General features: G+C 73.7%; 69 protein-coding genes and 2 pseudogenes (1 of these 71 only partly in view). 22 read left to right on the top strand and 49 right to left on the bottom strand.

Annotated features, from left to right (window positions below; genetic code table 11):
* The 9 genes from J2S44_RS30460 to J2S44_RS30420 form a co-directional block, all read right to left on the bottom strand.
* Positions 1 to 8,718, bottom strand: partial view of a hypothetical protein gene (locus tag J2S44_RS30460; RefSeq protein WP_310420888.1) — the 5' portion only. The gene continues 1,434 nt to the left of window position 1, outside the view; the window shows 8,718 of its 10,152 coding nt (coding positions 1–8,718); its start codon is at positions 8,716 to 8,718; its stop codon lies off the left edge, out of view.
* Positions 8,719 to 8,842: 124 nt separating this feature from the next.
* Positions 8,843 to 10,807, bottom strand: coding sequence for a hypothetical protein (locus tag J2S44_RS30455; RefSeq protein ID WP_310420887.1), 1,965 nt, complete (start codon positions 10,805 to 10,807; stop codon positions 8,843 to 8,845).
* Positions 10,808 to 10,818: 11 nt separating this feature from the next.
* The gene (locus J2S44_RS30450; RefSeq protein ID WP_310420885.1) at positions 10,819 to 21,669 is read right to left on the bottom strand and encodes a hypothetical protein; all 10,851 of its coding nucleotides are present in this window, start codon (positions 21,667 to 21,669) and stop codon (positions 10,819 to 10,821) included.
* Positions 21,670 to 21,790: 121 nt separating this feature from the next.
* A complete protein-coding gene (locus J2S44_RS30445; protein WP_310420884.1) occupies positions 21,791 to 23,818 on the bottom strand; it encodes a hypothetical protein in 2,028 nt (675 codons plus the stop codon).
* Positions 23,819 to 23,830: 12 nt separating this feature from the next.
* A complete protein-coding gene (locus J2S44_RS30440; RefSeq protein ID WP_310420882.1) occupies positions 23,831 to 34,372 on the bottom strand; it encodes a hypothetical protein in 10,542 nt (3,513 codons plus the stop codon).
* A 191-nt stretch (positions 34,373 to 34,563) separates the two neighbouring features.
* A complete protein-coding gene (locus J2S44_RS30435; protein ID WP_310420880.1) occupies positions 34,564 to 36,114 on the bottom strand; it encodes a GGDEF domain-containing protein in 1,551 nt (516 codons plus the stop codon).
* Between the two features lie 209 nt (positions 36,115 to 36,323).
* A complete protein-coding gene (locus J2S44_RS30430) occupies positions 36,324 to 37,676 on the bottom strand; it encodes a S8 family serine peptidase (RefSeq protein ID WP_310420878.1) in 1,353 nt (450 codons plus the stop codon).
* Positions 37,663 to 38,244 carry a sigma-70 family RNA polymerase sigma factor gene (locus tag J2S44_RS30425; RefSeq protein ID WP_310420876.1) on the bottom strand — a complete coding sequence of 194 codons (582 nt, stop codon included), beginning with the start codon at positions 38,242 to 38,244 and terminating at the stop codon, positions 37,663 to 37,665. Before J2S44_RS30425 ends, J2S44_RS30430 begins: the two co-directional genes overlap by 14 nt.
* Before the next feature lie 79 nt (positions 38,245 to 38,323).
* Positions 38,324 to 39,220 carry a zf-HC2 domain-containing protein gene (locus J2S44_RS30420; RefSeq protein WP_310420874.1) on the bottom strand — a complete coding sequence of 299 codons (897 nt, stop codon included), beginning with the start codon at positions 39,218 to 39,220 and terminating at the stop codon, positions 38,324 to 38,326.
* Positions 39,221 to 39,453: 233 nt separating this feature from the next.
* On the opposite strand from J2S44_RS30420, the gene J2S44_RS30415 reads away from it, so the two are divergent.
* Positions 39,454 to 40,758 (top strand): FAD-dependent oxidoreductase, encoded by a 1,305-nt coding sequence (locus J2S44_RS30415; RefSeq protein WP_310420872.1) that lies wholly within the window; start codon positions 39,454 to 39,456, stop codon positions 40,756 to 40,758.
* Positions 40,759 to 40,943: 185 nt separating this feature from the next.
* Here J2S44_RS30415 and J2S44_RS30410 read toward each other — a convergent pair.
* The 4 genes and pseudogenes from J2S44_RS30410 to J2S44_RS42995 form a co-directional block, all read right to left on the bottom strand.
* Positions 40,944 to 42,313, bottom strand: a pseudogene (locus J2S44_RS30410) (aldehyde dehydrogenase family protein).
* Positions 42,314 to 42,448: 135 nt separating this feature from the next.
* Positions 42,449 to 43,042 carry a gamma subclass chorismate mutase AroQ gene (aroQ, locus tag J2S44_RS30405; protein ID WP_310420870.1) on the bottom strand — a complete coding sequence of 198 codons (594 nt, stop codon included), beginning with the start codon at positions 43,040 to 43,042 and terminating at the stop codon, positions 42,449 to 42,451.
* Between the two features lie 72 nt (positions 43,043 to 43,114).
* On the bottom strand, positions 43,115 to 43,603 hold the full coding sequence (locus J2S44_RS30400; RefSeq protein ID WP_310420869.1) for a sigma-70 family RNA polymerase sigma factor: 489 nt from the start codon (positions 43,601 to 43,603) through the stop codon (positions 43,115 to 43,117).
* A 366-nt stretch (positions 43,604 to 43,969) separates the two neighbouring features.
* Positions 43,970 to 44,401: a response regulator transcription factor gene (locus J2S44_RS42995; RefSeq protein ID WP_374727922.1), complete on the bottom strand. Its 432-nt coding sequence runs from the start codon at positions 44,399 to 44,401 to the stop codon at positions 43,970 to 43,972.
* A gap of 191 nt (positions 44,402 to 44,592) precedes the next feature.
* Here J2S44_RS42995 and J2S44_RS30390 point away from each other — a divergent pair, with 191 nt between their 5' ends.
* The 5 genes from J2S44_RS30390 to J2S44_RS30370 all read left to right on the top strand — a co-directional run bounded on the left by J2S44_RS30390 (position 44,593) and on the right by J2S44_RS30370 (position 50,004).
* Positions 44,593 to 45,171, top strand: coding sequence for a PadR family transcriptional regulator (locus J2S44_RS30390; RefSeq protein ID WP_310420867.1), 579 nt, complete (start codon positions 44,593 to 44,595; stop codon positions 45,169 to 45,171).
* Complete coding sequence (locus J2S44_RS30385; protein ID WP_310420865.1) at positions 45,168 to 45,890, top strand: ABC transporter ATP-binding protein; 723 nt, start codon at positions 45,168 to 45,170, stop codon at positions 45,888 to 45,890. The genes J2S44_RS30390 and J2S44_RS30385 overlap by 4 nt, the downstream gene beginning before the upstream one ends.
* Positions 45,887 to 48,583: an FtsX-like permease family protein gene (locus J2S44_RS30380; RefSeq protein WP_310420863.1), complete on the top strand. Its 2,697-nt coding sequence runs from the start codon at positions 45,887 to 45,889 to the stop codon at positions 48,581 to 48,583. Before J2S44_RS30385 ends, J2S44_RS30380 begins: the two co-directional genes overlap by 4 nt.
* Before the next feature lie 63 nt (positions 48,584 to 48,646).
* Positions 48,647 to 49,063: a VOC family protein gene (locus tag J2S44_RS30375; RefSeq protein WP_310420861.1), complete on the top strand. Its 417-nt coding sequence runs from the start codon at positions 48,647 to 48,649 to the stop codon at positions 49,061 to 49,063.
* A gap of 86 nt (positions 49,064 to 49,149) precedes the next feature.
* Positions 49,150 to 50,004, top strand: coding sequence for an NAD(P)-dependent oxidoreductase (locus J2S44_RS30370; protein ID WP_310420859.1), 855 nt, complete (start codon positions 49,150 to 49,152; stop codon positions 50,002 to 50,004).
* Positions 50,005 to 50,107: 103 nt separating this feature from the next.
* On the opposite strand, the gene metK is transcribed toward J2S44_RS30370, so the two are convergent.
* From metK to pyrR, 13 genes are all read right to left on the bottom strand, one after another.
* Positions 50,108 to 51,301 (bottom strand): methionine adenosyltransferase, encoded by a 1,194-nt coding sequence (gene metK, locus J2S44_RS30365; protein WP_310420856.1) that lies wholly within the window; start codon positions 51,299 to 51,301, stop codon positions 50,108 to 50,110.
* Between the two features lie 81 nt (positions 51,302 to 51,382).
* Complete coding sequence (gene coaBC / locus J2S44_RS30360; protein WP_310420854.1) at positions 51,383 to 52,639, bottom strand: bifunctional phosphopantothenoylcysteine decarboxylase/phosphopantothenate--cysteine ligase CoaBC; 1,257 nt, start codon at positions 52,637 to 52,639, stop codon at positions 51,383 to 51,385.
* A gap of 5 nt (positions 52,640 to 52,644) precedes the next feature.
* Complete coding sequence (rpoZ, locus tag J2S44_RS30355; protein ID WP_310420852.1) at positions 52,645 to 52,908, bottom strand: DNA-directed RNA polymerase subunit omega; 264 nt, start codon at positions 52,906 to 52,908, stop codon at positions 52,645 to 52,647.
* Between the two features lie 56 nt (positions 52,909 to 52,964).
* On the bottom strand, positions 52,965 to 53,567 hold the full coding sequence (gene gmk, locus J2S44_RS30350; RefSeq protein WP_310420850.1) for a guanylate kinase: 603 nt from the start codon (positions 53,565 to 53,567) through the stop codon (positions 52,965 to 52,967).
* Between the two features lie 96 nt (positions 53,568 to 53,663).
* A complete protein-coding gene (gene mihF / locus J2S44_RS30345) occupies positions 53,664 to 53,981 on the bottom strand; it encodes an integration host factor, actinobacterial type (protein ID WP_306832627.1) in 318 nt (105 codons plus the stop codon).
* A gap of 173 nt (positions 53,982 to 54,154) precedes the next feature.
* Entirely contained in the window at positions 54,155 to 54,994 is an 840-nt protein-coding gene (gene pyrF, locus J2S44_RS30340) for an orotidine-5'-phosphate decarboxylase (RefSeq protein ID WP_310420847.1), read from the bottom strand.
* A gap of 221 nt (positions 54,995 to 55,215) precedes the next feature.
* On the bottom strand, positions 55,216 to 56,502 hold the full coding sequence (locus J2S44_RS30335) for an adenosylmethionine--8-amino-7-oxononanoate transaminase (protein WP_310420846.1): 1,287 nt from the start codon (positions 56,500 to 56,502) through the stop codon (positions 55,216 to 55,218).
* Complete coding sequence (locus J2S44_RS30330) at positions 56,499 to 57,515, bottom strand: quinone-dependent dihydroorotate dehydrogenase (protein ID WP_374728034.1); 1,017 nt, start codon at positions 57,513 to 57,515, stop codon at positions 56,499 to 56,501. The genes J2S44_RS30335 and J2S44_RS30330 overlap by 4 nt, the downstream gene beginning before the upstream one ends.
* Entirely contained in the window at positions 57,515 to 60,829 is a 3,315-nt protein-coding gene (carB, locus tag J2S44_RS30325; protein WP_310420841.1) for a carbamoyl-phosphate synthase large subunit, read from the bottom strand. Before carB ends, J2S44_RS30330 begins: the two co-directional genes overlap by 1 nt.
* Positions 60,822 to 61,940 (bottom strand): glutamine-hydrolyzing carbamoyl-phosphate synthase small subunit, encoded by a 1,119-nt coding sequence (gene carA, locus J2S44_RS30320; protein WP_310420839.1) that lies wholly within the window; start codon positions 61,938 to 61,940, stop codon positions 60,822 to 60,824. Before carA ends, carB begins: the two co-directional genes overlap by 8 nt.
* Positions 61,937 to 63,220: a dihydroorotase gene (locus tag J2S44_RS30315; protein ID WP_310420837.1), complete on the bottom strand. Its 1,284-nt coding sequence runs from the start codon at positions 63,218 to 63,220 to the stop codon at positions 61,937 to 61,939. The genes carA and J2S44_RS30315 overlap by 4 nt, the downstream gene beginning before the upstream one ends.
* On the bottom strand, positions 63,221 to 64,129 hold the full coding sequence (locus J2S44_RS30310) for an aspartate carbamoyltransferase catalytic subunit (RefSeq protein WP_310420835.1): 909 nt from the start codon (positions 64,127 to 64,129) through the stop codon (positions 63,221 to 63,223).
* A complete protein-coding gene (gene pyrR / locus J2S44_RS30305; RefSeq protein ID WP_374727921.1) occupies positions 64,126 to 64,722 on the bottom strand; it encodes a bifunctional pyr operon transcriptional regulator/uracil phosphoribosyltransferase PyrR in 597 nt (198 codons plus the stop codon). Before pyrR ends, J2S44_RS30310 begins: the two co-directional genes overlap by 4 nt.
* A 276-nt stretch (positions 64,723 to 64,998) precedes the next feature.
* Here pyrR and bldD point away from each other — a divergent pair, with 276 nt between their 5' ends.
* Together bldD and J2S44_RS30295 are read left to right on the top strand one after the other, a co-directional pair.
* Positions 64,999 to 65,487: a transcriptional regulator BldD gene (gene bldD / locus J2S44_RS30300; protein ID WP_033341766.1), complete on the top strand. Its 489-nt coding sequence runs from the start codon at positions 64,999 to 65,001 to the stop codon at positions 65,485 to 65,487.
* Between the two features lie 2,322 nt (positions 65,488 to 67,809).
* Positions 67,810 to 69,015: an IS110 family RNA-guided transposase gene (locus J2S44_RS30295; RefSeq protein WP_310412446.1), complete on the top strand. Its 1,206-nt coding sequence runs from the start codon at positions 67,810 to 67,812 to the stop codon at positions 69,013 to 69,015.
* Between the two features lie 1,069 nt (positions 69,016 to 70,084).
* Here J2S44_RS30295 and nusB read toward each other — a convergent pair.
* Complete coding sequence (gene nusB, locus J2S44_RS30290) at positions 70,085 to 70,495, bottom strand: transcription antitermination factor NusB (protein WP_307245492.1); 411 nt, start codon at positions 70,493 to 70,495, stop codon at positions 70,085 to 70,087.
* 23 nt (positions 70,496 to 70,518) lie between these two features.
* Positions 70,519 to 71,079, bottom strand: a complete 561-nt coding sequence (gene efp, locus J2S44_RS30285) for an elongation factor P (RefSeq protein ID WP_310420831.1) — start codon at positions 71,077 to 71,079, stop codon at positions 70,519 to 70,521.
* A 196-nt stretch (positions 71,080 to 71,275) separates the two neighbouring features.
* Here efp and mptB point away from each other — a divergent pair, with 196 nt between their 5' ends.
* A complete protein-coding gene (mptB, locus tag J2S44_RS30280) occupies positions 71,276 to 72,832 on the top strand; it encodes a polyprenol phosphomannose-dependent alpha 1,6 mannosyltransferase MptB (protein WP_310420829.1) in 1,557 nt (518 codons plus the stop codon).
* Positions 72,833 to 72,872: 40 nt separating this feature from the next.
* Here the strand turns inward: mptB and aroQ (J2S44_RS30275) are convergent, their stop codons facing one another.
* The 5 genes from aroQ (J2S44_RS30275) to J2S44_RS30255 form a co-directional block, all read right to left on the bottom strand.
* Positions 72,873 to 73,310 (bottom strand): type II 3-dehydroquinate dehydratase, encoded by a 438-nt coding sequence (gene aroQ, locus J2S44_RS30275; RefSeq protein WP_310420828.1) that lies wholly within the window; start codon positions 73,308 to 73,310, stop codon positions 72,873 to 72,875.
* Positions 73,307 to 74,383 carry a 3-dehydroquinate synthase gene (aroB, locus tag J2S44_RS30270; protein WP_310429998.1) on the bottom strand — a complete coding sequence of 359 codons (1,077 nt, stop codon included), beginning with the start codon at positions 74,381 to 74,383 and terminating at the stop codon, positions 73,307 to 73,309. Before aroB ends, aroQ (J2S44_RS30275) begins: the two co-directional genes overlap by 4 nt.
* Positions 74,384 to 74,488: 105 nt before the next feature.
* The gene (locus J2S44_RS30265; protein WP_310420827.1) at positions 74,489 to 74,992 is read right to left on the bottom strand and encodes a shikimate kinase; all 504 of its coding nucleotides are present in this window, start codon (positions 74,990 to 74,992) and stop codon (positions 74,489 to 74,491) included.
* The gene (aroC, locus tag J2S44_RS30260; RefSeq protein WP_310420825.1) at positions 74,989 to 76,167 is read right to left on the bottom strand and encodes a chorismate synthase; all 1,179 of its coding nucleotides are present in this window, start codon (positions 76,165 to 76,167) and stop codon (positions 74,989 to 74,991) included. The genes J2S44_RS30265 and aroC overlap by 4 nt, the downstream gene beginning before the upstream one ends.
* Before the next feature lie 102 nt (positions 76,168 to 76,269).
* Positions 76,270 to 76,722 carry a MarR family winged helix-turn-helix transcriptional regulator gene (locus tag J2S44_RS30255; RefSeq protein WP_310420823.1) on the bottom strand — a complete coding sequence of 151 codons (453 nt, stop codon included), beginning with the start codon at positions 76,720 to 76,722 and terminating at the stop codon, positions 76,270 to 76,272.
* 79 nt (positions 76,723 to 76,801) lie between these two features.
* On the opposite strand from J2S44_RS30255, the gene J2S44_RS30250 reads away from it, so the two are divergent.
* Positions 76,802 to 78,016 (top strand): multidrug effflux MFS transporter, encoded by a 1,215-nt coding sequence (locus tag J2S44_RS30250; protein ID WP_310420822.1) that lies wholly within the window; start codon positions 76,802 to 76,804, stop codon positions 78,014 to 78,016.
* A gap of 18 nt (positions 78,017 to 78,034) precedes the next feature.
* Here the strand turns inward: J2S44_RS30250 and J2S44_RS30245 are convergent, their stop codons facing one another.
* The 12 genes and pseudogenes from J2S44_RS30245 to aspS all read right to left on the bottom strand — a co-directional run bounded on the left by J2S44_RS30245 (position 78,035) and on the right by aspS (position 96,248).
* Positions 78,035 to 78,862, bottom strand: coding sequence for a shikimate dehydrogenase (locus J2S44_RS30245; RefSeq protein WP_310420820.1), 828 nt, complete (start codon positions 78,860 to 78,862; stop codon positions 78,035 to 78,037).
* Positions 78,859 to 80,052, bottom strand: coding sequence for an endolytic transglycosylase MltG (mltG, locus tag J2S44_RS30240; RefSeq protein ID WP_310420819.1), 1,194 nt, complete (start codon positions 80,050 to 80,052; stop codon positions 78,859 to 78,861). The genes J2S44_RS30245 and mltG overlap by 4 nt, the downstream gene beginning before the upstream one ends.
* Positions 80,052 to 80,513, bottom strand: coding sequence for a Holliday junction resolvase RuvX (gene ruvX / locus J2S44_RS30235; RefSeq protein ID WP_310420817.1), 462 nt, complete (start codon positions 80,511 to 80,513; stop codon positions 80,052 to 80,054). The genes mltG and ruvX overlap by 1 nt, the downstream gene beginning before the upstream one ends.
* Positions 80,514 to 80,605: 92 nt before the next feature.
* Positions 80,606 to 83,287: an alanine--tRNA ligase gene (alaS, locus tag J2S44_RS30230; protein WP_310420815.1), complete on the bottom strand. Its 2,682-nt coding sequence runs from the start codon at positions 83,285 to 83,287 to the stop codon at positions 80,606 to 80,608.
* Positions 83,284 to 83,580 (bottom strand): hypothetical protein, encoded by a 297-nt coding sequence (locus J2S44_RS30225; RefSeq protein ID WP_310420813.1) that lies wholly within the window; start codon positions 83,578 to 83,580, stop codon positions 83,284 to 83,286. Before J2S44_RS30225 ends, alaS begins: the two co-directional genes overlap by 4 nt.
* 27 nt (positions 83,581 to 83,607) lie before the next feature.
* Complete coding sequence (locus tag J2S44_RS30220; protein WP_310420811.1) at positions 83,608 to 84,060, bottom strand: DUF948 domain-containing protein; 453 nt, start codon at positions 84,058 to 84,060, stop codon at positions 83,608 to 83,610.
* A 124-nt stretch (positions 84,061 to 84,184) separates the two neighbouring features.
* Entirely contained in the window at positions 84,185 to 89,035 is a 4,851-nt protein-coding gene (locus J2S44_RS30215; RefSeq protein WP_310420810.1) for a hypothetical protein, read from the bottom strand.
* Positions 89,036 to 90,188: 1,153 nt separating this feature from the next.
* Positions 90,189 to 91,751 (bottom strand): annotated as a pseudogene (locus tag J2S44_RS30210) (replication-associated recombination protein A); the annotation flags it as partial.
* Between the two features lie 179 nt (positions 91,752 to 91,930).
* On the bottom strand, positions 91,931 to 92,152 hold the full coding sequence (locus tag J2S44_RS30205) for a hypothetical protein (protein WP_310420809.1): 222 nt from the start codon (positions 92,150 to 92,152) through the stop codon (positions 91,931 to 91,933).
* A 66-nt stretch (positions 92,153 to 92,218) separates the two neighbouring features.
* Positions 92,219 to 93,562 (bottom strand): sulfatase-like hydrolase/transferase, encoded by a 1,344-nt coding sequence (locus J2S44_RS30200; protein ID WP_310420807.1) that lies wholly within the window; start codon positions 93,560 to 93,562, stop codon positions 92,219 to 92,221.
* Positions 93,563 to 93,623: 61 nt separating this feature from the next.
* Complete coding sequence (locus J2S44_RS30195; RefSeq protein ID WP_310420805.1) at positions 93,624 to 94,448, bottom strand: SDR family oxidoreductase; 825 nt, start codon at positions 94,446 to 94,448, stop codon at positions 93,624 to 93,626.
* Positions 94,449 to 96,248, bottom strand: a complete 1,800-nt coding sequence (aspS, locus tag J2S44_RS30190) for an aspartate--tRNA ligase (RefSeq protein WP_310420803.1) — start codon at positions 96,246 to 96,248, stop codon at positions 94,449 to 94,451. It lies immediately after the preceding gene.
* A 165-nt stretch (positions 96,249 to 96,413) separates the two neighbouring features.
* Here aspS and J2S44_RS30185 point away from each other — a divergent pair, with 165 nt between their 5' ends.
* The gene (locus J2S44_RS30185; RefSeq protein ID WP_374728033.1) at positions 96,414 to 98,633 is read left to right on the top strand and encodes a transglycosylase domain-containing protein; all 2,220 of its coding nucleotides are present in this window, start codon (positions 96,414 to 96,416) and stop codon (positions 98,631 to 98,633) included.
* Positions 98,634 to 98,688: 55 nt separating this feature from the next.
* On the opposite strand, the gene J2S44_RS30180 is transcribed toward J2S44_RS30185, so the two are convergent.
* Both J2S44_RS30180 and J2S44_RS30175 read right to left on the bottom strand, forming a co-directional pair.
* Complete coding sequence (locus J2S44_RS30180) at positions 98,689 to 99,999, bottom strand: amidohydrolase family protein (protein ID WP_310420800.1); 1,311 nt, start codon at positions 99,997 to 99,999, stop codon at positions 98,689 to 98,691.
* 2 nt (positions 100,000 to 100,001) lie between these two features.
* On the bottom strand, positions 100,002 to 100,550 hold the full coding sequence (locus J2S44_RS30175) for an Atu4866 domain-containing protein (protein ID WP_310420798.1): 549 nt from the start codon (positions 100,548 to 100,550) through the stop codon (positions 100,002 to 100,004).
* Positions 100,551 to 100,772: 222 nt separating this feature from the next.
* Between J2S44_RS30175 and J2S44_RS30170 the strand changes: the two genes are divergently transcribed.
* The 7 genes from J2S44_RS30170 (at position 100,773) to J2S44_RS30140 (ending at position 109,905) form a co-directional block, all read left to right on the top strand.
* Positions 100,773 to 101,075 carry an urease subunit gamma gene (locus J2S44_RS30170; protein ID WP_310420796.1) on the top strand — a complete coding sequence of 101 codons (303 nt, stop codon included), beginning with the start codon at positions 100,773 to 100,775 and terminating at the stop codon, positions 101,073 to 101,075.
* A 10-nt stretch (positions 101,076 to 101,085) separates the two neighbouring features.
* The gene (locus J2S44_RS30165) at positions 101,086 to 101,409 is read left to right on the top strand and encodes an urease subunit beta (RefSeq protein WP_310420794.1); all 324 of its coding nucleotides are present in this window, start codon (positions 101,086 to 101,088) and stop codon (positions 101,407 to 101,409) included.
* Positions 101,406 to 103,112: an urease subunit alpha gene (locus J2S44_RS30160; protein ID WP_310420792.1), complete on the top strand. Its 1,707-nt coding sequence runs from the start codon at positions 101,406 to 101,408 to the stop codon at positions 103,110 to 103,112. The genes J2S44_RS30165 and J2S44_RS30160 overlap by 4 nt, the downstream gene beginning before the upstream one ends.
* Complete coding sequence (locus tag J2S44_RS30155) at positions 103,112 to 103,771, top strand: urease accessory protein UreF (protein WP_310420790.1); 660 nt, start codon at positions 103,112 to 103,114, stop codon at positions 103,769 to 103,771. Before J2S44_RS30160 ends, J2S44_RS30155 begins: the two co-directional genes overlap by 1 nt.
* Positions 103,772 to 103,808: 37 nt before the next feature.
* Positions 103,809 to 104,468 (top strand): urease accessory protein UreG, encoded by a 660-nt coding sequence (gene ureG / locus J2S44_RS30150; RefSeq protein WP_310420788.1) that lies wholly within the window; start codon positions 103,809 to 103,811, stop codon positions 104,466 to 104,468.
* 85 nt (positions 104,469 to 104,553) lie between these two features.
* Positions 104,554 to 105,381: an urease accessory protein UreD gene (locus tag J2S44_RS30145; RefSeq protein WP_310420786.1), complete on the top strand. Its 828-nt coding sequence runs from the start codon at positions 104,554 to 104,556 to the stop codon at positions 105,379 to 105,381.
* Positions 105,382 to 107,013: 1,632 nt separating this feature from the next.
* Entirely contained in the window at positions 107,014 to 109,905 is a 2,892-nt protein-coding gene (locus tag J2S44_RS30140) for a hypothetical protein (protein ID WP_310420784.1), read from the top strand.
* A 78-nt stretch (positions 109,906 to 109,983) separates the two neighbouring features.
* Here J2S44_RS30140 and J2S44_RS30135 read toward each other — a convergent pair whose 3' ends face one another.
* Complete coding sequence (locus J2S44_RS30135) at positions 109,984 to 110,652, bottom strand: TetR/AcrR family transcriptional regulator (RefSeq protein ID WP_310420782.1); 669 nt, start codon at positions 110,650 to 110,652, stop codon at positions 109,984 to 109,986.
* Between the two features lie 111 nt (positions 110,653 to 110,763).
* Here J2S44_RS30135 and J2S44_RS30130 point away from each other — a divergent pair, with 111 nt between their 5' ends.
* The 4 genes from J2S44_RS30130 (at position 110,764) to J2S44_RS30115 (ending at position 113,465) form a co-directional block, all read left to right on the top strand.
* On the top strand, positions 110,764 to 111,777 hold the full coding sequence (locus tag J2S44_RS30130; RefSeq protein WP_310420780.1) for a 2-dehydropantoate 2-reductase: 1,014 nt from the start codon (positions 110,764 to 110,766) through the stop codon (positions 111,775 to 111,777).
* A gap of 128 nt (positions 111,778 to 111,905) precedes the next feature.
* Positions 111,906 to 112,034 (top strand): hypothetical protein, encoded by a 129-nt coding sequence (locus J2S44_RS30125; RefSeq protein WP_310420778.1) that lies wholly within the window; start codon positions 111,906 to 111,908, stop codon positions 112,032 to 112,034.
* A gap of 117 nt (positions 112,035 to 112,151) precedes the next feature.
* A complete protein-coding gene (locus J2S44_RS30120; protein WP_310420776.1) occupies positions 112,152 to 112,619 on the top strand; it encodes a hypothetical protein in 468 nt (155 codons plus the stop codon).
* 12 nt (positions 112,620 to 112,631) lie between these two features.
* Positions 112,632 to 113,465, top strand: coding sequence for an SDR family oxidoreductase (locus J2S44_RS30115; RefSeq protein WP_310420774.1), 834 nt, complete (start codon positions 112,632 to 112,634; stop codon positions 113,463 to 113,465).
* 220 nt (positions 113,466 to 113,685) lie between these two features.
* Here the strand turns inward: J2S44_RS30115 and J2S44_RS30110 are convergent, their stop codons facing one another.
* Positions 113,686 to 115,266, bottom strand: coding sequence for an MFS transporter (locus J2S44_RS30110; RefSeq protein ID WP_310420772.1), 1,581 nt, complete (start codon positions 115,264 to 115,266; stop codon positions 113,686 to 113,688).
* Between the last annotated feature and the right edge of the window lie 77 nt (positions 115,267 to 115,343).

Genomic DNA, 115,343 nt, shown 5'->3' with positions numbered 1-115,343 from the left:
CGCGGTCCGGCCGGCGGCGCCGTGCCGCTGGCCGTCCACCCACATCATCCGGCCGCCGCCGATCGACATCACCCAGAACAGGTGCGACATGCCCCCGGACGGCGGCGGCACCCGGACCGCGATCATGCTGCCGGGCCGGCTCACCGCGTACTGCCAGAGCATGTCCGGGTCGGTCAGCCGGGCGAAGTCGCCGCGCAGCGAGGTGGCCAGGTCCTCGGCCGCGCCGTGCCCGACGCGGTCGGTGTCGGTGGTGCCGTTGGCGGTGCGGCGGTGCACCGCGATGAACGCGCCGAACGCGCGGATCACGCAGTCCTCCGGCGTCACCGCGGGCCGTGGCGCGCCGGGGACCGGCGCCGGCATCTCGGTCGCCGCGATCCAGTCGCGCAGCCGCTGCACGGCCGCGTCCAGCTCCGCCCGCCGGATCAGGTTCGGCGCGGCCGGCCGGTTGCCGGCCAGCCGTTCGGCCATGAACCGCCGGTCCGCGACGAAGGCCGGCGGCGCGTCGTCCGCGATCGCCTGGACCAGTGCCTGGTCGATGATCCCGAGCGTGGGCCGCGGGCCGAAGACCTCGGCGGCCTTCTCCGACGGGATGCGCGCGATCAGCCCGTGCGGGACGTCGCTGCGCACCCAGGCCCGGCCGTTGGCCGACGTGCCGATCAGCGTCAGGTCGAACCAGAAGTAGTCGTAGTCGCCGGCCTTCTTCTCGTAGGTGATCGCCACGTCACCGGCCCCGCTCGAGGCCCCGCCGCTGCGGCCCACGCCGACGGCCGGCCCGGTGCCGGCGATCAGCTTCTGGTCGCCCTCCCGCGGGCCCGCCTCCACCTCGACCGGCCGGATGTTCAGGCCGGACCGCTCGTTGTTCTGCTGTGCCCGCGACGACACCTTGATCGGCATGTTCGTCGCGCGGTAGTCGCCGCGGGACAGCCAGGTGGCGCCGCGCAGCACGGCCCGGACCGTGAACTCGTCCGCGCCCTCGCCCTTGATGGTGTAGCTGCCGGTCAGCAGCCGGGTGATGTTCGTGGTGACGTTCGTGCTGTTCAGTGCCGCCTTCACGGAGGTGAGCGCGGTGGACAGCGACGCGTAGCCGGGCACCCGCGGCGGCGTCTTGCCGGTGTCGTAGCGTTCCGCACCGGGCATGCGGGTGGTCGGCAGCCAGTTCGTGAACCGGTCGAAGCCGAAGATCTCCAGCCCCTGCACGTGCTGGGCCAGCCGGGCGGTCGTGGCCAGGTCGGCCCGGAGGTCGGCCGGCCCGTCCGCCGGTGGGTTGCGGTTGAACACCTCCACACTGGCCGGCCGGATGTCCGCGACCGTCTCCGGCAGCTCGCTGCGCAGGTGCGGCACGTTCTCGAAGGCCGGCCGCTCCTGGGTCAGGTGGCTCGGCGTGATCAGCCGCAACCGGCCCGGCACCGTCTCGGTGTGCTTCGGCTTCCGCGTCCCGGTCACCGTGTCCTGGAGCAGCGTGCGCAGCCAGCCGTCCGAGACGGTGTCGAACATCTTGACCGTGGCCGACCCCAGCGCGATCACCGACTCGATCGCCTGCGGCAGGTCGGAGGCCTCGAAGAACTCCAGCTTGAGCACGGTGTGCGCGCCGAACTCCTGGCTGTCCGGGTTGGTCGGCGACACGCGCAGGTACGGCTGGTCGGACGTGGTGCGGTTCTCCGCGGTGGTCCGGCCCCACTCCGCCTCCGCGCCGGCGCCGATCGCAATCCGCGCCTCGCCGGGACCGAACCGCGCGTCGCCGGCCGGCCCCACCTTGATGCCCCGGTCCACCGTCCTGGACCGGCCCTGCTGGTCGAGGCCGCCCTTGCTGATCGTGCCCTTCACGTCCGGGCGCGGCCGCCGGTAACTGAGCGGCCCGTCCTCCGCGGTGAGCCGGATGCCGATCCGCTTGACGCCGCCCATCGCACGGTTGAACGTGATCAGCGCCTCCAGGCCGTCCCGGCGGATGGCCCGGTAGTGCGCCTTGATCGCGCTGGTCCGGAAGAGGTTCTCCACGGCCAGCGAGAGCGTCGGGTCGTCGATCGCCACGTCCATCCGGCGGAGGCGGTCCTTGACCACGGCGAGGACGTCCTGCCGCTCGGTACCGTTCCTGGTCCGGAACGCGGTCAGTTTCTCCACCGGGGAAGCGGCGAACGCCAGCTCCTTGTGGATCGGCATCAGCTCGGCCGTCTTGTCCGGCATCACCCGCTCGTCCGCGGCCGGGATCGGCAGTCCCAGCTCCTTCGCGGTCACGTGCGGCGTGGACGCGTCCAGCCCGTGCGCGACGCGCAGGTCGTGCTCGTGCCTGGTGAGTTTCCCGCCGCGCGACCAGCGCTCGTAGGTGATCAGGTAGATCGCGTCCGCCGAGTGGTTGTAGGAGCGGCCCTCGTACCCGGCGCGGGTGGTGGAGGTGCCGCCGTCCAGCGCGGACGTGGTCACCCCCCAGCGGCCGGACGCGGCGGCGTCGAGCCCGAGGTTGACGTGGTCGGCGCCCCGGCTCGCCGCGGGCACCTGCTGGCCCGGTCCCGGCTCGATGCCGGGCACGTAGCTGCTGCCCTTGGCGCCGTCGCCGTCGTCCGGCACCGCGGCGGCGCCGGGCCCCCACTGGAAGATGCCACCGACGCCGGCCGTGGCCGTCGCGCCGAACGCGTTGCCCTCACTGCCGCCGCTCTGCACGCCGGAGTCCTGGTAGTCGCGGTTGGTGGCGCCGTCGGTGGGCCGGGTGAACCGCGCGTTCGCCGGCAGCAGGCGGACCCGGAGCTGGCGGACCGCGCCGTCCCGGCCCCGGCTGAGCGGCACCACGATGCCCAGGCGGGTCATCAGGTCGCTGGCCCGCGGCTCCAGGTAGTCGGGCCGGATGCCGTCCGCGACGCCGCTCTCCATCGACAGCCGGCTTCCGCCGGGGGTGAGGTCGCGCAGCAGGGCGGTGGTCGCGGACGTGTCCCGGGGCACGTCGTCGACCGCGTCGATGAACGCCTGCACCGACTCCGCCAGCGCACCGACCTGGTTCAGCCAGACGTACATGCCCTCGGTGTTGCCGTCCACGGTGGACAGGTAGCCGTCCGGTTCGCCGCCGGCCAGCCAGGAGCGGGCCGCGCGCGACTCGTCCGCGGTCAGCCGGCTGACCGGGGCCCGCTCGCCGGGCAGCGGTTCCTGGCTGTACGCGGAGCCGGGCGCGGGCGCGAGGTCCTCCTCCGCGACCCGGACCGGGGCATGGAACCCCTCGCCGCCGTACGTGCGGGTGCTGACGTCGGTGAGCACCTTGCCCTTCTTGTCCGTCACCGACACGGTCAGCTGGTACCGCACGTCGTAGTCGAACTCGGTGAGCGTGCCGCGGACCTTGCGCCGCCGCGCGCCGGCCTGGGTCAGGCCGACCAGGTTCGCGTACTCGCGGTCGAACGCGGCCTGGAGGTCGACGACCCGGACCCGCAGGCCGAAGAAGTCCTTGATGCTGGCCCGGCCGGAGCCGTCCACGCGCGCGCCGATCTGGTACCCGAGCAGTTCCCGGACGGTGAGCCCGGACCGGCCGGTGCGCTTCGTGTCGAGCAGGTAGTCCGGCACGGTGCGGATCTCGCGGAGGTCGCCCAGCGAGCCGGTCAGGTTCACCCGGAACGTCAGATCGCCGATCGTGTACGAGTCGGAGATCCCGCCGTCGAAGATGGACCGCTGGAACCCGCGCAGCCCGGGCACGCCGAGCTTCGCGGCCAGCTCCGCGAACCGCTTGGTGCGGTTCTCCCGCTTCAGTGTCCGGCCGACCTTCTTCATCTGGTGCTGGAGCAGCCGCAGCGCGTCCCCGAAGATCAGTTCCGCGCCCGGCATCTCCTTCATCACGCCGGGACCCAGGCCGGTCCGGGCGGCCATCGCCCACGGTTCCCGGGTCGGCCCGTCCAGCGGCTTCAGGTCGCCGTTCACCCAGCCGTCCGTGGACACGACGTGCCGCCGGATCCCGGCCGGTGTCCGGCCCTCCCGTACCGCGGCCGGCAGCGTCTGCCCGGCCAGCCGGGTGCCGTCGTGGTCGATCACCTCCACCCGCGGGTGCGCGGACAGCGCCGCGACGATCGCCGGTGGCACCCCGTCGGCCAGCTGGACCTGCGCGTACTCGGGCACGTCCAGCCCGTCCAGGAAGTTCCGCACCGATGCCAGGGCGTCGTCCGCCGGTACGGTGGTGAGCTGCTGCGCCGGCAGGTACAGCGCCGGGTTCGGCACCAGCGTGCCGGGCCCGCCGGCGCCCAGCGGGATCGCGCCGAGCACCAGGCCGCGGTCGTCGACCAGGTAGCGGAACGCGGGCCCGCCGGGCGTCACCGGGTCACCGTCGCCGCGCAGCCGCACCCGGCCGGCCAGCACGGACAGGCTCCGCAGGCCCTCGGTGAGGTCGGCGAACACGGGCGCGGCGGCCCGGCCGCGGACGGCCAGCTCGATCGGTCCCTTCCGGGCCAGCGCGAACAGGTCGACCGCGTCCCGGACGCCGTGCGCACCCCACGGGTCCGCGCCCGCCGCCGCGCGCCCGGCCGGGCCGCCGGGCGCGTACGCCGGGTTCGGCACGTACTCGGCCGAGACCGGCTCCGGGTGCGCCGGATCGGCGGAGCGGGTGAAGACGGTGGCGCCCAGGATCCGGTCCGCGTTCGCCGGGTCCACCTGGTAGCGGATGTCCGGCACGTCGTTCACGCTCTGGTAGGCGTCACCGGGCCGGGAGACGGGCACGCCCGCGCCCGCCGCCCACTGCCAGGTCCCGTCCAGGTTCCGGCCCTCGGGCAGCATGACCTCGATCCGGTGGGTCGCCGTGAGCCTCCGCAGCTCGGCCGGCGAGGTGACGCCGCCGCGCGGGAACGGCCTGATCCGCTTGGTGCCCTTCCCGGTGAGCGTCAGCGTGCCCTCCGGCAGCACCACCGCGTCGCGCAGCAGCGGGTTCGCCATCAGCTGCTCCTCGAACGCGGCCGCGTACTTCGCGGGCACGGCCAGCTCGATGACCGTGGGGTGCCGCACGGTGAGCTGGCCGCGGTTGGAGTCCAGCGTCATCTCGGCGGCGACCGTGGCCGCGTACCGGATCAGCTTGTCGCCGCGGACCAGCAGGTACGCCGCGGACGACTCGATGCTGGCGGAGCGGTCCACGTCCCGGTTCATCTTGAGCGTGAGGACGTCCAGCCGGGGCAGCACCAGGTGGTCGCCGATGCTGAGCGGGAACTCGGCGCCGAGCCGGCCGCCCACCACGGAGCCGCCGCCGCGCCCGGCCGCCCGGCTGGTGGTGCCGCCCGCGTCGTTACGGATCATCGCGTCCGGCGTCTCGACGATCCGGCGCAGGTCGATCAGCTTGCCGCCGGTCCGCAGGTGCCCCTCGAGGTGCCGGCCCCTACCGAGCCCCATCGAGATGTGCGGCGACACCCCGGCGTCCGCGGTCCACCACTGGTTCTGCTGTTTGACCGCCCGCGGGTTGAGGAAGTCCTGCCGGATCTTGTCGACCACCCGCGCGGACTGGGTGGCGTCGAGCTTGAACGCCGGGTCGCTGCGCAGCCGGTTGCCGAGCTCGACGAGCGGGTCGTCGAAGTCGGCCGCGGTGACCACGTAGTCCTGGGCGAGCAGCGCGTGCGGGTTCCGCACCCGCGTCGCCTCGCCCACGGTCATCGGGTCCACCGCGTCCCGGTGCGTGGAGACCAGCTGCGGCGACAGGGCCATCACGTGCCGGCCGAGGTCGTGCGCGGCGACCGGCTGGCCGTCGACCTGCACGATCACCCGGGCGTCCCAGTCGTACTCGTTCATCGCCCAGTCACCGGTGAACGCGAAGTTCTCCGAGTTGGCCCGGCCGCCGGCCACCTCGGCCCAGCGCCGCGAGCCGCCGGTGAACAACCGCAGCACCGGGCCGACCACGCCCTGCAGCACCTCGTCCGCGACGGCCAGCACGGTGATCAGGCCGAGCGGCAGGTTCCAGGAGCGGGAGCCGCCGCGCGACCGGCTGTAGGACTTCTCGCCGAACCGCAGCTGCAGCTCCACGTCCTGACCGGTCCGGCCCGGACGGACCGGGCGGGCCCGGCGGAAGCGCTCGTTGACCAGAGTGACGGCGACCCGGACGTGCTTGCCGTTGAACTCGCCGGTCACGCCGCCGCCGTCGATCAGCTTCTCCCAGTCCTCGGCCTTCCGCGAGCCGAGCGTCTCGGTCAGCCAGGACTCGATGTCCGCGCCGTCGGCCCGCCACGGCCGCGCGGAGTCGCCCACGGACGGCCGGACCTGTGCGGTGAGCGTCCGCACGTCGGCCGGGTCGAGCGCCGCGATCTCGCGGAGGTGACTGTCGCCGAGCATGTTCCGCTCCCGCAGGAACCAGGGCGCGGACGGCGCGGTCGCGGCCTCGATCCGGGCGCGCAGCGTGGCCACGTCGCCGGCGGTCGCGGAGAGCGTGCGCCGGAGCCCGCCGGCCGTCTCGGACGCGGCGTGCCACGACTCGCCGGGCAGCCGGCCGTCCGGGTCCATCAGGCGGGTGATCAGCCCGGCCAGGTCCGGTGACCGTCCGGTGCGGCGCGCGCCCTCGATCTCGCTCCGGGCGAGGTTCATCGCCTCCGTGCGTGCCGTCTCCGCCGCGGGCTGCGCGGCGTCGAAGCGGTCCGCGAGCGTGGTCCAGAGCGCCAGCGTCAACTGCCGGCCGGCCAGCCGATCGGCCTCGCCGTCCACCGCCGGCGCGCCGGAGTAGCGGGTCAGCGTGCCCAGGTAGCCGCCGTACGCCTCCGCCAGCTCGTCGGCGGTCTCGGCGTGGCCGGCGCGCGCGGCCGCCCGTACCCCGGCCAGGTGGTGCAGGTAGGCGAGCCGGCCGACGTCCTCGACGGTGATCGCGGCACCGCGCGCCGCGATCACGTCGATCTCGGCCGACGCGTCGCGGTGGGCCTGCCGCAGCGCGGAACCGTCCGCCTCGACCGCCGCCATCCGGTCGTCCAGCCGGCGCGCGTCGCCGAGTTCGAGCCGGGCCCAGTCCGCGGCGACGTCCCGCAGGTGGGCGAGGTGCACGTCGAGCAGGTCCCGGTTCGCGGCCGCGGTGTCCCGGGCCGCGGCCGCGTCCGTCCGGCGCCGCACCTCCTCGGCGCGCAGCGCGGGGATCCGGCCGTGCTCCGCGCGCAGCGTGGCGACGCCGGCCCGGAGGTCCGCGGCGCGCACCCGGGCCGCCTCCTCGGCCGCGCGCCGCCGGACGACGTCCGCGTCGCCGGCGACGGCCTGCCGGGCGAGGTGGTCCACGTACCGGCTCGCCGCGACGGAGGCCCGGCTCAGCTCCGCGTGGTCGGCCGGCGTGGCCCGGGACAACGCCTCGAAGGCCCGGCCACGCGTCACCCGCGCGGCCTCGATCTGGGCGGTCAGCGCGGCCCGTGCCTGCTCCGCCGCGACCCGGGCGTCCCGCGCCGTGGTGAACGCGGTGTCCGCGGCGGCGACGCGCGCCTCCTCGGCCGGGATCCGGGTGTCCAGCTCGGCGATCCGGGCGTCGTGCGCGTCGATCGCGGTGCCGGCCGACCGTACGGTGGCGTCGTGGCCGGCCCGGGCCGTCTCGAACCGGTCCCGGATCGGTGGCAGCCGGTGGGTCAGCAGCTCGTCGAGCGCGGCGAACTGCTGCTCGGGGGCGCCGTTCCGCAACGCGTCGCCGACCGCCTCGACCTGCGCCCGGACCAGTTCCTCCGGGCCCTCCGCGCCGGGCGTGACGCCGGTGGTGTCCGGCCGGGGCGCGGGCCGGGTCGGTTGCAGGGCCCCGGCGGCGGCCCGGCCGAGCGGCGCGTCGATCAGCGCGTCCACCAGGCTGGTCGGGGTGTCCAGCACGGACGTCGCGGGCGTCGCCGGTGCCGGGCTCAGCACCCGGACCGTGGTGCCGGCCGGCGGGTTGGCCGCGTCGGCCGGGTCGAACCGGCGGAACGCGTCCGCCGGGTCGGCCGCGAGGTCGACCCACCACAGTGCACCGTCGCGCGGCACCAGCCAGCGCACCGTGCCCGGACCGCCGTCCGGACCCGGCACGTGCACCAGCGCGGGCGCATCCAGCGGCGCCCCGGTCAGCGACCCGGGCGTGCGGGGCTCGCCGCCGAACAGGCCGAGCAGCGCCGCCTCGGAGATCGGCTGCACCGCTCCGGCCAGCGCCGCGAGGTTCGTCCCGGGGGGCGCGCCGAGCACCAGCCCGGCCGCGAGCTGATATCCGGCCTGCCACATCGCGGCACCGGAGACCGAGCCGGAACGCGGCACCCGGTGCTCCTCGCGGGCCTCGGCCACCCGCTCGGCCAGCCGCTCCAGCCGGGTCCAGAGCGGGGTGCGCCGGTCCCTGGCCAGCTCCGCGGCGGTGGACAGCACCGCGCGCATCGCGGCCAGTCCCTTCGGCAGCACGTGCAGCAGGTCGCCGTCGCGGACCAGGCGCGCCGACGTCTGCGCGGCCGGCGCGTCCAGCACCGTGATCGGCACGCCGACCAGGTCCGCGGCGGTCAGCCAGGTCCGCTCCGCGCCGCCGGCCGAGACCGTGGTGATCCGCGCGCCGGCACCGAGGTCGCCGAGCAGGTCCCGGGTCACCCGCTGGACGGTCTCCAGCGCGGCCACGTCGCTCAGCCCGCGCGGGTCCATGAAGAACGCCGGCCCGCCGGCCCGCGTGCCCACGTTCATGGCGCGCTGCAGCTCGAGCAGGTCGACCGGCGTACCCATCGGGTAGGGGTGGAAGTAGACGCCGTTGTCGATCGGGATCAGCCGCCCGTCCGGACACAGCGCCGCGAAAGCATCAAGTGTGCCGGTTCCGGACATGCCGTCTCCCAACTGTGCTGCGAGGCGTACGGATCCTGCTTAACGTCTCGTCAGCGCGGCTGGTTCACACAGGTTTTACAAACACTTCATGGCCCTCACGGTTTGTACGATGTGTCCGAAAACCCTAGGGGCATGTCTCCACATAGATCGCCACCTGCTCGAACAGCGCACTGTGCTCCGGCGCGCGTGCGGCGAAGCCCTGCAACTCGCGGATCAGGTCGGTGCGTCCGGTTTCGGGGAGGTAAACGGAATGGCGGTAGATCTCCTGCCGCACCTCCGCCAGCGGTGCTCCCCCGACGCCCTTGGCCAGTGCGCCCAGGATCGCCCGGCGGGCACCGTCGTCGAGCGGCCCCTTCGTCAGGTCGGCCAGGTCGGTGAGCACGTCCGGGCCCTTGTCCAGCACCGACGGCACGAACGCCAGCGAGCCGGTGCCGAGCGAGGCGTACGCGGCCTCGGTCACCACCGGGTCGGCGCGCTCCTCGATGCGCAGGATCGCCTCCCAGCCGGCGAACAGGTCCGCCTGCACCAGGCCCAGGTCGCTGATCCGCGGCAGCAGCGTCCGCAGCGCCGACCCGTGTGCGGCCACCGCCGAGCGGATCGCCGGCACGTCCTCCAGCGGCGTGAACAGGAACGACCGCAGCCGCTCGTCCACCGGCCGGGCGGTCCGCGCGGCGCGCGGGCGGGTCGCGCCGACCGCGCGCAGGAAGTCCGGCGTGAGCGCCCGGACCGGCGCGGCGACCGGGTTGCCGGCCGCGTCCCGGCCCGCCCACAGGTTGTCCAGGTTCAGGCCGAACCCGCCGCCGGTCGTCCGCGGCTGGTGCACCACCGGGACGCCGTACCGGCCGAGCACGTCCGAGACCGTGGGCGTGGTGTCGCCGCGGATCACCACGATCGGCGGCGCGCCACCCGCGAACCGGTGCTGGAGCAGCAGCCACTCCAGGCCGAGCAGCTGGCCGGTGGACGGCGCGGTGGACTGCTTCTCGGTCGCGACCACCACGACCGGCGCGTCCACGCCCTCGGCCGCGGCCGTGAGCTCGGCGCGGAACAGCTCGCTCAGCGCGCCGGGTGAACCGACCACGTCGATCGTGCGCCCGTGCGCGCCGGCCGGGACCGCGTGCACGGTGGACGAGTGGTTGATCACCGGTGCCGTGCGCAGCTCCGCCAGCCAGTCCGTGAGCTCCGCGGCGCCCTCGACCGGGAACAGCGTGATCGCGGCCGGTTCGGCCGGGAACACGGCCGCGGTCCCGGTCGCCGGGTCCAGGAAGGACAGCCCGTGCCGGTCGTGCAGTGCCAGCACGGTCAGCTGCGCGCCGGCCGCGGCCCGCACCGTGACGAACGCCCGGGTGCCCGGCTCGGCCGTCGCGGCGAGCAGGTCGCCGTACCCGCCGAGCGTCGTTCCGGTCGTGCCGGGCAGGTCGCGGGGGCCGAGCGGGCGCCGCAACGCCGCCAGCGCGGCACCGTGGGCGTGCGTCACGAGCGCGGCCGGCAGGCCCAGGTGCACGCCGCCCTCACCGTCGAGGACCAGGCGAGCCGTCGGGTACGGCGTGCGCAGCGCGGCGGCCAGCGCCGCCGGCCCCGCACCGGCGTAGGCGTCCGGCGCCCAGTGCCGGGCCGGCACCACCCACACGGTCTCCGCGTCCGCGACCGGCGTGAGCCGCATCGCCGCGTCGAAGCCGATCAGCCGCCCCGGGTCCAACGCCCCGCCCGATGCCAGCGCGGCGCGTGGGACCTCGACCGGCAGCCCGGCCAGGTCCGCGCGCGCCACCACGCCGGCCGGCGTGAGCCCGCCCGCCTCCCGCGGGCGCACCACCGCCCGGTCGGTCACCTCGGCCGGCAGCCCGCGCAGGAACTGGTAGAGCACGGCCTTGCCGCGCCCGCCCCCGGACGCGTCCAGCGCGGCGTCGATCTCCGTGCCGAACGACAGGTAGATGTGCCCGTCCCGGCCGGGCAGGCCGGCGAGCCGCCGCACCCCCGGGTCCTCGTCGCGCACCGAGATCGGCTCGGTGTGCACGTGCGCCCCGGCCCGCGTCGGGAGCACGTGGTCGATGCAGACCGCGTTCGGGTGCGGCGCGATCAGCGGCAGGTTCATGTCTCCCCCGGTCAGCAGTTCGACAGCGTGTAGGTGATCGCGTCCAGGACCTCGGCGCGCCGCCCCTCGGCCGCGCCGCCGTGCGCCCGCAGCCGGTCCCGGTGCGCGTCCAGCCGGCCCACCCAGGTGGTCCGGTCCACCGGGTCGAGGCAGTCCGCCGGTGACCCGCCCGGCGCCCCGCTCGCGAGCGGGCGGACCAGCTCGGTGAACCGGGCGGTGACCGCGGCCGGGTCGGCCAGCAGCTGCGCGTCCGGCACCCGGGAGAGCTCCGCGAGCACCTCGAGGAGCCGGACGTTCGCGTGGTCCACCCGGTGCACCGCCGTGGCCCGGGCCAGCGACGTGGCGTCCGCCGCGTCGAGCTGCCCGGCCACCATCAGCACGAACAGCAGGCCGTCGAGTGCGTACCGGTCCCGGCGGGCCCGGCCGGCCGACCGCAGGTAGTCGTAGACGAACGTGGCCGGCATCGGGCCGCGCCCGGCGTCCCAGGGCGGCTCCACGGACAGGAACGACGTGGCCGCCGGGGCCAGCCGGGGCACGCCGGCCGCGGGCAGGCCACCGGCCGCGGACAGCACGGTCAGGAACGCACGCAGCCGCAGGTCGCCGGGGTGGTCCGCGACCACGGCACGCAGCTCGTCGCGGACCGCGGTGGTGCGCAGCTCCGCGTCGTGCGCGCGCTGGAACGCCTCGGCCTCGGCCCAGTCGGTGTGCGCGATCCAGTCGGCCAGCACCCGGGTCAGCGTGCGGGTGGGCCGGGGCGGGACATCGCCGGCCGTCCGGAACAGGGCCGCGTCCGGTGCGGCCGCGACCGTGGCCGGGTCCGTGGCACCGGGCTCCAGCAGCAGCCAGACCCGGTCGAAGCGGTTCATGTCCTCGCGCACGGTGACCGGGCCGCGGTCGCGCCGGACCGCCTCGAACGCGTCGAGCACCTTCGGGATGCCCATGGTGGCGACCACGATCGGTGGCTCGCCGCGCCAGGCGTCGTGCCGGAGCAGCTGGTCCAGCGCCCGCACGGCCGCGAGCGCGGTCTCCGGCGGGCCGCCCAGGTCGACCACCACCACCGGGCCGCCGGCGGTCGCCCGCACCGCGTCCCGGACCACGGTCAGCGTCCGCCGCGCGTCCGGGCCGGAGAAGTCACCGAGCGTCCGGATCGTGCGGTCCCGCCCGGCGTTCGCCCCGCCCGGCGGTGCCGCCGGCGACGTGCGCGACCCCGGCTCCGGCTCCGGCTCCCGCGACGTGCCGTTCCGGTGCTCCGGTGACGTGCCAGGCCGGTGCTCCGGCGGTTGCTTGGCCGGGGTGCTGCGGGGCAGGTGGTCCGGCACGGTGAACGCGCCGGTGAACGGCATGCGGCCGGACTCGCGGCGGCCGAGCCGGTCGCCGGACTGCCGCGTCGTCACCGCGCCGGGCACCGTCCGCAGGTCCACCGGCCGGCCGCGCTCGTCGATCAGCAGCGCCTCCGTGCCGGCCCGGTGGAACAACCGCGCGTGCTCGGTGGCGAGCCCGCCGGTCAGCGCCTGCCGCCGGGTGCCGAGGTCGGCGTCCGCGCGGGACACGCCGTGGCGCTGGCCGTCGAAGATCCGCAGGCGGCCGTGGCCGGTGGACATCACCCAGAACAGGTGCGACATCCCGCCCGACGGTGGCGGCGTGCGCAGCGCCACCATCGCGCCGGGCCGGCCGGTCAGGTACTCCCGGAGCGTGTCCGGGTCGCGCAGCCGGGCGAAGTCGCCGCCGAGCGCGCGGGCCAGGTCGTCCGCGGTCCGGTGGCCGATCTCGCCGGCGTCCGTGGTGACGTTCGTGGTGCGCCGGTGCACGGCCACGAACAGCCCGAACGCGCGCTCCACGCAGTCCTCCGGTGCCGTGGTCGAGCCGCCCGGCGGCAACTCCACCGCGGTGGTCCAGTCCAGCGCGCGCCGGACCGCGGCGTGCAACTCGATCGGCCGCAGCAGGTTCGGCGCGGCCGTGGCCCGCTGCCGGGCGAGCTGTTCGACCAGGAACCGGCGGTCCGGGTAGGCCACCACCACGTCGTCGGCCAGGCCGGTCAGCAGCGCCTGGTCCACCACGCCGAGCGTGCCCGGCCGCGGCGCGAAGACCTCCGCGGCCTTCGCCGACGGGATCCGGGCGAGCAGGCCGTACGGCACCTCGCTGCGGATCCAGGACCGGCCGTTGCGGGACGTGCCGATCAGCGTGACGTCGAACCACAGGTAGTCCTGATCGCCCTTGCGCCGCTCGATGTCGATGGCGAACGCGCCGACGCCGCTCGCGCCGCCGGTTCCGCTCTCCCCGGCCACACCGAGCGCGGTGCCGCTGAACATCCGGTCCTCGCCGGTCACCGGCCCGGCGCCGACGCTGAACGGGGAGAACGCGAAGCCGGACGCCTTCTCGTGCTCGTTCTCCTGCTCCTCCGCGTGCAGCCACGCGTTCGAGGCGTCGTAGCCGCCGCGGGTCAGCCACCGCCCCCGGCGCAGCACCGCGCGGACCGTGAACTCGTCGCCGCCGTCGCCCTTCACCACGTACCGGCCGGTCAGCAGCTCTTCGATGTGGGTGGCCGCGTTAACGCCGCCGAGCGCCGCGGACATCTCGGCCGAGACCGTGGAGAGCTGCCCGTAGTCGGCGATCCGGGGCGCCGGGCGGGTGGTGTCGAACCGCTCCGCGCCGGCCTGCCGGGTGGCGGGCAACCAGGCGATGAACGGGTCGAAGTTGTAGGTCTCCAGGCCGTGCAGGTGCGGCGCGATCGCCTCGGTGCGGGTCACGTCCCCGGCCAGCTCCGTGGGCACGCCGCCGGGGCCGTCGAGGATCCGCACCGTGGCCGGCGGCAGGTCGGCGAGCGTCTCCGGCAGCGGATCCACGCCCGCCGGCAGCCGTGCCGGGCCGATCCGGGTCAGCCGCGCCGGGGTGAGCAGACTGAGCCGCCCGGCCACGGTGGCGGACCGGATCGGGGTCTTCGCGGCCGGGAAGAACGTCTGCAGCTGCTTGCGGAGCCGGCCGTCGGCGATCGTGTCGACCACCTTGACGGTCCAGCTCGCGGCGTCCACCACGGAGCGCAGGAACTGCGGCGCGGCCGACGACTCGAAGAACTCCAGCGTGAACCGGGTGTCCGCGTCGAACTGCTGACTGCCGTGCTCCAGCGGGCCGCCGCGCCGCTTGCGCACCGCCGCCTCCGACCGGGTGACCGACTGCCCGGAGTCCCGCTCGTAGCCGGCGGCGCCCCCGAGGGCGAGCCGGGCACTCTCGGCGAGGAACCGGGAGTCCACGCCGGAGCCGGCCGCCAGCGACGTGTCGACGCTCTCGGTCCGGCTGTCCGCCGTGGTGCCGGCGGCGTAGACCGTGGTCTTCACGTCCGGGCGGGGACGCTCGTACTCCAGCTCGCCGTCGGCCGCGGTGACCCGGACGCCGACCCGCCGCACGGCACCGGACCTGTGGTTGAGCGTGATCACCTGCGTCACGCCCTCCTTGCGGATGGTGCGGTAGTGGCGTTTCAGCGCCGCGTCCCGGAACAGCGCGGTCACCGCGTTGGAGATGGTCGGGTCCTTGACGTCGACCGCCAGCGCCGTCAGGTTGTCCAGCACCACCCGGAGCACGTCCTTGCGGACCGGGGTGTCCTGGAACACCCGGGACGGCCGGTCGTCGCGCAGCACGATGCCGGTCCGCCGCTCCGCCGTGTCCAGCGACGCGGTGAGCTTCTCCACGTGCGAGGTGGCGTAGGCGATCTCCGGGTGGATCGGCCGGACGTCGCGCGTCTCCACCGGCATGACCGGCATGTCCGCGGCCGGCACCGGCAGGCCGAGCGCCACGGCGCGGGCGTACGGCGTGGAGGTCTCCACCCCACCTCGGATCTTCAGGTCCACGGAGGTGGACCAGAGCGCGCCGTCCACGTACCGCTCGTAGGTGATCAGGAAGAGCGCGTCCGCGGAGTGGGTGAAGCTGCGTCCCTCGTACGACGCCCGGGTCCCCTCCCGGCCGCCGCGCACGATCGACCCGGACTCGCCGGTCCGCCGGCTGGCCGCCGCACTGAGCAGGTGGACGTTGATGTGGTCGGCCAGCCGGGTGGACGCCGGGACGTCGCGGTCCGGCAGGTCCATCGCGGCCGCGCCCTTACCGGTCTGGAAGAACAGCGACGGGCCGAGCCGCCCGCGCACCCGCCGGCCCTTCCCGCTGACCGCACCGGCGCCGACACCGGCCTGCGCGTACTCCTTGGTCGACGGCGCGTCGGTCGGGTGGCTGTACCGCGCGTGCGCCGGGACCAGGTGGATGCGCAGCTGGCGGATCTCGTCGTCCCGCCGGTCCAGCGGCACGATCGCGCCGGTCCGGCTCATCATCTCGGCGGCCAGCGGCTCCAGGAAGTCCGCGGTGACGCCGGTGGCCACCCCCGACTCGAGGGCGACCCGGCCGCCGCCCGGCGCGAGGTCGCGCAACAACTCGTCGAGGCTGCCCCGCGCCGGCGTGCCGAGCCGCCCGTCGACCACGTCGACGAAGAGCTGCGCCTGCTCGGCGAGCTTCCCGACCCGGTTCAGCCAGACGTACACGCCGTCGATGCCGTCCCGCACGTTCTGCACCAGCTCGCCGGCGCCGTCGCGGACGTCCTCGCCGGCCAGCCAGCGGCGCAGGTCGGCCTCCTCGGCGACGGTCAGCCGCCGTACCGCCTCGTCGTCGGTGAGCAGCGGGGGTGGCCCGGTGGGCGGCGGCTCGGCCGGCAGGATGCCGTGATCGGCCGGTGGCGGGGCCGGGACCGGCGCCAGGTCCTCGTCGGCCACGTGCACCGGAGTCTCGAAACCCGCGCCGCCGTACGCCCGGGAGCTGGCCGGCCGGACCAGCGCACCGTCCTCGTCCGTCACCGACACGCTCAGCTGGTACGACGCCCCGTAGCGGAACTCCGTGACGACGCCGCCGACCTTCCGCCGCCGCCCGCCGGCCGTGTTCATGGCGGCGTTGCGGCCCTGCGACCGGTCCCAGGCGTACTGCAGGTCGGCGAAGCGCACCTGCATGCCGAAGAAGTCCTGGATGCCGAGGCGGGCGGAGATGTCCAGCCGGGTACCCCAGCGCCGGGTCAGCCGCTCGCTCATCGCGGCCCCGGACTTGCCGATCACCCGGTTGTCGATCCAGTAGTCCGGCACCCGGTCGATGTCGAGCAGGTCGCCGAGCGCGCCGGTCAGGTTGACGCGGAACGTGTAGCGGCCGACCCGGAACACGTCGGTGACGCCACCGTCGAAGAGCGCACGCTGGCCGCCGCCCATGCCCGGCACCGCGAACTTCGCGGCCAGCTCGTAGAACCGCTCCTGCCGCGCCTCGCCCTCGAGCTCCCGGCCGACGGCCCGCATCTGCTGCTCCACCAGGAGCAGCAGATCAGCGAAGATCAGCTCCGCGCCCGGCATCTCCTTCATCGTGCCGGGGCCGAGCCCGGCACGGCTGGCCAGCGCCCACGGCTCCCGGGTCGGCCCGCTCAGCGGCGGCAGCCCGACGCTGAGCGAGCCGTCCGGCCGGACCACGCCGCGGGTGGCAGCGGGTGGCAGCGGCGTGCCGGGCAGCGTCTGCCCGGGCACCCGCGCGCCGGTCCCGTCCAGCAGCTCGACCCGTGGATGATCCGCCAGCGCCGCCGCCACCTCGGCCGGCACGCCGACGGAGAGCTGCACCTGGGTGTCCGCCGTGAGCGTGTCCAGATAGGCCCGGACCTCGCGCAGCGCCCGGTCCGCCGACACCTCCCCGGCCGGGCGGGCGGGCCGGTAGAGCGCCGGATTCACCCGCACGTCGCCGGGGGTACGCGTGCGCAGCGGGCCGGTACCGGCCGGGTCGCCCAGCGGGACCGCGCCGGTGACCGCGCCCCGGTCGTCGATCAGGTACCGGTACCGGGCCACGGTCGGCGTGCCGGGCGGATAGGTGTAGTCGCCGTCGCCGCGCAGCAGGATCCGGTCGCGCACCGGCCACAGCGGGTGCAGCGACGCCGGCAGGTCCTCGATCAGCGCCGGGGTGTCCCCGCCGGACCGCCCGGCCACCGCCACCTCGATCGGGTGGATCCGGGCGAGGAACATCAGGTCGGTCACGTCCCGCACGCCGGCGCTGCGGAACGGCGGCGACCCGGCCGCTTCCGGCGCCTCCCGCCCGGCGGAACCCGGCGACGCCGGCCCGGTGGAACCCCGCCGCGCCGGATTGCGGACGAACTCGGCCGAGACGATCCCGGGCCTCGGCGTCTCGCCCGGTACGTGCACGCTGCCACGGGTGAAGACGACCGCACCGTCGATCAGCTCCGGGTTCGCGGCGTCGACCAGGTAGCGGAAGGCCGGCACCGCGTCCGGGTCCGGGTAGTCGTGGTCGGCCGCGTCCAGATCGCGGACCGTCGCGTTCGGGTGGTCGTCCAGCCACGCCCACCGGCCGCCGGGGTTGACCGCGCCGGCGAACGACACCTCGATCCGGTGCCGGTCGGCGATCGCCCGCAGATCGTCCGGGGCGGCCGCGCCCCGCCTCGGGAACGGCCGCCCGGCCCGGCCCCGCTTCGGCGTCCCGACCACCGGTTCGTCCGGCGGCACGAACACCTCGCGCAGCATCGGCGTGGCCATCACCTGTTCCTCGAACGCGTCCGCGTACGCCGCCGGGATCGCGATCTCGACCGTGGTGTTCCGCCGTACGTCGAGCTGCCCCCGGTTGGTGTCGAACGTCAGGCCGGCCGACACCGTCGCGTGGTACCGGATCAGCGCGGTCTTGCGGGTCGGCATCGACCGGGCCGTCGCCTCGATGCCGACCGACCGGTTCACCTGCCGGCTGGTGTTCAGGAACGCCACGTCCCAGCGCGGCAGCACCAGGTGCTCACCGGCCATCACCGGCGGCTCCGCGCCCAGCCGGCGCCCGGCCACCGAGCCGCCGCCGCGGGCCGCGCCACGGGAGGCGGACGCGGACATGTCGTTGCGGACCAGGCCCTTGGTGTCGGTGATCCGGCGCAGTTCGACGAGCCGGCCACCGGTCCGCAGGTGGCCCTCCAGCCGTCGCCACCTGCCCACCCGCATCGACACGTGCGGCGACAGCCAGCTGTTCGAGGTCCACCACGCGCCGGCGTCCTTGGCGCCCTGCGGGTTCATCATCTCGCGGCGCAGCGTGTCGACCACCCTGGCCGCGTGCTTCCCGGAGAGCCCGAAGTCCGCGTGCTGCTGGAGCTGTTCCTGGAGTTCCTGGAGCGGGTCCTCGAAGGTGGCGGCGCTGAGCGCGAAGTCCTGCCGGCCGAGCGCGGCCGGATCGGTCACCCGGATGGGCATGCCGACCGAGGTCGGATCCACGGCGTCGCGCGTGCTGGACAGGATCTGCGGCATGTCCACCGTCAGGTGGCCGTCGAGCGGCAGGGCGGCCACCGGCTTGCCGTTGATCTCCAGCTCCACCGTCACGTCCGTGCCGAACCGGTGGGTGGCGAAGTCACCAGTGAAGATCATGTTCTCTGCCGACACGCCGCCGCCGCTCGACTCGGACCAGTGCCGCGAGCCACCGGCGAAGAACCGGACGATCGGCCCGATGGCGAACCGGACCAGCTCGTTCGCGGTCCCGAAGAAGACCGCGGCGTAGAACGGCAACCCCCAGCCGGAGCCGCCCTCGACGCTCCGCGAGTACGAGATGTCGCCGCCCTTGATGTGCATGTCGGAGTCGCCGGCCGCCAGCCCGGGCCCGGGCACGTGCTGGTAGACCGAGCGGCCCGGGCGCACGCGCAGCCGCACGGTGCGGCCGTTGAACTCGCGGCTGACGCCGACGTCGACGAGCCTCCTCCAGTGCTTGGTGTCCCGGTTGCCCAGCTGCCTGGTCAGCCAGGACTCGACCCGGCCACGCGCGGACCGCCAGGGCAGCCGCGAGGTGCCGAGCGCGGCGGCCGCGTCACCGGCCAGCGTGGCGCTGAGGCCGTCGATGTCGGCCCGCTCGTTGACCTGTCGCAGGAACCCGTCACCGAGCAAACCCTGCTGCCGCAGGAACCAGGCCGCGGACGGCGCGCGGACCAGGTCGATCCGGGCAGCGAGGCCGGCGTCGTGACCGCCGGTCAGCGGCAGCCGGGCCGCCCGGGTCGCCGGGTCGGCCAACCCGTCGGCCAGCGCGCCCAGATCCGGGTTCGGGCCGTCGAGCAGCAACCGGGCGCGGTCGGCCGCGGCCGCGCGGGCCGTCTCGGCGGCGGGCCGGGCCGCGTCGAACGCGTCCGACAGCGTGGTCCAGAGGCTCAGCGTGGCGGCGCGGTCGACCAGCCGGTCCAGCTCAGGATCCGCGATCTGGGCGCGCGCGTACGCGGCCATCCGCCGGAGGTGCGTGCGCAGCCCGGTCCGCAGCGCGGTCAGGCCGTCCCGGTGCGCGGTCTCCACCCGATCCCGGACCGTGTCCAGGTGAGCCAGGTAGGCGAGCCGGCCCACGTCCGCGGGCGTCCACGCGTCGCGGCGGCCGAGCAGCGCGGTCACCTCGGCGGCCCCGTCGTCGAACGCCGAGCCGGGCGCCTGCACCGCGTCGACCCGGTCGGCGGTCCGCCGCGCGTCGCCGAGCTCCAGCCCGGCCCAGTCCGCGGCCAGCGAGCGAAGGTAGTCGAGGTGTATCTCGACCAGCCGTTCGTCGGCCCGCGCCCGGTACCGGTCCGTGGCCGCCCGGTCCCGGTCCTGGATCCGCAGCTCCCGAAGACCCTGTTCGCGGGTACGGGCGGCGCTGTCCCGCGCGATCGCGCGGTGGTGCTCGGCGATCTCGTCCGCGGCCGCGCGCTCGGCCGTCCGCAGCGGTGCGAGGCGGCGCTCCACCGTGACGATCCGGCCGCCGATCCGGCTCGCCTCGCGCGCCGCGGCCTCCGCCTCCCCGGCCAGCCGGACCCGGTCCGCCGCGGGCAGCGCGCCGGCCTCGGCCACGGCCCGCCGCGCCCGGTCGCGGGCGGTGATCGCGGCCTCGTGCTCGGCCCGGTGGAGCCGCAGCGTCCCCTCGGCCGCCGCCCGCCGCTCGGCGATCGCGGCCGCGGTCTCCTCACTGGTCCGCAGCTCGTCCCGGGCGGCGGAGAGGGCGGCGCCCAGCTCGGCGATCCGGGCGTCGTGCCCGGCGATCGCGGTCACCGCGTCCGTGCGCGCCGTCTCGTGCCGCTCCCGCTCGCGCGCGAAGCGGTCCCGGATCGCCGTGAGCCGGGTGTCCAGCAGGTCGTCGACCGCGCCGAACTGGCGCGACACGTCGTCGTCCCGCAGATCGGCCGCGACCGCGTCGAACGCGGCCTGGATCAGCGCCTCCGGCCCGGCGTCGCCCTCGGTGACGCCGCTGCCCGGCGCGAGCCGGGGCCGGGGTCGCGTGGGTTGCAGGGCACCGGCGGCCCGGCGCCCCGGTTCCGGGTCGAGGAGCGCGTCCACCAGCCCGGACCGCGGCACGAAGGACGGCTCGTCGTCCGGGTCGTCCTCTCGCGCGTCCCCCGGCGGGGCAGCGGCGACCACCTCCGGCGTCCCCTCGGGGGCCGTCGATCTGCGGTCACCGGCCGGTGACTCGGCGGACCGCGCCGGTGGCGCGGCCGGTGCCGACCGCTCCGGGCCGGCCGGCGGTGTCGCCTCCGGCGAACGCGGCGGCGTGACCGCCGGCGACATCGGCAGCGTTGCCGACGACTCCCCCGGCGCCGGCCGCGCGCCCGGCGGTGCAGTCGTCGGATCGACCGGCGGCTTCACCAACGGAGAGAGCGGCGGCGTGGCCGGTGACGACAACGGCAGCACGGCCGGCGACTCCGCCGACAGCGACAACGGCCGCACCACCGGCCGCACCACCGGGCGCACGACCGGCGGTTCGGCCGACGGCGCGGACGCCGGCATGGCCGGTGGCATGGCCGGTGACGTCACCGGCCGCGTGGCCGGTGACGACGTAGGCGGTTCCGTCAGCGGCGAGAGCCGCGGCGTGGCCGGTGGTGACGACGGCGGCGCGCCGGTGGTCGCGGCCGGTGACGTCGCCGGTGGTGGCGAGAGCCGCCGCACGGTCGTGCCGAGCGCGCTCACCGCGCCGGTGTGCCGCGGGTCCGCCGGGTCGAACCGGATGATCGCCCGGTCCGCCGGCGCCGCGAGGTCGACCCACCACAGCGCGTCGTCGTGCGACACCAGCAGCCGCAGTTCGCCGTCGCCGGTCCGCGGCTCGTGCCGCACCACCAGCACCGTTCCCGGCGCCTCCGCCCGGACCGCGTCGGCCGGCACCCGCTCCGCGGCGCCCCAGAGCCGCTCCAGCTCCGCGGCCGGCACCGGTGCCACCGGCAGGACGCCCGGCCCGGGCAGTCCCAGCGCCACGCCGGCCGCGAGCTGGTATCCCGCCTGCCACAGCGGCGCGCCCGCGACCGGCCCGGAGCGCGGCACCCGCAACTCGTCCCGCGCCGCGTCGAGCCCGGCCACCAGCGCCCGCAGGCGGTCCATCGGTGACGCCGCCGCGGCCGGCGCGGGCCCGCGCGCGATGTCCAGCGCCGCCCGCATCGCGGCCAGCCCCTTCGGCAGCACCCGGGCGAACGCGCCGTCCGGGTCGGGCCGGCCCGCGACGTCCACCCGCACCACCCGCGGCGACAGCTCCATCCAGGGGCGGTAGGCCACGCCGACCGGTACGCCGACCATGTCCGCGGCCGCCGACCAGTCCGCGACCGCGGTGTGCTCGGTGCCGTCGACCGGGATCGTGGTGATCCGTGCGCCGGGACCCAGGTCGCGCAGCACGCGTTGCGCGGTGGCCAGCGCGCCCACGTCGCGCAGCCCCTCGTGGCTCATGTGGAACGCCGGCCCGGCCTCGCGCGGCGAGTTCATCGCGTGCACCAGGCCGACGAGGTCGACCGGCGTGTCCATCGGGTACGGATGGAAGAACACGCCGCCGTTCCCGGTCGGGATGAGCCGTCCGTCCGGGCACAGCCGGGAAGGATCGAGAACCGCCGGACCGGACATGCACTTTTCCCCTCGCCGGATCGTCCGCGTGCTGACGCGCCACGCAACGCCGGTTTACGACTCCCCGTCAGTATCGGTTCACGATCAGTTTGTTAAAAAGTCGATTCAATGGTTAACGGCGCTACGGACACGTCTCCACATAGACCGCCACCTGCTCGAACAGCGCGCCGTGCTCCGGCATCCGCTGCATCAGGCCGCGCAGCTCACGGATCCAGTCCGTGCGGCCGGTCTCCGGCAGGTACACGGAGTGCTGGTAGATGGCCTGCTTCATCGCGTCCAGCGACCCGCCCTCCAGGCCGAGCTGGATCGCGGCCAGCACGGCCCGGCTGGCGCCGTCGTCCAGCGGCCCCTTGGTCAGGTCGATCAGGTCAGTGAAGCCCTCGCCGCGCGCGGCCGGGTCCTTCTCGATCAGCGACGGTACGAACGACAGCGCCTTCTGCTTGCGCTCCGCCTCGGCCGTGGCGCCGAGGTAGTCGAACGCGGCGCCGGACAGGGCCTCGTCCCGCCGCCCGTCGATGCGCAGGATCGCCTCCCACGCCGCGAACATGTCCGGCTGCGCGCCGAGCGACCGGATCTGCGGTGCCAGGCCCCGCAGCGACGACGTCAGTAGGCCCTTGACCGCGGCCACGTCCTCGAGCGGCGTGGACACGAAGTCGAGCACCGCGTCGTCCACCGGCAGCGTCTTGGCCTGGGCCGGGCGGGCGCCGACGGAGCGCAGCAGGTCGCCGGTGAGCGTCCGGGACGGCGCGGTGGCCTGGGTGCCGTCCGCGTTCCGGCCGATCCACGAGTTGTCCAGGTTGATGCCGAGCCCACCGGGCCGGCCCTGCCGTACCACCGCGAAGTCGTACTTCTCCAGCAGCGCGGAGAAGGCGGCCGGCGCGTCCCCGCGGACCACCACGATCGGGGTGGCGCCGCCGGCCAGCACGTTGCGCTGCTGCTGGATGAGCGCGAACTCGAGGTCGAACAGGTCGCGGCGGGACGGCGGCGCGCCCGGCCGGTCGTTGGCGAACGCGATGACCGGCGCGTCCACCTGCGCGGCCGCGGCCGCGGCCTCGTCCAGGAACCGTGCGTTCCGGTCGCTCGGCGAGCCGATCACGTCCATCGCGCGGCCGGTGTCGCCGAGCGGGACCAGGTGCACGCGGGACGACCGGTTGACGGCGCGCACCGGCGGCGTGGGCACCGGCGCGGCGGCCGGCTCCGCCAGCCAGGTGGTGAGGTCACCGGTCGCGTCGACCGGGTGCAGCTCGATCCCGGCCGGCACCGGCGGGAAGCTCGCCGCGCTGCCGGTGGCCGGGTCCAGGAACGCCAGGCCGTGCTGGTCGTGCACGGCCATGAAGACGGAGCTGATCCCGGAGGCGGAGTCGACCCGGACCAGCGCCCGGGAGTCCGGCTTCGCCATCGCGGCGAGCAGGTCGCCGTACCCGCCGAGCCACTGTCCCGGGACCGGCGGCAGGTCCTCGGTGCCGAGCTGGCGGCCGACCGCGGCCAGCGCGGTGCCGTGCACGAACTCCGCGAGCGCGGCCGGCATGCCGAGCCGGACGCCGTTCGGGCCGTCGAAGACCATGCTCGCGATCGGGTACGGCGTGGTCAGCGCCGCGGCCAGCACCTCAGGACCCGCTCCGGTGTACGCCCCGGGCGCCCAGTGCCGCAGCGGCGCGACCCACAGCACGTCCGCGTCCGCGACCGTGGTCAGCTCCATCTCCGCGGTGAAGCCGAGCAGCCGGGTCGGGGCGACCGGTGGCTCGCCCGGTCGCGGGTCGGCCAGGTCGGACCGGCGGATCTCGACCGGCAGGCCGGACGCGTCGGCGCGCGCCGCGACGTCGCTGAGCGTCAGCCCGGTCGGGTCCAGCGGGCGCAGCACGGCCCGGTCGACGACCTCCGCCGGCGTCTGGTGCAGGAACTGGAACAGCACGGCCCGGCCGCGTGCCGCACCGGGCGCGCCGGCCGCGGTCATCGCGCCGTCGATCTCCGTACCGAAGGAGAGGTAGACGTGCCCGTCCCGGCCCGGCAGCGTGGCGAGCGCCCGGACGCGCGGGTCGCCGTTGCGCGCGGAGATCGGCTCGGTGTGCACGTGCGCGCCGGTCAGCGTGGGCAGCACGTGGTCGATGCAGATCGCGCTGAGATGGTTCGCGGTCAGCGGCAGGTTCATGGATCCCCCGTATCAGCAGTTCGACAGCGTGTACGTGATCGAGTCGAGGATGTCGGCGCGCAGCTCCCCGATCCGGCCGCCGGACTCCCGCCACAGGTCGCGCAGGAAGTCGAGCCGGGCCACCCAGGCGGTCCGGTCGATCGGGTCCAGGCAGTCCTCCGGCAGCGCGCCGTTGAGCGTGCTGGCGAGCCGGCCGGCGCGTTCCAGGAACTCGCGGAGCACCGCGTCCGAGTCCGTCAGCAGTCGCTCGCCGGAGATCTCCCGCAGGTCCAGGACCAGGTCGAAGACCTTGGCGTTCGCCCGGTCCAGCCGGTGCGTGGCGGTGGCCCGGGACAGCGCGGCGGTCTCCGGACCGGTGAGCTGGCCGGCCACCATCAGCTGGAAGAGCGTGCCGTCCAGCGCGTACCGGTTCCGGCGCGTGCCGCCGGCGGAGCGCAGGTAGTCGTAGACGAACGTGGCCGGCATCGGGCCCGCGGCCGGGTCGTACGGCGGTTCCACGTCCAGGAACGACGTCGCGACCGGCGCGAGCCGGGGTGCGGTCTCGGCCGGGAAGCCCCCGGCCCGCTCCGCCACCGACAGCGCGGTCAGGAACGCCTGCAGCCGCGGGTCGCCGGGGTGCTCCGCGACGACCGCGCGGAGTTCGCCGAGGATGTCGGGGGTGCGCAGCCGCGCGTCGTTCGCCCGCTGGTACGCCTCCGCCTCGGCCCAGTCCGGGATCCGCAGCCACTCGGCCAGCGGGCGGGCGAGCGTGCGCCCGGTGGCCCGGACCGCCTTGGCGGCGTCCTCGAACAGTGTGCCGTCCGGCCGGCTGTCCATCTTGGACGGGTTCACGTCGCCCGGCTTGAGCAGCTGCCACACCCGGTCGAACCCGGCCATGTCCTGCAGCACGGTCACCGCGCCGTGGGCCAGGCGGACCCGGGTGAACTCGGCGAGCGCCTGGTTGACGCCCATGGTGGCGGCCACGATCGGCGGCTCGCCCAGCCAGCCGTCGTGCCGGAGCATCTCGTCGAGCTGCCGGACCGCCTCGGTCACGGTGGCCGGCGGGCCGCCGAGGCTGATCGCGACGACCGGTCCGCCGGCCGACTGGCGTACCCCCTCGATGATCTGCTTCAGCGCCTCCGCGTCGGTCTTCTTGGAGAAGTCCCCCAGCGTCCGGATCGGACGGTCCCGGCCGGGGAGCGTCGCCGGGTCCGTCGGTGCGGTCCGGGCGGGCGGTGCGGATCGCGCCGGCCGGCTCGCGAACGGGTCCGGCGCCGTGACGGTGAACGGGTCGAGGGTGGGCTTGCCGATGGAGAACGGGTTCAGGTTCGGCTTCGGCTTCGGTGCGACGGGCGGGTCCGCGGGCGGCGCCATGCCGAAGGCCGCCCAGCCGCCGGGTGCCCGGCCGGCCACGTCGCCCCCGGTGGTGGCGGCCGTCGTGGCCGGGCCGCCCGGCGCGGCCGCCGTCCCCCGGTTGGCGACCGCGACCGCCTGGTTGATCGCGTCGGTGAGGTTGAGGCCGGGCACCGGGCCGTGACTACGGCCGTTCTCGAACAGCTCCCAGGCGGTGGGCTCGCCCATCGCCCGCTGGTACCGGTGCCGCTCGCCCGCGATCGGGTCGGTGAGTCCGGCGTACCGGTCGATGTGCTGGGCCTGGGCCAGCACCCAGCCACCGGTGGCCCGGGAGAGGTCCGCGCCGGCCCGCCGGTGGTCGCCGCCGATCAGCACCACGTTGGCGGGGCGCGGGGCCGTGCCGGCGGCCGGGTCCGACCGGATCGCGTCCAGCTCCTGCATGATCACGGACGTGGTGCGGCCGCCGACCAGGCTGCCGGTCTGGAGCGTGGTGGACTCTCCGACCAGCGCGGTCCAGCCCGGGATCGCGTCCGGCAGCGCGGCGGCCCTGCCGTCCGCCTCGTCGGTGCGGTCGCTGCCCAGGTGCCGTGCGTCCGGGACCGGCCGGGACGGCTGCAGCTCGGCCAGCGGGATGCGCACCTGCACGGTGGAGGCGACGTAGACGGTCCTGACCACCGGCGCCGGGTCCACCGCGCCGCGGGCCGTGGTGGCGATCTCCTTGATCTTCTCGCCGATCCGGTCCGCGAGCCCCTGGCTGGCGCCCACCCGCACCGCGGCCCGGGTGATCCGGCCGTCGCTGGCCATCTCGCCGACCTTGTCACCGGCCATCTGGATCAGCTCGCCGAGCTCGTGGAAGTCGCGCGGCGTCGTGCCCTTCACCTCGAACAGCACGTCCCGTTCGCGCAGCACGTACGGCACCCGGGTCTGGTCCGTGCCGCCGGCCGCGTGCGGCACGATGCGCTGGCCGCGCCGGTCGACGTGCGAGACGGTGGCCGCGGAGCTGGTCTTCTTGCCACCCGGGACGGTGATGCCGGGATAGGTGACGTTCATGAACGTCTGGTTGCCGGGCGCGGCGCCGTACTCCGGGCGGATGTTGTAGTAGCCGCCACCGCTCGGGTTGGTCGGCGCGGTCGGCACGCCACCGGGGAGCACGGCCTGCCGGCGCTCGACGCCGCTCTGCTGCTCGGCGGCCGGTGCCCGGGACCCGAGGTTGTACGACTGGATCATCGACAGCGTGAGGCTGTAGACCTGCGCGGTGCTGGCCGTGGTCGTGGTGCTGGTCGCGTAGATCGGGAAGTACTCGAACACGCCCGGCGTCAGCTCGCCCGGGCTGAACTGCTGCGGCGTCCCGCTCGCGTCCACGTACGTGTCCAGCGGCGACCGCCACGCGCTCGCCTTCACCGGCTTGACCTCCAGGTCCAGCTCGTGCGCGAGACCGGCGACGTTGTTCAGCACGGTCAGGTCCACGCCACCACGGCTCATCAGCGCGTACGTGTTGGCGCCGCCGACCTCGTTGTCCAGCAGTTCCTGCAGCTCCGCCGGGTCCGCGCCGGGCAGCACCGTCCCGACCGCGTCCGCCATCAGGTGTGCCGCGCCGAACCGGCTGATCCGGAACCGCTCGTTCAGCCCGTCGAACGGCGCCCACGTGCCGACCTCGGCCGCGGTGAAGTGCGGCTGCGCGGCCGTGCCGGTCATCGGCTGCGTCGCGGCCGGGGTGACGGCGCCGCCCGGCTGCGCGTCGAACAGCGTGGCCGGGCGGTTCTGGTTCGCCGGTGGCGCGGTGGTCAGCCGGTCGGTGCTGCCGTCCTCCTTCATGAACTCCAGCGACACGTTCGCCCGGTGCCAGGTCACGCCCGGCGACGTGCGCACCCAGTTCAGCCGGCGGGCGCCCTCGTTCCACGCGGCGCTCAGCCGGGACGTGGCCGAGGACATCACCCACTCCTTGAGCGGCGTCACCGTGACCTGCACGCCGAGCTCCAGCGGCACGGTGGTGCGGGCCAGGTTGCCGCTGGACTTGGTGACGAACCGGTGCACCTGCTGCTCCCGGTGCCGGCTGCCCTTGTTGTGCTGCCGGTACGCGTCACCGGCCCCGGTCGCGCCGGTCAGCCGGACGTTGTCGCTCCTGCTCGGCACCGGGTGCCCGGTGCCGGCCACCCGCAGCGCCCAGCTGTAGTCGCTGTCGTTCTGGCTGCGCTGCTTGTGCTTGCCGGACATGCCGTGCATCTCCAGGTCCGCACCCCGGTGCGGCACGCCGAAGAGTTCGGTCGGGTCGCCGGCCGGCGGCGTGGCGGTGTACCGGTCCGCGGGCCGGGCCAGCGTCTCCACCTCGACGACCATCGCGCCGGCCGTGGCGTGCACGGTGGTGACCTGCGAGACCCGGCCGAGCCGGACCGGTTCGCCGGTGTCCCCGGCGCTGAAGAACCGGCGGACCCCGGTGCGGCTGCCGACCGAGGAGGTGAGCACGCCGACCGCCTCGTAGAGACCGGCCTTGTAGGTGGTCGAGCCCGGCTCGAGCACGCCGGGCAGCTTCGCGTTCAGCTGCGACACGGCCTCGTCGAACAGCGCCCGGGCCAGCACCGGCGGCGGGGGCGGGGCGGCCGGCGGGGCACCGGCGGCGGGTGGCGGCGGTGCCGGGACCGGGGCCGGTTCGAGCTGCACGTCGAGCACGGAGGCGTCGCCGAGGCCCTGCCGGCCGGAGATCCGCCGCGGCAGGTAGTAGACCTCCTCGCCCGCGTCCGGGGCGGTCCCGGGCGCGCGGAACAGGCTCCGCTTCGCGTCCAGCACCTGACCGAGCAGTGTGTCGTCGAGGCCGCTGACGAACTCCGGGCCGACCCGGGTGCCGTCCGCCAGTGTCCGGCCGGTGTCCACCGGGCGGGTGGCGTCGTGCGGCCAGGTCGTCTCCAGGCTGTGCCAGAGCGTGGCCAGGTCGTTAACGCTGACCAGCGACTCGATCGCGTCCGCCACGTCGAGCGCGAACGTGCTCTTCTGCGACGGGTTGCCGCCGAACACGGACAACGTGCTGCTCGCCACGTTGCGGGCCGCGAACGTGGACGTGCCGACGAACGTGACCGGGATCGCGACCGAGTGGACCGGCAGCTCGTAGTTGTTGATCCGGTAGTCGATGCCGGTGTGCGTGACCGACGCGTTCTCCCGGTGCCCGCGGCCGGCCCGGACCTGCCCGCCGGCGTTGCCGTAGCGGAACACGACGCCCGGCCCGACGCTGTGGTTGCGGTCGGTGTTGCCCTGCCGGATCAGCTCGTGGCTGTCGAAGAGCTGGTTGCCGTCCTCGACGTACGTGCTGTTCTGCGCGCCCGGGCGGGCCGGGATCAGGCGGGGCACCGCGTTGACGTACGCCTGCAGCTCGTAGCGTCCCTCCGGGACGGAGATCGCACCGTCCTCGAACGCCTGCTCGGTCGAGTGCGAGCTGCGCATGATCGGGTCGATCGCCGCGATCAGCCGCGCCTCGGTCAGGAACGCGCGCCGGGCCTGCCCGGTCAGCGTCGCGTCACTGCCCGGGTGGTGGCCGATCAGACCCGCGTGGCGGCGTTCGCCGAACAGGCCCCGGGTGTCCTGCCGGAACGCGATGTTGAGCGCCGCGGAGCCGCGCACGCCGGTCACGCCGGAGAGGTTGGGCAGCACCGGCCCGGACCGCAGCCGCGCCTGGTCGGCCGACGTGGCCGGACGCGACCCGGTCGGCAGCGGCGGGCGGGTCTGCGGGGTCGCGGTGACGCGCATGTCCGGCGCCCAGATGTCCATGGTGGCCCGCTCGGTCGTGCCGGCCTCCCGGGAGTACGTCTTCCACGGGGTGAACGTGCCCTCGTGGAAGATCTCCGCGTCCAGCTGCATGTCCACGGTGAACTTGTGCACCGGCTGGCCCGCGCTGCTGGACAGGATCACCGACCGGGACGTCACCTGACCGTTCACCGTGGAGACCGAGTTCTCCACCGAGTGACCGATCGGCGTACCGCTGATGGTGAAGCTGTTCCAGGGGTGTTTGGCCGCCTTGTCCTCGATGATCGCGGGCACGTCGGCCGTGGGCGTGCCGTCCGGGACGTCCGGCATCTTCTTGAGCGGGATGTTGCCGTTGACGTTCGCCGCCCACCGCTTGGTGGTGAAGTGCGACCGGACCCGCTCGCTGCGGAAGAACGAGTCCACCGACGTGTTCATCCGCATCTCGGTGGTGCTGCCGTGGTGCACCGGCGTGGTCCCGGCCACCTGCCGCGCGAAGTACCGCACCCACAGCCGCTCGATGCCGGTTTTGGTGGTCTTCTCGAACGGTACCCAGATGCCGTCACCGCGCAGGTCGTCGGCCATCGCCTCGCGGTAGAAGTTCGAGGCGGTGTCCAGCAGCCGGCGGTGGTTGAGCGCCTGTTTCGCGTCACCCGCGCCCTCGGCCGCCAGGAACTTGTTGATGCGCAGCTGGGCGAGGACCCAGTCGTCCACCGACTGCGGGCGGGCGCTGCCGGCCGGCAGCGGCGAGGGGTAGTCACGTCCCTCGATCCGCAGGTTCTCGTAGATGACCAGGCCCGGTGCGTCACCGTCCGCCATGCCGTGCGTCAGGTGCATGCCGCCCGCGTTGGTCAGCGCGTACGGCACCCAGCGGGCGCGCATGCCCTCCTGGTCCGCGGCGCGCCCGGTCCAGGTCTCGCGCTGCGCCGGGGCCGCGTCGGTGCGGCCGTCGACCAGCAGCTCCACGGTGAACCGGGTGTCCAGGTCGGCGACCATGCCGCGGGTGATGCCGCCCGGGTAGCCGGGCGTCGCGTCCTTCGCGGACCGCAGGCCACGGCCCATCTCCGAGCTGGTGCCGGTGTTCGTGCCGACCGTGACGCCGTGTCCGGCCGCGCCGGTGACCGACGCGCTCACCGAGCCGTAGGTACCGGCCACCGTGGTCTTCTCGATCGGCGCGAGGATGCTTGTCAGGCCCGCGTTCACGCTGCCCTCGGCACCGCTGCGCAGCCGGGCCGAACCGCGCTCCTGCACCCGGATCTGGTGGTAGAACTCGAGCGTGTTGTTGGTGGTCTGAGTGACGATCCGGTTGTCCTGGCCCGGTGCCGGCACCGCCTTCAGCCGCAGGATCCCGATCTCCCGGCCGTTCGCGTCGCGCAGCGTGTTGGAGAGCAGCCCGTCCCGGCGCAGACGGGAGAGGCTGCTGTGGGTGTTGCCGAAGCTGCTGAACTCCAGCACCTCGCGCTGCGACTCCGGGCTGAGCCGGAACGACGCGCGCCGCGCGCCGGTGAATCCGGCGAGGCGGGGCAGCACGCCGAGGATGTGCTTGCCGACGCCGGCCGGGTCGTGGAACGTGTCCAGCGACATCAGTTCGTTCGCCAGCTGCGCCTCGCCCGGCGGCCTCGTGTTCGCCGGCCGCTCCGGCATCGCCATGTGCTCCGGGAAGTTGACCGTCAGCCCGGTGCGGACCGGCACGTTCGTGCCGGTGGTCAGCGGGATCGGGGGCCCCGGCGGTGCCGGGACCGGCACCGTGGGGTCGGGCAGCGGCGCGTGCGCCGACTCGGCCGACGCGGTCCACTCGACCGTGTACGAGTGCGCGTACCCGGGACCGCGCAGCCGCTCGACCGTGCCCTGTCCCGCGCCGAGGTCCGTGTTGGTGATCCGGGTGTACTTGTTGTGCGTCAGGCGCAGCGTCCCGGCGAGGTTGAAGATCCGGAACGGACCCCAGTTGATCGGCAGGAACGGCTGCATGCTGACCGGGTACTCACCGACCGTCGACGTCTGCTGCCCGGTCGTGTTCGACGACGCGTGGTACTTGCGGTTCTCGCCGTGGTTCGTCATCGGCGTCGGGTAGTCCGGCAGCGCGTCCGGCTCCTCGTTGCGGATCAGCTTGGCCCGGATCGTCACGCGCAGCGCGTGGTCGCCGGTGCCGATCACGTGGATGCTGCCCGACTTGCCGGTCGCGGACGGCAGGTCCCCGGTCAGCGCGAGCTGCGTGGTGAGCCAGTCGATCTCCTCCAGCATCTGTTCGCGCTGGGTGTGGTGCACGCTCGGATCGACCCGCTGGTGCACCATCCGCCGGACCGCGTCGGCGTCCGCCGGGGTCATCGACAGCTCCGAGCCGACGCTCAGGTAGCTGTGCGCGCTGTCGCCGCCGGGGTCGTCCCGGTCGCCGAACCGGGTCAGGTCCTCCTGCGCCGTGACCCGGGTGTCGAGCGCGGCGAGCCGGGCGCGCGCCACCTCGAGCCGCTGCGCCGCCGCCCGCTGCTCGGCCCGTGCCTGCTGCAGATCCCAGCCGGTGGCGAAGAGCCGCTGCAGCATCTCGCCGGGGGCCGGGTGGTTCCGCAGCGCGGTCCGGGCGCCGGCCAGCGCGCCCTCCGCCGCGGTCTCCGCGGCCACCGCGGCGGTGTGCGCGGCGTCGGCGTCGGCATACGCGTCCTGCGCCCGGCGAAGCGCCTCGGTCGCCGTCCCGACCTCCCGCTCCGCGGCCCTGAGCCGGTTGTTCGCGCCGGCCACCTTGGACTCGAGCATCGGCCGCGCGTCCGTGTTCTCCTTCATCGCGCGCTCGATGCGGGCGATCTCGGGGTCGGACGGCTCCGGCCCGACCGGCTTCGCCCGGTGTGCCTGCAGCAGCTTCGCCAGCTCATCCCGGGCTTCGGTGAGCTTCTTGTCCAGCGCCTGGTGTCCGTCCTTCGCCGCCTTCAGCGCTTCGGCGGCGGCGGTGGCCGCGGCCCGCAACTCCGTCGCGGCATCCTCCTTGGCCTGCGCCGTGACCCGCGCGTCGGTGAGCCGGCCGATCGCCTCGGCCAGCCGGACCGCCGCGTCCTGGCGTTCCTGGTGTCGGGCCTGGACGGTCCGGCCCGCGTCGTCGACGAGCCGGGCGGCCCGCTCCGCGTCCGCGAGCGAGGGCTGGGTGCCGCCGCCGGCCGGGTCGCGGAGGCTGGTCATCCGCCCGGCGGTGCTGGTGACCGTGTCGGCCGCGGTCCGTTCCTGCGGCGCGAGCACGGTGTCGACCAGCCGCCGGGCCTCGCGCCGGATCGACGACGCCTGGGCGGACGTCATCCGGGTGCCCTCGACCGGGAAGTTCTGTGCGTTGTCGGTCAGGATCCGCAGTTGTTCGGCGTGGTTGCGGGCCCGGGTGAGCGCCGTGTCCGCCTGCCGGAACGCCTGGTCGAGCGGGGAGAGCTGCCGCAGGGCGGCGGAGAAGGCGGTCCCGAGGTCCCGCTGGGCCCGCATCGCGTCGTCGTGCCTGGTCGCCAGGTCCCGCCGCTGCGCCGTGCGCTGCGCCAGCGCGGTCTCGGCCTCGGCCCGCCGCTGCGGCGCGGCCGGGGTGGTGTCCGCCTCGGCCAGTCGCGCCTCGCCCTGCGCCCGGTGGATCGCCAGGTCGGCCGCGGCGAGCCGGCGCTCCAGGTCGCGGATCGCCTGGCGGCCGTCGGCGAGGCGCTGCTCGTGGTCGTCGACGACGTCCCAGGCGTCGCGAAGCGCCTGAGCCGCGTTCTCCGCGGCCGCTCGCCGGGTGATCATGTCGTTCAGCGCGGTGCGGTACGACGCGATGAACCCGTTCAGGCTCAACGGGCCGGGCATCACCGGCGGCACCGCGACCGGCGGCCCGGGGTTCGAGAGCTGGTTCGCGGCCGCGGTCAGCCCGTTGAACCGGGTGGCGGGCCGTGCCTGGTCCGGGACGGTCGCGAGCGGGTCGCTCCCGGCACCGGCGACGTCCGCGATCTCCGGGCCGCCGGTCCACGCCTTCTGGCGTACCGCCGCCGGGGTCTGTTTCGGGGCCGCGTCGATCGGCGCGGTGTCCACGCCGGTGCCGGGGACGCCGGCGAACCGCAGACGCGTCGGGTCGGCCGGCACCGCCGCCTGCCGGTGCGTCTGACTGTCGTAGAACGCGATCCCGTCGAACGGGTCGGTCGCCCCGGCCCGCACCGGACGCACCCGCCGGGCCACGAAGGCGTGACCGGGTTTGCCCTGCTCGGCGCCGACGATGACGAATCCGGTCGCGCCCTCGACCGGCAGCGACGCCGCGATCGTCGCCATCCGGTCGGTGTCCTTCAGCGTGCCGCCGTCGAGGACGAACGACAGGACGTCCACGTCGCTCAGTCCCATCGGCACGGACAGGTACTGCTGGCCGGGATCCAGCATCTGCGAGACCGCGGCGACCGACGAGATGACGCAGTTCGTGAGCCAGTCCTCGTCGGCCGTGGTCCGATCCTGGTTCAGGCCCGCGAGCTGCGGGAACTGCGTGCGCAGCTGGTCCACCGCGGTCGGGTCGCCGATCGGCTGCCAGCCCGACATGTCGGGCCGGCCGACCGCGGCGGGCCGCGGCACGGCCGCCGGGTCGAGCAGGCGCACGGACGTGCCGGTCGCGGTCAGCTCGGCCCGGTCCAGGGGGTTCGCCGGATCGAACCGGCGGATCGGGTCGCCGTCCGCGGCCAGGTTCACCCACCACAGCGCGCCGTCGTGCGACACCAGCCAGTGCACCTGGTCCGCCTGCCGGACCAGCGCGATCTGCCCGGGCCGTCCCAGCAGCGCCTCGGGCACGATCTCGGCGTCGGTCACCGGCGCCGGGTGGTTCCACAGCCGGAGCAGGTCGTCCGCGGTGAGCGGGTCCCGGGCGGACGTGCCGGGGAGGCCGAGCGCGACGCCGGCCGCGAGCTGGAACCCGGCCTGCCAGCGCTTGGCGCCGGCGATCGCGCCGGAGCGCGGCACCCGCAGTTCCTCGCGGCGCGCGGCGACGCTCGCGACCAGCTCCCCGAGCCGCTGCCAGGGCGTCCGGCCCGGATCGGCGGCGAGCGTGACCGCGGTGCCGAGCGCGGCCCGCATCAGCGTCAGCCCCTTCGGCAGCACGCGGACGAACTCGCCCCGCGGCGCCGGGTGGCCGTCCCGGTTCACCCGGATCACCCGCGGGGAGAGGTCCATCCACGACTCGTACGGCACGCTGATCGGCACGCCGACCGTGTCCGCCGCGGTCAGCCAGGTCTGCACCGCGGTCTTCTCGGTGCCCGCCACCGGATACGCGGCGATCCGCGCCTGCTGGCCGGGCAGCAGGTCACTGGCGACGCGCTCGACCGCGCCGAGTGCGGCCGGGTCGGTCAGCGCCTCGTGCGAGAGGAAGAAGGCCGGGCCGTTCTCCCGCCGGGCCTGCAGCGCCCGGACCACGGCCACCATGTCGACCGGCACGTCCATCGGGTACGGGTGGAACAGCGCGCCGTTCCCGGTGACGATGAGCCGCCCGTCCGGGCACAGGCTCGACAGGGACCCCGTATCGGCCATGTCGTTCTCCCCCTCATGCTGCCGCCGGATCGTGCACGCGCCGTCGCAGCTCGACTACGGGAGTCGCTCAGGGCCAGTTCATCCCCGGTTTGTTAATTGTTCAGTGCTCCAATGTGTCCGACGTGTTGTGCTGCCGAGACCGCTGGTCAGCGGCTCGGACGTGGTTAAGGAGAGGTTGCCGTGCGGCGGGTTCAGGCGGCCGCGAGCTGGTTCCGGCCGCCGCGCTTGGCGAGGTAGAGCCGGGCGTCCGCACGGTCGTAGAGGTCGCGCCCGGACTCGCCGGCCACGCACTGGGCCAGGCCCATCGACAGCGTCACCCGCAGACCGGGCGCGATCTGGTGCCAGTCGCGGGTCAGGATCACCTGACGGATGCGCTCCGCGACCACCCGGGCCTCGCGCTCACCGACCGCGAGGAACATGGCGAACTCGTCGCCGCCGAAGCGGATCGCGACCTCGTCCGCGCGGCAGTGCGCGCGCAGCACGGCCGCGATCTCGCCGAGCACCCGGTCACCGACGCCGTGCGAGTACCGGTCGTTGATGCCCTTGAACTCGTCCACGTCGATCAGCAGCAGCGAGCCGACGTCGTTCAGGTGCTCCATCCGGCGGTCGAACATGCGCCGGTTGCCGAGCCCGGTGAGCGCGTCCGAGCTGGCCGCCAGGTCCGCGCGGAACCGGGCCGCCTCCAGCTCCACCCGGCGCATCGCCTGACGGAGCATGGTGCGCCGGTCCAGCCGCAGCCGCCACAGCGACTCGACGTGCACGCGCAGCGCGGCGAACACGGTCGCGGTGGCCTCGCCGGGCGACTCGCGCAGCGCGAGCCGGGCCAGCTCGTACCGGTAGAGCAGCCGCTGCGACGCCAGCACGGCCAGTTCCAGGCCGGCCTGGAACTCCCGGCGCGCGCCGCGCAGGTCGCCCTGGTCGCGCAGCACGATACCGTGCGCGAGGTGCAACAGCCGGGCCTCGTGGCTCTGCCCGGCCGCGCGCATGCTCAGCAGCAGCCGATCGACCTGCTTCATCGCCTCCGCGTGGTCGCCCTGCTTGGCCGAGCCCAGCGCGAGCAGCGCGAACGCCAGCGGCGAGTCGATGCCCAGGTCGGTCCACCGGCGGACCAGCGTCACCGCCTTGGCGACCTCGACCGCGGCCTCCTCGGCCCGGTCCACCTGCTCCAGCCGGACCGCCCACTCCAGCAGCAGCTCCACGTACTGCAGCTCCGCGGAGGTACGCCACAGCTCCGGCGCCTCGGACGCGCTCAGCGTCCGCCGCATGATGTCGTCGGCCAGCTCGAACAGCTCCGCGTACTTGGCGGCCTCGCACAGCGACGCCATCGCGGAGAAGTAGCGCGGTCCGCCGGTCGGCACGGTGTCCAGCACCAGCGTGGCGCGCGCGATGTAGTTCAGGCCCTCGTCGATCCGGGCGATGCTGATGTACGCCCGCGCGGTGTCCGCCATGATCTTGGCGTCGGTCGCCCGCGGTCCGCCGTAGTAGGTGTCCGCGATCAGCGCCTCGCCGATGCCCAGCGCCTCCTCGTGCCGGCCCAGCGCGGCCAACGCGTACATCCGGCCGAGCCGGGCCACCCGCCAGGTGCGCTGGTCACCGAGGATCAGCAGGATCGCCTCGGACTCGTCCGCCGCGGCGAGCCCCTCGGTGTGGTGACCGCGGATGGTCAGGTCGTGCACGTGCAGCGCGAGGCCGGGAAACGGACCGTACGGAGACACGGGCACCGGCAGGCGGTCACTACGCACCAGCGTGTCCTCCCGTCCTGCCCCGTGCTCGAATTCCGGCCGACCCCTACGGTCGGCGGCGAAACCGCGAAGGTGAGATGTCCCGGGCGGGTTCACGACATCGCCGGTCCGCAGACGCGGATTGTACGCATCATTCGTGTCCCGACCGCCCGGGAACGCCCGATGTCCGGTTCGTTATCGGCAATGGTGCGACGAACTGTAGCTCGACGTCACTCCTGCCAGAGACGCCGGAACCGCAGCCCGAGCAGCGCGGCCGAGACCAGCGCCACGAGCACGACGATCACCAGCGCGACCGAGCCGTCCCCGCCGGGCCGCCCGCCGGCGGACAGCGGCGCACCCGGGTCGTCGCCGGCCCCGCCCGGCAGGTCCCGGCCCACCGCCTCGGCCGGGTCGACCATTCCCCAGCCGTACCGCGCGTCCGGGCGCCGCTCGTCGGTCATCGGCTCCGCGGTGTCCAGCACCCGCTGCCGGACCTCCGTCACGGTCAGCTCCGGGTGGGCCGCGCGGACCAGCGCCACCGTGCCGGCCACGTAGGCGACCGCGTAGTCACCGCCGCTGACCGGCCCGTCGACGCCGGGAGTGACGACGTTCACACCGGGCGCCGAGACGTCCACCGCGCCGGCCCGGTAGTCCGCCGCGGTTCGGCCGTCCGCGCCGACGCCGGCCACCCGGATGACGCCGTCCGACAGCGTCGGCCCGGCCGGCGGGCCGTCCGGTGCGGTCGTCACCACGACCGCGCCGCCCTCGACGGCGGACGCGACCGCCTCGGCCACGTCGGCCCGCGTGACGTCCACCGCCGCGCTCAGCGCCAGCACGGCCACGTCCGCCTCCGCCGCCGCCTCGACGCCGGCGGCCTGCACCTCGGGCGGCGCGTCCGGCGCGGTGGTCAGGATCCGCACCGGCAGCACGGTCGCGTCCGGCGCCACACCGCTGAACCCGCCGTCCCCGGTCGCGCGGCCCGCGATGATCGCCGCCATCGCGGTGCCGGGCCCCAGGCAGTCGGCGTCGGCCCGGTCCTTCGTGCCGGTCGCGTTCACGCCCGGCTCGACCCGGCCGGCCAGCTCCGGGAGCGTGCCGTCGACGCCGGAGCCGACCACGGCCACGACCTGCTCCTCGCCGCGGCTGCGCCCCCAGGCCTGGTTCGCGGCCATCCGCAGGACGGCCCAGTCCGGGTCGGCCCCGGCACCGTCGCGCGCGCACGCGTCCGCCGGCGGATCCGGGCGCTCCGGCTCGCTCGCCGGCGGCAGCCCGTAGGTCACGCCCTCGCCGTACGCGTCCCACGGCAGCACCAGCACCCACCCGGCCCGCAGGCGCCCCGGATCGGTCAGCACCGTGCCGTCCGGCTGCGCGCGCCCGGTGTTCAGGTGCATGATCTGGGAGTACCGGGCGCGGTCGTGGAGCAGCCGGTCCGCCAGGTCGTACAGCGTCTCGCCGCCGTCCCGGACCACGTAGTACTTCACGAAGCTCTGCTCCGGCGGCGCGGCACCGGCCGGCGCCCCGGCCAGGGCCAGCACGACCAGCACGGCCGCCGCCGCCCGGGTCAGCCGGTCAGTCCTGGTCATGCCGCTTGTAGCCCCGCTCGTCCAGCGCACCCCGCAGCGCCCGCAACGCGTAGAACGTCCGCGACTTCACGGTCCCGGCCGGCACGTCCAGCACCTCGGCCGCCTCCGCGACGGTCCGCTCCTGGTAGAAGATCTCCACCAGGACCGTCCGGAGCCGCTCCGGCAGCACCGCGATCGCGGCCCGGACCTCCCGGTCGTCGAGCCGGGCCGCCAGGTCGATCTCGGCCGCGGCCACCTCCGGCATCAACTCGTCCGGCGCCTCCGCCGGGCGCGCCGCGGCCGCGCGGATGTTGTCGATCACGATCCGCCGGGCGACCGTGCACAGCCAGCCGCGGCTCCACCGGCCGTCCTTCATCCGGGCGTCCGGGTTCTTCCAGGCGCGCACCATCGTCTCCTGGACCACGTCCTCGGCCCAGTGAAGATCGCCCTTGACGAGTTGCCGGACGTAGGCGAGCAGCACCGGCCGGTGCACCCGCTGCAGATGTTCGAGCGCCGCCTCCGGCGTCTCACCCGTCGCTTCGGAGTCCCCGGCGTCCTTGCGAGGGATCGAGGACGTGCTGTTCACCATTCACCACCAAGGAGATCAGGTGGACGCGCGTGTGGGCATGTCCGTCAACTGATTGCGTGATCCGTGCGCCGCTCGCGGGTCAGCGCGGCGGCGTGCTGCTGGGCGCCGTGCGGAAGTCGGCCGTCACCACCGGGCCGCCACCCGGCCCGGTCACGGTGAACGACACGAGGTCGGCGATCGCGACGTCCAGCCGGCCGGACTGGCTCTGCGCCTGCCCGGTGTCCGTCCAGCTCGCGACCAGGTCGATTTCCCCGTCGGCCGTGGTGGCGTAGAGGCGGTAACCGGTGCCGGCGGTCAGACCGGACACCGTCGCCTCGACGAGCACGTCGCCCTCCTCCTGCTCGCTCACCACCACGGAGAGCGAGGCCGCGCCCTGCCGGCCGGCGGCCGCGACCGTCTCGTACCCGTCCGCGGGCGGGCCGGCCAACCCGCGGAACAGCGCCACCCCGGCCAGCCCGGCCGCGACGACGGCCACGGCGAAGAGCGCGCCGGTCACCATCAGCGCCCGGCGCCGGTTGCGCGGCGGCCGCTGACTCCCGCCCGGCCCCTGACTCCCGCCCGGCCCCCGACTTCCGCCCGGCCCCCGACCTCCGGCCGGTCGCTGGCTTCCGGCCGGCCGTTGGTTTCCCGGTGAGGTCGCCCGGTCCCGGCTCCCCCGTGCCGGCCGCTCCGGGTTCTGCTCCGCCGGCCCGTCCGGGCGCGTCACCGAGACGACCGGCACGACCTCGGGCGCGGCCTCGGCCACGGTCGAGGCCGCGGCCGGCACCGCACCGAACTCGTCGATGACCTCCTGCCGGCCCTCCCCCTCGACCAGCGCGAGCGTCGCGACCAGCTCGATGACCTCGTCCGCGGTCTCCCGGCAACGGGCACACTCGGCGAGGTGACGCTCGATCTCGTCACCTTGCTCGATCGGCAACGCATCCATGTAGTACGCACCGAGCAGCTCGGTGACCGGATGCCGATCCGTGTCGTCCATCAGCACGTTGAACCTCGGGTCTTCGGGGCAGGAACCGCGACTCACGATGCTCCCACCACTGTGGCCGATGGAGCAACACCGGTGACCTTCGATACCCGGCACCACCGTCCGGGCGAGGTGTCCGTCCACCTGTCCCGTGCGACTCGAACCGGTCATGGCGGGTACCCCGGATCGAAGTCGACGGGCCGGATCACCGGATGAACGTGACGGCGATCGCCGTCGTCGTTCAGGACATGGAGCACGTCGTTGTGGTGGGAGCCGGTGTGACCGGGCTGTTCCTGGCGGTCGGGCTCGGTCGGCGCGGCTACCGCGTGACCGTCGTCGACCGTGACTCCGGGCCCTCCGCAACCGGCTGGAAGCGCCGCGGGGTGATGCAGTTCCACCACCCCCATGGCATCCGCCAGCAGGCGATCGACGCGCTCGACGCCGAGATGCCGGACGTGCACGAAGCACTGCTCGCCGTGGGCGCCGTCGACGTCGTCACCGGCGGCCTGTTGTGCCGTCGATCGACGTTCGAGCGGGCGCTCCGCTCGGCGGCTGCCGCGGAACCCGGCGTCACGCTGCTCACCGGCAACGTCGGCGACGACGTACCCCGCGGCGGTGGGCGAGCCACCGGCGTCCTGGTGGACGGACAGCCGCTCGCTGCCGATCTGGTGCTCGACGCCGGTGGCCGTAACTCCAGAATCGGCGCCGAGCTGCGTCCGGATACGGAGGACCAGGACTGCGGGCTGGCGTACGTCTCACGGCAGCACGTACTGCTGCCGGGTGCCACACCCGGACCGATGTCCAGCGGGCTGGGCTACCTCCAGCAGCACCGGGGGTACCTCGTGGCGGCATTCCTGCAGGACGCCGCGACGTTCTCAACCCTGATCGCGCGGGATTCGAGTGATGATGACCTGGCCGGGCTGCGGCACGCACCCGGTTACGAAGCGGCCTGTGCGGCGATCCCCGCCCTCGCCGCCTGGACCGACCCGGAGCGCTCCCGGCCGACCAGCGCACCGATGGTCGGCGCGAACCTGCACAACACCTACCGCGGCCAGGGGACATTACCCGGTCTGATCCATGTCGGCGACGCCGTCTGCGTCACGAATCCGACTGTCGGCCGGGGCATCGCCACGTCCCTGATGCAGGCCCGCAGCCTGCTCACGGCCCTGAGCGAGCACGATGACCTGCGGGATGCGTGCGCTTCGTTCGACGCGTACTGCGAGTCGGCCATCCGGCCGTGGTTCGACGATCACATCAGCACCGACCCGGACCGGCTGGCCCGCTACCGCGGCGCGGACGTCGATCTGGACCGGCCGCTGACCAGCGTCTGGATCGCGGAGGCGATGCCCGCCGTGGCCGCGGATCTACGACCGGTGATCGGGCGGTTCCTGGCGATGCGGACGCTGCCGGCGGAGCTGGCCACCATCGAACCCGCCGCCAAGGCGATCTATCGCGGTGGCTGGCGCCCCGATCGACCGGCCGGCCCGGGGCACACCGATCTGGCCGAGCTGATCAAGGCAGCCGAGGACACGCGCCCGCGACGAGACGGCTGAGGGTGCCGCGGCGGCCGTGGACGGCCTGGCGACTCGGCGGGCGGCTTCCGCGGTACGCGCACCGGGCGGTGCCGGGCGGCCGTGACCCCGGGCCGCGCTACGGATCGGGTGCCGTCCTCGTGCCCGATCATCCGCCACCTGGCGATCGCGGAGCGGTTCGCCGGAGGCGGCGTGCCCGGTCGGCTTCACCGCCCGAGGCGGTCGAGCGCGGCACGGTATGCCCCGGCGATCTGGGCCCGCATGCCCTCGGCCACGGCCGGGGTCCTCATGGACGCGGGCCCCAGCATGCCGGCGACACCGCCGGGGAAGGTCGTGGTCGCCACGGCCCGCCGGTGGCTGAACGTGTCGAACCCGGCCTTGCCGTTGTACGAGCCCGTTCCGCTGCGGCCCACGCCACCGAAGGGGACGTCGGGCAGCAGCATGTACGCGGCGTAGTCGTTACGGGTGATGCCTCCGGAGGTGGTGCGGTGGCGGAAGAACCGGAAGTCCGCCGAGTCCTCGCCGTACCAGTAGGCGGTCAGGGGAGCCGGGTGCGCCGTGACGTATTCGACCACTTCGGTGATCTCGTCGTACGGGTAGACGGTCAGCACCGGTCCGAAGACCTCTTCCCGGGTCACGGCCATGTCCTCGGTGACCTCCAGCAGGAGGGTGGGTGCGATCCGGCGGGCGGCGGTGTTCGACGTCCCTGCCTCGACGAGCGTGGCGCCCTTGTCCCGGGCGTCACCGATCAGTCCGGTCACCCGCGCGACGTTCCGGTCGTCGATGATCGGAGTGACCGCCGGGTCGGAGGCGAAATCCGGATAGAGCCTTCGGAAGGCCTCGCTGGTCAACTCGACGAACTCGGCAAGGCGGTCGCGCGGCACGAACACGTAGTCCGGGCAGAGGCACGCCTGTCCACCGTTGGCCGTGCGGGAGACCGCGATCCGCTCAGCGGCCAGGCCGAGGTCCGCGCCGGGTTCTTGCCCCCCAGCTCCAGCGTGACCGGAACGAGGTTGGCGGCCGCCGCGCGCTGGACAGCCCGGCCGACCGCGGTCGAACCGGTGAAGAGCAGATGGTCGAACGGCAGGTCGGAGAACGCCACGGCGGTGTCGACTCCACCGTCGACCACCATCAGCTCCTCGGCGTCGAACTCGGCGTCGACGGCCCGGGCCAGGACGGCGCCGGCCTGCGGGACCAGGTCCGAAAACTTGATCATCACGCGATTACCGGCCGCGAGTGCCTCGGCCGCCGGTTGGATCACCAGCCCGACCGGAATGTTCCAGGGTCCGGCCACGCCGACCACCCCGAGCGGCACGGTGTCGATCGTCGTGGGCATGCCGGCCTGCTCGGAACCGGGTACCGGAACGGGCGCCATCCACTCCTCGAGGTTGTCGTGCAGGTGGGCGATGCCACCTACCGCCGTCATGATCTCCAGCATGAGGCTGAACGCGTCCGGCCGGTGACCGAAGTCCGCGGCCCCCAGGACGGCGACCTGAAACCGGTCGAGCCGGTTACGCCGGACCTCGGCCGATGGCGGACCCTCGCGCAGGAAGGCCGCCCGCTGCGCGTCGAGCACCGCCCTCAACACGTCGTACTCACTCAAGGCTTGGTCCTTCACGCGTCGTCACATGCATCCTGTTCCGCACTCGACCGGTCCGGACACGGGGCCGGCTCGACCAACCGGTCGAGCCGGCCGTGGGCAAGGTTTCGATCAGCGGGCGCACACCGGGGTGACCGCGCCGCGCAGCGCCCGCTCGTGCAGCCGGTCGAGCCGGTACTGGCGCTCCGCCTTCGTCCCGGCGACGACCAGCGAGACGACGCACCGCGGTGTCGGGCCGCGCAGGCTCTCCGAGGCCGCCAGCTCCCCGATGAACTGCACGGTGATGCGGTCCAGCTCCGGGCGGACCTCGGTCGCCAGGTCCGGGCGCTCGGTCGGCGCCAGCTCCGGGCGCCGCGTCCACAGGTCGAACAGGCCGCGCTGCACCACCTTGCTCGACTCGATCTGCGCCCGGAAGAACTCCACCGTGTCCACCGGGTCGATGCCGGCCTGCACCGCGAGCGCGGCGGCCTGGTCCAGCACCTGCTGCTCGCGGACCGGGTCCTCGATCGGTGCGGTGGTGCCGAACTTCGCGGCAGCCACCTTGTCCGCCAGCAGGATCCGCTCGGCGGAGAGACCGACCAGGGCGGTCAGCCCACCGGCCGGTACGCTCGCCGCCTGCGCGGGCAGGGCGGAGGTGACCAGGCCCGCCACCGCGACCGTGCAGACGCTCGCCAGCCGCCATGACCACGCCGTCGTCGCTGACATCCGGCGTCGCCCGGACGCCGTTTCCATTGTGTTCTCCACGCCCTCTCACGACGCACGGCGGGCCCGTCGTGTTCACCGCCGGAAGCCCGGCCCGAGGAGTTCCCGCATTCTGCGCAACGCATAGAACGAGCGGGAGCGGACCGTGCCCTCGGGTACGCCGATGACGTCCGCGGCCTCCGCCACGGAGACGTCCCGCACGTAGAGGGACAGGAGCACGGTGCGCTGGTCCGGACTCAGCTCCTGCAGCGCGCCGAGCAGCGCCTGCCGTTCCACCACCGCGTCCGCGACGCTGCCGGCCGCCGGGATCCACGTGACGTCGACGCCGACGATCTCGGTCGGCCGGACCGACTGAGCCCGCGACGCGTCGATCGCCACGTTGCGGGCCACCGTGAAGAGCCAGCGGCGCAGCGCTTCCTCCTCGGCCGGCAGGTCGTCGATCCTGTGCCACGCCCGCAGCATCGTCTCCTGCAGCATGTCCTCGGCCGCCTCCCACCGGCCGTTCGCCATGCGCAGCAGGTAACGATGCAGCGTGTCGGCGTTCGCCCGGACGAGCGTCCGCATCCGACGCTCCCGCTCCGCGGCCGGCGTCCGGGATTCCCCCGGATCGTCCCCGGACCGGACCGTCCCCGGCTCGGCATATGCCCGGAACCGCCCGCGTGAGGCTCGCGGCGATGGCGCGGAGTCGGCGGCCGGACAACGTGGGATTTTCATTGACGCCACGGTATGGGCGGCATTGATCTCCGCCATCAGTCCGCGGAGGGGTCCGCATCCCTCGCCAGAGGTACGCGCGGCCGGCTCACCGAGCGGCCGGGCCGGGTTCCCCGCGGCGGCGAACCCGGCGAAGACAGCGATCATGACCAGCGCGGCGCGGCTGGGCAGCACCGAGGGCCGCGGCCGTCCTACCGGGCCTCGTGTCGGTGGAGCGGGTCAGGTGGCATCCTCCGCCGGCACGGCGTCGGCCGCGGAGCCCGGTGCCACGAGACCGGTCTCGTAGGCGAAGACGACCGCGTGCACGCGGTCGCGCAGGCCCAGCTTCCGCAGGATGCGCCGGACGTGGGTCTTCGTCGTGTGCTCCGCGATGAACAGCGCGGCCGAGATCTCCGTGTTGGACCTGCCCCTGGCCATGTGCACCAGCACCTCGCGTTCGCGCCCGGTGAGCGCGTCGAGTGCGGACCCGCTCGGCGCACCGGTCCCGGCACACCCGGGTGCGACATCGGCCGTTCCGGTCCGCAGCGCCTCGTACACCCGGTCGTCGAGGTCCACGGTGATCTGGATCTTCGAGGTGGTCCGGTCGCCCCGCAGGACGCGGATGACGGCTGCCGCGGTGCGGACAGGCGATCGTCGAACGTCCTCTGACATGGCACCGCCTCTCGCCGGGAACCGCCGGCCGATCGTTCCGCCGCGCCCGGTCCCCGCCGGGAGAATTGTGCGGAATGCCGCGGGTGATCACCGATGCGACATCCGTCGAGCCGGTATGCGGTCGGCGCATACCGGGTCCGCGGAGGATGAATTGTTGCGCACCACATACTCGGTATGCATACTCCGTAGGCATGTCCATTCGTCATGGCCTGCTGGCGCTCCTGGAGCGCGGACCCATGTACGGCTACCAGTTGCGCGCCGCGTTCGAGGAGAGCGTGGGCGGCACCTGGTCGCTGAACATCGGGCAGGTCTACACCACGCTGTCGCGGCTCGAACGCGACGAGCTCGTGCACCCGCTGCCGGAGAACGACGGCGGCCAGCGGCCGTACGAGATCACCGGAACCGGCCGGGCCGAGCTGGCACGCTGGTTCGCCACCCCGCTGGAGCGCACCGACCGGCCCCGCGACGAGCTCGCGATCAAGCTGGCGCTGGCGATGACCACGCCGGGGGTGGACGTCGGCGCGGTCGTGCAGAGCCAGCGCACCGCCGGGGTCCGGGCCCTGCAGGAGTACACCCGGCTGAAGCGCCGCCAGGACACCGGCGATCTCTCCTGGCGGCTGGTCCTGGACGCGATGATCTTCCAGTGCGAGGCGGAGATCCGCTGGCTGGACCACTGCGAGGCGACCGTCCTGCGCTACCGGCCGGCCCCGGCCGTGAAGCCGGCGGAACGGGACGCGAGCGCCGAGGACCGCGAAGGAGCCGGCCGATGAGCGACGCGGTACTGGAGATCGCCGACGTCCACCACACCCACGGCACCGGCGCGGCCGCGGTGCACGCGCTGCGCGGCGTCACGCTGCGGGTCCGGCCCGGCGAGCTGGTCGCGATCATGGGGCCGTCCGGGTCCGGCAAGTCCACGCTGCTCAACCTGGCCGGCGGCCTGGATCGCCCGGCCGCCGGCGAGGTCCTGGTCGAGGGCCGGGCGCTCGGCACGCTGAGCAACCGCGAGCTGTCCCGGGTACGCCGCCGGACGATCGGCTACGTGTTCCAGGACTTCAACCTGCTGCCCAGCCTCACCGCCGCGGAGAACGTGGCGCTCCCGCTCGAACTCGACGGCGTCGGCATCCGGGCCGCCCGCCGCGCCGCGATCGCGTCGCTGTCCGAGGTCGGGCTCGCGGACCTGGCCGCCCGCTTCCCGGACGAGATGTCCGGCGGTCAGCAGCAGCGCGTCGCGATCGCCCGGGCGCTGGTCGGCGAGCGCCGCCTGGTGCTGGCGGACGAACCGACCGGCGCGCTGGACTCGCAGACCGGCGAGGCCGTGCTGCGGGTGCTGCGGGAGCGCGTCGACGCGGGCGCGGCCGGCCTGCTGGTCACGCACGAGGCCCGGCACGCCGGCTGGGCCGACCGGGTGATCTTCCTGCGCGACGGCGTCATCGTCGACTCGTCCGGCCCGCTCGGCAGCGCGGACGACCTGCTGGAGCACACCACATGAGGTCCTGGTTGACCGCGCTGCGGATCTCCCGGCGTGAGATGCGCCGCGCCAAGGGCCGGTCCGCGCTGGTGGTGGCCATGATCGCGGTGCCGGTCTGCGCGCTGGGCTACGCGGCCGCGTCCTACGACATGCTCACGCTCACGCCGCCGGAGACCGCCACCCGCACGCTCGGCGCGGCCGACGCACTGCTGCTGCCGCGGCTCGACGAACCGATCGTGCAGGGCGCCGACGGTGAGCAGTGGATGCCCGCCGCGGCCGACAGCAGCGGCGACGGCCGCACCGGCATGACCGAGGCGGAGGCGCTCGACGTGCTGCCCGCCGGCAGCCGGGTCGTGCCGATGTCGTTCGGCGGGGCGGAGTTCCGCACCGCCACCGGCGGGTTGGCCCCGGCCGAGACGGCGCAACTGGACCTGGCCGACCCGATCTTCGAGGGCATGATCGAACTGCTGGACGGCCGCGCCCCGTCCGCGCCCGGCGAGGTCGCGATGTCCGAGGCCGCCCGGGCCCGGTTCGGCGACACGATCGAGTCCCGCGAGCGGGACCGCTCGTGGACCGTGGTCGGCACCATGGAGTTCCACGCCGACCTGGGCGAGTTCTTGGTCTTCCCGCCCGGCACGTTCCCGGAGCCCGGCGTCGAGGGGTCGGGTCAGTGGCTGGCGGACACGCCGGAGCCGATCGACTGGGTCCAGGTCAACCAGATCAACCGGCGCGGCGTCGCGGTCACCTCCCGGGCCGTGCTGCTCGACCCGCCGGACCCGTCCATCACGGCGCTGCCCTGGGACGGCTCCGCTCCCCCGGAGCGTGGCCTGAACATCGTGACGGTCGTCTCCGGTCTCGCCATGCTGGAGATCATCCTGCTGGCCGGGCCGGCGTTCGCGGTCGGCGCGCGGCGCCGGCAACGGTCGCTGGCGCTGGTCGCCGCGAACGGCGGCACCCGCGCCCACCTGCGCCGCATCGTGCTCGCGGACGGACTGACGCTCGGCTTCACCGGCGCGGTCGTCGGCGTGGTCGCCGCGGTGCTGCTCGCCGTGCTGGCCCGCCCGGCCGCGGAGGAGCTGGTCGCCGGCGCCCGGTTCGGCGGATACCGCTTCAACCTGCCGATGCTCGCCGGGATCGTGCTGCTGGCCGTGGTCACCGGCCTGCTGGCCGCGACCGTGCCCGCGTTCACGGCCGCGCGCGCCGACGTGGTGGCCGCGTTCACCGGGCGCCGCGGCGTGGTCCGGTCCAAGCGCCGCTGGCTGATCACCGGGCTGGTGCTGACCGCCGCGGGCGCGGCCGTCACGGCGCTCGGCCCGCAGGACAGCGCGGACTGGGGTGCCCAGCGGATCGTGGCCGGCCTGGTGCTGGCGCAGCTGGGCCTGGTGCTGTGCACGCCGTCGCTGGTCGGGTTGATCGCCCGGCTCGGCGGCGTGCTGCCGCCGGCGCCGCGGATCGCGCTGCGCGACACCGCGCGCAACCGGTCGTCGTCCGCGCCGGCCGTCTCCGCCGTGATGGCCGCGGTCGCGGGCACGGTCGCGATCGGTGTCTACCTGGTCAGCACGGCGGAGAAGGACGAGGCGGGCTACCTGGCCGGGCTTCCGCGCGGCTACGTCGGCGTCGACTACGAGAACTACCGCGACGACTACGACCCGGCGTCCGAGGACCGGGCCCGCGCCGCGGTCGAGCGCCTGCTCCCGGGCGCCGCCGTCACCGAGATCTCCGCGGCCGGCTGCGCGGACCCGGCCACGTACGAGAACTGCAACCTGGTCGCGATCCGGCCACCGGCCACCCGGTGCCCCGGCGACGAACGGGAACCGGCCACCCGGGAGCAGGTCCTGGCGCTGGCCGAGGACCCGCGGTGCGAGCGGACCTGGCACTTCAGCGGCCCCACGTTCCGCGACGCGGTCGGCGGCCGGGAGACGCTGGTCGCGCTGACCGGCGCGTCCGGGCCGGACCTCGACCGGGCCGTGGCCGTGCTGGACCGCGGCGGCGTGGTGGTCGGCGATCCGTCGCTGCTCGACGACGGCATGGCCCTGCTGCAGGTGCTGCGCACCCGGCCCGGCGCCGACGAGGCGGAGTCCCGGGAGATCGCGGTGCCCGGTTACCTGCTGGAGTCCGGCCGGTTCGGCGCCGGCACCGTGCTGTCCCCCGAGGTCGTGCGGCAGGCCGGTCTCGGCACCGCGCCGGCCGGTCTGGTGGTCGCTGCCGGCACCGCACCGGACGTCGGCGAGCTCGACCGGCTCAACCTGGCGCTGGCCGAGGCGGGCAGCGGCACCGCGTTCGTCGAGCGCGGCCCGGCCGGCGACGAATCGCCGATGCTCTGGCTGCTGGCCGCCGCGTCCACGCTGATCACGCTGGGCGCGGCCGGGATAGCGACCGGCCTGGCCGCGGCGGACGGGCGCGCGGACCTGTCCACGCTGGCCGCGATCGGTGCGGCGCCGCGCGTCCGGCGGCTGCTGACGCTGAGCCAGTCCGGTGTGATCGCCGGGCTCGGGTCGCTGCTCGGCGTGGCGGCCGGCATCGGGTCCGCGTTCGCCGTGCTGGCCGCGCGGAACCAGGCGATCGCCGGCGCGTGGCCGTTGGTCCCGCTCTACCCGCTGTCCGTACCGTGGGCGAACCTGGGGTTGATCCTGGTGGTGCCGCTGGTCGCGATGCTCGGCGCGGGCCTGCTCACCCGGTCGCGGCTGCCGATCGAACGCCGCCGCCCGACCTGACCGGTTCCCCGTCGCCGGGCCGGACCGCCCGGCCCGGCCCGGCGACGGGGAAGAATGCACCACATGACCGTTCCGAAGCTGCGCCAGACGGTGCTGGACACCACGGATCCGCGGGCGCTGGCCGAGTTCTACCGTGAGCTGCTGGGCCTCGAGTACCGCGCCGGCGACGAGCCACCCGCGCCCGGCGCGGACGACCCGCTGGGCCGCGACTGGCTGGTGCTGTGCGAGCCCGGCGGCGCGCCCCGGCTCGCGTTCCAGCACGTGGCCGAGCTGCCCCGGCCGACCTGGCCGGCCTCGCGGGAGATCCCGCAGCAACTGCATCTGGATCTCTGCGTCGGCAGCGTCGCGGAGCTCACCGCCCAGCATCCGCGGGTGCTCGCGCTCGGCGGCACGCCACTGCTGGAGCGCCTGGACGACGACGAGCCGCTGCGCGTCTACGCCGACCCGGCCGGACACCCGTTCTGCATCTTCGTAGGCTGACGGCGTGAGCTGAGCCATAACCGTCGAACCGGTGACGGTTACGACAACGTTTCTTCGGTGACCTGACGTGACATCGGAGGACACTTGTGACAACCGTGGGTTTCATCGGGCTGGGCACCATGGGTCAGCTGATGGCGCTGAATCTGGCCCGGGCCGGCACCGACCTCGTGGTCTGGAACCGCACGGCGTCGCGCGCCGAACCGCTGCGCGACGCCGGGGCGCGCGTCGCCGGGTCCGCCGCCGAGGTCTTCACCGGCTCCCAGGTGATCATTCTGATGCTCGCCAACGCCGCCGCGGCCGACGCCGTCCTCGAGGACGCCGACGTCACCGGCCGGATCGTCGTCCACATGGGAACGGTCGCGCCCGAGGACTCCCAGCGCCTGGAGTCGGCCGTCCGGGCCGGCGGCGGCACCTACGTCGAGGCCCCGGTCTCCGGCTCCCGCGTCCCGGCCGCGCAGGGCGCGCTCGTCGCGATGCTGGCCGGCGACCCCGAGACGATCGAGACGGTACGCCCGCTGCTCGCCCCGATGTGCCGGGAGACCATCGTCTGCGGCCCGGTCCCGGACGCGCTCACCATGAAGCTGGCCACCAACATCTTCATGCTCAGCAGCGTCCTGGGCCTGGTGGAGGCGTTCCACTTCGCCGCCCGCAACAACCTCGACCTGCACACGCTGCGCAGCATCGTCGACAACAGCCAGATGACGAGCGACATCTCCCGCGTCAAGTCCACCAAGCTGGAGTCCCGCGACTTCACCATCCAGGGCGGCGCCGCCGACGTCCTGAAGAACCTCACGCTGGTCGCCGGCGCGGCCCGCGCCGCCGGGGTCTCCGCCCCGCTCACCGAGACCATGCACCGCCTGATGGAGGAGACCGTCGTTCTCGGCCACGGCTCCGACGACTTCACCGCCGCCCTCAAGGCCCTGGAGGCCCGCGACTGCTGACCGGCATCGCCGCGGCCGGTCCGGACCACGGCACCCGCCGGTCCCGGCCGGGACGAGAAAGGCCCGGGAACGCCGTGGCGTTCCCGGGCCTCGCAGAGCGGGATCAGGCGCCCGCGGCCGACTTCAGGTCGGCGGCGCGGTCGGTGGACTCCCAGCGCAGCTCGGGGAGCTCACGGCCGAAGTGGCCGTAGGCGGCGGTCTGCTGGTAGATCGGGCGCTTCAGGTCGAGGTCGCGGATGATCGCGGCCGGGCGGAGGTCGAAGACCTCGGAGATCGCCTTCTCGATCCGCTCGACCGGCACGTTCTCGGTGCCGAACGTCTCGACGAACAGGCTGACCGGGTGCGCCTTGCCGATCGCGTACGCCACCTGGACCTCGCAGCGCTCGGCCAGGCCGGCCGCCACGACGTTCTTGGCGACCCAGCGCGTCGCGTACGCGGCGGAGCGGTCGACCTTCGACGGGTCCTTGCCGGAGAACGCACCGCCGCCGTGGCGGGAGTAGCCGCCGTACGTGTCGACGATGATCTTGCGGCCGGTGAGGCCGGCGTCGCCCATCGGGCCGCCGATCTCGAAGCGGCCGGTCGGGTTGACCAGCAGGCGGTAGCCCTCGGTGTCGATGCCGAGGCCCTCCAGCTCCGGCGCGATCACGTGCTCGCGGATGTCCGGCGTGAGCAGCGACTCGAGCGAGATGTCCGAGGCGTGCTGGGTGGAGACCACGATCGTGTCGAGGCGGACCGGGCGGAGCCCGTCGTACTCGATGGTGACCTGGGTCTTGCCGTCCGGCCGCAGGTACGGCACGGTGCCGTCCTTGCGGACCTGGGACAGGCGGCGGGCCAGCCGGTGCGCCAGCGCGATCGGCAGCGGCATCAGCTCGGGCGTCTCCGAGCAGGCGAAGCCGAACATCATGCCCTGGTCGCCGGCGCCCTGCGAGTCGAGCAGGTGGTCGGACTCGCCCTCGCGGGCCTCGATCGCGGTGTCGACGCCCTGCGCGATGTCGGGGGACTGCGCGCCGATCGAGATGCTGACGCCGCAGGACGCGCCGTCGAAGCCCTTCTTGGAGGAGTCGTAGCCGATCTTCAGGATCGTGTCGCGGACGATCGTCGGAATGTCGGCGTACGCCTTCGTGGTCACCTCGCCGGCGACGTGCACCTGACCGGTGGTGATGAGCGTCTCCACGGCGACCCGGGAGGCCGGGTCCTGCGCGAGCAGCGCGTCCAGAATGCCGTCGCTGATCTGGTCAGCGATCTTGTCTGGGTGGCCCTCCGTGACCGATTCGGAGGTGAACAGACGGCGTGCCACGGTGCTCCTCAAGGTAAGTCGAATTGAAACTGCGGATGCAGCCTAGTTGTCTACCAAACCCCTGGGTTTGGGGGGCAAACCCTATGCGGTGGTCGAGCTTAGCTGCCTGACTACCAGATCCAGTACGGCGTCCGCCAGATCTTCCTTGGGCTGCTCGCCCAACTCTGTCACGGAACCGTCAGCAGCCAAAACAGTGGCTTCATTAGAATTCGCGCCGAAAACCTTGTCCGTGCCGACCTCGTTCGCCACGATCAGGTCGGCGCGCTTGCGCAGCAGCTTGCCGCGCGCGTTCTCGACGGTGTCGTGCGTCTCGGCCGCGAACGCGACCAGCACCTGCCCGGGCGCCTTGCGTGCCCCGAGTTCGGCCGCGATGTCCGGGTTGGTGACCAGCTCGATGACCGGGGCCGTACCGTCGTCGGCTTTCTTGATCTTCTGGTCGACGACGGTGGCGGGCCGGAAGTCCGCGGGCGCGGCCGCCATCACGACCACGTCGGCGCCGTCCGCGGCCGCGACGACCGCGCGCCGGAGCTCCTCCGTGGTGCCGACCCGGATCACCTCGGCGCCGGCCGGGTCGGGCAACGAGACGTTGGCTGAGACGAGCGTCACCCGGGCACCGCGTGCGGCGGCGGCCACCGCGAAGGCGTAGCCCTGCTTGCCGGACGACCGGTTGCCCAGGAACCGGACCGGGTCGAGCGGTTCACGCGTGCCACCCGCGGTCACCACGACGTGCCTACCGGCAAGATCGGCGAACTCGGTCCGCAGCCCGGGCGGGGGCGGTCCGGTGAGGGCCGCGGCGGGGACGCCGCGGGACAGCACCCGGCGGGCGAACGCGAAGATGGCCGCGGGGTCGGGCAGCCGCCCCTTGCCGGTGTCCGCGCCGGTGAGCCGGCCGGACGCGGGCTCGATCACCAGGTTGCCGCGCGAGCGCAGCAGCGCCACGTTCGCCACCGTGGCCGGGTGCTCCCACATCTCGGTGTGCATCGCCGGCGCGAAGATCACCGGACAGCGCGCGGTGAGCAGGGTGTTGGTCAGCAGGTCGTCCGCGAGGCCGTGCGCGGCCTTGGCCAACAGGTCCGCGGTGGCCGGTGCGACCACGACCAGGTCGGCGGACTTGCCGATGCGCACGTGCGGGACCTCGTGCACGCCGTCCCAGACCTCGTCGGAGACCGGCTGCCCGGAGAGCGCGGCCCAGGTCGGGGCGCCCACGAACCGCAGCGCGGAAGCGGTGGGCACCACCCGGACCCGGTGACCGGACTCGGTGAGGAGCCGCAGGAGCTCACACGCCTTGTACGCGGCGATTCCGCCCCCGACTCCGAGGACGACCTGCGGACCACCCATCGGTCTTACGGCTGGTCGGTCGGCTCGGCCGTGAGCAGGCCGGAGTTGATCTCGCGCATCGCGATGGAGAGCGGCTTCTCCTGCGGCGTGGTCTCGACCAGCGGCCCGACGTACTCCAGCAGGCCCTCGCCGAGCTGGCTGTAGTACGCGTTCACCTGGCGGGCACGCTTCGCGGCGAAGATGACGAGCGCGTACTTGGAGGTCGTCTTCTCCAGCAGCTCGTCGATGGGCGGGCTGGTGATGCCTTGCGGGTCAGCGATGATTCCCACGGTGTCTTCAAACCCCTACGTCGACGATAAAACGATCAGGCTCGAGGCTGGAACGCTCAAGCTTGAGGCTGTGGCTGCGCCGGCGTCAAGACCGGCGAACTGAGCAACCCTACCAGCTCGTCCGCGGCATGCTCGACGTAGTCGTTGACGATGGTCACGTCGAACATCGACTGCGCGGCCAGCTCCTCGTCCGCGTGCGCCAGCCGGCGGCGGATCGTCTCCTCGTCGTCCGTGCCGCGCCCGATCAGGCGGCGGCGCAGCTCCTCGACCGAGGGCGGGGCGAGGAAGACCAGTTGGGCGTCGGGCATCGCGGCCTTGACCTGCCGGGCGCCCTGGAGATCGATCTTCAGCAGCACGGGTGCGCCCTCGCGCAGCCGGGCCTCGACCGGGCCGCGGGGCGTGCCGTAGAGGTTGCCGGCGAACTCAGCCCACTCCAGCAGCTGGTCGCCGACGCGCAGCCGTTCGAACTCGGGGCGGTCGACGAAGAAGTAGTGCTCGCCCTCGACCTCGTAGTCACGCATGCGCCGGGTGGTGGCCGAGACCGACAGCCAGATCCAGGGCGCACGCAGCCGGATCAGCTCGATCACGCTGTCCTTGCCGACCCCTGACGGGCCGGAGAGGACGGTGAGCCGGGCTGGCGGGCGGGCGTCGTCACTCATGCTCACAAGCTAATTCCTACACGGTGCCCCGTGCGGGCCTGCAGCGAACCCCGGATTCCCGGCGTCGAGCAGCCCCGCACGGAGCGAATTCCGCGGTCAGTTCGACGCGAACTCCGCGAGCAGAGCCTTACGCTGCTGCTCGCCGAGGCCACGAAGGCGACGGCTCTCGGCGATCTTGAGCTTCTCCATGATCTGGGTGGCCCGGATCTTGCCGATGCCCGGCAGCGCCTGGAGGACGGCCGAAACCTTCAGCTTGCCGACGACGTCGTCGCCCTCCGCACGGTCGAGCACGGACGCAAGGGTCGTCTTGCCCTGCTTGAGCTCCTCCTTGAGCTGAGCACGAGCCTTACGGATCTCAGCAGCCTTCTCCAGCGCGGCAGCACGCTGTTCGGGGCTCAGTGACGGGAGCGGCACCAGTTCTCCTCAGGTCCCTTACGCGCCGGCATCCACTACCGGCGCTCTGTGAAACGTGGTGTGACCAGGAACCAAAGGGGCATGTGGTTCCCAGCGCGGGGAAAACTAGCGGTCAGCGCCGCATTCGGCAACGTGGGCACACCATGATCGACAAAGCGTGACTAGGCAATTACTCAGCTCGCGGCGGACAATGCCGCCCGGACGTCGTCCAGCGCCCGGTCCGCGGCGGCCCGCAGCCCGGCGATTTCCGGACCCTTTCCGAGAACTTCGCGCGAGTACGACGGAAGCACCGAGCCGATCGCGGAGCCGAACACGGTGCGTAGGTCCTGAGCGGTACCACCCTGGGCCCCGAGACCCGGCGCGAGCAGCGGACCGTTCACCCGAGAAAGATCATGTCCGGTGTCACCCACCGTGGCGCCCACCACGAGACCCATGCTGCCGATCGGCGTCGCACCCGCGTTGAGCTGGGAAATCTCGTCAATCACGGTTTGCGCGACGGTCCGGCCGTCCGCGGCGACCGCGCGCTGAACGGAACCGCCTTCCGGATTTGACGTGAGCGCGAGAACGAAAACGCCGCCGCCATTCTTCGCCGCCAGGTCGAACATCGGAGCCAGCGATCCGACGCCGAGGAACGGGCTGGCGGTGATCGCGTCGACATAGAGCGGGCTGGATGGGTCGAGGTACGCCGCCGCGTACGCCGCGACCGTCGAGCCGATATCGCCACGCTTCACGTCCAACAGGACAAGCGCTCCGGCCTCGCGTAACTGTCGGATAATTGACTCCAGGACGGCGAGTCCCTTAGATCCGAATTGCTCGTAAAAGGCCGATTGCGGCTTGAACACCGCCACCCGGTCCGCGAGCGCCTCCACCACGGTCTCGCTGAACCGGGTCAGGCCCGCTACGTCGTTGCTCAGACCCCATCGCTCCAGCAGGCCCGCGTGCGGGTCGATCCCCACGCACAGCGGGCCGCGCGCGGCCGTCACCCGGTCCAGCCGGACCCCGAAGCTCTCCACGGGCACACTCCTCTCCTCGGGCCGCACCGAGCGGCCACGTGGCATTCCTGCTACTAAATCGCGTTTTAGTCCGATAACCGACAGGACGATCTGACGTCGTACCCCCGATCGGGGGTCTTGATTTTCTGCGATTGCTGCTGCACGCCCATCGGCACGTGCAGGCGCGCGTTCGCCGGCCGTCCGGCCGGGCTCCGGAGCGCGCTCGGGCGCCCCGGATCCGGCTAGGACAGCGCCTGGACGGCGGCCGCGATGCCGCGTCCGATCTGGACGATCTGCGCGTCCGTGCTGATGTACGGCGGCATCGTGTAGATCAGGTCGCGGAACGGACGCAGCCAGACGCCCTCCGCCGCGGCCGCCTCCGTGGCGACCCGCATGTCCACCGGGCGGTCGAGTTGCACCACGCCGATCGCGCCAAGCACGCGCACGTCACGAACCGCTGTAAACCCGCTGAGAGGCTCCAGAACGGCCGTGAGCCCCTTTTCCAGGGTGTGCACCCGTCCTGACCAGTCCTGACTCCGCAGCAGCGCGATGGAGGCGTTCGCGACCGCACAGGCCAGCGGGTTGCCCATGAACGTCGGCCCGTGCGCCAGCCCGCCGCCCTCGCCGTCCGAGACGGCCCGGGCCACCTCGGTCGTGCACAGCGTGGCGGCCAGCGTCAGGTAGCCGCCGGTCAGCGCCTTGCCCACGCACATCACGTCCGGCGTGACACCCGCGTGCTCGGCGGCGAAGAACGCGCCGGTCCGGCCGAAGCCGGTCGCGATCTCGTCGAAGATCAGCAGGATTCCGTGCCGCGCCGTGACCTCCCGCAGGATCCGCAGGTAGCCCGGGTTGTGGAAGCGCATCCCGCCGGCGCCCTGCACCACCGGTTCGACGATCACCGCGGCCAGCTCGTCCGCGTTCTCCGCCACCATGCGAACGAGTGAGTCCGCGTAGGACCCATCGACCGGGGAGTCGAAACCACCCGGTGGTGGCGGCGCGAAGACCTGCCGCGGCAGCACGCCGGTCCACAGCGCGTGCATGCCGCCGTCCGGATCGGTCACGCTCATCGGGTGCCAGGTGTCGCCGTGGTATCCGCCGCGCCAGGTCGCCAGCCGCTGCCGCGCCGGCCGGCCGACGCCACGCTGGTACTGCAGCGCCATCTTCGCCGCGACCTCGACGCTGACCGAGCCGGAGTCGCAGAGGAACACGTGCTCCAGCCCGTCCGGCGTGAGGTCGACCAGCGTGCGGGCCAGCGTGACCGCGGGCTCGTGGGTGAGCCCGCCGAACATCACGTGGCTCATCCGGCCGAGCTGGTCGCGCACCGCCTCGTCCAGCACGGGGTGCCGGTAGCCGTGGATCGCCGACCACCAGCTGGACATGCCGTCGATGAGCTCGCGGCCGTCCGCGAGCGTGAGCACCGCGCCGGCCGCCGCCGAGACCACGAAGGGCTCGGAGCGGCCGGGCATCGGGCCGTAGGGATGCCAGACGTGCGCCCGGTCCAGCCGCAGCAGCTCGTCCGGCGCGGTCATCGCCGGACCGAGGCCGCGGCTCGCACGAGCGCCGGCCCGCCGTAGATGAATCCGGTGTAGAGCTGGACCAGCGAGGCGCCCGCGTCGAACATCCGGGCCGCGTCGTCCGGCGTCATGATCCCGCCGACCCCGATGATCGGCAGGCGCCCGCCGGTCTGCCGGTGCACGAACGACACCACCTCGCGCGCCCGCGCGGTGACCGGCCGGCCGGAGAGGCCGCCGGTCTCCGCGGCGGTCGGCTGGTCGACCGGCGCGAGGCCGTTCCGGGCCAGCGTGGTGTTCGTCGCGATCAGGCCGGCCACGCCGGTGTCCGCGCAGACCTGCAGCGCCTCGCCGATCGCGTCGTCGGTCAGATCAGGAGCGATCTTCACGAGTACGGGCAGCCCGTTCGCCTCCTTGACCAGCGCGCCGAGCAGCTCGTCCAGGTGCTCGCGCCCCTGGAGCTGCCGCAGGCCGGGCGTGTTCGGCGAGGAGACGTTCACCGCGATGTAGTCCGCGTACGGGTGCAGCAGCCGCAGCGAGGTCAGGTAGTCCTCGACCGCGTCGCCGAGCGGCGTGATCTTGGACTTGCCCAGGCTGATGCCGAGCGGGACCGGCAGCTTCGCCGGGAGCGCGGCGAGCCGTTCGGCCAGCGCCGCCGCGCCCTCGTTGTTGAAGCCCATCCGGTTGATGATCGCGGCGGACTCGCGCAGCCGGAACACCCGCGGCTTGTCGTTGCCGGGCTGGGCCAGAGCGGTGACCGTGCCGGCCTCGACGAAGCCGAAGCCGAGCGCGGGCCACGCGGGCAGCGCGATGCCGTTCTTGTCCATGCCGGCCGCGAGCCCGACCGGGTTCGGGAACCGGACGCCGAACACCTCGACCGGGTTGTCGGTCCCGAACCGCCGGTGCAGCGCCGTGAGCACGGCCGGCCGCGCGCCGAGCTGCGCCAGCCGGTGCAGCGTCCACTCGTGCGCGGTCTCCGCGTCCCCGCCCCCGATCCGGAAGAGGGCGGGTCGCGCGAACTGCTCCCAGATCACTGAGCGGCCTTCAGGGCGGCGTGCAGGTCCTGCAGCGGCCGGACCTGCATCTGGCCGTTGATCGTGGCCTCGATGCCCATCACCGCGGCGGACGCGCCCGGCACCGTGGTGATGCACGGGATGTCCGCGGTGACCGCGGCGCTGCGGATCTCGTAGCCGTCCGAGCGGGCGTGCGCACCCGAGCCCTGCGGCGTGTTGATCACCAGCGTGATCTCCCCGCGCGCGATCAGCTCGACCGCGTTCGTACCCGGGCCCTCGTAGTGCTTCGGCACGATCTCGCACGGGATGCCGTACCGCTTGAGCACCTCGCCGGTCCCGGCGGTCGTGATGATCTCGAAACCCAGGTCGGCCAGCCGCTTGATCGGGAAGATCATGCCGCGCTTGTCCCGGTTGGCGACGGAGACGAAGACCTTGCCGGACGTGGGCAGCGAGCCGTACGCGCCGGCCTGCGACTTCGCGAACGCCTGGCCGAAGCCGGTGTCGATGCCCATCACCTCGCCGGTCGACTTCATCTCCGGGCCGAGCAGGCTGTCCACGCCCTTGCCGGCCGGCGTGCGGAACCGCTTGAACGGCAGCACCGCCTCCTTGACCGCGATCGGCGCGTTGTCGGGCAGGTGCCCGCCGTCGCCCTCGGCCGGGAGGATGCCCTCGGTGCGCAGTTCCGCGATGGTCGCGCCGAGCATGATCCGGGCGGCCGCCTTGGCCAGCGGGACCGCGGTGGCCTTGGAGACGAACGGGACGGTACGCGACGCGCGCGGGTTCGCCTCGAGCACGTAGAGCACGTCGTCCTTCAGCGCGTACTGCACGTTGAGCAGCCCACGGACGCCGACCCCGCGGGCGATCTCCACGGTGTACCGGCGGACCTGCTCCAGGTGCGGCCCGGCCAGCGTGATCGGGGGCAGCACGCAGGAGGAGTCACCGGAGTGGATGCCGGCCTCCTCGATGTGCTCCATCACGCCGCCGAGGTAGACCTCGCCGTCCGCGTCGCAGAGCGCGTCCACGTCGATCTCGATCGCGTCGTCCAGGAACCGGTCGACCAGCACCGGGTGGTCCTCGGAGATCTCGGTGGACCGTCCGATGTAGTCGGCCAGCGTGGGCTCGTCGTAGACGATCTCCATGCCGCGCCCGCCGAGCACGTAGGACGGCCGGACCAGGACCGGGTAGCCGATCTCGTCCGCGATCGCCTTCGCGTCGTCGAAGCTGACCGCGGTGCCGTGGTCCGGCGCGCGCAGCCCGGCCTTGGCCAGGACCGCGCCGAACGCGCCACGGTGCTCGGCCAGGTGGATCGACTCCGGGCTGGTGCCGACGATCGGCACGCCCGCGTCCTTCAGCCGCTGCGCCAGGCCGAGCGGTGTCTGGCCGCCGAGCTGCACGACCACGCCGATCACGCCCGGTCCGCCCGCGGCCTTGCCGGACGTGTCCTCGGAGTGGAACACCTCGAAGACGTCCTCGAACGTGAGCGGCTCGAAGTAGAGCCGGTCCGCGGTGTCGTAGTCGGTGGAGACCGTCTCCGGGTTGCAGTTGACCATGACGGTCTCGAAACCCGCGCCGCGCAGCGCCATCACGGCGTGCACACAGGAGTAGTCGAACTCGATGCCCTGGCCGATCCGGTTCGGGCCGGAGCCGAGGATCAGCACCTTCGGCCGGTCCGACGGCTCGACCTCGGTCTCCTCGTCGTACGTCGAGTAGTGGTACGGCGTCTTCGCGGCGAACTCGGCCGCGCAGGTGTCCACCGTCTTGTAGACCGGGCGCAGGCCGAGGCGGTGGCGCAGCGTCCGCACGCCGTTCTCACCGGCCAGCTCGGGCCGGATCGCGGCGATCTGCCGGTCCGAGAGCCCGGCCCGCTTGGCGGCCCGGAGCAGCGTCTCGTCCAGCACCGGCGCGGCCTCGATCTCGGCCCGCAGCTCCAGCAGCGACACGATCTGGTCGAGGAACCAGGGGTCGATGCCGCCGCTGGCCTCGTGCACCTGCGCGATCGTCGCGCCCAGGCGCAGCGCCCGCTCCACCGTGTACAGCCGGCCGTCGTGCGGGATCCGCAGCGCGGCCAGCGTCTCGTCCAGCGAGTCGGTCGGGTCCGGCGTCGTCCAGAAACCGCCGGACTTCGTCTCCATCGAGCGCATCGCCTTGTTCAGCGCCTCGGTGAAGTTGCGGCCCAGGCTCATCGCCTCGCCGACCGACTTCATCGTGGTGGTCAGCTCCGCGTCCGCGCCGGGGAACTTCTCGAACGCGAACCGCGGGATCTTCACCACCACGTAGTCGAGCGCGGGCTCGAACGCGGCCGGCGTCTCCTTGGTGATGTCGTTCGGGATCTCGTCCAGCGTGTAGCCGATCGCCAGCTTCGCCGCGATCTTCGCGATCGGGAAGCCGGTCGCCTTGGACGCCAGCGCGGACGACCGGGACACGCGCGGGTTCATCTCGATGACGACCAGGCGGCCGTCGGCCGGGTTGATCGCGAACTGGATGTTGCAGCCGCCGGTGTCCACGCCGACCTCGCGCAGCACCGCGATGCCGACGTCGCGCAGCTTCTGGTACTCGCGGTCGGTGAGCGTCATGGCCGGCGCGACCGTGACCGAGTCGCCGGTGTGCACGCCCATCGGGTCGACGTTCTCGATCGAGCAGACGACCACGACGTTGTCGTTGCGGTCGCGCATCAGCTCGAGCTCGTACTCCTTCCAGCCGAGCACGCTCTCCTCGATCAGCACCTCGTGCACCGGGGAGGCGGCGAGACCGGCGCCGGCGATGCGCTCCAGGTCCTCCTGGGTGTGCGGCATGCCGGAGCCGAGACCGCCCATGGTGAACGACGGCCGGACCACGACCGGCAGGCCGAGCTCGGCGACGGTCGCGCGGACCTCGTCCATGCTCTTGCAGACCCGCGAGCGCGGGGTCTCCGCACCGGCCTTGGCCACGATCTCCTTGAACAGCTGCCGGTCCTCGCCGCGCTGGATCGCGTCGATGTTCGCGCCGATCAGCTCGACGCCGTACTTGTCCAGCACACCGTTCTCGTGCAGCGCGACCGCGGTGTTCAGCGCGGTCTGGCCGCCGAGCGTGGGCAGGATCGCGTCCGGGCGCTCCTTCGCGATGACCAGCTCGACGAACTCCGGCGTGATCGGCTCGACGTAGGTGGCGTCCGCGAACTCCGGGTCCGTCATGATCGTGGCCGGGTTCGAGTTGACCAGCGACACGCGCAGGCCCTCGGCGCGCAGCACCCGGCAGGCCTGGGTGCCGGAGTAGTCGAACTCGCAGGCCTGGCCGATCACGATCGGGCCGGAGCCGATGACGAGGACGTGCTTGAGATCGGTCCGCTTAGGCATTGTTCTGACGTCCCTCGACAAGCTCGACGAAGCGGTCGAAGAGGTAGTCGGCGTCGTGCGTGCCGGCTGCCGCCTCGGGGTGGTACTGCACGGTGAAGGCGGGCACCTCGAGCGCCCGCAGCCCCTCGACCACGTTGTCGTTCAGGCAGACATGACTCACTTCGACGCCGCCGAAGTCGGTGTCGATCACGGTGTTCAGCGGCGCCTGCACGGCGAAACCGTGGTTGTGGCTGGTGACCTCGACCTTGCCGGTGGTCCGGTCCAGCACCGGCTGGTTGATGCCGCGGTGGCCGTACCCCAGCTTGTAGGTGTCGAAGCCGAGTGCGCGGCCCAGGATCTGGCTGCCGAAGCAGATGCCGAACAGCGGGACCTTCTTCGTGAGCACCGCGCGGGCCAGCTCGACCGGGTGCTCGGCGGTGGCCGGGTCGCCGGGGCCGGGCGAGAAGAAGACCGCGTCCGGCGAGACCGCGAGCAGCTCCTCGAGCGAGGACGTGGCCGGCATGATGTGCGTGGTCACGCCGCGGGCGGCGAGCCGGCGGGCGACGTTCGCCTTGATGCCCAGGTCCAGCGCGGCGACCGTGTACCGGTGCTCGCCCTCGGCCTGAACCGTGTACGGCTTCGCGGTGGTCACCTCCGCGGACAGGTCCGCGCCGAGCATCTCCGGCTGGGCCTTGACCCGGGCCTGCAGCGACGCCGGGTCCAGGTCGACCGTGGAGATGCCGACCCGCATCGCGCCGCGATCGCGCAGGTGGCGGGTGAGCGCGCGGGTGTCGATGCCGGAGATCCCGACCACGCCCTCGGCGGCGAGGCGCTCGCCCAGCCCGCCGGTCGCGCGCCAGTTGGAGCCGATCCGGGCGGGGTCGCGCACCACGTACCCGGCGACCCAGATCCTGGACGACTCGTCGTCCTCGCCGTTGACCCCGGTGTTGCCGATGTGCGGCGCCGTCTGCACCACCACCTGGCGGTGGAACGACGGGTCGGTCAGCGTCTCCTGGTAACCGGTCATGCTGGTGGTGAAGACGGCCTCGCCGAAAGTCTCCCCCTCCGCGCCGTAGGACTCACCGCGAAAGACGCGGCCGTCCTCCAGGACCAATATCGCGGGCTTCCTCACTTCTGTGCCTTTCCGTCCAGTACCGTCGGCTCGCCGCGCAGGAAGGTGGCGACGATCCGTCCGGGCAGGCTCATGCCCGCGTAGGGGTTGTTCATGCTGCGGCTGGCCGTCTCGGTGGGCACCACGGTCCGGGTCGCCGCCGGGTCCACCAGCGTGAACGTGGCCGGCGCGCCCGGCAGCGGGTCGTGCCCGTGCTCGGTCAGCCCCGCGATCCGGGCCGGCGTGCGCGACATGCGCTCCGCGATCAGGTCCCAGTCGACCGTGCCGTCCCTCTCCAGCGATCCGGTGGACAGCACCACCGAGAGCGCGGTCTCCAGGCCGACCATGCCGGGGCGCGCGTACGCCCACTCGCATTCCTTGTCCTCGACCGCGTGCGGGGCGTGATCGGTGGCCACGATGTCGATGATGCCCTCCGCCAGCGCGGCCCGAAGAGCCTTCACGTCATCCGCGGTACGCAGCGGCGGGTTGACCTTGAACACCGGGTCGTAGCTCTCCGCGCGGTCGTGCGTGAGCACCAGGTGGTGCGGCGTGACCTCGGCCGTGACGCGCACGCCGCGCGCCTTCGCCTGCCGGACCACCTCGACGCTGCCGGCCGTGGAGAGGTGGCAGACGTGCAGGCGGGAGCCGACGTGCTCGGCCAGCAGCACGTCCCGCGCGATGATCGCCTCCTCCGCGACCGCGGGCCAGCCGGTCAGGCCGAGCCGGGTGGCGACCTCGCCCTCGTGCATCTGCGCGCCCTCGGTCAGCCGCGGCTCCTCCGCGTGCTGCGCGACCACGCCGTCGAACGCCTTCACGTACTCCAGCGCGCGGCGCATCAGCCGCGGGTCGGCGACGCAGTGACCGTCGTCGGAGAAGATCCGGACGGTGGCGGCGGAGTCGGCCATCGCGCCCAGCTCGGCCAGCCGCTCACCGGCCAGCCCGACCGTGACCGCGCCGATCGGCTGCACGTCGACCAGGCCCGCCTCGCGGCCGAGCCGCCACACCTGCTCGACCACGCCGGCCGTGTCCGCGACCGGCGACGTGTTCGCCATCGCGCAGACCGCGGTGTAGCCGCCGAGCGCCGCGGCGCGGGAGCCGGTCTCCACCGTCTCCGCGTCCTCCCGGCCGGGCTCGCGCAGGTGGGTGTGCAGGTCGACGAGGCCGGGGAGCGCGACCAGGCCCGTACCGTCGATGATGTTCTGCGGGGTCTCGCCCGTCGGCTCCTTGATCACCCCGTCCTCGATGAGCAGATCACGGGCAGCGCCACCGAGGACGCTGACGTTCTTGATCAGGTACGCCACTTACTTTCCTCCGAGCAGCAGGTAGAGGACGGCCATCCGGACGCTCACGCCGTTGGCGACCTGTTCGACGATCGTGGACCGGGGCGAGTCCGCCACCTCCGGGGAGATCTCCATGCCGCGGTTCATCGGGCCGGGGTGCATGACGATCGCGTGCTCCGGCAGCCGGCGCATGCGCGCGCCGTCCATGCCGTAGCGGCGGCTGTACTCCCGGGCGGACGGGAAGTAGGACGCGTTCATCCGCTCGGTCTGCACGCGCAGCATCATCACCACGTCGCTGGCCGGCAGCACCGCGTCCAGGTCGTAGCTGACCGCCGCGCTCGCGATGTCCGGCGGGATGAGCGTGGGCGGGCCGACGACCGTGACCTTCGCGCCGAGCGTGGCGAGCAGCACCACGTTCGACCGGGCGACCCGGCTGTGCAGCACGTCGCCGACGATCGTCACGTTCAGCCCGGCGAGCCGGCCGAGCCGCTCCCGCATGGTGAACGCGTCCAGCAGCGCCTGGGTCGGGTGCTCGTGCGTGCCGTCGCCGGCGTTCACCACGGAGCCGTCCACCCAGTTCGCCAGCCGGTGCGGGGCGCCGGACGCGCCGTGCCGGATCACCACCGCGTCCGCGCCCATCGCCTGCAGCGTCAGCGCGGTGTCCTTCAGGCTCTCGCCCTTGGAGACGCTGGAGCCCTTGGCGGAAAAGTTGATCACGTCGGCGGAGAGCCGCTTCGCGGCCGCCTCGAAGCTGATCCGGGTACGCGTGGAGTCCTCGTAGAACAGGTTCACCACGGTCCGGCCGCGCAGCGTGGGCAGCTTCTTCACCTCCCGGCCGCCGGTCAGCCGGGCCAGCTCACGCGCGGTGTCCAGGATCAGCGTGGCGTCGGCGGCGTCCAGGTCGCCGGCCTCGCGCAGGTGCCGGATCATGCGTCACTCCCGTACAGCTTGACCTCGTCCGTGCCGTCGATCTCGGCGAGCGTGACCCGGACGCTCTCGCTCAGCGCGGTCGGGATGTTCTTGCCGACGTAGTCGGCCCGGATCGGCAGCTCCCGGTGGCCGCGGTCGACCAGCACGGCGAGCTGCACCGACGAGGGCCGGCCGAGGTCGCCGAGCGCGTCCAGCGCGGCCCGGACCGTGCGGCCGGAGAAGAGCACGTCGTCGACGAGGATCACCCGGTGGCCGTCGACGCCGCCCGGGGGCACGTCCGTGGGCCCGAGCGCGCGGGCCGCCTTCAGCCGGAGATCGTCGCGGTAGAGCGTGACGTCGAGGATGCCGACCGGAACGTCGATACCCTCGAAAGCGTGAATTCGGGCGGCGAGCCGCTTCGCCAGCGGTACGCCTCTGGTGGGAATCCCGAAGAGCACGGTGTCCCGCGCACCCTCGGTCTTCTCCAGGATCTGGTGCGCGATCCGGTCGACGACCCGGGAGACGTCGGTGTCGGTGAGGATCGTCTTGCCTGCTCGGGAAAGCTCGGTTTTGTCCGAACTCACCTGGTCTGGGGCAGCGTCTGGCAACGCCACGTTGGACCTCCTTCCCCGCCTCACTGGACGGGTCGTTAAAGGATGTCTGCGCCGGTCAGCACGCTACGTTACCAGTGTTCCCACACGTCACTCCGGTTGACCTGGGGGTGATCTGACTGACTGCCGACTCAGGAAAGCGAAAAACCGGTCAAGTCCTATGATCTCGCCAACTGGACCGTAATCGCCACTTGACCGCGTGTCTTTAGCGACGTACCGTCACGCAGCGTAGCGATCGCGCGGTGGGTCTGAAGCCCACGCCAGCACTGGAGTGTCCTGATGCCCTCTGAGTACGCCAAGTCTTTGGGCGCCCGCCTGCGCTCTATCCGCCAGCAGCAGGGTCTCTCCCTGCAGGGTGTGGAGGAGAAGTCGAACGGGCGCTGGAAGGCCGTCGTCGTCGGCTCCTACGAGCGCGGCGACCGCGCGGTCACCGTCTCCCGCCTGGCCGAGCTGGCCGACTTCTACCGGGTTCCGGTCTCCGAGCTGCTGCCCGACGGCAGCGGCATCCGGCACGAGCCGACCAACAAGATCGTTCTCGACCTCGAGAAGCTCTACGACGAGGCCGGCGAGGACCTCGCGTACGTCGCCCGCTACGCGCGCGCCATCCAGCAGCAGCGCGGCGACTACAACGGTCGCGTCCTCTCCATAAGGGCTGACGACCTGCGCGCCCTCGCCATCGTCTACGACATCTCCCCCTCCGGCCTGATCGAGCGCCTCACCGAGGCCGGTGTGCTGGTCGCCGACCCGCGCGCCTTCTTCGCCTCCTAAGGCGCTTTAGGCCGCACCGGGCCTCGTACAGCCCGGCCGGCCGTCAGCACCGGGCGGCCCGTGCCCCACTCAGCACGGACCGCCCGACCGACTGAACGTCAAACCGGCCGGCCTCCCCTCCGCCGACCGCATACTCCATCCCCCTCACGCTTCCGGCCCACCGCGCCGCGCATCGCTACGCAGAGCGCCCCCGGGCCCACCGCGCAGCCACCCGCTGCGCGGTTTTCGCACGTACACCCCCGGCCCCGCCGCCATCCCCGGCCCCGCCGCCCTCCGCCAGGACGCCGCTCCGGCCACCCCGCGCCTCGCGGCGCCCCGGCCCCCGGCACTCCACGCCGTAACGATCAGCAGATCTCGGCACGCCGGGCCCCTCCACCACTGCCGCGACACCCGGCTCTTCCACCGCTGTCACGGCACCCCCGGCCGCCGTACTCGCGGCACTCGCGCCGCCACACTCGCGGCCGCCCAGGCCGCCACACGTCGCGCCACCTCCGCCGCCGTACTCGCGGCACACCCTCCGCCACCTGCGGCATCCTTCGCCTCCGACCCGGCACCGCCGGGCAGGAGCGGACCGCGCCGCACGTCAACGTGGTTTCGTTTGTTCACGCTCACGGCTTCCGCCGCCACCGGTCCGGCGCCGACAGGCAGAAGCCGGGCCCGCGCTGCACGTCACCGCACTCTCGCCCTTCGCGCTCAAGCGCACTCTCGCCCTCTCCACCACCTTTGCGGCATCCTTCGCCACCCTCCGCCACCTTTTCACCTTCGCCCTGACGTCAAAGCGGGCGCGAGGACCCGCTGCGCGTCATCGCGGTCTCGTTCTTCGCATTCGCAACGGACTCTCGCGGCATCAGTCCGTTGCGCTCACGGCATCGTCCGCAGCGCTCACGATGTCTCCGGCCACCCTCGCGGCGCTGACGCAGACACGCACGCAGTCTGCCGCCGCCTCCTCGGCATCTCCGCCGCCACCCCGCGCCGACGCGCCCATCCTCACGGCATCCTTCACCGCACCCAGCGCGTATCCCGGCACACCCACCGCATGTTCCGCCGCCCTCACCGCATGGTTCGCCGCTGTCCCGACGCTGGCTCACGCACTCTTCACCGGGCAACGATGCCTGGCGCTAGTCCGAAATATCACCAGATAGCGGGTACCTGTGGCGCCACGACCACTCAATCTCGCGACCCGACGCCGCCACCCCGGCCTGAGCGATCAATCAGGTGAGCAAAAAGTCGATCCACTTCGCTAGATGACCTATCTTCTGCTCACCTGATTGATCGCTCAAGGCTCGCGTTAAGGCGAGCTGCGTTTCAACGAATGCAACGGTTGAGCGATAGACCCACTTTGTCGGAAATTTCGGGCAGTCGGTGTCGACGCCACCTCAGGCCGGACGAGCCGAACGGCTCCGCCGTTCGGGACACGGGCGGCCGGCTCCGCCGTTCGGAACTTGAAGTGACTGACTCCGCTGTTCGGGTCACGCCGTGCTCGGCTCCGCGGGCACGGCGCGCGACGCCGCCCGGCGCAGCCGCTCCGGGATCGACGTGTCGGAATCGGCAACCGACATGGAAACCCTCACGCCTGGCTTCGCCGCTCAGGTCATGTACTGCACCGGCTCCGCCAGCCGGTGCAGTAACGTGCGCCCGGCTCCACCCCTCGGGCGCAGAGTGCCCAGCTCCGCCAGCCGATGCAGAGAATGCGCATGGTCGGCCGCTCAAGCACACGTGCCCGATTCCGATGCCCGGTGCAGAGGACGCTGCCGCAACTCTGCCACTCAAGCACACGCGCCCGACCCCGACACCCGGTGCAGAAGACGCTGCCGCAACTCCGCCACTCAAGCACACGCGCCCCACCCCAACGCCCGGCGCAGAAGACGCCGCCGCGGCTCCGCGCTCAGGGCACAAGTTCCGTCTCCGCCGGGTGCGTAAGGAACGCCGGTCGGCTCCGTCGCTCAGGGCACGAAGCGGCTGGCTGCGTCACCGCGCTTGGAACGACGGGTGCTGCCGCGTGCGGTACTCGCTTCGCCTCGTAGGACCGGAGATGTCTTCGGCACGAAGCGTCCGGTGGATATGACGCCTGGATCGCCCCGTTACCTTTTTGATCAACCCCTTCGGGGTTGTTTGGTCGCTCGGCTCGGTATGGCTCTTTCCCCCTGTCGTACGCATGATCCGGGGGGTGTTGCCGCCGGGTCGGGTGGCGTCGACGGACCGCTGAATAGGGACCCGGCCGCCCCGCTTGCTGGGGTTGGTCTCTTCGTAACGTGGGTGCCGGCAGTTCGACGCCCGACCGCGACTGGACCCCGGTTGACCTGCGGTGATGGAAGGCATGCGGTGCACAACGAGTACGACGTGTTCCTCGGGCTCGACGTCGGCAAGAGCGACCACCACGCGGTCGCCCTCGGCCGGGACGGAAAGCGGCTGCACGATGCGCCGCTGCCGAACACCGAGAAACGTCTGAAGACCCTGTTCACCAAACTCGCCCGGCACGGCCGGGTCCTGGTCGTCGTCGATCAGCCCGCCTCGATCGGCGCCCTGCCCGTCGCGGTCGCCCGCGCCACCGGCTGCCAGGTCGCCTACCTGCCCGGACTCGCGATGCGCCGCCTCGCCGACCTCCACCCCGGCACGGCCAAGACCGACGCCAGAGACGCCTACGTCATCGCCGACGCCGCCCGCACCCTGCCCCACACCCTGCGCCGCGTCGACACCGGCGACGAGACCCTCGCCGAGCTGGAGGTCCTGATCGGCTACGACGACGACCTGGCCGGCGAGGCCACCCGGATCAGCAACCGCATCCGCGGCCTGCTCACCCAGATCCACCCGCCACTGGAACGCATCCTCGGCCCCAAAGTCACCCACCCAGCGGTGCTGGAACTGCTGTCCCGTTGCGGCGGCCCCGCTGGGCTGCGCACGACCGGCCGGCGCGACCTCACCTCGATCGTCGCCCCGAAGGCGCCACGGATGGGAGCCCGGCTCATCGAGCAGGTCCTGGCCGCGCTGGACGAGCAGACCGTCACCGTCCCCGGCACCACCGCCGCCGAGACCGTCCTGCCCCGACTCGCCGACAGCCTCCGGCAGGCCATGCAGCAGCGTGACCAGGTCGCGGACGAGGTCGAACGGATGCTTGATGCCCACCCTCTCGCCGAGGTCCTGACCTCGATGCCCGGCATCGGCGTCAGGACCGGCGCCCGGATACTCCTCGAAGTCGGCGACGCCACCGCGTTCAAGACCGCAGGGCACCTCGCCGCCTACGCCGGGCTCGCGCCCGTGACGCGGCGTTCCGGCAGCTCGATCCGCGGCGAACACCCGCCGAAATCCGGGAACAAGCAGCTCAAACGCGCGTTCTTCCTCGCCGCGTTCGCGTCGCTGTCCCACCCACCATCCAGGGCCTACTACGACCGCAAACGCGCTGAGGGCAAGAAACACAACGCCGCCATCATCTGCCTCGCCCGCCGCCGCGCCGACGTCCTCCACGCCATGCTCCGCACCAAAACCCCGTACCAGCCCAAAACAACCAAGGAATCTGCCCCTGAGGCTTGACGAAAACCATAGGGACACCCCCCCGGCGGAACCGGGCTGAGGTCTGTCTCTCGGGTTACGAAACGCCCGGCTTCGCTGGGCCGGGCGAGCAGCATGGCCATCGACCATGCGCAAATGTCCACCGGGCATAAGACTCGCGGGGTGGCCTGAGGGACAGGACTCGTGGGGTAAGCCGGGGCTTGCGTCGTCCGTCTGGAGCGCGGTTCGGGATCGCCGGTCATCGACGGGCTGAGGGGCGCGCCGCCGCCCACTGAGCATTGCAACTCGCGCTACCGGCCACCGGCGATCTCCGCCACGAGCGCCGCCACCCTCCCGGCTGCCGCTACCGCGTCCTCACCTGCGGTGTCGAACGCCGCCGCTTACCTGAGCCTGCGGACCGCGCTTGTTCACCACTGCCAACGCCCCGACTCGCGCTGCCGGCCAGCAGTGACCCGCAGGTCGCGATGTAGTGTGCGGCTCGCGCCGGCAGGGCCCGCCAACCCCGCAACTCCCATCGTCGAAGGCCAGTGATTCGCAGGCCGCGACGCCAGCCACAAGATGAATCGGTGGATCACACCCGCCGATAGCCGCCGGCTCCGCAGCTTCCGCCGTTGGCCGCCTCCGCGTCGCAGGCCACGACGGCAGCCGCGAACGGACCTGCGGCCCGCCTGCGGCCGCGCGACTCGTGACGTCGGACGCCGGTGGTCCGCAGGTCACGGCGTCGGCCACGAACGGATCTGCGGGTGGCCGTCGAACGGCGCTGGACCCGCGACTCGTAACGCCGAAGGACGGCGGACGTGGGTCACGGCGTCAGCCGCGGGCGGACACGGCGAGCGCGTCGTCCGAGACCGTGATCGGGCGGCGGCACGTGGGTCGCGGCGTCAGCCGCGGACGGGCCTGCGTGGTCGCGACGCCGGATGCCGTCCACGCGGTGTACCTGTGCCGTGGGTCGCCGGCGGCCCGGGCGGGACGACGTCAGGTGTGGCGCTCGATGCGGCGAATGGCCCTCAGCCCGGCCCCCGAGAAGGGTGAACGAAAGCCCGCCGGGCTGGGGGCCGGGCGGGCTTTCGGGGGAGGCTGGGCGGGTGCTTCAGCGGGTGGCGTACTCGGCGATGCGGCCGAGGATGCCGTTGAGGAAGCGCGGGGAATCGTCGGTGGACATCTGGCGTGCCAGCTCCACGGCCTCCGTGATGGCGACCGCGTCGTCTATGTCGTCCGCGTAGAGGAGCTCGTAGACCGCGATCCGCGCCAGGTTCCGGTCGACGACCGGCATGCGGTCGATCGTCCAGCCCTCGGCGTAGCTGGCCAGCAGCTCGTCGACCCGGTCGAGGTGGGCGGCGACGCCCTCGACGAGGTGGATCGTGTAGCCGATGTGGTCGGGCCGGGGCTGCTCGATGCGCTCGAGGTAGCTGGCCAGGACCTCGACCGGCGGCAGGTCCCGCAGGTCGGCCTCGTAGAGGACGTCGAGCGCCCGCTTGCGCGCCTTGCGGCGAGCGGGCATCGACTGCTTCGGGCCCTCCGCCATTAGGAGCGGCCGAGGTAGCGGCCGTCGCGGGTGTCGACCTTGATCTTTTCGCCGGTGGTGATGAAGAGCGGCACCTGGACCGTCGCGCCGGTCTCCACGGTGGCGGGCTTGGTGCCGCCGGTGGAGCGGTCGCCCTGCAGGCCCGGCTCGGTGTAGGTCACCTCGAGGAACACCGAGGTCGGCAGCTCGACGTAGAGCGGGACGCCCTCGTGGAACGCGACCGTCACCTCGGCCTCGGGCAGCAGGAAGTCGGCGTTCGAGCCGACGACCGCGCTCGGCACGTGGAACTGCTCGAACGTGTCGGTGTGGTCCATGAAGACGTACTCGTCACCGTCGAGGTAGAGGTACTGCATGGTCCGCTTGTCGACCGTGGCCGTCTCGACCTTGGTGCCGGCGTTGAAGGTCTTGTCGACCACCTTGCCGGACATCACGCTCTTCAGCTTGGTGCGCACGAAGGCCGGGCCCTTGCCGGGCTTCACGTGCTGGAACTCGACGACGGACCACAGCTCCTTGTCGAGGTTGAGGACCAGGCCGTTCTTGAGGTCGTTGGTGGTCGCCATTTCCTGCCTTGGTGTGAAGCCGTGTGTGTGAAACCGGCACTACGTTTGCGGACAATAGCCCAGTCTACCGGCGCACCCGGCTCGCCGCCTCCCGGGCCGGTCATGCGCGTGATGACCGCGCCGCCGTCCGTTGACGATCAATCAATCGTTACCTCGTCGTCGCCGAATAGACACCCGTTACTGGCAAGTTGCGGGCGTGCTGACTGCCTCCAGCCTGCCGAACCGCGTGTCGCGCAGCTTGCCGACCGTCCGCCTCGCCGGCCGTCCGATCATGGTCGGTGGCGTGCCCCGATGGCTCGGCTTCGCCGGCGCCGTGATGCTCGCGTTGGGCGGGACCACGGCCGGTGCGCTGCCCTATCAACAGGCGGCGGACCGGGCGGGCATGGTCGGCGTCGGCCTGGTCGTGGCGTACGCCGGGCTGGCTCTGCTGGTGGTCGCCTGGTGGCGGCTGGGCGCGGAGAACCCGGCCGCGCGCTCGATGCAGATCACGCTCGGGCTCTGGGCGGCGCCGCTGGTGGTGGCGCCGCCGCTGTTCAGCCGGGACGTCTACAGCTACCTCGCGCAGGGCCGGATGTTCGCGCAGGGGATGGACGTCTACCTGTACGGGCCGTCGAGCCTGGGCGGCCCGCTCGCGGCCGAGGTGCCGGGCATCTGGCAGCACACCCCCGCGCCGTACGGTCCGCTGTTCCTGGCCGTGGCCGCGGTGGTCACCACGCTGACCGGCACGCACGTGATCGCGGGTGTGTTCGGCATGCGTCTGGTCGCGGTGGCCGGTGTGGCGCTGATGGCGTTCGCGGTGCCGGTGCTCGCCCGCCGGCTGGGTGTCTCCCCCGGCGCTGCGCTCTGGCTCGGCGTGCTGAACCCGCTGGTGCTGACGCATCTGGTGGCGGGCGCGCACAACGACGCGCTGATGCTGGGCCTGCTGGGCGCCGGCCTGGCCGTGATGGTCTCCCGGCGGCCGGGTGCGGTCTGGCCGATGCTGGGCGTGGCCCTGGTGACGCTGGCCGCGCTGGTGAAGGCACCGGCCGCGCTGGCGCTGCCGTTCTGCGCGCTGCTGTGGGCGCAGCGCGCCCAGCGGACCCCGGCGGAGCGGGAGCGGTGGCCGATCATGGCGTTCCTGCGGACGGCGCCGCTGACCGTGCTGGTCGCGGCCGCGGCCGCGATCGTGGTGCACGCGCTGGCCGGCACGGGGGTCGGCTGGATCCTGGCGCTGGACACGCCCACGGTGGTGCACAACTGGATGTCGATGAGCACGACCGCGGGCGCGCTGACCGCCCAGTTGCTGGACGCGATCGGGTCCGGGGTGGCGCATCACGCGGTGCCGTTCTGGCGCGGCGTGGGACTTGCGGCGGCGGTCGGGTGCGGGCTCCTGGTGTGGGTCCGGGCCCGGGTGCTCGGCCCGGTCTACGCGGTCGGCCTGGGGCTGCTCGCGGTGGTGCTGCTCGGCCCGGTGGTGCACCCGTGGTACCTGCTGTGGGGCGTGCTGCTGGTCGCGGCGGGCGCGCCGCACGCGGTGGACAGCCCGGTGCGGCGCTGGGTGGCGCTGGGCAGCTCGCTGCTGGCCGTGCTGGTGGTGCCGACCGGCGGCCCGACCTCGGCCGTGGACGTGGCGGTCGGCCTGACCGGCGGCGCGGTGGTCCTGGTGGCCGCGGGCGCGGTGCTGCTGTGGTGGCTGCCGCGCCGCGAGCCCGCGGTGGAACGGGCCGAGTCGTTCTACCGGAAGCCCCGGGTCCCGGCCGAGACCGCCGCCTAGCGTGTTCCGCCGGTACGCCCAGCGGCGTACCGGCGGAGGGTCATCGGTTCCCGGTGCTCGCGACGTACCGGAGTGCGAGCCGGTAGCCCTCGATGCCGAGGCCGGCGATGACGCCGGTGGCGACCGCGGAGAGCACCGAGTGGTGCCGGAACTCCTCGCGCGCGTGGATGTTGGAGATGTGCACCTCGACCAGCGGGGCGGTGAGCATCGCGCAGGCGTCCCGGACCGCGTGGTTGTAGTGCGTCCAGGCGCCCGCGTTGAGCACGACGGGAATCCCGTCGTCCGCCGCCTCGTACAGCCAGGCCAGCATCTCGTGTTCCGCGTCGGTCTGCCGGACCTCGACGTCCAGGCCGGCCTCCCGGCCCGCGTCCACGCAGAAGCGCACGAGGTCGTCGTACGACGTCAGGCCGTAGACGTCCACCTGGCGCTTGCCGAGCCGGCCCAGGTTGGGGCCGTTGAGCACCAGCACCCGGCTCACGCGATCACCTCACGGTAGGCGGCCTCGAGCACGTCGTCCGCGGGCCCGGCCAGGATCGCCGGGCTGCCGAGCCCGTCCAGCACCACGAACCGCAGCGTGCTGCCGCGGGCCTTCTTGTCCACCCGCATCGCGGCGAGCAGCGCCGGCCACGCGTCCGCCTCGTAGGCGACCGGCAGGCCGAGCGAGGTCAGCACGGCGCGGTGGCGGGCCGCGACGTCCGGGCTCAGGTGCCCGGTGGCGACCGAGAGCGCGGCCGCGTAGATCAGGCCGACCGAGACCGCGTGGCCGTGCCGCCAGCGGTAGTGCTCGACCTTCTCGATCGCGTGCGCGAGCGTGTGCCCGTAGTTGAGGAACTCGCGCAGCCCGGACTCGCGCAGGTCGTGCGTGACCACGTGCGCCTTGACCCGGATCGCGCGCTCGACCAGCTCGCGCAGCGCGGGCGAGGCCGGGTCCTGGGCCGCGGCCGGGCCGGCCTCGATCAGGTCGAGGATCGCCGGGTCCGCGATGAAGCCGCACTTGACCACCTCGGCCAGGCCGGCGACCAGGTCCGCGTGCGGGAGCGTGTCCAGCATCGCCAGGTCGCAGAGCACGCCGGCCGGCGGGTGGAACGCGCCGACCAGGTTCTTGCCGGCCGACGTGTTCACGCCGGTCTTGCCGCCGACCGCAGCGTCCACCATGCCGAGCAGCGACGTGGACACCGGCACCCAGCGGACACCGCGCAGCCAGGCCGCGGCCACGAACCCGGCCAGGTCGGTCACCGCGCCGCCGCCGAGGCCGATCACCACGTCGCTGCGGGTGAAGCCGTTCGCGCCGAGCGCGTCCCAGCAGCCGGCCGCGACGCCGATGCTCTTGCCGTCCTCCGCGTCCGGCACCTCGATCGGCACCGTCCGGAGCCCGGCACCGTCGAGCCGGGCGGCCAGCGCCTCGGCGTGCGCCTTGAGTGGTTCGGCGTAGAGGAGCGCGGCCTGTTCGGCGCCGGCCAGCATCGGCGGCAGTTCGCCGAGCAGGTCCCGGCCGACCAGCACCTGGTACGGGGTGTCGCCGCCGACGTCGATCCGCGTCGGCTCGGTCACAGTCAGCTCAGTCATCGGCGCTGAGCCTAGTACGCGCCGCGCTCCGGGACACCGCACACCTCCGGCCGCGTCACGTCCACCCTCGCGGCCGGCACCGGCGTGCGGTCAGCGCGTGAGCAGCGCCAGGATCTCGTCGGTGATCTCGGTGGGCTCGCGGCCGTCGGTGACCACGACGTGCGTGGCCACCTCGCGGTAGAGCGGCGCGCGCTGCGACATCAGGTGCCGGAGCGTGGCCCGCGGGTTGATCGCCAGCAGCGGCCGGCCCGCGCCCAGGCCGACGCGCTTGACCGCGTCGGTCAGGTCCACGGACAGGAACACCACGGTGTGGCCGGCCAGCCGGGCCCGCGTCTCGTCGGCCAGGATCGCGCCGCCGCCGAGCGCCAGCACGCCGTCGAACGTCTCCAGCGCGGTCGCGACCGCCGCCCGTTCGAGCGCGCGGAAGTGGTCCTCGCCGTCGTCGATGAAGATCTCCGACACCGGCTTGCCCGCGACCGCCTCGACGTCGTGGTCGGTGTCCCGGAACTCGACGCCGAGACGCTGGGCGAGCGCGGTGCCGACCGTGGTCTTCCCCGCGCCCATCAGGCCGACGAGGACGCAGGCGGGCCTCACCGGATGATCAGGTGGTCGACGTACCCGGCCAGGTTGCGGCGGATCTCGTCGGCCGAGTCGCCGCCGAACTTTTCCGTGGCGGCCTCGGCCAGCACCAGCGCGACCATCGCCTCCGCGACGACCGCGGCGGCCGGGACCGCGCAGACGTCGGAGCGCTGGTTGATCGCGGTGGCCACCTCGCCGGTGGCGACGTCGACCGTGGAGAGCGCGCGGTTGAGCGACGAGATCGGCTTCATCGCGGCCCGCACCCGCAGCGGCTCGCCGGTGGTGATGCCACCCTCCAGGCCGCCGGCCCGGTCGGTGAGCCGCCGGACGCCGGTCGCGGTCGGCGCGATCTCGTCGTGCGCGACCGAGCCGCGCGAGCGGGCCTGCAGCCACGCGTCGCCGATCTCCACGCCCTTGATCGCCTGGATCGACATCAGCGCGGTGGCCAGCCGCGCGTCCAGCTTGCGGTCCCACTGCACGTGCGAACCGAGACCCGGCGGTACGTCGTAGGCCAGCACCTCGACGATGCCGCCGAGCGTGTCCGCGTCCTTCTTCGCCGCGTCGACCTCCGCGACCATCCGCGCGGACGCCTCGGGGTCGAGGCAGCGCAGCGGGTCCGCGTCGATCCGGTCGAAGTCCTCCGGGTGCGGCTGCAGGCCGGGCTTGGCCGCGACCGAGCCGAGCTCGACCACGTGCGACACGATCCGGATGCCGAGCGTCTGCTCGATGATCGCCTTGGCCACGGTGCCGACCGCGACGCGCGCCGCGGTCTCCCGCGCGGAGGCGCGCTCCAGGATCGGCCGGGCGTCGGTGTGCCCGTACTTCTGCATGCCGGCCAGGTCCGCGTGCCCGGGCCGGGGGCGGGTCAGCGGCGCGTTGCGCGCCTGGCCGGCCAGTTCCTCCGGGTCGACCGGGTCCGCGGCCATCACGGTCTGCCACTTGGGCCACTCGGAGTTGCCGATCCGGATCGCGACCGGGCTGCCCAGCGTGACGCCGTGCCGGATCCCACCGATGATCTCGATCTCGTCCTGCTCGAACGCCATCCGGGCGCCGCGGCCGTAGCCGAGGCGGCGACGGGCCAGTTCCTTCCCGATGTCGGCGCTCGTCACCCGCACGCCGGCGGGGACCCCCTCCAGCAGAGCGACGAGGGCGGGGCCATGGGATTCACCTGCGGTCAGCCAGCGCAACACGTCGCACAGTCTGTCATGGCCCCGTCTCGGTCTCACGTGCTGGCCGTCCCGTCCCACCCTCCGGTCCGATGAACGCCGCCACCACCCCGGTGGCCCGCGCGGTCACCCGGCCGGTTCCGGCGGCGGGCCAGCGGCGATCAGCGCAGTGAGGTCGTGCAGGTCCGGGACCGCGGCGGCGATCCGGGCGCGGGCGTCGTCGCCGAGCCGGTCCAGCGCGTCCGCGACCAGCGCCCGCCGTTGTTCCTGGTAGGCGCCGATCCGCCGGTGCGCCTCCGGGGTCAGCGTGAGCCGCACCTGGCGCCGGTTCTCCGGCGACCGTTCGCGGGCGATCAGCCCGGCGTCCGCGAGGTCGCCGACCAGCGTGCTGACCGTGTTCGGCGCGGCGCGCAGCGCCTCGGCCGCGTCCCGGACGCAGATGCCGGGCCGCCGCTCGACCAGCCGGAGCACCTCGACCTGCGCGTCCGGCAGCCGGTCGGCGTCGCGCCGGGCGGCCGCCCGGCGCAGCACCTGGTGCAGGTGCCCGAGCGTGTCGCTGATCTCATCCGCCGAGGTCATGGCGTACTCCCGCTGTCTTTTAATCGCCTTGTGCAACTAGTCTGCCCACAGAGCTTTTCTCCCGGAAGGACGTACCAGCGTGTCACAGACCACCGTCGACACGGCCCCGGCGCCGCCACGCGGCCGGGCCGCCCTCGCCCTGGTGGCGCTGCTCGGCACGCTCACCGCGATCGGCCCATTGTCGATCGACATGTACCTGCCCGCGTTCCCGGAGATCGCCGCGGACCTGCACGCGACGCCGTCCCAGGTCCAGCTGTCACTCACCACGCTGATGGTCGGCATGGCCGTCGGCCAGCTGGTCACCGGCCCGCTCAGCGACCGGCTCGGACGCCGTACCCCCGTGATCATCGGCATGGTGGCCTATGCGCTGCTCTGCGTGGCCTGCGCGTTCGTGCCGTCGACCGGCGCACTCGCCGCGGTGCGCTTCGCGCAGGGCTTCGCCGGCGGCATGGGTACGGTCGTGGCCCGCGCCGTCGTCGGCGACCTCTTCTCCGGCCGGGCCGCCGCGAAGTACTTCTCCCAGCTCGCCCTGGTCTTCGGCGTGGCGCCGGTGCTGGCGCCCAGCCTGGGCACGCTGGTGCTGACGTTCACCGACTGGCGGGGCATCTTCCTGGTGCTGGCCGGGCTCGCCGTCCTGATCACGGTCGCGGTGGTCCGCGTGCTCCCGGAGACGCTGCCGCCGGAACGCCGCAGCACCCGCGGGCTCGCCGACGTCGCCGACACCACCCGCGTGCTGGCCAAGGACCGGATCTTCATCGGGTACGCCGTGACCGGCGGCCTGGCCATGGCCGGCCTCTTCGCGTACCTCTCCGGCTCCTCGTTCGTGCTCCAGGACGTGTTCGGCCTCTCCACCGCCGCCTACGGCGTCCTGTTCGGCGTGAACGCGATCGGCCTGGTCGCGGCCAGCCAGCTCAACGGCCGCCTGCTCGACCGCTTCAGCCCTCGCCGGCTGCTGGTGTCCTCCCTCGCCGCCGGCGCGGTCGCCGGGCTCGCGCTGCTGACCGCCGCCGCCTTCACCAGCATGCTCGGCGTCACCGTGCTGCTCTTCTGCTTCATGGCCACGGTCGGCATGGTCAACCCGAACAGCGCGGCCCTGGCACTCGACCGTCACCGCAACCGCGCCGGCACGTCCGCCGCTCTCCTCGGCACCGTCCAGACGCTGATCGGCGCCGCGGCCGCGCCACTGGTCGGCCTCGGCGGCGACCGCAGCGCCGTCCCGATGACCCTGGTCATCGCGATCTGCTCCACGCTCGCCCTGCTCACCGTGCTCACCCTGGCCCGCTCGCGGACGTGACGAGAGAACCGGAGCCGGTCAGCCCTGCGCGATGGCCTTGTCCAGCGCCTCGCGCATCGCCTCGGCCGGCGCCGGCACGCCGGTGAACTGCGCGAACTGACCCAGGGCCTGCGCGTGCAACAGGTCCAGGCCCGACAGCACCGCGCATCCGCCGGCCGCCGCCCACGCGGCCAGCGGCGTGGGCCAGGGGTGGTAGACCACGTCGAAGTAGACCGTGCCGGCCGGCCAGTGCGGACCGGCGGCGAGGTGGTCGGCCGCGCCCTTCGGGACCGTGGAGATCACGACGTCGTAGCCGCTCAGGTCGGCGGCCTCCGACCAGGGTGCGACGCGTAACGGGATGCCGAGTGCCGCGGCGACCGGGGCGAGGTCCGTGCCGGCCTCGGGGCGGCGGACGAAGACGGTGACCGGCGCACCGCCGAGGCGGGCGGCGGCGCCGAGGGCGGCACGGGCGGTGCCACCGCCGCCGAGCAGCGCGATGGCGGCGCCGTCCGTGATGCCGGCGCCGCGCAGGACCTCGACCATGCCGACCACGTCGGTGTTGTCCGCGAACCAGGTGCCGCCGGGCCGACGGACCAGGGTGTTGGCCACGCCGAGCGCCGCCGCGGCCGGGGAGGCCTCCGCGGCGACGGTGAGGGCGACCTCCTTGAGCGGCATGGTCACGGACAGACCGCGCCACTCGGGGCCGAGCCCGGCCACCAGGCCGGGCAGCTCGGACTCGGCGCACTCGATCGCGGTGTACTCCCAGCCGTGCAGCCCGGCGGCCGCGTAACCGGCGTTGTGGAGCACGGGTGACAGGGAGTGCGCGATCGGTTTGCCGAGCACGGCTGCCCGGTGGGTGGACGTCACAGAACCCCGGCCTCCCGGGCCTTCTGCTCGTTCACCTGCTGCTCGGCGTAGGTCTCCGCGAACGCCGAGTTGCCCTGCTTGTCGATGGCGACGAAGAAGTACCAGTTGCCTTCCGCCGGGCTCATCGCGCCTTCCAGCGCGGCCTTGCCCGGGTTGTTGATCGCGGTCGGTGGCAGGCCCTCGTTGAGGTGCGAGTTCCACGGGTTGGAGGCGTCCTCCAACTCGGCCTGGGTGATGTTCTTCGACTCCTTGGCGTCCCGGCCCTCGAGCTGGTGACCGTAGTTGATGGTCACGTCCAGGCGCAGGACCGGCCGGCCGCCGATGTCCGCGCTGGGCTTGTAGAGCGTGTTGTAGACGACGCGGGAGACCTTGGGCAGGTCGGCCGCGACGCCGGACTCCGCCTCGGAGAGCGAGGCGACCATCAGGGCGTCGTACGGCGTGATGTCCCGCGCCTCGACCTTCTTCACGAAGTCGAGCTCGGTGGTGGTGTCCAGGAAGTGCTGGACCATCACCGCGAGCATCTCCTTCGCGGTCAGGCCGGGGTCGAAGTTGTAGGTCTCCGGGAACAGGAAACCCTCGACCGACTTGGTGACCTTCTTCTCGTCGCCGCGGGTGAACCAGAAGTCCGGCACGCCCAGCGCCTCCGGGTCCTTCGCCGCCTCCTTGAACTCGTCGACCGGGATGTCGGACGCGTCGGAGAGCAGTTGGAAGATCTCGAAGGACGTGCTGCCCTCGGGGACGGTCACCTTCGTGGAGACCCGGTTGTTCAGGTCGAGCAGGGCCAGCACCGCGTCGGATGCCTTCATCTGCTTCTTGACCTTGTAGAATCCGACCTGGATGTTCTTGCTGTCCGGGTTCGCGTCGGCCGCCTCGATGAAGGCCTTGGCGGACTTCACCACGTCCACGTTGTAGAGCGTGTTGCCGATCGCGGTCGCGGTGTCACCGTTCTTGACCTCGATCGTCACCTCACCCTCGCCGGGGCCCGGGTAGTCCGGGGTGGTCAGGTAGTTCCGCACCCGGTCGAACCCGTAGTAGCCGGCGCCCGCGAGGCCGCCGAAGATCAGCACCACCATGATCAGGGCGATGGCCGACTTACCGCCACCGCCACGCTTCTTCTTGCGCCGGTGCAGCGGCCGCCCCTTCTGGGGGGCCTGCTGCTCGTCGAACGCAGCTTCCAAGTCGTCCAGCATCAGTTGCGCCTCCGCTGCGCGTCCAGCCAGCCTTGCAGGATCTCCACGGCGGCCGCCTGATCGACGACCGCACGCTGACGCCGCCCCCGAACGCCTCGCTCGGACAGCCTACGGGTAGCCACCACCGTCGACATACGCTCGTCCGCCAAAACGACGGGTACGGGGGTGATCACCCGTTCCAGCCGTCCGGCGTACGCGCGCACCAGTGTCGCCGCTGGTCCCTCCCGCCCGTTGAGCGCGACGGGAAGTCCCACGACGACCGCGACCGCGTCGTGCTCCGTGACGAGGCGCGAAACTTCCGCCATATCGCCCGGAACAGCATCATCAGCCGCATTCTGGTCACGGGGTACGGTCGCTACCGGGCTGGCGAGGATGCCGTCGGGGTCGCACACCGCGACCCCGACACGCACCGCTCCTACGTCCACGCCCAGGCGAACTCCGCGAGTGAAGCCTTCGCTCACGGCCGGATCACTCTGCCAAGCTTGAACACGCGCCTCCTGACGTCGATCGGGCCACGATGCGAAGAGTAATGGCCGATCGGCGTATGGCGCTATCAGCCGGCCTCGGAAATTGACCTCTCGATCGCGCCCAGAAGCTTAACGGTCTCCGATGCGGGCACGCCGCCGCCCTGCGCCAGCTCGGAATTGCCGCCACCGCGACCGCCGAGCGCGCCCTTCACGAGGTCCGACGCGGAGATGCCGCGATCGCGGGCTGCCGCGTTCGTCGCTACGATGAGTGACGCCTTGCCGTTGGACTTCGCGGCCACCGCGACCACCGCGGGACGCTTCTGGTCGATCTTCCCGCGGATCTCGATGGCCAGCGTGCGCACGTCGTTGCCGGCCGCGCCCTCCGGCGCCTCCGCCCCGACGTAGGCGATGCCGTTGAGATCCCGGGCCGCGTCCGCGATCGCGCCGGCGCCGCCGAGCACCGCCTGGGCGCGCAGCTTCTCCAGCTCCTTCTCCGCGTCCCGCAGCGCCGTGACGGTCTGCTCGACCCGGTCCCCCACCTGATCCGCCGGAATCCGGAAAAGATCCGCCAGGCGGGACACCAGCAGGTGCTCCTTGGCGAGGAAGCCGAACGCGTCGATGCCGACCAGCGCCTCGACGCGGCGCACCCCGGACCCGATCGACGACTCGGAGAGAATCTTCACCAGGCCGAGCTGGCCGGAGCGGGCCACGTGCGTGCCACCGCACAGCTCCCGGGCGTAGTCGCCGACCTCGACGACCCGCACCTCGTCGCCGTACTTCTCGCCGAACAGCGCCATCGCGCCGAGGCGACGCGCCTCCTCCTGCGAGGTGACGAACGCGTGCACCTCGTGGTCGGCCAGCAGCACCTCGTTGACCTGCTGCTCCACGTCGTGCAGCACGGCCGGCGGGACCGCCTGCGGTGTGTTGAAGTCGAACCGCAGCCGGCCCGGCGCGTTCAGCGAACCCGCCTGGGTCGCGGCCTCGCCGAGGAAGTTGCGGATCGTCTGGTGCACCAGGTGCGTCGCGGTGTGCGAGCGGGAGATCGCCCGGCGCCGGTTCGTGTCGATCTCGGCGAAGCCGGACTCACCGGGCCGCACCTCGCCGCGGACGACCCGCGCCTTGTGCACGATCAGGCCCGGCACCGGCTGCTGGACGTCGTAGACCTCGACCTGGCCGCCGCCGACCGTGATCAGGCCGGTGTCCGGCTGCTGGCCACCGCCCTCGGCGTAGAACGGCGTGGTGTCCAGCACCAGCTCGATCGTGTCGCCCTCGCCGGCCGACTGCAGCCGCTCGCCCTTGTTCAGCAGCGCGCGCACCCGGGACTCCCGCGACGTCTCCGCGTAGCCGGTGAACTCGACCGCGCCGCCGTCCTCCAGCACGCCCCGGTAGGCCGAGACGTCCGTGTGGCCGGTCTTGCGCGCCCGCGCGTCCTCCTTGGCCCGGGTGCGCTGCTCGGTCATCAGCCGGCGGAAGCCCTCGTCGTCGACGGCCAGGCCCTGCTCGGCCGCGATCTCCAGGGTCAGGTCGATCGGGAAGCCGTACGTGTCGTGCAGCTGGAACGCCTTGTCACCGGAGAGCTTCGCGCCGCCCGCCGACTTGGTCTCCGCGATCGCGGTGTCCAGGATCGTGGTGCCGGACCGCAGCGTGGCGAGGAACGCGTCCTCCTCCGCGTACGCGTACGTCGAGATGCGGTCGAACTCCTCGGCCAGCTCCGGGTACGACGGCGACATGCAGTCCCGGGCGACCGGCAGCAGCTCCGGCAGCGCCTTGTCCTGCCAGCCGAGCAGCCGGATCGACCGGATCGCGCGGCGCATGATGCGGCGCAGCACGTAGCCGCGGCCCTCGTTCGACGGCGTGACACCGTCACCGATCAGCATCAACGAGGTGCGCACGTGGTCCGCGATCACGCGCAGGCGCACGTCGTCCGGGTGCGACTCGGAGGCGGCGTGCCCGGAGTTCGCACCGTAGGTCTTGCCGGTCAGCGCCGCGGCCTTGTCCAGCACCGGGCGGATCTCGTCGATCTCGTACATGTTGTCGACGCCCTGCAGGATGGAGGCCATCCGCTCCAGGCCCATGCCGGTGTCGATGTTCTTCGCCGGCAGCTCGCCGACGATGTCGAACTCTTCCTTGCTGCGCACGTTCGTGATCTCGTACTGCATGAAGACGAGATTCCAGAACTCGAGGTAACGGTCCTCGTCCACCTCGGGGCCGCCGTCCGGGCCGTACGCCGGGCCGCGGTCGTAGTAGAGCTCCGAGCACGGACCGGCCGGGCCGGGGATGCCCATCGACCAGTAGTTGTCCTTCTTGCCCCGGCGCACGATCCGCTCGGCCGGCATGCCGGTCTGCTTCCAGATCTCGATCGCCTCGTCGTCGTCGAGGTAGACCGTGGCCCAGATGCGGTCCGCGTCCAGGCCGAAGCCGCCGTCCGCGACCGACTTGGTGATCAGGTCCCAGGCCAGCGGGATCGCGCCGGCCTTGAAGTAGTCGCCGAACGAGAAGTTGCCGTTCATCTGGAAGAACGTGCCGTGCCGCGAGGTCTTGCCGACCTCGTCGATGTCGGGCGTCCGGATGCACTTCTGCACGGAGACCGCGCGCGGCCACGGCTGCTGCCGCTGACCCAGGAAGTACGGCACGAACTGCACCATGCCGGCGTTGACGAACAGCAGATTCGGGTCGTCAATGGCCGGCAGCGGAGCGGACGGCACCACGGCGTGGCCGTTGGCCTCGAAGTGCGCCAGGTATCGTCGCTTGATCTCCGCGGTCTTCATCTGCGGCCTTCCTGAGTGTCGATGCCGTCCAGCGGGTAGCCCCGCTCCTCGGCGAACTGGTCGTCGTACAGCACGCCCTCGGCGAAGGCGGCGTGAATCTCCTGCTCACGCTCGGCCATCGCGATCCGGACGTCGTCGACGAAGCTACGCACGGACTCGACGAGGCCGCCAGCGGTTTCCTGAGCGCTCTCGGCGATGCCCTGCGGCGTGTACGCGTGCGCCATCTTCGTCACCTGACGGACCACCAGGACGCCGACACCGAGGCCGATCCCGAGCCAGAGCAGACGCTTCATAGCAACATCCTCCCGTGCCAGTTCCTGTTAGCGACGACCGGCCCGGCGGCGTGCCTTGAGGACGTCCTTGACCTCGCGCTCCTCCTCGGCACCGCGGCGGGCGGCGGCGGCCTTGCGCACGCCGTACCCGAACGCCGCGACCTTCACCAGCGGGTTCGCGGCCGCGGCCGAGACCACGGTGCTCAGGTTCGCCACGTTGGCGCTCACGTTCTGCACGTGACCGGTGATCGTGTCCACCTTCGCCAGCTGGACGTTCACCCCGTCCAGCGACGTGTGCACCTGGTCGAGCGTGGTGTTCACACCCTCGATCGTGAGGTTCACGTTGCGCAGCATGGGCTCCGTGCGGTCGTTCAGATCGTTGATCGCCCGGGTCGCCGCGTCGATCGTGTGCCGCAGCCGCAGGATCGGCACCGCCAGAAACAGAACGAGCATCGCGAACGCCCCGGCCCCGATCAGGGCAGCGATCTCTCCACCGTCCACGCGTCTTCCCCTTCATCCCACGCTGTATATGTATTCGGGCAGGTGACACCGTCCACTCTGCGCCAACGTGCGAACCCTACCCTCAGTGACACGCCGCCGCGCGGCGGAGCGGTCCCCGCGCGTCCTACGTCGCCTCGGGCGTCGGCAGGTCCGTCGGGAAGTCGGTGGGCAGGTCGAACGTCGCCTCCGGCGTCTCACCGATCAGATCCGACGGTACGGGTGCCTGCGGCTGCGTGCGGCCGTCACCGATCGCGTTGTTCACCTTGATCGACACAGCCGCGCCCGGGCAGTCCGGATCCACCGGCGGCGCCGCCTCCTGGCCCTCGACGGTCGCCTCCACCGACGGCCGCAGCGCCAGCGCGTCGTTCGCGCAGGCCGGCGGCCGGATCCACAGGTCCAGCGTCAGCTCGTCCCGCCGCCAGCAGGAGTAGTCGCCCTGGACACCCGGCTGGTCCGGGCACCCCTCGACCTCCCAGCGCTGCCAGCCGGAGCCGGCGAGCGCGGCCTGGTACACCTGCGTCGTCTCCTCCGGGGCCCGCTCCGACTCGGCGATCCGGGTCCGCAGCCGGCAGTCGATGAAGCACCACCGCGAGCCGCTGATCTGGTCGTCCGTGTTCTGCGCCGCCCAGGCCGGCACGCCCAGGTCGTCCAGCGAGTTGAACACCGGGTCCCGCGTCGCCGCCCGGATGCCGAAGTAGAGCGGCAGCGCGCCGAGCAGCAGCAAGGTCGCCAGCACCAGCGCGCCGAGGCGCAACTGCCGCTGCTCCCGCGCCTTCTTCTCCTTCTCGGGATCAACCCCGTCCGCCGGTACGGAGTCCCGCCCGGCCGCCGGACGCAGCGCGCCGCTCTCCAGCGGGCCGCCCTCACCGTTGCCGGCCGGCAGCGCGGCCACGGCCGCCCGTCCGGGCAGCGCGGCCATCTCCGCGGGCAGCGTCCGAGGACCGCGTGCGACCGCCCGGGCGGCGGCGTCCAGGCTGCCCTCCTCCGGCAGCGGACCACGACGGACCATGGCCTGACCGGGTACGCCCGGCGCCTGACCGGCCGCGGCCGGCTCGGCACCCGGCGGGCGCACGGCGGCGCGGGCCGGGCCGGGCTCGCGCGGGCCGGCGAGGGTGTCGGCGCCGGGGCCGACCGGTGCACGGCCACCCGGGCCGTCCGGCGCGCCGGCGTCGCGCGGTGCCGGGGCGTCGGTGCCGCCCGGGCCTAGCTCACGCGGGGCGGGACCGTGGTCACGGGCGCCGGTGCCGGCCGGGCCGCTCTCGCGGCCCGGGCCAAAATCCGGGCCGCCGGGGCCACCGTCACGGCCGCCGGGGCCACCCTCATGATCAGGCCGGCCACCGGGACCGCCGTCGTACCCGGGACCGAACCCACCGTCGCTGCCGGGGCCGAAGCCACGGCCGTCGCCCGGCTCACCGTCCCGGCCGGGCCCGAAACCTCGGCCGACACCGGCGTCGCGGCCGGGGCCGTACCCGCCGGGACCACCGTCGCGGCCGGGGCCGAAGCCCGCGCCACCGTCCCGGCCGGCACCGTCCCGGCCGGCACCGTCCCGGCCGGCACCGACACGACCGGCACCACCGCGGCCGGGGCCGAAGCCACCGTCCGGGCCGGGGCCGAACTCGCGGCCGGCACCCGGACCACCGTCCCGGCCGGGGCCGGGGGTGCCGGGCGCGCCGTCCGGGCCGAAACCACGACCGGCGCCGGGGGCACCGTCGCGGCCGGGGCCGAAGCCGCCGGGGCCGCCGCCGTCCGGGCCGAAGCCACGTCCGGGGCCACCGTCGCGGCCGGGAACGCCGTCGCGGCCGGGAACGCCGTCACGCCCGGGAACGAAACCGGCGGGGCCGGCGGAAGCGGGGTTACGGCCGCCGGGGCCCTCCGGCGCGCCGGCGCCCGGACCCGGGACCGCGGCGCGGCCGGGACCGCGACGCGCGTCGTCGCCCGGACCGCGCATGCCGACCTGGCCGAACTCGCCGGTGCCGGTGCGGCCGCCACGACGGCCGGACTCGCCGTCGCCGTAACCGCCGCCGTCCCGCGGGCCCTCGCCACGCATACCCACCCGGTCGAACTCACCCGTGCCACCGCGCCCGCCGCGACGACCCTGATCACCGGGACCACCGTCGCGCGGGCCGTCGCCACGCATGCCGACCCGGTCGAACTCACCGGTGCCGGTGCGGCCGGAGCCGTCCCGGCCCCGGTGGCCGACCTGCCGGAACTCGCCGCTGCCGGGGCCACGGCCGTCGCCGGGACGCCCGTCCGGGCCGCCACGGCCACGGTCACCGTCGCCGTGCCGGCCGAAGCCGTCCTCGCCCGGGCGCGGACCGGACCGACCCGGCTCGTCGTCGCCGGGGCGGCGCGGCGCACCGGGCATGCCGGGGACACCGGCGGCGCCGGCCACGCCCGCGCGGCCGGGGCCGGTGGGCTGGCCGGGCACGCGGCCGGTGCTCGGCTCGATGCCGTCGGCCGCCGGGGACGCGCGGAACCGGTCACGGCCGGAGACCGCGCCCGTGGGCGCGCCCGAGCCGGGCGCACGCGGGCCCGCCGGGCTGCCCGGCGCACCGGACACCGGCTCCACACCGGGTGGCAGCGCCGGGGCCGCCGGTGGCAGCGAGGCCGGCGGTGTCGCACCGGGCCGACCGGGCATGACCGGCGGCACCGGCGCACTCGCCCGCCCGCCCGCGCGGCCGCCCGGGCCGTCCATGCCGGGACGCCCGCCCTGCGGGCCCCCGGGACGGCCGCCCTGCGGCCCGTCGAAGCCGGGACGGCCGTCCGGGCCGTCGAAACCGGGACGGCCACCACGACCGCCGTCCGGGCCGTCGAAGCCGGGACGTGCGCCGCGACCGCCGTCCGGGCCGCCGTGCCGGCCGCCCGGGAGCCCGTCGATGCCGGTCACGCCGGGCGGCGGGCCGTCCGCGCCGGGACGCGTGGGGGCGCCGGGACCGGCCGGGCCGAAGCCCCGGCCGCCGTCCGCGTCCCGCCCGCCGTCACCGAACCGGTCGCGCACCGCACCGGGACCGCCGGGGCCCGCGCTGTGCGGGCCGCCGCCGTGGTCGGGCCGGCTGCCCACCGGGCCGGAGCGGCCGCCGGAGACCGGCGCCACCGCGCCCGGCGGCAGCGCCGGGGCGTTACCGGAGGCCGGCAGCTCGTCCGGCTGGTCGGCCGGGCCGGCGAACCGGGACCGCGAACCGCCCGCGCCGCCACGCCGGCTCACCTCGGGGTTCTGCCGGGACGGCGTGAACGCCCACGAGTGCGGGTTACCGGCACCCATCTCCTCGTTGGTGGCGGCGGTGGACCGCATGTCGATGAGCCCGTCCGGCGCGGCCTCGCCGGGACCGGAGTGCCGGGCCGCCGGCGGACCCGCCGGGCCCGGACGCCGATCGCCGGGCTGGTCGTCGCCACGACGCGGCGCCGGGTAGGGCGCGGCACCGCGCGCGTCCCCGCCGAAGCCGGCGCCACGCTGCTCCGGGGCACCGGGCTCGGCCGCACGCCGCCGCCCGGCGCGGATCTCACCGCTGGTCGGCTCGTCACCGTAGGGCTCACCCGCGCCGCGCCGGCCACCGGGCTCACCGGCGCCGTACGGGCCGCTCGGCGCCCCGTCCGGCGCCGCACGCCGGCCCGCGCGGATCTCGCCACTGGCCGGCTCGCCACCGTCCGGCGCCGCACGCCGGCCCGCGCGGATCTCACCGCTGGCCGGCTCGCCGCCGTACGGGCCGCTCGGCGCACCGTCCGGCGCCGCACGCCGGCCCGCGCGGATCTCGCCACTGGGCGGCTCGCCACCGAACGGGCCGGCTGCGCCGTACGGGCCGCTCGGCGCACCGTCCGGCGCCGCACGCCGGCCCGCGCGGATCTCACCGCTGGCCGGCTCGCCGCCGTAGGGGCCGGCCGCGCGCCGGCCGTCGGGCTCGCCACCGAACGGGCCACCCTGCTCGGGGCCGCCCGGGCGACGGCCGCCCTGGTCGTAACCGCCGGGCTCGCCACCGTAGGGCGGGCCCTGCGGCGCGGCCGCCCGGCCGCCGCCGAAGGGTCCGTTCTGCGGGCCCATGCCGGCCGCGGCACGCCCGCCGCGGATCTCGCCGCTGTTCGGCTCGCCGCCGACACCGCCGTCCGGGCCGCCCGGCCGGCGTCCACCGGGACCGGCCGCGCCCGCGGGACCGCCGGGCCCGAACCCGCCGGGTCCACCGGGTCCCGCCTGACCGGCCGGAGCGAACGCACCGGGACCACCGGCCGCCGCCGGGCCACCCGGGCCGAAACCACCCGGGCCGCCGGGACCCGCCGGGCCGCCGAAGCCACCGGGGCCGTCGGCACCTGCCGGACCACCGGGACCGAAACCGCCGGGGCCACCCGGGCCACTCGGGCCGAAGCCACTCTGTCCGCCCGGGCCGAAGCCGCCAGGACCGCCCTCGGGGCCGCCGTCCGGGCCGCCCACGCGCCGGCCGGGGGCACCGGGGCCGGGACCACCGGGGCCGCCAGGACCACCGGGGCCGGCGTGGCCACCGGGACCGGGAGCGCCGTGGCCGGGACCGCCGGGAGCGTTGTCCGGGCCGCCGAACGGCACGCGCGCGCCCTGCTGCGGGATCGCGCCCGGCTCCGCGCCGGGTCGCGGGCGCGGCGCCGGGCCGCCGGCACCGAAGCGGCCGCCCGGGTTCTCGCCGGGTCCGGCGTTCTGATCGGGGCGCGGGCCGGCGGCGCCGCCCACGGCACCGGGACCGCCCGCGGCGTTGATGTCGTCGTCCGGGGCCAGGTCGGGCGCGGCGGGGAAGCCGGCGCCGGCCGGGAGTGCGGGCGCGCCGTCACTCAGATCGACGTTGGACTGCTTCGCGGTGCGAAGGTCGTCGAGCCAGCCGGTCTCCTCGCCGGAGACCTCCTCGGCCGGCGGCGCGCTCTCGGGCGTGCCGGATCGGCCGATGCCCCACCGGCGCCCGCGCTTCTGGCCGCCGGCCTCCTGGCCGTCGTCCGCACCGTCCGAACCCCGTGCCCTCACGCAACCACTCTCTCTGTCTCCACCGACATGCGGTCGATCGCCGACGTCCTGCCGGCCACGGCCGCACCGGCCGTGGCTCCTGTACCCCGCCCGGTCGTGCCCGGACCGGCGAGGTCTCGTTCCGTCACACCCGCGCTCGCCGCCCGGCCGTGCCCCGTACCGATCGGCCGGGCAGCGGCCGGGCTGACCCGGTACGCCCGGGGCGTGACCCACCAAGCTACAAACCGTTCGCCCGCCGCCGTCCACGTCCGGCCGCGGCCGGGCCGGGCCCGTCTCATGGGCCCGCAGGCCACGCGCCCGCCGCCCACCGGGACGGTGAGCGACGTCACTCCGGGCCGCCGCCACGCGCCCGGATGGCCGGAGCCCCCTAGCGAGCGTGCGCCACGCCGCCGGTTTTCGCCACCGCCGGACGGCCGGTGACGGTCGTCCGCCGTGCCGAACCACCACGTGCGCGCCGCCTCCGGGCTCACGCGCCGTCCTCCGCCGGTGGCGCGGTCGCACGCCGCCGGCCAGCGGCTTTTCCTCGCCGGCCCGCGGCCTTCCCCGCGCCGCCGGACGGCTCACCGGGTGCGGCCCCGGACGTCTCGCCGTCCACCGCCGGACCGTCCGCGTCACCCGCGGGTGTCGCGCCCGACAGGTCCGGCCCGCTCGCCGCGGCCCGCCGATCATCCGCCGCCGGACCAGCCACCCCACCCGCCGCCACACCGGCCACGCCACCACCGGACACCGCGACCGCGCTCTCCGGCACCGGGTCGGCCTCGCCGCCGGTGGACGCCACGTCCGCGCTCTCCGCCGCCGGACCGGCCGCGCCACCGACGGAAGCCGCATCCGTGCTCTCCACCGCCGGATCGGCCGCACCATCGGCGGACGCCACGCCCACGCTCTCCGGAACCGGACCGGCCGGGACGCCGGTAGACGCCGCATCCACGCCGTCCGGCAGTGGGCCGGCCGCACCGCCGGCGATTGCCTCGGACGCGCTCGTCGCCGGAGGGCCACCGGCGGATACCGCAGCCGGACCGGATGCGCCACCGGCGGACGCGGCAACCGCGCCCTCCGCGGCCGGACCGGACGGGTCGCCGATGGGTGCGGCGATCGTCGCCGGTGCGTTCGCTGCGCCGGCGACGGCGGCACCCGCCCGGCTGCCGTCCGCCGTCCCGGCACCCGACGCATCGGCACCCGACGCACCGGGACTCACCGCACCCGGACCTCCCGGACTCGGCGCACCGGGACTCGGCGCACCGGGACCCGGCACGGCGGCAGGGGCCGGGGAGGAGGTGGGCGGCTGAGTGGCCGGGGCGGGGTCGCGGCGGGGTGGCATCGGGGTGCCGCGGACGGCGCGGCGGAGCTTCGGGAGGCGTTCGGCCACCGCGCGCTCGAAGCCGCGGTCCGTCGGCTGGTAGTACTCCGCGGACGCCAGGTCGTCCGGGGCGTACTGCTGGCGCACCACGCCCCGGCTGTCGTCGTGCGGGTAGCGGTAGCCGGTGCCGTGGCCCAGGCCCTTCGCGCCCGGGTAGTGGGCGTCGCGCAGGTGGCGCGGCACCGGGCCGCCCTTGCCGGCGCGCACGTCCGCCATCGCGGTGGACAGCGCGGTGGTGGCGCTGTTGCTTTTCGGCGCGGTGGCGAGGTGGATGACGGCCTGGGAGAGGTTCAGGCCCGCCTCGGGCAGGCCGATCAGCTGTACGGCCTGGGCAGCCGCGGTGGCGACCTGCAACGCGGTCGGGTCGGCCATGCCGACGTCCTCGGACGCGAAGATGACCAGGCGGCGCGCGATGAACCGGGCGTCCTCGCCGGCCACCAGCATGCGGGCCAGCCAGTGCAGTGCCGCGTCCGGGTCGGAGCCGCGCATGCTCTTGATGAACGCGCTGGTCACGTCGTAGTGGGCGTCGCCGGCCCGGTCGTAGCGGACCGCGGCCACGTCCACGGCCTGCTCCGCGGTGGCCAGGTCGATCTCGGTCGCGGACTGGGCGAGCGCGGACGACGCGGCGGCCTCGAGCGCGGTCAGCGCCTTGCGCACGTCGCCGGCGGCGAGCCGGATCAGGTGTTCCAGCGCGTCGTCGGCCAGCGTGAGCGCGCCGTCGAGACCCCGCGGGTCGGTCAGCGCGCGTCCGATCAGGCCGCGGACGTCGTCCTCGGTGAGCGGGTGCAGCGTGAGCAGCACGCACCGGGACAGCAGCGGCGAGATGACCGAGAAGTACGGGTTCTCCGTGGTGGCGGCCAGCAGCGTGACGGTCCGGTCCTCGACGGCGGCGAGCAGCGAGTCCTGCTGGGTCTTGCTGAAGCGGTGCACCTCGTCGATGAACAGCACGGTGGGCGGGCCGCCGTAGCGGCGCTCGCGGCGGGCCGTGTCGATCACCGCGCGGACGTCCTTGACGCCGGCGGAGAGCGCGGACATGGCGACGAAGCGGCGGTTGGTGGCGCCGGCGACGAGGTGCGCGATGGTGGTCTTGCCGCTGCCGGGCGGGCCCCAGAGGATGACGGACATCGGGGTGTCGCCGCCGACCAGCTGGCGCAGCGGTGCACCGGGCGCGAGCAGGTGCGCCTGGCCGACGAGCTCGTCGATGGTGCGGGGGCGCATGCGGACCGCGAGCGGCGAGTCCTCACCGGGCGCGACGAAACTGGCACCCTGCGCATCATTGGTGGAGCCGGTGCCGTGCCGGTCCGGCGTCACGCTGACGCCGCCCGTTTCGGTGACGGTGAACAGCCCCTCGACCTCCACTCCACGAACGATACCGCCCACGCTTCCCCGTGCTCACACGCCGGACCCCACCCCGAAGGAAGATCCAGATCAGGGGGTACGCGCGGGACAGCCCGCCCGCTTCGACGCTCGGGCCGTGGGCCTCGGAGCGGGGAAGGGGACGGGCTGTCGTACCGCTGAGTGAATGTGATCTTCGGTTGTCAGCCGCGGCCGGGGCGGCGGCCGAAGTAGCGGCGGCCACCACCGGTGCCGGTGCCGCTGCGCGGGCCGGAGCCGACGCCGCCCAGGTAGAGCGCGAGCAGGAACAGGCCGATCAGGACCAGCGTGTTCCAGTTGAAGAGGTCGGGGGCGCCGAAATTGGTGTTCAGCAGGTCGATCAGGAGCGCGAAGCCGAAGACTCCGGCGGCGATGAGAGCCAGCATGCCATCCTCCGGGAGGGGTGTATTTAAGAGGTTGCACTCGCTGTACCCAGCCGCGCGAAATCTCATTCACGGACAGTCGGCGGCTCCGGCGCAGGTCCGGGCGCGGGCGAGCGCGGCGGCGAGCGACCGCACGTCCGGGTCGCCGGCGGCGCGCCCGTCGCCGAGCAGGTTGGTCAGCTGCCAGGGGTCGCGGCGCAGGTCGTAGTACTCCCGGTCGACGCGCGGCCCGTCGTAGGTCTCGATGTACTGGTATGCGCCGGGCGCGTAGGTGGACGCCCAGGTCGGGACGTTACCGTTGGCCTTGTCGTACCAGTACTCGAGGAGCACGCCGGTCCGGCGCGGGCCGGTGAGCAGGCTGCGGCCGTCGACCCGGTAGCTGGGCGAGAGCCCGGCGAGTTCCAGCACCGTGGGCGCGACGTCGATCAGCGGCGCGACCCGGGAGTCGCGTCCGGCGGGCACGTGGCCGGGCCACCAGAGCAGCAGCGGTACGTGGACCGAGCCCTGGTAGGGGACGAATTTCGTGGGCAGGCCGTGTTCGCCGAGGGATTTTCCGTTGTCGGACAGGAAGACGACGAGCGTGTCGTCGAGTTCGCCGGTCGCGGCGAGGCGGCGGCGGATCGCCTCCATCTGGTCGTCGACGGAGAGCAGCGTGCGCATCTGCGCGATCGCGGTCTGCGCCCCCTCCTCCGCGGTGACCCGGTACCGGCGCACGTACGCGGGCTTGTCCGACCGGTCCTTCTCGCGCGTCGCCGGGTTGGACCGCCAGCTCAGCTTCACGTCGGCGTACTTCGGCTCGGCCGTGTACGGCGAGTGCGGCGCGACGAACCCGGCGTGGATGAACCACGGCGTGTCGTCGTTCTTCTCGAACCGGTCGATGTAGCCGGTCACCTGCCGGCCGGTGAACGTGGTCGAGTACGGCGGGTAGACGTCCGTCCCGTCCACGTTGAAGTGCGCCTTGACGTACCCGCCGTGCTGCAGCGCCCAGTGGTCGATGTGCGGCGGCTTCTTCGCGAGTTCCCACCCGTTGAACAGCTTCCCGGCCGCCGCGGTGGCGTACCCGGCCCGCTTGAGGTCGTGCTGGAGCGTCCGGTCGTGGTCGTAGACGCCGATCCGGTCCTGCTGGAGGACGCCGGTGTTGTGCACGTACCGCCCGCTGAGGATCGACGAACGGCTCGGGCAGCAGGACGGCGTGGTCGCGACCGCGTGCGTGTAGTCGCGGCCGGTCCGGCCGAGCCAGGCCCGCGTGTGCCGCATGACGTCGATCTGGCCGAGGCCGGCGTCGTCCAGCACGACCAGCAGGACGTTCGGCCGGCGTGGCGCGACCGGGGCGGCCGTCACGGCGGGTGCGGCCGTGAGCATCGTGAGGCCGGCGAGCAGGGCAGCCGCCGCAGCGCGACGAGTTACTGTCATCAGACGATGATCAGGGTTGTTTCACCCCGAATCGTCCTATGTCACGACACGGCCATATTTTTCACTCCGGACGGTGATCGAGCAGCTCACGTACGCCGCGGACGCGCGTGGTCAGCAGCGCCACGGCCCTCGACGAGTCCAGGACGACGCGCGCGGGACGCTGCATGCCGTTCAGCGAGCCGACCGGCACCCGCAACGGGTCCAGCCCGTAGCGTCGCGCCACCAGCTCGCCCAGCTCGGCCCGGGTCACGGTGTCCGGCCCGGCCACGTTGAGCACGCCGCTGACGTCGTTCCCGGCCAGCTCGAGCACCGCGGCCGCGAGGTCCTCGACGCCGATCGGGCAGCGGAACTCGTCCGTGAACAGCACGCCGGGCGTCCGGCCGGTGATCATGTCGATGCAGAGCCGGACCTGCGCGCTGTGCTCGTCCCCGATGATCAGCGAGGTGCGGACCAGCACGGCTCCCGGGTGCAGGGCCCGCACCGCGGTCTCGGCCGCGGCCTTCGACGCGCCGTAGGGCGTGATCGGTGACGGCACCTCGTCGTCGCCGTACGGCTCCGCGCGCCCGCCGTGCAGCGCGTCCGTGGACAGGTGCACCAGCCGGGCGCCGACGTCCGCGGCGGCCAGCGCGACCGAGGCCGCGCCGTCCGCGGTGGTCGCCCAGTCGCCGTACCGGGCCGCGGTGTTGATCACCACGGACGGGCGGACCGCGGCGCACAGCTCGCGGACCGCCACCCGGTTGCGGATGTCGAGCGGGCGCCACCCGACGCCGGAGATCTCCCCCGGCGCCGAGTGGTACGTCCCGGTCACCCGGTGGCCCCGCTCCAGGGCGCGGCGGGCGACCTCGCCGCCGAGGTGTCCCCCGGCGCCGACGATCAGGTAGGTCAACTACTTGCTCTCGACCGGCGCCGCCACTCCGGCGGTGCCCGCGGTGGCCGGGGCGGGCTTGAAGTCCACGCCGGCCTCCTTGCGCTGCTGCGCGGTGATCGGCGTCGGCGCGCTGGTCAGCGGGTCGAAGCCGCCGCGGGTCTTCGGGAACGCGATGACCTCGCGGATCGAGTCGGCGCCGGCCAGCAGCATGCAGACGCGGTCCCAGCCGAACGCGATGCCGGCGTGCGGCGGCGGGCCGTACTTGAACGCCTCCAGCAGGAAGCCGAACTTGTCCTGCGCCTCCTCGGTGGAGATGCCGAGCAGGTCGAAGACCCGGCTCTGCACGTCGCCGCGGTGGATACGGACGGAGCCGCCGCCGATCTCGTTGCCGTTGCAGACGATGTCGTACGCGTACGCCAGCGCCCGGTCCGGCGCGGACTCGAAGTTGTCGATCCACTCCGCGTTCGGCGAGGTGAACGGGTGGTGCACGGCGGTCCAGCCGCCCTCGTCCGTCTTCTCGAACATCGGCGCGTCGACCACCCAGCAGAACGCCCAGGCGGACTCGTCGATCAGGTTCGCCCGCTTCGCGATCTCGACGCGCGCGGCGCCGAGCAGCTCCTGCGCCTCGCGCTTCTCGGTGGCGGCGGCGAAGAAGATCGCGTCGCCCGGCTTCGCGCCGACCGCGTCGGCCAGGCCGGCCAGGTGCGCCTCGGACAGGTTCTTCGCGACCGGGCCGCGCGGCTCGCCGGTCTCCGCGTCCAGCACCACGTAGGCCAGGCCACGGGCGCCGCGCGCCTTCGCCCAGTCCTGCCAGCCGTCCAGCTCCTTGCGGGTCTGCGACGCGCCGCCCGGCATGACGACCGCGCCGACGTAGCCACCGGCCGCGATCGCGCCGGCGAACACCCGGAACTCGGTGCCGGTCAGATATTCCGTCAGCTCGGTCAGCTCGACGCCGTACCGCAGGTCGGGCTTGTCGGAGCCGTACCGTGCCATCGCGTCCAGGTAGGTGATGTGCGGGATCGGGCCGGCGATCTCGTGCCCGGCCAGCTCCTTCCACAGCGCCTTGACCAGCGCCTCACCCAGGTCGATCACGTCCTCCTGGGTGACGAAGGACATCTCGATGTCGAGCTGGGTGAACTCCGGCTGGCGGTCCGCGCGGAAGTCCTCGTCGCGGTAGCAGCGGGCGATCTGGTAGTACCGCTCCATGCCGCCGACCATCAGCAGCTGCTTGAACAGCTGCGGGGACTGGGGCAGCGCGTACCAGCTGCCCGGCTGCAGGCGGACCGGCACCAGGAAGTCGCGCGCGCCCTCCGGCGTGGACCGGGTCAGCGTCGGCGTCTCGATCTCCAGGAAGTCGCGCTCGTGCAGCACGGTCCGGGCGATCTGCGACGCCTTCGAGCGCAGCCGGATCGCCGTGGCCGGACCGGAGCGACGCAGGTCCAGGTAGCGGTAGCGGAGCCGGATGTCGTCGCCCGCGTTCACGTCGTCGTCGACCGGGATCGGCAGCGGCGCCGCCTCGGACAGCACCTCCAGCTCGGACACGATCACCTCGATCGCGCCGGTCGGCAGCTCCGGGTTCTCGTTGCCCGCGGGCCGCGCCGCGACCTCGCCGACCACCTTCACGCAGTACTCGTTGCGCAGCGCGTGCGCCGCGTCCATGTCCTCGCGGAACACCACCTGCACCACGCCGGAGCCGTCGCGGAGATCCACGAAGATGACCCCGCCGTGGTCGCGGCGGCGGGCCACCCAGCCGGCCAGCGTCACGGTCGCGCCGGCGTCCGTCGCGCGCAGGCTGCCGGCGTCATGAGTACGGATCACGACAGTGAACTCCTCGTCGTTGCGTCAGGTGTCGTCAGCTTCGCATTCTCTCAGGCCTGCCGCTTCATGTTTCGGGCGGCACCGAAGCCGAAGGAATCTCGGACGGCGGTGCAACCGATCGCCGGTGAAAACCATCTTTAACTCGTGACAGATCCACAGGGAGACGTGACCGCACCGCTGGTCCCGGGCGCGGAGAAGGCCACCCCCGCCGCACCGCGCTCACCGCTGGCCGTCGGCCGCAAGGTGCTGGCCCTGGTGCTGCTCGGCGCGATCGTCGGTGGCGTCGTCGCGGGCGCCACGCTGCCGGTGAGCGCCGGCGTCGGCATGGCGGCGAAGCTGGCCGGTGACTCGTTCGAGGACCTGCCCAGCGATCTCCAGGTGCCGCCGACCCCGCAGGCGTCCTACATCTACGCCAACGACGGCAAGACCCAGATCACCCAGTTCTGGGAGGAGAACCGCACCGACGTCGGCAGCGACGACATCGCGAAGGTGATGAAGGACGCGATCGTCGCGGCCGAGGACACCCGCTTCTACGAGCACGGCGGCATGGACCTCAAGGGCCTGGTGCGCGCGTTCGTCTCCAACAGCCGGGGCGGTGAGGTCTCCGGCGCGTCCACGCTGACCATGCAGTACGTCCGGAACGTGCTGAAGAACGACGAGACCGCCACGGACGAGGAGCGCGAGGCCGCGACCGAGGTCAGCACCGGCCGCAAGCTCCAGGAGATCCGGTACGCGATCACGCTGGAGAAGGAGCTGAACGACAAGGAGGAGATCCTCCGCCGCTACCTCAACATCGCGTTCTTCGGCAACAAGGCGTACGGCGTCTCCGCGGCCGCCCGCGCGTACTTCTCCACCACGCCGGACAAGCTCACGCTGGGCCAGGCCGCGATGATCGCCGGGCTGGTGAAGTCGCCCTACGCGTACGACCCGGTGAACAACCCGGAGGACCAGGCGCTCGGCCGGCGGAACTACGTGCTCAACGCGATGGTCGGCACCGGCGCGATCACCCGCGAGGAGGCGGACAAGGCTGTCGCCGAGCCGCTCGGCCTCAAGCCGACCGCCGCCACCAGCAACTGCACCGCCGTGCCCCGCACGCACAACAGCTGGGGCTTCTTCTGCGACTACTTCCTGTCCTGGTGGAAGCAGCAGGAGGAGTTCGGCCCCACGCCGGAGGACCGTGAGGAGCTGCTGAAGAAGGGCGGCCTGCGGATCGTCACGTCGATGGACCCGAAGCTGCAGGACCAGGCCGCGGCCGAGTCGGTCCGCATCTACGACCACGACGACCCGAAGGCCGCGCCGCTGGCCGCGGTCGAGCCCGGCACCGGCAAGGTCAAGGCGCTGGCCATCAACCGGTTCTTCAGCATCGAGCCGAACCCCGGCGGCGGCAACTACCCGAACACGGTCAACCAGTTCGTCGCCGGCAGCGACGACTCGGCCGGGTACCAGTTCGGCTCCACGTTCAAGCTGTTCGTGCTGCTGGCCGCGCTGGAGAACGGCTTCCCGCTGGACGCCGGATACGTCACCCGGTCACCGTTCCGGACGATCTACTCGGACGGCGGCCCGACCGCGTGCGGCGGGTTCTGGTGCCCGAGCAACGCGGACAAGACGTACCAGGACGGCTACCAGAACATGTGGACCGGGTTCGGCAAGTCGTCGAACACGTACTTCATCAAGCTGCAGCAGGAGGTCGGCGTCACCAAGGCCGTGGAGATGGCCAAGCGGCTCGGCATCCAGTTCCGCAACCAGCAGGACGCCGACCTGGCCGCCAAGCCGAGCGGCTGGGGCGCGTTCACGCTCGGCGTCTCCGCGACCACGCCGCTGGACATGGCGAACGCGTACGCCACGCTCGCGGCGGACGGCAAGTACTGCAAGCCGACCCCGGTCGTGTCGATCACCGACTCCACCGGCGCGGTCAGCGACGCCGCCGCCACGGTCGCGAAGCCGGAGTGCCGGCAGGAGCTGGACAAGGACGTGGCGCGGGCCGCGACCGACGCCGGCCGCTGCGTGGTCGGTCAGCAGCCCACGTTCGGCAGCTGCCCGAACGGCACGTCCCCGGAGTTGAGCGGACTGGTCGGCCGCCCGGTCTCCGGCAAGTCCGGCAGCTCGGACAACTACGCCACCGAGTCGTTCATCGCGTTCACGCCGCAGCTGGCCATCGCCGGCATCGCGGCCAACCCGGACAACCCCACCGACATCGTCGGCCTGGCCGCCCAGGACCAGGTGATCCGGTCGATCGGCACGCTGCTGCACGACGCGCTCAAGGGCCAGCCGGTCAAGGACTTCCCGGCGCCGAGCGAGAAGATCTCGTTCCGGTCCGGCTCGGCCGCCAGCCCGCAACTGCCGCCGGCACCGAGGACGACGAAGTCACCGTCCAGCGAGGACTGAGCCCTCGGGTGACCCGGCCGGGACCGTCCCCGGCCGGGTCACCCGCGCACGTGGCTCAGTGGGCGACGGCGTCGCGCACGGCGTCGCGGGACGCGGTGACCTCGCGCCGGAGCGCGTCGAGGTCGACGCCGGTCAGCCGGCCGCCGGACTTGCGGACCACGCCCGCGACCAGCACCGTCGAGATGTTCCGCGGATCGGCGCCGAGCACGAGCGTGCCGACCGCGTCGTTGAGCGGCATCGTGTTGACCGCCTCCGCGTCCACCACGATCAGGTCCGCCTGCCGGCCCGGGGCGAGCGCACCGGTCACCGCGCCCAGGCCGATCGTGCGCGCGCCGTCGACGGTGGCGAAGCCGAGCACGTCACGGGTGGTGATCCGGGTCTCCGGCCGGGTGACCGCGCGCATGCGCTGCACCGCCAGCAGCACCCGCATCTGGGTGAACATGTCGCTCGCCAGCGCCACCTCCACGTCGACGCTCAGGCCCGGGCGCACGCCCGCGGCCAGCGCCTCGTCCACCGCCGGGATCGCGGTCTCCAGCCCGATCTGCGTGTCCGAGCTGGGGGCCAGCGAGATCGTCGCGCCGGTCGCGCCGATCGCCCGCCACGCGTCCGGCGTCAGGCCGGTCGCGTGGATCAGCTCCACGCCGGGCCCGAGCAGGTCTCGCTTCGCCCAGTCCAGGATCGCGGCCGAGGACGCCGCGCCGAACACCGCGTCGATGCTGACCGGAACGTCCAGGTCCCGGGCGACGGCCGCGAGCGACGGGCCGTAGGCCAGGTCCGGGCCGACGATGTCGGTGGCGAGCGCGGCCAGCCGCAGCGTGATCAGGCCGCCGTCCGGCAGCGACGCGCGCAGCCGGCTCAGGTCGGCCGGCCACTGCCGGTCCCACGCCCCGAAGTGCGGTCCCATCGACGCGTGCACGCCGCGGATGCCGGTCGACGCGAGGCCGCGGATCGCCGCGTCGGAGTGCGCCGCGGACCGCGAGTTGTGCGAGAAGTCGAGCATCGTGGTGATCCCCGCGTCCAGCGCGGACAGCGCCGCGAGCCGGGTGCCCACGTACATGTCGTGCGGCGTGTAGGCCGGCGCGACGCCGGCCAGCGTGGACGACAGGTACTCGCCCAGGTCGCCGACGTCCGGGATGGTGCGCCGCATCTGCGCCTGCCACGCGTGCCGGTGGGTGTCCACGAACCCGGGCGCCACGATCGCGCCGCGCGTGTCGACCACCTCCGCGTCCCGCGCGTCCGGGTGAGCACGCAGGTCCGGCCCGACCGCGACGATCTCCGTCCCGGCGACCAGCACGTCGCCGCGCGCGAGGTCGCCGAGCGCGGGGTCCATGGTGACGACCGCGCCGCCGGTGAACAGCATCGCCATGCTCAGGAGTCCTTTCGGGTGAACGTGTAGCCGGCGTGGTGCAGCACGCCGCCGTCGAACCGGCCGTAGGCCCAGAAGCCCAGGTCGTCGCGGTACACGATGTGGTCGTCGTAGATCCGGAACGCGCCCCGGTAGGCGTGCGGGCGCCCGCCGCGCGTCTCGTCGTAGCGGCCGTCCGCCGTGAGGTGCTGGTGGATGTAGCCGGTCGAGTCGATCCAGGTGCCGAGGTGCGGCGACGAGGACGGGCCCGGCGCGGTGTCGACCGCCGGAACGGTCACGCCGTCGACGACGAACGTGGCGTCCCGCGGCCACAGCACCGCCATCTCCGGTGGCCCGGCCCGCAGCACCGCGAACGTGGCCGGGTTGCCGACGGCCAGCGGGCCGGCGAACAGCGGCGCGATCATCCGGCCGCGGAGCTCGGTGACCGCCGCGCCGCCGGCCGCCAGTCCCGGTCCGACCGCGGTGATCCGGCCGTCCTCGACGCGCAGGTCGAGCCCGGCCACCGGATCCGGCATGCAGATCGTGGCGCCGGTGAAGATTCGCACGCCCACGGCGTACCCCCTTGGTCGTCTGTTCCGGTTGCTCCTCCACCCTGCGGCGGGCACGGCGGCCGAGCCAGGGTGCACCCCACCCAGGCTGGTGGCGTTCGTCGTCGGGGGCCCCGGGCGGCGCGGTCGCCGGTAGCGTGGTGATCGACGCAGCGTGGGCCTTAACCGGGATGAAACGTGCCGGTGCCAGCATCGGGGCCCGCAGCAGAGACGGAGGTCGGACTCTTGTTCCTCAGCCGCCACGAGCAGGATCGGCTGCTCATCCACGTCGCCGCGGACGTGGCGCAGAAGCGCCGGGCGCGCGGCCTGCGCCTGAACCATCCGGAGGCGACCGCGATCATCACGGCCTACATCCTGGAGGCGGCGCGGGACGGCCGGACCGTGGCCGAGCTGATGGAGACCGGGCGGACCGTGCTCACCCGGGAGGACGTCCTGGAGGGCGTGCCGGAGATGCTGGCCGAGGTGCAGATCGAGGCGACGTTCCCGGACGGCACGAAGCTCGTCACCGTGCACGAGCCGATCCCGTAGGAGGGCCAGCGTGATTCCCGGAGAGATCCTGCCCGGTGACGGGGAGATCGAGATCAACGCCGGCCGGCCGGTGCTGACGCTGCCGGTGGCGAACACCGGTGACCGGCCGATCCAGGTGGGTTCGCACTACCACTTCGCGGAGGCGAACCCGGCGCTGGAGTTCGACCGGCGGGCCGCGTGGGGGCACCGGCTGGCGGTGCCGGCGGGCACGTCGATGCGCTTCGAGCCGGGCGTGCCGCGCGAGGTCGACCTGGTGCCGCTCGGCGGCCGCCGGATCGTGCCCGGCCTCCGCGGCGAGGCCGCCGGCCCGCTCGACAAGGACGGGACCCCATGAGGATCGACAGGCGGCGGTACGCCGCGCTCTACGGCCCCACGACCGGTGACCGCATCCGGCTGGCCGACACCGACCTCCTGATCGAGGTCGAGGAGGACCGGAGCGGCGGCGGCGACGAGGCCGTCTTCGGCGGTGGCAAGGTCATCCGCGAGTCGATGGGCCAGTCGCTGGCCACCCGCGCGGAGAAGGCGCTGGACACCGTCATCACCGGCGCGGTGGTGCTCGACCACTGGGGCGTCGTCAAGGCCGACGTCGGCGTCCTGGACGGCCGGATCGTCGCGCTCGGCAAGGCCGGCAACCCGGACACCATGGACGGCGTGCACCCGGACCTGGTGATCGGCCCGGGCACCGAGGTCATCGCGGGCAACGGCAGGATCCTGACCGCGGGCGCGATCGACAGTCACGTGCACCTGATCGCGCCGGGCATCCTGGAGGAGGCGATCGCCTCCGGCATCACCACGATCATGGGTGGCGGCACCGGCCCGGCCGAGGGCACCAAGGCCACCACGGTCACGCCGAACGCGTGGTACCTGTCCCGGATGTTCGAGGCGCTGGACGTCTGGCCGGTGAACGTGCTGCTGCTCGGCAAGGGCAACACGGTCTCCGAGGAGTCCATGTGGGAGCAGCTGCGCGGCGGCGCCGGCGGCTTCAAGCTGCACGAGGACTGGGGCACCACGCCCGCCGCGATCGACGCCTGCCTGCGGGTGTGCGACGCGTCCGGCGTGCAGGCCGCGATCCACACGGACACGCTCAACGAGGCCGGGTACGTGCAGAGCACGCTCGCCGCGATCGGTGGCCGGTCGATCCACGCCTACCACACGGAGGGTGCGGGCGGTGGGCACGCGCCGGACATCATCACGGTCGCGTCCGAGCCGCACGTGCTGCCCTCGTCGACGAACCCGACCCGGCCGTACACCCGCAACACGCTCGCCGAGCACATCGACATGCTGATGGTCTGCCACCACCTGAAGCCGTCGATCCCGGAGGACCTGGCGTTCGCGGAGAGCCGGATCCGCCCGACCACGATGGCCGCCGAGGACGTGCTGCACGACCTGGGCGCGATCTCGATGATCGGCTCGGACTCGCAGGCGATGGGCCGGGTCGGCGAAGTGATCATGCGGACCTGGCAGACCGCGCACGTGATGAAGGCGCGGCGCGGCAGCCTCCCCGGCGACGGCGGCAAGGACAACCTCCGGGCGCGGCGGTACGTGGCCAAGTACACGATCGCCCCGGCCGTCGCGCACGGGATCGACCGCGAGGTGGGCTCGGTCGAGCCCGGCAAGCTCGCCGACCTGGTGCTCTGGGACCCGGCGTTCTTCGGCGTCCGCCCCGCCCTGGTGATCAAGGGCGGGATGATCGCCTGGGCGCAGATGGGCGACGCGAACGCGTCCATCCCGACGCCGCAGCCGATGCTGCCCCGGCCGATGTTCGGCGCGTACGGCAACGCGCCGGCCGCCACCAGCCTCGCGTTCGTGGCCGAGGCCGCGATCGAGGACGGGCTGGCGGACCGGCTCGACGTCCGGCGCCGCCTGGTCCCGGTCGCGAGCACCCGGCGCGTGGGCAAGGCCGACCTGCCGCTGAACGACGCCACGCCGCGGATCGAGGTGGAGCCGGACACGTTCACGGTCCGCATCGACGGCGACGTGGTCGAGCCGGAACCGGTCGACTCGCTGCCGATGACCCAGCGTTACTTCCTGTTCTGATGGCCGGCTCCGGCTCGCTCGCCACGCTGCTCGTCCTCGCGGACGGGCGGCTCCCGGCGGGCGGGCACGCGCACTCGTCCGGCCTGGAGGCGCAGGTCAGCGCCGGCCGGGTGCGCTCGGTCGACGACCTGGCGGGCTTCCTGACCGGCCGGCTGGCCACCGGCGGCCTGGTGGCGGCGACGTTCGCGGCCGCGGCCTGTGCCGGTACCGCCGCGTGGGAGGACCTCGACGCCGGGCTCGACGCCCGGACGCCGTCGCCGGCGCTGCGCACCGCGTCGCGCGCGCAGGGCCGCGCGTTGCTGCGGGCCGGCCGGGCGATGTGGCCGGTGCCGGCCCCGCACCGGCCGGACGTGCACCAGCCGGTCGCGTTCGGGGTGATCGCGGCCGCGGCCGGGCTCGCCCCGGAGCACGCCGCGGTGGCGGCCGCCTACGGCACGGTCAGCGGCCCGGCGAGCGCGGCCGTCCGGCTGCTCGGCCTGGACCCGTACGGCGTGCACGCGCTGCTGGCCCGGCTGGCCGCGGACTGCGACGCGGTCGCGGCCACCGCTCTGACCCACCTGGACAAACCCGTCGACGAGCTGCCGGCCGACGGTGCGCCGCTGCTGGACATCGGCGCCGAACACCACGCCACCTGGGAGGTGCGTCTCTTTGCCTCATAACGACACCGACGGCTCGATGCCCCACGGTCACGGACCGATGGACGCCGGCCCCGACCCGCACACGCCACCGCACCCGGGCGCCCGCGCGCTGCGGGTCGGCATCGGCGGTCCGGTCGGCTCCGGCAAGACCGCGCTGGTCGCCGCGCTGTGCCGGTCGCTCGGCGAGGAACTGCGGCTCGCCGTCGTCACCAACGACATCTACACCACCGAGGACGCCGACTTCCTGCTGCGCAACGGCGTGCTCCCGGCCTCGCACGTGCGTGCCGTGGAGACCGGCTGCTGCCCGCACACCGCCATCCGCGACGACATCTCCGCGAACCTGGACGCGGTCGAGGACCTGGAGGCCGCGCTCGGCCCGCTCGACCTGATCCTGGTGGAGAGCGGCGGCGACAACCTCACCGCCACGTTCAGCAAGGGCCTGATCGACGTGCAGATCTTCGTGGTCGACGTGGCCGGCGGCGACAAGGTCCCGCGCAAGGGCGGCCCGGGCGTCACCACCGCGGACCTGCTCGTGATCAACAAGACCGACCTGGCGCCGCTGGTCGGTGCGGACCTGGCCGTGATGGACCGGGACGCCCGCGCCCGCCGCGGCGACCTGCCGACGATCTTCCAGTCGATCGCCGAGGACCGGGGCGCCTCACAGGTGGCGGACTGGGTCCGCGCCCGGGTCGCCGCCCGCGCCGCGGTCGCTCCGTGACCACCCGCTCCGGCGGTACGCGCGGCGGCACCGTACCGGCCCGGCCGGCCGCCGCCCCGGTGCGCGGCCGGACGGCGGCCGGCTGATGCGGGCCACCGCGCGGATCGTGGCGGTGCCGGACGGCCGGGGCGGCACCGGCCTGCCCACGCTGGCCGGCGAGCCACCGCTGCTGGTCCGCCGGACCGGGGCCCGGCAGCCGGGCGTACCCGCGGAGGTGCACCTGGTCGGTGGTGCGGCCGGGCCGCTCGGCGGCGACCGCCTGCGCGTCGAGATCACCGTCGAGCCCGGCGCGTCGCTGGTGGTCCGCACGGTCGCGGCCTCGATCGCGCTGCCCACGCCGCACGCGCACGGCCGGGCGGACACCTCGCTGGTCGAGACGCACGCCACGGTCGCGGCCGGCGGCGTGCTGCACTGGCTGCCCGAGCCGCTGATCGGCGCGGCCGGCTGCGACCACGACGCGGTCACCGTGGTCGACGTCGCGGACGGTGGCGCGCTGGTCTGGCGCGACGAGCTGGTCTGCGGCCGCCACGGCGAGCCCGCCGGCGACGTCCGCCTGCACACCACCGTCCGCTACGCCGGCCGCACGCTCTACCGCCACGACCTCTCGGTCGGCCCGGCCGCGCCCGGCTGGTCCGGCGCGGCCGTGCTCGGCTGGTCCGGCGCGGCCGCACCTGGCCGGTCCGGCGCGGCCGCGCCCGGCGTGCTCCGCGGTGGCCGGGCGACCGGCTCGCTCGTCGTCGTCGATCCGGCCTGGGCGGACGGCGGACCGCCACCGGCCTCACCGGTCGGTGACACCGCCGCCGTGATGCCGCTCCCCGGTCCCGCGATCCTCGCCACCGCGGTCGGCCCCGACCTGCGGGCCGTCCGCGGCCCGCTGGACGTCTGCCTGCGCCGCGCTCCCGCGCTCGTCTGACCCCGGGGAGTCCGGCCGGACCGCGCGGTCCCGATCCGCCGGCTGGTGCGGCGGCTGGTGCGCCGGGCGCTGCGGCGGCTGGTGCGGTGGCCCGTCCGGGCGCGGCCCCACCGCGACGGCGGCGGGCCGGGAGCGGCGGGTGGGCAGCAGCAGCACGGCGGCCGTGACCGGGATGAGGACCAGGCTGGCGTACGCCGAGGGCGTGAAGCTGTTGATCTTCGGATGCCCCTCGATCGCGAGGTCCAGGAACACCAGCAGGCCCTGGACCACCACCAGGCCGATCAGGATCGCGCGGCGCGGGTGCCGCCAGAGCGCGATCGCACCGGCCGGGACCAGCGCGGGGAACAGGTAGAGGCAGAAGCGGCCCCAGTCACCGCCGACCACGAACTGCGCCAGGACCGGGACCACCAGCCAGCCGAGCGGGCCGGCGTGCCGGAAGCCGTAGAGCCCGAGCGCCCACCACACGCCGAGCGACGTGCCGACCGCGATGCCGAGCGCGGCCACGACGCCCTGCTCCTCGAGCTTCATCCCGACGATCCGCACACCGGCCCGGATCAGCAGCTCCTGGCTCGGCCAGCCGTGCGTGGGCTTCGCCTGCACGGCCGTGGTGGCCAGCACGCCCGGGACGATCACCAGCGCCACGCGGATCGCGGCCCGCCAGTCGATCCACTTCTCACGGAAGATCATGTAGAGCGGCACCGCGAACGAGATCACCGTCTCCCGGGCCAGCGCGGCCGCGACCAGCAGCAACGGCAGCACGGCCGTCCAGCCGGACACCGCCGCCAGCATCGACCAGGCCAGCAACGCCATCGCGGCCGGGTCGATCAGGTACGGCTGGTAGAGGTAGAAGAGCCACCCGGGCAGGCTGAGCAGGCCGGCCATCGCGACATAGGCGGCGCCGCGCGGGCCGCCGAGCTTCCGGGTCAGCAGATAGGCCGCGACGCCGCCGGCCACCAGCGCGATCACGTTCAGCAGCCGGTAGGCCTCGCGGTAGTGGTACCGGCCGCCGATCTCGTTCGCCAGCAGCGGCATGAGCATGCGGTACGTGTACGGCGTGTGGACCTGGGCCCGCGGGTTCTCCGCCAGCCTCAGGTAATGCAGCGCGTCACCGCCGGACGACCACACGTGCGGCAGGATCAGCAGCCAGCCCAGGGTCAGCGCCACCGCGACACCGACGGCGAGCGAGATCTCCCGGACCGCGGGGGATCGCAGAACGGTGGCGGTCACGCGTCGAGCGTTACGTACGGAAGAGGTCACGCTATCCATCTCGCTCCTGAGTGGACAACGGTTGCACCCGGACCGACACTATTTTGCGGGACGTTTTTCCCGGCGCCGAAGTTCTGTGCCGCACTATCGCGTTCCCGACAGTTGACAACCGGCGCCACCGACCCGGACTAATTCCCCAATAGCGACGAATCACCGCCGTCCGCCGCACCCTCGACGCAATTCGCCATCCGTGAATTCACTCTAAGTGGACCGTGGCTGACCTTTGGTGATCGATGTACCTGCGCCGTCGTCGCGAACGGGCCAGCCGGGCAATCACCGACATATGGCCGTTCCGGCTCGTAACCGGGGCTCTTCGGGCGTCTCCCTGCTCGGGGCGGGCGTGACACGCACTTGCATAATCCAGTGATGGCACGGGATTCGGGGAGCGGACCGCCCAACGGCGCGTCCGACATCGTTACGGTCGAGCTGTCGGCCGCGGAAGCGGCTTCGGGCACGACGAAGACCATCGCGCTGCCGCCGGACGGGCGGCTCATCGCGATCAACCTGCCGGCGGGCATCGGCGACGGCGCGATACTCCGGCTTCCGCGCAACGACGCCACGTCCACGGACGGGCCGCCGGAACTCACCATCCACATCACGGTCACCTCCGGCGATTCGGCCGACGAGCCGACCTCGGTCATCCCGCTGCCGACGCCGTACGACGAGACGACGCCGATCGCGGTCCCCGGCGACGACGAGAAGACCACGGTGCTGCCGGCCGGCCAGGACCGGACCGCGGTCATCCCGGCGCCGGACAGCGACGCGGACGAGCGGACCACGGTCTTCGCGACCACCCCGCCGGCCCCGGCCGACGAGGACCGCACGACGGTCATCTCCACCGGCACTCCCCCGGCCCCCGCCACCACGCCCTCCCCGGCCTCCGACTCCACCTCGGCCCCGGCCTCCGACTCCACCTCGGCCCCGGACGGTGACCGGACCGCGGTCATCCCGGCCGGCACCCCGTCGTCCACCGACGACCGGACGGCCGCGATCCCCGCCGGCAACCCGGCCCCGGGCGAGACCCCGTCCAGCGCCGCGGACGACGACCGGACGGCCGCGATCCCCGCCGCCGGCGTCGCCCTGCCGGCCGCCGCCGGCGAGACACCGGCGAGCGGCTCCGACGACGACCGCACCGACGTCATCCCGGCCGGTGGCACGCCCGCCGGCGCCGGTGCGGACCCCGCCACGGCCACGCCGGCCGGTTCCGCCGCCGAGACCGCACCGGCCGCCGCCGACGAGGACCGGACCACGGTCATCCCGACCGGCGCCGCCACCGGCGGCAACCCGGCGACCGGGGCCGACGACGACCGCACCGACACCATCCCGGCCGGCGCCACACCGGCCGGGCCGGCCGATGCGAGCCCGGCGGCCACGACCGCCGCGGACGAGGACCGGACGACCGCGATCCCGGTCCCCGGCGCGGCGGAGACGAAGGCTTCGGACGCCGACCGGACCGACCCGGGCGTCGTCCCGGGCGTCGTGGCGGCCGGAGCGGCGGGAGCGGCCGGAGCGGCCGCGGCCGCGAGCGCGCGTTCCGGCGACACCGGCGCCCAGCCGGCCACCCCGCCGTTCAACGCGGAGACCACCCAGCACGTGCCCTCGGACGCGACCCCGGCTCCCGCCGCGGCCGACGCCACGCCGCCGGGCTACACGATGCCGGAGGGCACCGCGTCCGAGTCGGCCGGCGTCCCGCCGACGTCGGGCGCGCCGTCGACGGCGTACCCGCCCACGCCCGGGCCGGGTTACCAGCCGGCTCCCGGCGCCGCGTCGCAGTCCTACCCGCCCGCGCCGGGCACGCCGGTCTCCGGCGTACCGGCCGGCGGTTACCCGCCGGTGTCCGGTGCCCCGTCGCCGGCCTACCCGCCCGCGCCCGGCACGCCCGGCTACCCGCCGGTCTCCGGCGGCCCGTCGCCGGCCTACCCGCCCGCGCCCGGCACGCCCGGTTACCCGCCGGTCTCCGGTGCCCCGGCCGGCGGCTACCCGCCGGTGTCCGGCGCGCCCGGGTACCCGCCCGTGTCCGGCGCACCCGGTCAGCCCGCTTCCGGCGCCCCGGGATACCCCCCGGTGCCCGGCACCCCCGGTTACCCGAACGCCGCCGGAACGCCGGGCTACCCGCCGCCCGGTACGCCCGGCTACCCGGTCTCCGGCGCGGGTGCCGCGGGTTACCCGACGTCCGGCGTGCCGGCCTCCGGCGCTCCGGGCTGGGGTCAGCCGCCGCAGTCCGGTGGCGCGCCCGCGTGGGGGCAGCCCGGCGCGTACCCGCTCGGCGCCCCGGGTGGCTTCGCCGCCCCGCCGCAGCAGAAGCCGAAGCGCAGCACCGGCCTGATCGTCGGCGCGGCCGTGCTCGTGGTGCTGCTCTGCGCCGGTGCGGTCGCCGTGCCGTGGGTGCTCAACAGCGGCGAACCGGACCCGGACCCGACCGGCGACGGCGGTGGCGCCGCGCCCGCGACCAGCCAGGCGGCGGTCGCGATGACCACCGCGCAGTACCAGGCGATGCTGTCCGCGCTGGACGCCGACGTGCAGCCGGCCTGGGACGCGATGAACCGGACCACGAAGCCGGACGCGCTCTCCTCGGCCGCGGACGACCTGGGCGAGATGCTCGGCCTGCAGGCCGACGAGCTGGCCCGGGTGACGCCGCCGGAGGAGGTGGCGGACGAGCACACGCTGCTGGTCGACGCGCTGAACGCGCTGAGCACGGACGTGCTGGACACCAGCCTCTCCGCGGAGGGTTCGGCGCTGTGCACCGGCTCCTCGGCGGTCAACCTGGTCTCCCGGTCGGACGGCGGCGCGGACCTGCGGGACGCGGCGACCGCGCTGAGCGCGGCGGACCTGAAGGTCGGCGGCTGGATGCCGAAGGCACTCAAGGAGGAGAACCGGCGTCCCCCGAACGGCAACTACTACCGGCGCATCCAGGGTGGCCTCGGTGAGCTGAAGGTCGAGAACGGCGGTGACCACGACGCGCTGATCAATCTGGTGAAGAACGGCCAGACGCGCCCGGAGGTCTCGTTCTACGTCCAGGCGAAGGGCAACTTCACGGCCAGCTCGATCCACGACGGCGCGTACACGATCTACGTGACCAGCGGGTCGGACTTCGACGGGACGCGGTTCAACCGGGACTGCGACTTCAGCAAGTTCGACGAGGCGATCACCTACGAGACGACGAACAGCCAGTACACGATCTGGGAGATCAGTCTCGAGGCGACGGCCGGCGGCAACGCCAGCACCAGCGACGTCCCCCCGGGCGCGTTCCCGGAGTGACGTTCGTTCCCGGGGGTTCGCCCCCGCGGTGACCGATCGACCGAAAGGCCCGGCCGCCCGGCCGGGCCTTTCGCACGCTCAGCCGTAGATCGCCTGCGGGATGATCGCGGGCGGCACGCCGAACGTGCGCAGCAGCGCCTCGGTGAGGTGGTCGGCCGCGGTCCGCTCGCTCCAGCCGAGCGTGGTGGTGAGGTCGATCACCACCCGCTCGTCGAAGATCGTCACCCACATCAGCACCGCGAACCGGACGTCCTGCTGCGGCAGCCGCCCGCGGGTCATCGCGGTCTCCACCAGCCGCGCCAGCCGGTCGTAGAGCGCGCCGATGAACGGGTCCTCCATGTTCCGCCGGGCCAGCAGGCCGCGCGGCGAGCGCATGTGGACCGCGGCGGCGCCCCAGCGGGTGGCCTGCGCCACCCACTCGTGACACAGAACACGGATGTCCCCGAGCGGGTCGTCGCCGACCGGCAACCCGTCGAACGCCTCGAGCAGATCACCCATCAGATCCGCGAAGTACGCATCGACCGCGCTGCCCGTGTCGGAGAAGTTCCGGTACGCGGTGGCGGTCGAGATGCCGGCCCGCTCGGCCGCCTCGGCCAGCGGAAACTCGGTCCCGCGCTCGGCGATCAGCTCGCCCACCGCGGTCAGCAGCGCGGAGCGGCGGAGCCGTGCGTCGCTGCGCCGGGGGCGATCGTCGTCCTCGGTCACTCCGAGGGCCGGCGCGGCCCGGCGTCCAGTTGGCAGCGACATGTCCGGGATTGTATCGCCCGCGCTTGGCACCTCCCCGTAACGAGATCGCAAAGTGGCCACGTCACACTCCCAAGTGAGAAGATCTTCTCACTTTCTTCGGGAGGCAGGTTCATGTCCACGAGACAAACCCGCGTCGCGGTGATCGGTGCCGGCGCGGTCGGCCTGGTAGTCGCGGAGGCGGCGCACGACGCCGGTCACGACGTCGTGCTCTGCGCGCGCACCCGGCCGGAACGGCTGCTCGTCGAGCGCACCGATCGCACACGCGAGCTGGACGTACCCGTGCTGGTCGATCCGGGCGAGGCGGAGCCGGCCGACTGGGTGCTGCTCGCCACCAAGGCACAGGACGTCGCCGGTGCCGCCGTCTGGTTCGACGGGCTGGTCGGCCCGGACACCACGGTGGTGGTGCTGCAGAACGGCGTCGACCACGCGGAGCGCGTCGGCCCCCTCCTCCCGGCCGGCACCACGGTGCTGCCCGCGCTGGTCTACGTGGCCGCGGAGCTGCTCGACCGCGGTCACGTGCTGCACCGCCGGGGCGCGCGCCTCACGGTGCAGGGCTGCCCGGACACCGCCAGCGCCGAGTCGCTGACCGGCTTCGCGTCGGCGTTCACGGCCGGCACCGGCTCGGCCACCCCGGCGGCCGACACGCGCTCGACCGGTCCGGTGGCCAGCACCGGCTCGCTTCCCGGTGAGCGCTTCGCCGCGCTGATGGCCGGTTCCGGCCTCGCGGTGGAGCTGGTCGCGGACTTCCGCACCGCGGCCTGGCGCAAGCTGCTGACGAACGCGGCCGCGAACCCGATCACCGCGCTCACCATGCAGCGCATGGTCGTGATCCAGCAGGACGAGTCGGTACGCGAGCTGACCCGCGGGCTGCTGCGCGAGGCGGTCCGGGTGGGCATCGCCGAGGGCGCGGCGCTGACCGCGGACGACGTGACCCGCACGCTGCAGGTCTACGACGAGTTCGCGCCGGAGGACGGCACGTCGATGCACTACGACCGGGCCGCCGGGCGCGCCACCGAGCACGAGCTGATCACCGGCGCCATCGTCCGGCTCGGCGACCGCCACGGCGTGGACGTGCCGCTCAACCGGGCCGTTCTCGCGCTGATGCGGGGCCTGAACCACAAGTAGCCTCCCCCGACGCCCTGCCGCACGCGTCCCGTCGCGGCAGGGCTTTTCGCTGCCCGGACGCGGGTGCACGCGGACCTCGCGGCGATCGACCCGGACCAGCCGTTCGCGGCGCGCCGGTCCGGACCGTCGTGGCGACGCCGGTGCCGCCGATCTCGTTCGCACCGCTCGGCGGCGAGATGGACGCGGTCACCCGGCTCCCGCTCGGCGCGATGCACGCCCTGGTCGCCGCCGGCTTCCTCCGCCGCCCACTTCCATGATCCTCAGTCACGGCCCGTTACGCGGAGCGCGACGAGCACCGCCCCGTTCGGATGAACGACACCAGGCCGGCGGGCCGATGACTGATTCGCGAACGATACTCATGGTTAGATCCGCGCATGGTCATGCGTCGCGGTCTTCCGCCGGCCGCGGTCCTGGCGGCATCCGTGCTGCTCTGCGCCGGTGGCGTGCTGACGCTCGGATATGGACTGTCCGGCGACCGGATGGGCAGCCTCCTGCCGCCGTGGTCGCTGGTGCCGTACGGCGCGCTCTATCTGCTGCTGGCCTGGGCCGTCCTCCGCGGTCACGGCTGGGGCCGCGTCCTGCTGCTGGTGCTCTGCGGCGTCGGCGCCGCCCTGGCCATGGTCCGGATGGCCCAGGAGACCGTGCTGGCCGGCATGCCCTCGCTCGGCTGGCCGCTCATCTACGCCGCGCTGGTCAGCACGCCGAGCGCCCGCGCCTGGTTCCGCCGGCCGCCGGAGTCGGCCGAGGACGCGTTCTTCGACCCGATGCGCGGCCCCCGCGAGGAGACCACGACCGACCCGCCGCGGGTACGCCGGGAGCGTGCCGCCGACGACCCGGAGTGACACAATCCGGTCATGATCGAGATTGCGGTGACCGGCGTGACCGGTCACCTCGGCGGTGCCGTCGCCCACCGCCTCGCCGAAGCCGGCCACCCCCTGCGCCTGATCGCCCGCACGCCGTCGCGTGCCCCGTCGCTGCCGCACGCGACCGTCGCGGCCGCCTCGTACGGCGACCACGACGCCGTGGTCCGCGCGCTGCGCGGCACCGAGGTCGCGCTGATGGTCTCCGCGGCCGAGTCCGCCGACCGCCTGGACCAGCACCGCGCGTTCATCGACGCGGCCGTCGCCGCCGGCGTACGCCACCTGGTCTACATCTCGTTCTTCGGCGCGGCCGCCGACGCGGAGTTCACGCTGGCCCGCGACCACCACGCCACCGAGGAGCACCTGCGCGCCTCCGGCCTGGCCTGGACCGCGCTCCGCGACAACCTCTACGCCGACTTCCTGCTCACGCTGGCCGGCCCGGACGGCGTGATCCGCGGCCCGGCCGGCGACGGCCGGGTCTCCGCCGTCGCCCGCGTGGACGTGGCGGACTGCGCCGCGGCCGTGCTGCGCTCCCCGGCCGCCCACCGCGACCGCACCTATCACCTGACCGGCCCGGAGGCCGTCGGCCTGGCCGACGTGGCCGCGCTGTTGACCGCGCACACCGGCCGCCCGGTCAGCTACCACCCGGAGTCGCTCGCCGAGGCCCACGCGTCCCGGGCCCACTACGGCGCGCCGCCCTGGCAGCTCGACGCGTGGATCTCCACCTACACCGCGATCGCCTCCGGCGCGCTCTCCCCCGTCACCTCCGACGTCGCCCTGCTGTCGGGTCACCCCGCCACGCCGCTCCGCGCGCTCCTGACGGCCTGACGCGCCGCTCCGCGCGCTCCTGACGGCGTGACCAGCCGCCGGCCGGCGCGATCGACCGCCGGCCGGCGCGGCGTGATCAGGCCGCCAGCTGGCGTGATCGACCGCCGGCCGGCGCGGCGTAATCAGGCCGCCGGCCGACGCGGCCTGATCGACCGCCGGCCGACGCGATGTGCTCGACCGCCGGCCGGTGCGGTGTGATCGGCCGCCGGCCGGCGTGCGCCTACGAACCGCCCGGCCGGGCGCCGGCCGGGAAGAGGTGGCTGACCTCCGGCGCGCCCTCCGCCAGCGCGCGGGCGCGCTCCTCGGCCGCCCGGTCCGCCCCGGTGAGGCGCCCTTCGTGCTGGCGGAGGTGCTCCGCCCAGGACGGCACGAGGTACACCTCGACGAACGTGCCGGCGCCGGCGCCGTCCTGGAAGAGCCCCCACCGGTAGGCCCCGGTCCGCTGGACGGACCGGCGGACCGCGTCCATCGCGGTGATGAACGCGGGCGTGTTCTCCGCCGTGACCTGGTAGCGCACCGAGACCAGCACCGGGCCGACGCGCGGATCCGGCTCCAGGGTCAGGTGCGGTTCCGGCCAGAAGACCGCGGGCGCGCGGTCCATGTCCCGGGTGTCGATCAACGCCCAGAGACGCAGCGTGAGCGTGCCGGCCAGCATCAGGCCGGCCGCCGCGGTCAGCGCGACCGGCAGGCTGGTCAGGTCCGCGAGCAGGCCCCAGGCCAGCGCCGGCAGCGCCTGGGCCGCGGCGACGACGATCTGGTAGATCGACAGACCGCGGGCCCGGACCCAGCCGGGCAGGAAGAGCTGCATGGACGCGTTTATCGTCGACAGCACCGCGACCCACGCCAGGCCGGCGGGCAGCAGCGCGAGCATGACGACCGCAGGCGTCCGGACCAGGCCGAGGACCGCGAGCACGGCCGCGTAGACGACGCCGGCGGCGAGCAGCATCTGGTTGTTGGAGACCCGGTCGCGGATCGGGGCGAGCAGGAACGCGCCCGCGACCGCGCCGGCGCCGAGCACCGCGAGCATCAGGCCGTACCCGCCGGAGCCGAAACCCAGTCGCTGGCTGGCGACCAGCGGCAGCAGCGCCCAGAGCGCGTTGCCGGGCGCGATGAACAGGACCGCGCGGAGCAGGATGCGGCGGACCACCGGGGAGTGCCGTACGTAGCGGCTGCCGGCCCGTACCGCGGAGGTGAAGGGTTCCGGCGTGTGCGGCGCGGTGCCGGCGGGTGGGCGCCAGGCCGCGAGCACGACGGCGAACAGCACGAACGTGAGCGCGTTGACACCGAAGACGACGGCGGCGCCGGCCTGCGCGATGAGCAGCCCGGCGACGGCCGGCCCGATCGCGCGGGCCGCGTTGACGCTGATCGAGCCGAGCGCGGACGCGGAGACGAGCTGGTCCCGCGGCACCAGGTCGGGGATGGTCGCCTGCCACGCCGGCAGCGTCAGCGCCTGGCCGGCGCCGAGCGCGAACGTGAACGCCAGCAGCAGCGCCGGCGGTACGTCGCCGAGCGCGGTGACCAGCGTCAGCGCGCCGCCGATCAGCGCGAGCGCGGTCTGCACGGTGAGCAGCAGGCGGCGCCGGTCGAGGCTGTCGGCGAGCGCGCCGGCCGGCAGCGCGAGCAGGAAGACCGGCATCAGGCTGGCGGTCTGCACCAGCGAGACCAGCGTGGACGCGTTCGGCTCGCCGACCAGCAGCCACTGGGCGCCGACCGTCTGCATCCAGAGGCCGACGTTACTGACCAGCACCGCGAGCCAGAGGTTGCGGTAGACGGTGATGCGCAGCGGCCCGGTGATCGACACGCCGCACTGTATGCCCGGGGACCGTGCCGGTTATGCGGTCCGGATCGCCCGGCCGGACGCGCGCGGGCGGTGTCCGT

This window comes from Catenuloplanes niger (assembly GCF_031458255.1).
Lineage (GTDB): Bacteria > Actinomycetota > Actinomycetes > Mycobacteriales > Micromonosporaceae > Catenuloplanes > Catenuloplanes niger.
The sequence above is the reverse complement of the archived record's forward strand: the minus strand, read 5'-3'. Positions and strand labels throughout refer to the sequence as shown.

Bases quoted from the DNA above. Each gene is read 5' to 3' on its own strand.
- J2S44_RS30140 (WP_310420784.1), top strand. From the start codon at position 107,014: ATGGCACGGGATTCGGGGAGCGGACCGCCCAACGGCGCGTCCGACATC.
- J2S44_RS30445 (WP_310420884.1), bottom strand. From the start codon at position 23,818: ATGAACCTGCCGCTGACCGCGAACCATCTCAGCGCGATCTGCATCGAC.
- mltG (WP_310420819.1), bottom strand. From the start codon at position 80,052: ATGCTGGACGACTTGGAAGCTGCGTTCGACGAGCAGCAGGCCCCCCAG.
- J2S44_RS30130 (WP_310420780.1), top strand. From the start codon at position 110,764: ATGTCCACGAGACAAACCCGCGTCGCGGTGATCGGTGCCGGCGCGGTC.
- J2S44_RS30420 (WP_310420874.1), bottom strand. From the start codon at position 39,220: ATGGACGACACGGATCGGCATCCGGTCACCGAGCTGCTCGGTGCGTAC.
- ureG (WP_310420788.1), top strand. From the start codon at position 103,809: ATGGACGCCGGCCCCGACCCGCACACGCCACCGCACCCGGGCGCCCGC.
- efp (WP_310420831.1), bottom strand. From the start codon at position 71,079: ATGGCGACCACCAACGACCTCAAGAACGGCCTGGTCCTCAACCTCGAC.
- nusB (WP_307245492.1), bottom strand. From the start codon at position 70,495: ATGCCCGCTCGCCGCAAGGCGCGCAAGCGGGCGCTCGACGTCCTCTAC.
- J2S44_RS30155 (WP_310420790.1), top strand. From the start codon at position 103,112: ATGGCCGGCTCCGGCTCGCTCGCCACGCTGCTCGTCCTCGCGGACGGG.
- J2S44_RS30380 (WP_310420863.1), top strand. From the start codon at position 45,887: ATGAGGTCCTGGTTGACCGCGCTGCGGATCTCCCGGCGTGAGATGCGC.
- J2S44_RS30400 (WP_310420869.1), bottom strand. From the start codon at position 43,603: ATGCGGACGCTCGTCCGGGCGAACGCCGACACGCTGCATCGTTACCTG.
- J2S44_RS42995 (WP_374727922.1), bottom strand. From the start codon at position 44,401: ATGTCAGAGGACGTTCGACGATCGCCTGTCCGCACCGCGGCAGCCGTC.
- J2S44_RS30160 (WP_310420792.1), top strand. From the start codon at position 101,406: ATGAGGATCGACAGGCGGCGGTACGCCGCGCTCTACGGCCCCACGACC.
- gmk (WP_310420850.1), bottom strand. From the start codon at position 53,567: ATGAGTGACGACGCCCGCCCGCCAGCCCGGCTCACCGTCCTCTCCGGC.
- J2S44_RS30310 (WP_310420835.1), bottom strand. From the start codon at position 64,129: ATGATCCGGCACCTGCGCGAGGCCGGCGACCTGGACGCCGCCGACGCC.
- J2S44_RS30450 (WP_310420885.1), bottom strand. From the start codon at position 21,669: ATGTCCGGTCCGGCGGTTCTCGATCCTTCCCGGCTGTGCCCGGACGGA.
- J2S44_RS30120 (WP_310420776.1), top strand. From the start codon at position 112,152: ATGGTCATGCGTCGCGGTCTTCCGCCGGCCGCGGTCCTGGCGGCATCC.
- alaS (WP_310420815.1), bottom strand. From the start codon at position 83,287: ATGAAGACCGCGGAGATCAAGCGACGATACCTGGCGCACTTCGAGGCC.
- J2S44_RS30425 (WP_310420876.1), bottom strand. From the start codon at position 38,244: ATGGTGAACAGCACGTCCTCGATCCCTCGCAAGGACGCCGGGGACTCC.
- J2S44_RS30145 (WP_310420786.1), top strand. From the start codon at position 104,554: ATGCGGGCCACCGCGCGGATCGTGGCGGTGCCGGACGGCCGGGGCGGC.
- J2S44_RS30200 (WP_310420807.1), bottom strand. From the start codon at position 93,562: ATGACAGTAACTCGTCGCGCTGCGGCGGCTGCCCTGCTCGCCGGCCTC.
- bldD (WP_033341766.1), top strand. From the start codon at position 64,999: ATGCCCTCTGAGTACGCCAAGTCTTTGGGCGCCCGCCTGCGCTCTATC.
- J2S44_RS30135 (WP_310420782.1), bottom strand. From the start codon at position 110,652: ATGTCGCTGCCAACTGGACGCCGGGCCGCGCCGGCCCTCGGAGTGACC.
- J2S44_RS30375 (WP_310420861.1), top strand. From the start codon at position 48,647: ATGACCGTTCCGAAGCTGCGCCAGACGGTGCTGGACACCACGGATCCG.
- coaBC (WP_310420854.1), bottom strand. From the start codon at position 52,639: ATGGGTGGTCCGCAGGTCGTCCTCGGAGTCGGGGGCGGAATCGCCGCG.
- J2S44_RS30385 (WP_310420865.1), top strand. From the start codon at position 45,168: ATGAGCGACGCGGTACTGGAGATCGCCGACGTCCACCACACCCACGGC.
- aroQ (WP_310420870.1), bottom strand. From the start codon at position 43,042: ATGTCAGCGACGACGGCGTGGTCATGGCGGCTGGCGAGCGTCTGCACG.
- J2S44_RS30455 (WP_310420887.1), bottom strand. From the start codon at position 10,807: ATGAACCTGCCGCTGATCGCGCCGCACCCGAACGCGGTCTGCATCGAC.
- carB (WP_310420841.1), bottom strand. From the start codon at position 60,829: ATGCCTAAGCGGACCGATCTCAAGCACGTCCTCGTCATCGGCTCCGGC.
- J2S44_RS30115 (WP_310420774.1), top strand. From the start codon at position 112,632: ATGATCGAGATTGCGGTGACCGGCGTGACCGGTCACCTCGGCGGTGCC.
- J2S44_RS30390 (WP_310420867.1), top strand. From the start codon at position 44,593: ATGTCCATTCGTCATGGCCTGCTGGCGCTCCTGGAGCGCGGACCCATG.
- J2S44_RS30255 (WP_310420823.1), bottom strand. From the start codon at position 76,722: ATGACCTCGGCGGATGAGATCAGCGACACGCTCGGGCACCTGCACCAG.
- J2S44_RS30415 (WP_310420872.1), top strand. From the start codon at position 39,454: ATGGAGCACGTCGTTGTGGTGGGAGCCGGTGTGACCGGGCTGTTCCTG.
- J2S44_RS30205 (WP_310420809.1), bottom strand. From the start codon at position 92,152: ATGCTGGCTCTCATCGCCGCCGGAGTCTTCGGCTTCGCGCTCCTGATC.
- J2S44_RS30430 (WP_310420878.1), bottom strand. From the start codon at position 37,676: ATGACCAGGACTGACCGGCTGACCCGGGCGGCGGCGGCCGTGCTGGTC.
- J2S44_RS30225 (WP_310420813.1), bottom strand. From the start codon at position 83,580: ATGAAGCGTCTGCTCTGGCTCGGGATCGGCCTCGGTGTCGGCGTCCTG.
- J2S44_RS30335 (WP_310420846.1), bottom strand. From the start codon at position 56,502: ATGACCGCGCCGGACGAGCTGCTGCGGCTGGACCGGGCGCACGTCTGG.
- J2S44_RS30440 (WP_310420882.1), bottom strand. From the start codon at position 34,372: ATGGCCGATACGGGGTCCCTGTCGAGCCTGTGCCCGGACGGGCGGCTC.
- J2S44_RS30180 (WP_310420800.1), bottom strand. From the start codon at position 99,999: ATGGCGATGCTGTTCACCGGCGGCGCGGTCGTCACCATGGACCCCGCG.